This window comes from Novosphingobium resinovorum, from assembly GCF_027922145.1.
Taxonomy (GTDB): Bacteria; Pseudomonadota; Alphaproteobacteria; order Sphingomonadales; family Sphingomonadaceae; genus Novosphingobium; species Novosphingobium resinovorum.
On record NZ_BSFC01000021.1, the window covers coordinates 115,344 to 230,686 of the forward strand.

Below are 115,343 nucleotides of genomic sequence, written 5' to 3' on the forward strand. Positions count from 1 at the left end.
CGCCGGGCGCGCCATAGTCGAGATCGATGCCGTTGCCGAGCAGCACCGTATCGAATCCTGCACCACCGTTGATGGTCGAGAAGTTCGCGGCCAGAACCTCGACGGTGTCATTGCCCGGCCCGGCCAGCACGTGGTCGCCCGTGCCCACCTCGAAGATCAGATCATTGCCACCATTACCGTTGATGTGCTCCGCTCCGGTAGTGCCTGACATGACGTCATCGGCCAGCGAGCCGTTCACATCGATCTGCCCCAGGTTGAGCGACAGGCCATTGGGGCTTAGCGAGAGGCCGTATATCGCGCTCTCATGGCCCTGAGGATCGGTTGCAACCATCCCAAGCGATATCTGGGAGCCGAGATTGAGGATGTCGGTAATGTTCAGGCCCAACTGCGTCAGCACGGTCGGGCTGAGCAGATTGAGTGTGAAGTGACCGCTGTTATCAGCAGTAAGAGGCAGCAATTCGACGTTCAATGCAGGTGTTACGACCCGGATCACAACCGTCGAATTCGGTTCCGTTGTTCCACTGACACCGAATTGCGGGTTGAGCGGGTTGAGGCTCACCGCAAGGCCGAACCCTCCAATCGTCGGAGGCGCGTCGATGTTCGTCGCGACGTCTATCGTTGCAACGTTGCTGGCGTTGCCGGCAGTGTCTTCGCTGGAAACCGAGACCTGAGCGTCCAGCAATTGCGCCCAGTCGAGTCGAACGCCAAGGTCAGTCAGCAGGTTGAGCGAGGTCAGACCGCTATTGTCCGCTGCAACCACGGTTTCAGTCGTGACGCCGCCCACGTTCGCTGAGACCGTCAATTGTGTGTTGGGCTCGGCGGATATGGTGAGCGCGCTGGCTAGCAGGGACAGCAGCGGGGTCGCAGGAGGAGAGGTATCGATCACAAAATCGACGGGTGAAGATTCTTCTCCTCCGCCGATATTGGCCGACACGCTTGACGCACCGTCGGGCAACCCGCCTCCGGGCGCAATGGTGAGAACGACAACGCCGGCCAATATGTCGCCAACCGACAGAACGTGAGTTGTCTGTGCCTGATATCCGCCCTGACCGTTCAGCGTTGCCGTGACTTGTTGCCCCGCCTGCATCGTCGGCCTGAGTGCGACGTCGACCTGAACTCCGTCAGCAGCCTCATTGGCGTTGATGTAACCGTCGTCCGCTTCAATCACTGCTATCGTCAACGGTGCTATGTCCGGTGCAATCAGGACGGCCGGGCCGCTCTCATTGCCTGCAGCGTCGATAGCGATCGCGCTCACCGTCTCGTTGGCGATCAAGGGCGCGAACAAGGGCAGGCTGAACTCGCCATTGCCATCGATGGCGATCACGACCGGATTGGCGGTGTCGCCATCGATCACGATCCGCACCGTACTGTTCGGTTCCGCCGATATGAGCAGCAACTCGCCGCCCGAAACCAGCGTAAGAATAGGAGCCGCCGGAGGAATGGCATCGACCGTGATGCTGGTGCTCGGGCTTGAGTTGCCGGCCGCATCGATCGCCATGGCTTCCACCACGGTGGCATCGGGTAGAGAACCTGCCGGGGTGAGTATCCACAGCCCGTTTTCATCGACGATGGCTTCGCCAAGAGGGACGCCGAGGCCATCGGTGAGGATGATCGTTGCGCCAGCCTCTGCCGTGCCTGTTATGGTGCCGCCGCTGCTCGGATCGATTGTCGGTGCGCTCGGCGAGATGGCATCGACCGTGATGCTGGCGGGAAGGCTGACGTTGCCTGCGGCATCGACTGCGACGACGTCGACAAGGGCATCGTTCGGCAGGGCGAGGTCGGGTATGAAAACCCAGTTGCCCTCGTTGTCTGCCGTAGTCTCCCCGATCGGGTTGCCTAGCGGGTCGCGCAGGAAAAGCGTCACCCCCGGCTCGGCTGTGCCTTCCAGTAACAAACCCGTCGTGGGGTCGATGGTGGGGGGAGCCGGAGCTATGCCATCCACGGTCGTGCTGATAGGCCCACTCACGTTGCCTGAGGCATCGACGGACACAGCAATCACTACAGTGCCGTCTGGCAAGGGGAGCAGCGGTGTAAAGGCCCAGTTGCCCTGCGGATCCGTAGTGACCTCTCCAAGCGGCAAGCCGAAATCCGGAACGGTCGATGCGACCGTGACCAGCCCCCGCGCGCTTGCTTGTGGCGAGAAGGCGGCAAATGTGTTGCCGGTCCCGTCCATCAACACCACCGTCGAATTCGGCTCTGCCGTGCCGGTGACGATCGAGCCGTTGGTGGGGTCGATCGTAGGGTCAACTGGCGGTGAGGAGTCTACCGTCGTGCTCGTCTGTGGACTGACATTGCCCGCTGCATCCTGGGCCGTCGCGATGACAATGGTGCCGTCCGGCAGGGGAGTGCGGGGTGTGTAGCTCCAGTTTCCGTCGCCGTCCGCCGTGGTTTCACCGACGGCATTACCGTCACCATCGGTCAGAACAAGAAGAGAATCAGCCTCTGCAGAGCCAGTGAGTTCACTCCCGTTCGTAGCGTCGATGCTGGGCGCGGCGGGGGCCACGCCATCGACGGTCGTGGTGGAAGGTGCACTCGTATTACCGGCAACATCCTGCGCCGTGGCTTTGACAATCGTACCGTCGGGAAGGGTAGTGGTAGGCGTGAAGCTCCAGGCGCCATCAGTGTCGGCGGTGGCCAGCCCGATCGGATTGCCGTTATCATCGACAAGGGAAATAATACTTTCCGGTTCCGAGGTTCCAGTTATCACCCAGCCGTTGGTCTGTGCGATTTCAGGTGGTGCAGGGGGCTCGGCATCGACGACGATGGAATAGGGCGCGCTGACGTTTCCCGCCCCATCGCGCGCCACGGCATAGACGGTAGTTCCGTCAGGCAACGGAGACGTCGGCGTGAAAACCCATGTACCGTTGCCGGCCACGACCACCTGCCCGATCGCATTGCCGTCACCATCGGTGAGGATCACCGTGGCGCGCGGCTCGCCCGTGCCGGAGAGCACGTTGCCCCTGGACGGTGACATGTCGGGAGCCTCAGGTGCGACCGCATCGACGGATGCGCTGGCAGACGGACCGATGTTGCCCGCCGCATCACTGGCAACCGCGATGACGATGCTTCCGTCCACTAGTGGAGGCGATGCCGCGAAGGTCCAGGTGCCGTCCGCATCGACGAGGGCCTGACCGATCGGATTGCCGTCACCATCGGAAAGGGTCACGGTCGAATAGGGTTCCGCCGTGCCGGATACGGTTGTCGCGTTGGGCGCCGCAAAATTCGGGGCGGCAGGTGGCGCTGCATCTATTGTGATGTCGGACGGAAGGCTGGCGTTGCCTGCGGCATCGCTTGCAATGGCGGTGAGTGTCGTGCCATCGGCAATCGGGCTGGCGGGGGTGATCGACCAAGCTCCGCTGGCATCCGTCAACGCTTGGCCGATTGCGATACCATCGTCGGAAGTGACTAGGATCATGGCTCCGGGCTCGGCCGTACCGTTGATCTCCATGCCGTTGCTCGGCGCTATGATCGGCGCGTCGGGAGAGACGGCATCGACGGTGATACTCGCCGCCGGGCCGGCCTGTCCTTGCGAGTTGACCGCTGCGGCGTTGACCACAGTGCCGTCCGGCAAAGCGGTTTGAAGGGTGAAAAGCCAGGTTCCATCCGCCCCTATCGCTGCCTGGCCGATGGCATTCCCGGCACCGTCCGTCAAAGCAACGGCGATGCCACTTTGGGCTGCGCCGGTCAGAAAGCTGCCATTCGTGGGGGCAATAGTAGGGGCAGTGGCCGGCGGCGGGATCAGATCGGGTGCCTGCGTGATCGCCACCGCGCTTTGGTTGCCTGCCGCATCAGTAACAGTGACTGTTATAGATTGGCCATCATCCAAAGGACCGGCAAAAAGGATCGAGAATGTACCATCAGCCGCAATGACTGCCGTGTAATCCGTATTGCCGTCACCATCGACGTCAATGGAGACGGTCGCTCCGGGTTCGCCGGTGCCGGTGATGCCGGTGCCGTCCGCAGCGACACTCAGTTCGGTGGCGGCGTCTGGCGGCGTAAGGTCGGGAGCAAGCGTGCTGGCGGTCGGACTGAGGTTTCCAGCGGCGTCGCGGACGGTGACCGTGATGGCTTCAGCGTTTACGAGTGCTGGCGACAGGACAACGGTAAACGTGCCGTCAGCACCTACCGTCGTCGTATAGTTGGCCGTGCCGTTGCCATCGGTATCGACCAAGACCGTCGCGCCAGCCTCTGCGCGGCCGCTGAGACTGTTCCCAGCGGGGGAAACTACCAGATCTGTGGGAGCGCCCGGTGCAGTCGTATCGGGAGGCGTTTGCGGATTTCCGGCACCGCTGCCATTGCCGCCTCCACTGACTGTAGCTGCTACGAGCCCGCCCACGCCAATAGCCGCGAGGGGAATGATCACGCCTGCGCCCAGACCGCTTCCGGATGCTGCTCCGGCTGCAGCAGCCGCTTCCGCAGTTCCGGCCGAAGCCGGAGCGGGAAACCCGGCCATGGCATCCATCGGTACATAGGCCGGTGAGGCGAGGGCAGCGGTAGACCCTTGCGCCAAGTCGGCAACCACCAGATGGTCATCTTGGACCAGCATGAGTTGCGAGAGCTTGGAAGGATCGACGTAGAAATTCGTGATCCTCACGATTTCGCCCGTACGCAGGTGAACGAGCAGGTCCGCACCTTCCCGCGTATAGCCGGCAACGGCCTCCGGCCCGATGTTCAGCGCTACGTTGCTACCTGGGGCAACGGGAACCGAACCGTGAATGGTTTCCATGGGGGCGGAGTGAATGCCGGACAGGTCCGACGCAATCTTGACCTCTATGGGCATTGTGCACCTCCCGCGAAGAGCGGATCGGCTCTCCGTACATCGCATCGAATATAGATGCGCCGAGATTCGCCAATTGCGTTTCCCTCCGATTCCGACGGAATTGGCTGGGAACCGAATGCCTTTGAGACTTAGGGAAAAGTTGCGGGGCATCCTGTAGTCGATAACGGATGCAGTTTATGTAAGACGGCTAATTCCCCCTCTTACCTGAAGTATTCTATTTTACATAAGATACATTATCTGCTTAAAGCGCTGTAAGCCCCAGATAGAAATGACACCGGCCCGCTAGATAGAAATGACACTCCCTGGTGTGGTCTGCGGAATGTCGGTGGCATGGTTTTCCTGCTGGTCAGGAGAACGCAGCTATGACGGTGCTGGCGATGAGCCATGGTGAACTTTCGCGATTTGATACGTTGATGCGCGTGGAGCGCGGCGAGCTCCGAGTTGATGACGCGGCAACGGTACTCGGCCTGAAGCGCCGTCAGGTTTTCCGGTTGCTCGATCGGTTAAGATCCGAAGGCGCTGCCGGTCTCGTTTCCCGCAAGCGCGGCCGGCCAAGCAATCGGCGACACAGCGATGCGTTTCGTGAGCGTGTTCTTGGCATCGTTCGTGAGCATTATGCGGATTTCGGACCAACGCTGGCGCGCGAGTATCTGATCGAGCGCCATGGCATCAAAGTCTCTTGTGAGACGCTGCGACGGTTGATGATCGAGGCGGGTCTGTGGAAGGATCGCGAAGCGCGGCGCCCGCGTCCTTACCAGCCTCGCTATCGCCGGGACTGCCGGGGCGAGCTAATCCAGATCGACGGTTCGAAGCATTGGTGGTTCGAGGATCGCGGGCCGCAATGCACCCTGCTCGTTTATATCGATGATGCGACCAGCGAACTGATGCATCTCAAGATGGTCGAGAGCGAGAGTACTTTCTCCTACATGGATGCAACGCGGGAATACATCGAGACGCACGGCAAGCCAGTGGCCTTCTATTCAGACAAGCATTCTGTGTTTCGCAACAATACAGCCTCGGCCAAAGGCGATGGCATGACGCATTTCGGGCGTGCGCTGGAGGCACTCAACATCGAGATCATTTGCGCGCACTCGCCCCAGGCGAAGGGCCGCGTCGAGCGCGCCAATGCGACGCTGCAGGACCGACTGGTCAAGGCAATGAGGCTGGAAGGCATCTCGACCATCGTCGAAGCGAACGCGTTCCTGCCCGTTTACATGGCCGCGCATAATGCCAAGTTCGCCAAGGCAGCTTTCGACGAACGCGATGTTCATCGTCCGCTGGCATTGCACGAGAATCTACGCACCGAGATGGTCTGGCGCGAATGGCGTTCGGTGACGTCGTCGCTGACGCTGCATTACAACAAGGCGATGTTCATTCTTGAGCCGACCGAGATCAGCCGCCCGCTCGCCGGCAAGCGAGTGGAAGTTTGCGAGTTTCCTGACGGCGCGCTGGAGATCCGGCACGGGGATCACTCCCTGCCCTACCGCGTGTTCGACAAGATCCGTCAGGTCAATCAGGCCGCGATCGTCGATAACAAGCACCTGGACGCAGCGCTGGCTATGGCGAAGCTGCTGCAGGAGCAGTTGCCGGCGCGCAAACGCAACAACAACGAACCGTGCCGCAGTTCGCAAGGACCGCACCTTTTCCCGGCTCCCGCATCATCAGGAGCAGCAGAGCCGGAAAAGCGCCGCCGCGGGCGCCCTCCTCTCGCCCGGCGCAATCCCACCGTGGCTTACATGAAGGAACGGACGGGATAGGCGGGACAGCGCCGAAACCGGCCTTTCCGTTCACGCCCCCGTTGCAGTTGTTCAATTTCGGCGCAAAGTAGAGGCATGACGAGCAAGACAACCCGCCTCTCGCCTTGGCGACCGCAATATGGCTACCGACAAAGCGACGGTTGGCGGCAAAAGATTTTGTATGGAGATATCTGGGACTACCCTCGGAAAGGTGGTCCGATCCCGCCAGCGCTATGTTTGATCGTCAGCAATCGTCGCAGATGGCGCACAATGTTCTTCATCCGATCCATGGGCTTGCGCGTCGATAGCCGGACACGCGGCCATGTGACTTATATCGACGTGGAAGTTCCATCGACTCTGACAACCGACCGCGTGCGGCGGTTTGTGGACCACTGTTATCGAGCAGGCCTCGCTAACGCTCATCTTGGCATTCCCGGTGCCCGATTGGGGCGGTTCTCAATGGACCGGACACGTTCAAAGCGGATGGCTTAGTCCGCCTCCCACCCTTATCACCATACCCCCGAACAATCCTGAAGTGCGAAAGCGGCCATTGAGGGGGCCCACTGCAGAGCAGCGGGTCCGGGTGGCTCGACGCTGGACCTGCGCACCAGCAGGGTCAGCGCTGCGCAAGGTCGCAGGGCTACGCGCTGCCCCTGCTGCATCCAAGGGTGACATCTCTAACTGACGGGAATAGGTGTCTTTTTTAAATAGCAGGAACAAGCGCATATCACACCGGGAACCCCGCCTCCAGGAAGTCCATGACCACGCGCGCGCGCATCGGCATGCGCATGCCGCGAAAACCGGTGGCGAGCATGACCGGGATCGGGGGAATTTCCGCATCCGGCATGACCTGCATGACCAGACCACGTGCGAGGTCTTCCTCGACCTGGATGCGTGGCAACAGTCCGATGCCGAGGCCTCCCTTCATCGCGCGCAGCACGGCCTCGCTGGAATTGGCGCGCAGGAAACCCGAGACTTCAAGCTCGCGCCCGTCGATCGGCCATGGCGCCGCCCTTGCGGCATAGCCGTAAGTCAGGCACTGATGTTGTATCAGGTCATCGCCCGATGCCGGCATGCCGTGATGCGCAAGGTATTCGGGCGCGGCAACCAGCACGCGCGGCAACTGGCCAAGCAGCGTGCTTCCGGCGGCGCTTCTGCCATCCCCTACCCATAGCCACAGGTCCAGCCCGCCATGATCCGCCGCATCGCGCCAGTCGGCGATGAGCAGTTCGATCATCAGGTCAGGATGCTGCGCCGCAACGCTTCCGAGCCGTTGCGCGTAATGGAAGCCGAGCGCCGTGGTCACGCCGACGCGGACCAGTCCGCGCGCTGCTACGGCGCCTGCGAGGTCCGCTTCGGCCAGCCCCATCTGGTCGAGAATCGCCCCTGCATGCTCCAGCAGCCGCTCCCCATCCGCCGTCAGGGCCTGGCTGCGCGTGGTGCGCTGAAACAGGCGCACACCAAAGTGTTGTTCCAGATCGCCGATCGCTCGCGCAATCGTGGTATGGCTGAGGTTCTGGCGGCGACCCAGCGCCGAGAAACTGCCCTCTTCGTTCAGGCGCACGAATAGCCGCAAGGATCGGATCAGGTCACTCATCTGAACGTATATAGCACAAGTGGTGTGCATATTTGATATATTGTCTTCGCACACGCACGGATTGAATGGGGAGCGGCGGCCCCCAGAAGGTCACCGAGATTGAGAGGCATTCCATGACAGATCGTATCGCCCGCGCCGACCTGCGTTCCAAGGTCATGTCCGCAGCCGACGCCGCCGCGCTTATCCATCACGGCCAGACCGTGGGCATGAGCGGCTTCACCGGCTCCGGCTATCCCAAGGCGGTGCCGATGGCGCTGGCCGCGCGGATCGAGGGCGAGCACGCCGCCGGTCGCCCGATGCGGGTGAAGGTCTGGACCGGCGCCTCGACCGGCCCGGAACTCGACGGCGCGCTGGCCAAGGCCGATGGCATCGAACTGCGCCTGCCCTACAACTCCGACCCGATCGCGCGCGAACGGATCAACAAGGGCGAGATGGACTACCTCGACATGCACCTGTCGCAAGTGGCGCCGATGGCGTGGCAGGGGTTCCTTGGCCCCCTCGACGTCGCGGTGGTGGAAGTGACCGCGATCCGGTCCGACGGCTCGCTGGTTCCCTCGTCCTCGGTGGGCAACAACAAGACCTGGCTCGACCGTGCCGACAAGGTGATCCTCGAGGTCAATGCGTGGCAGAACCCTGCGCTGGAGGGGATGCACGACATCTATTACGGCACCGCGCTGCCCCCTGCCCGCGTGCCGATCCCTCTGGTGCGTCCGGACGACCGGATCGGCCAAGCGACGCTGCAGTGCGATCCGGCCAAGATCGTCGCCATCGTCGAGACCGACGCGCCCGACCGCAACCTGCCGTTCACCGCGCCCGATGCCAGCGCCCTGAAGATCGCCGACCACATCATCGAGTTCCTCAGCCATGAGGTGGCGAAGGGCCGCCTGCCCGCATCGCTGCTGCCGCTGCAGTCGGGTGTCGGCAACATCGCCAACGCCGTGCTGACCGGCCTCGTCAATGGCCCGTTCGACGACCTGACCGCCTATACCGAGGTGATCCAGGACGGCATGCTCGACCTGATCGATGCAGGGAAACTGCGCATGGCCTCGGCCACCGCGTTCTCGCTCTCCCCGGAGGCGGCGGAGCGGATCAATGCCGAGATGGCGCGCTATGCCAGCCGGATGATCCTGCGCCCGCAGGAAATCTCCAACCACCCCGAACTGATCCGGCGCCTCGGCTGCATCGCCATGAACGGGCTGATCGAGGCGGACATTTACGGCAACGTCAACTCGACCTGCGTGATGGGCAGCCGCATCCAGAACGGCATCGGCGGCTCGGGCGACTTCGCGCGCAATGCCTATGTCTCGATCTTTATGACACCCTCGACCGCAAAGGGCGGCGCGATCTCCGCCATCGTGCCGCAGGCGGCGCATGTCGATCACATCATGCAGGACGTGGCGGTGCTGGTGACCGAGCAGGGCCTTGCCGACATGCGCGGCCTGACCCCGCGCAAGCGCGCCGCGCTGGTGATCGAGAACTGCGCGCACCCGATGTACCGCGACGCGCTGCGCGACTACTACGACCGCGCATACCACGGCAGCTACGGCCGCCACGCGCCTTCATTGCCGAACGAAGCACTGTCGTGGCACCAGCGCTACATCGATACCGGGACGATGCTGCCAGGCTGATCGCGCAGGCATCACGATCGGAAGGAGCCATCGTCAGTGACGGTGGCCCCTTTCCATGCATGTCGCAGCCGAGCCCGGCATGCGCCATGTATTGCGTATAATTCTCATTATCGTTATCACGGCAAGCGAGAGGGAGGATGCCGTGCCACTCGCAGCGGCACGCGGAAGGCTGGAATTCCGAGCTTGCTGCGTACAGATGCGCGATCACCGACACCGCCTTTGCAACAGGGGCCGCATGGCGGCACGTAACGGAGATCGAAATGACCATCACGAAACTTGCCCCGCTGCTGTTGGCCTTCGCTGCCCCGGCCGTTCAGGCGCACGAAGTGTGGATCGAGCGCGACGGCACCGGCCCGGCCCGCATTTACCTCGGCGAACCAGCCGAAGTACTGCCCGAGAACGGGGATCCCGAATTCCATCACCTCAAGGCGCCCAAGCTGCTGCCGACGAGCACTGCCGCCCTGACCCGCAAGGCGGGCTACCTTGAAGTCGCCGTCCCCGCAGGCGACGTGCGCGCTCACGACGACACCGTGTTCGAGCCTTGGGGCGATGAGGGCAAGAAGGAAGGCGTCGCCTATTACGCCCGCGCCGGCCGCTCAGAGGCACGCGCGGTGATGCCGCTGGAAATCGCCCCGGTCTCGGCGGGCGGCGACCGCTTCCATCTCGTCCGCGACGGCAAGCCGGTGGCCGATGCAGAAGTCACCGTGATCTCGCCGGATAAGTGGACGAAGTCGGTCAAGACCGATGCGCAGGGTAGCTTCGCCCTGCCCACCCGCGACAAGGGCCGCTACCTGCTGACGGCCTCGCAGAAGGACGAAGCCGGCGGGGATACCACGCTCGGCAAGGTCGCCGTGCTGCACCGTATCGCTACCACCAGCTTTACCATCGACTGAACCGGACGGCGTGGGGCCGCAGGCAACTCAATGACACACTTGTCACACTGGACTCTGCTTGCGGCCGCACCTATATACCGCCCGGTATGAAATGTTCCGCTCCCTCTGCGGGCTCCGTGACAACGCGGGGCCGCCCTCGCGAATTCGACCCTGACGAGGCCCTTGCGGCCGCGCTCCGGGTGTTCTGGACTCGCGGTTACGAGGGTGCGTCGATGGCGGAACTGACCGAGGCGATGGGCATCACCAAGCCCAGCCTTTATGCCTGTTTCGGCAACAAGGAAGCGCTCTTCAAGAAGACGCTTGACCTCTACGAGCGCGACAAGCTGGCCTACATGGGCAAGGCGCTGGAAGCGCCCACCGCGCGCGGCGTGGCCGAACGGCTGCTGACCGGCGCGCTGGCGACTCACTGCGGCGAGAAAGATCCGCACGGCTGCCTCGGCGTGATCAGCACCGTGGCCTGCACGCCCGAGGCGGACTCGATCCGCGCCGACGTCATCAAGCGCCGCGCCTCTTCGGAAGCCGCCGTCATCAAGCGCTTCGAGCAAGCGCGCGACGAAGGCGACCTGCCTGACAGCGTCTGCCCTACCAAGCTCGCGGGTTGCCTCACCACCGTGCTGCAGGGCCTTTCGGTCAAGGCACAAGGCGGCGCGGGATCGGAAGAACTGCAGGGTACTGCGGATACGTTCCTGGCGATGTGGCCGGGGCGCTAACGGCGATCTCCGTCACTCCGGTTTTCCGCTGGAAATCCGTGTTCGACAGCTTGGGCGATTTGTCCAATGGGCAGATCGTCCATTATTTCGCACTTGCGGAAAAAATTTCGTTCAACGCGGGTTCAGCCTCTTGAAACGCTCTCCAGAGTCCTAATCTACCGGGCGGTACAGAAAGCCGCTTGACGTGACCCGGACCTGAATATATACCGCTTGGTATAGAAACGAACCGCCCGAATCGCCTCCCCCCGGCCTCGGGTATTCCCATCACCGACCGGTCCTGACCGGCCGCCTGACAGTTGCACTCCCACCCGGGAAGCGGCTCGATGACACACATCCGGCTCATGCCGACGACTGGACATTCGCGTGTCCGGCCTCGGGAGAGCCTTACCCGCATCCTTCCGGCTGCCCCAAGCCGGAAGCCGCCCCGGCGCGCACCCTTCCCCCCTGTCCCGGGGTGCGCGCCGGGGCACACCCGAACTCGCCCTACTTACGCAGGAGCACGGATATGGCCTTCATCGACTTTTCCGATGCAGCGCTGCAGGCGCTGCCCATTTCGCTGGCCCCATCGGCCAACACCGCCAGCGAGCCGCTGACCCTTACCGAGCGGCGCATCCTCGCTCTTGCGCGGACCGACGGGATGCAGTCGCTGAAACCGGCGCGCAAGCGCGGCTGGTTCCTGCGGTTCGTCCTCGGCCCTACGCCGCCCTCGCCCACGCTGGCGAACGAACGCCTCGAAGCGCTGCGCCGTCTGGCCGTGCGCGCCTGGCACCATGGTTACACCCTGCCGGTCTCGGCGCTGAAGGAAGCCCGCGCAGCAGGCTGGTCCGAGGCCAAGATCGGCGCCGTCATCGACACCATCGGGCGCACCCGCGCCCCCTTCCGGAGCATCGCCGCGTGACAGTCGCGACCAAACTCGAAATCCCCTCCGAATACGCTTCCGGCGAACAGACCACCGAGCAGCGCACCGGATCACGACGTGCCCAGATCGCCATCGGCGCGCTGGCGCTCGTCGCGGTCGCCGGGCTTGGCTGGAAGTTCATCGGCGGCACCGAACCCGCCGCTGCCCTACCCCCGCCCGCACTGGTGCAGGTGGCCCATCCGCTGGTGAAGGACGTCACCGAGTGGGACGACTATGTCGGCCGCTTCGCCCCCAGCAAGACGGTCGAAGTGCGTCCGCGCGTCTCGGGCGCCATTACCCAGGTGCTGTTCAGGGACGGTGACTACGTGCAGGCCGGACAGGCGCTGTTCGTGGTCGATCCGCGCCCTTACGCCGCCTCGCTCGCCGAAGCGCGGGCGGATGCGGCTTCGGCCAGCGCCACCCTCGCGCTCGCCCGTTCGGACTATGCTCGCGTCGCCGGTCTGACCGGGGACGAGGCGATGGCCGCCAGCGAAGTCGACAACCTGCGCTCGCGCGTCCGTGCCGCCGAGGCTGCTCTTGCGGCGGCTCAGGCGCGGGTGCGTTCGCGCAGCCTCGATGTGGAATTCGCCACCGTGCGCGCGCCGATCTCGGGCCGCGTGTCGGATCGCCGGGTGGACGCGGGCAACCTCGTCTCGGGCGATGCCGGGGCGAACGCCACGCTGCTGACCACGATCAACGCCGTCAGCCCGATCTACTTCACCTTCGACGCCTCTGAATCGCTGTTCCTCAAGGCGCAGCGCGACAAGGCCAAGGGCGCCACTTCCGACGTGGAGGTGCGTCTTCAGGACGAAGCCGCCTATCGCTGGAAGGGCAAGCTGGACTTCACCGACAACGGGTTGAACCCCAGCTCCGGCACCATCCGCATCCGCGCCAGCCTCGACAACAAGGACGGTTTCCTGACGCCTGGCATGTTCGGCAACATGCGCCTCGCCAATGGCGGAACCGTCAAGGCGACGCTGGTTCCCGACGCCGCCGTGCGTTCGGACCAGACCCGCAAGGTGGTGATGGTCGTCGGCAAGGACGGCACCGTCGCCGCCAAGCCGGTCGAGGTCGGGCCGCTGGTGGACGACCTGCGCGTGATCCGTTCCGGGCTGGATGCGGGCGATTCGGTGATCGTCTCGAACTACCAAGCGGCGATCCCGGGCACCAAGGTGACTACCAAGGTGGGCCGGATCGAGCGCGGCAAGGTCGAAAGCGCTCCGGCGCCGGCCGAGCCGGCGGCGGCGCAGGCGACGTTCAACTGATGACTGCACAGTAACAGACCCGTCATTCCCGCGAAGGCGGGAACCCATCTCCTGCCGGTGCCTGTCGAACGGGCATCAGATGGGTCCCCGCCTTCGCGGGGATGACGGGAGTTTTTGCGCGGAACCCATGCGTCCCCAGCAAAGGGCGCCGGGGCTCCGCTTACCCGACTTTCGCGCCAACCGGCGCGCCCGGCTTCCCAAGTTGCAGGCACACCGCCCGCAGCCCGGACTGACGCGCGCCCATCAGGGGCACTCCCAATGCGACTTTCCCGCTTCTTCATCGACCGTCCGATCTTCGCGGGCGTCGTCGCGGTGATCATCACCATCGTCGGCGCCATCGCGTTCATCGGCCTGCCGGTGAGCCAGTACCCGGACATCGTTCCGCCCACCGTCACGGTCAACGCGCAGTATCCCGGCGCCTCGGCCGAGACCGTCGCCGACACCGTCGCCGCTCCGATCGAGCAGGAGATCAACGGCGTCGACAACATGCTCTACATGGACTCGCAGTCGACCGGCGACGGCAAGGTGACGATCACCGTCACCTTCAAGATCGGCACCGACCTCGACGCCGCGCAGGTGCTGGTGCAGAACCGCGTCGCCATCGCCGAACCGCGCCTTCCCGACGCAGTGCGCTCGATGGGCGTGGTCACCAAGAAGGCCAGCCCGGACTTCCTGATGGTGGTCAACCTGCAGTCGCCCGACGGCACGTACGACCGCGACTACATCTCCAATTATGCGCTGACCCAAGTGAAGGACCGCCTCGCCCGTCTCGACGGCGTGGGCGACGTCCAGACTTTCGGCGCGCGCGACTACGGCATGCGCATCTGGATCGATCCGGGCCGCGCCGCGCAGCTCAACCTGACCGCCGGCGAGATCGTCGCCGCCCTGCGCGCGCAGAACGTGCAGATTTCGGCGGGTGCCATCGGTGCGCCCCCGTTCGACAAGGGCAACGCCTACCAGATCGGCGTCGAGGCGCAGGGCCGCCTGACCGAGCCGCAGCAGTTCGCCGACATCATCGTGCGCACCGATGCGGACGGCCATCAGGTCCGCGTGCGCGATGTCGCCCGCGTGGAACTGGGCGCGCAGGACTACACCACCAACACCTACCTTTCGGGCAACCCTACCGTCGTCATGGCGGTGATGCAGCGCCCCGGCTCCAACGCGCTCGAAACCGCCAAGCTGGTGCGTTCCGAGATGGACGCCATGCAGGCCAAGTTCCCCAAGGGGCTTGAATACTCGGTCATCTACAACCCCACCGAGTTCATCGGCCAGTCGATCGACGCGGTGTACCACACGCTGTTCGAGGCGGTGATCCTCGTCGTCCTCGTGATCCTGGTGTTCCTGCAGAACTGGCGCGCGGCGATCATCCCGATCCTCGCGATCCCGGTCTCGCTGGTCGGCACCGCGATCATGCTGATGGCGGTGGGCTATTCGCTCAACAACCTCTCGCTGTTCGGCCTCGTGCTCGCCATCGGCATCGTCGTCGACGACGCGATCGTCGTGGTCGAGAACGTGGAGCGCTACATCGAGGAGGGCCTGACCCCGCTCGAAGCCGCCCGCCGCTCGATGGACGAAGTGTCCGGCGCGCTGGTGGCGATCGTGCTGGTCCTCTGCGCGGTGTTCGTGCCGACGCTGTTCATCACCGGCATCTCGGGCCAGTTCTACAAGCAGTTCGCAGTGACGATCTCGACCGCCACGGTGATCTCGCTGGTGCTGTCGCTGACGCTCTCGCCCGCGATGGCCGCGCTGCTGCTCAAGCACAAGGAGCGGGTCGGACCCGAAGCTCCCCGCTGGCGCCGCGTGCTCCAGTCGGGCGCGGACAAGTTCAACCACGGCTTCGACCGCATGAGCGCCAGCTACGCGCGCCTCACCCTGCGTCTGGTCAAGGCCCCCACGCGCATGATGGCGACCTATGCCGCCCTCATCGCCGGAACCGTGGGCCTGTTCTGGGCGACGCCGACCGGCTTCATCCCGCAGCAGGACCAGGGCTACTTCCTTGCCGCCGCGTTCCTGCCCTCGGGCTCCTCGCTGGAGCGCACGGATGAAGTGACCAAGGACATCGCCAAGCGTCTCCTGCCAATCAAGGGCATTCGCGGCGCGGTGATGTTCGCCGGCTTCCACGGCCCCTCGCGCACCGCATCGCCGGATTCGGCCGCGATCTACTTCCCGTTCAAGAGCTTCGAGGAGCGCAAGGAACTGGGCGTGACCGGCGCAGAGATCATGGCGCAGGCACAGGAGGCCCTGAAGGGCTACGACAAGGCCATGGTCCTCGTCATTCCGCCGCCGACCATCAACGGCATCGTCCCCCCGGGCGGCTACCGCATGATCGTGGAGGACAACGAAGGTCGCGGCTACACCGAACTCGCCAAGGCGGCGGGCGGCGTGATCGGCAAGGCCAACCAGCAGAAGGATCTGGCGCAGGTCTACACCCTGTTCAACCAGGACACCCCGCGCGTGTTCACCGACATCGACCGCCGCAAGGCCGACATGCTCGGCATCCCGCCCGAGCGCGTGTTCGAGACGCTGCAGGTCTACCTCGGCTCGGCTTACGTGAACGACTTCAACCTGCTCGGCCGCACCTTCCGCGTCACCGCGCAGGCGGATCAGGGCAGCCGCGGCTCGATCGCCGACCTTGCCAACCTGAAGACCCGCTCGAACTCCGGCGCGATGGTGCCGATCGGTTCGGTCGCCACCTTCCAGGACAAGACCGGCCCCTACCGCGTGGTGCGCTACAACCTGCACCCCGCCGTGGAAGTCGACGGCAGCGTGGCGCCTGGCTTCTCGACCGGACAGGCCCTCTCCACCATGGAGAAGGTCGCGAACGAGACGCTCCCCTCGGGCTACAGCTTCGAATGGACCGGCATCGCCTACCAGCAGGTGACGGCGGGCAACACGGCGGCGATCGTCTTCGGCATGGCCGTGGTCTTCGTCTTCCTCGTGCTGGCCGCGCAGTATGAAAGCCTGACCTTGCCGCTGGCGATCGTGCTGATCGTGCCGATGTGCCTCTTCGCGGCCATGGCGGGCGTGAACCTGCGGGGCATGGACAACAACATCCTCACCCAGATCGGCCTCGTCGTGCTGATCGCGCTGGCGGCCAAGAACGCGATCCTCGTGGTCGAATTCGCCAAGCAGGCCGAGGAGGAACAGGGCATGGGCATCGTCGAGGCGGCCGTCTACGCCGCGCAGACCCGCCTGCGTCCGATCCTGATGACCAGCTTCGCGTTCATCCTGGGCGCAGTCCCGCTGGTGATCGCGCAAGGCGCCGGCGCGGAACTGCGGCAGGCGCTGGGCACGGCGGTGTTCTTCGGCATGACCGGCGTCACCGGCTTCGGGCTGCTGTTCACGCCCACGTTCTACGTGGTGTGCCGGGGTCTGGCGGAAAAGCTGCGCCGCCGTCCGCGCGGGGCTCACGCGGACCTCCACGCGGTTCCGGCTGAGTAACGCAAGGGCGGCGCCGAGGCCCTTCGACAAGCTCAGGGCGAGCGGGGTTGGGATTTATCCCGCCCCCTCGCCCAAGGCTTCGCGAAATCCCCCAACCTCCGCTCATGCTGAGCTTGTCGAAGCACGGCCGCCCACCTCACGATTTCATCGACACAGGACATATCCGATGATGAAGCAGACTTTAGCGGCCCTCCTCGCCGCCACCGCCCTTTCCGCCTGCGCCGTCGGGCCGGACCATGTGGCCCCGACCCCGCCCGCTTCGGCCGAGGCCCCGTTCGTCGGCGTGCAAAGCGCGGACGTCACCACGGCGGCCCCCGACGACACCTGGTGGAAGCTCTACAACGACCCGGCGCTGAACGCCCTCGTCACCGACGCGCTGGCCGCCAACACCGACATCCGTGTCGCCGTGGCGCGCATCGAGAAGGCCCGCGCCACCTTGCGCGGATCGCGCGCCGACCGCCTGCCCTCCACCGACCTCAGCGCCACCGGCACGTACGGCCGCGTGTCGGAAAGCCAGGTGCTGCCCGGCTTCGACCGCGAGGGCCGCCGGGTCGATGGCGGGCTCTCGGTGAACTACGAGGTGGACCTGTTCGGCCGCGTCAAGCGCGGTATCGAAGCCTCGCGCGCGGACCTCGCCGCCGCGCAGGAGGACGCCGACGCGGTGCGTGTCACGGTGGTCGCCGACACCGTGCGCGCCTATGTCGACGCCACCAGCGCCAACGAACAGATCGACGTCGCCCAGCGCACCGTCGACCTGCTCGCCCGCTCGGAGCGTATCACCAATGCCCGCTTCGAACGCGGCCTCAACCAGAAGCTGGACGTCATCCGCGTCACCCAACTGCGCGAGGCGCAGGCTGCCGCCATCCCGACGCTTCAGGCCCGCCGCGACGCCGCCCTGTTCCGCATCGCCGTCCTGACCGGCCGCACCCCGCAAGACTTGCCCGACAGCGTGATCGCCCGCGACACCACCCCCAACGTCGCCACCCCCATCCCGGTCGGCGACGGCGCCACGCTGCTCGCCCGCCGCCCCGACGTGAAGGCCGCCGAGCGCCGCCTCGCCGCCGACACCGCGCGCATCGGCGTGGCGACGGCGGACCTCTACCCGCGCATCACGCTGGGCGGCTCGATCGGCACCACGGCGGTCGGCGCGACCGACGTGTTCGGCGGCGGCCCGCTGCGCTGGCTGCTCGGCCCGCTGATCTCGTGGGCCTTCCCCAACCAGGAAGCGATCCGCGCCCGCATCAACGAAAGCAAGGCCGACGCCAAGGCCGACCTCGCCACCTTCGACGGCACCGTGCTGACCGCGCTGGGCGAAACCGAGACGGCCCTGTCCGCCTACCGCAACGCCCTGCTCCGGCAGGAACGCCTCGCCGCCTCACGCGACGCGGCGAACCGCGCGGCCAACGTCAGCCTCGCCCGCCAGAGCCGGGGCCAGATCGATGCGCTCAACGTCCTCGACGCCCAGCGCACGCTGGCGAGCGCCGAAGCGGATTCCGCAGCCGCGAAACGCGAGGTCGCCTTCGCGCAAGTCGATCTGTTCCGCGCGCTGGGAGGGCGGTGGTAGAACCCCACTTCCATCATTGCGAGCATAGCGAAGCAATCCAGGGCGACACAGAACTGCCTGGATTGCTTCGCTATGCTCGCAATGACGAGAGGAGGACTATTTAGTATACAAAGCACTTTCTCCAAGACCTCCGTTGGCATATCATCGTGAGGGTTGCCGTGCGCATCGAAGCCGTCGTTCGCGGAGGTTAAGGTAACGCTGTGGCCCCCTTGTGTGCCGTTGAGTGCCGTTGTGTGCCGGGAAGGTTTTGAGTGTCGAAAGCCAGCGATCAGGCCTACGAAGAGCTGCGCAGCCGCATCCTGTCAGGCGAACTCGCGCCCGGCACGCAGCTGAAGGAAGAGGAACTGGCGACCTTGTGCGGTGTCTCGCGCACCCCGGTTCGCGCCGCGATCCGCCAGCTTGAGGCCGAACTTTTCGTCCGCCGCACCGACAGCCAGCGCTCCTTCGTCGCCGAGTGGAACAACGACGATCTGGAAGAAGTCTTCGTGCTGCGCGGCATGCTCGAAGCCTACGCCGTCCGCCGCGCCGCCACCCGCGCCAACGCGAGCGTCATCTCCGGCTTGAACGCCGCGAACGAGGCGATGCGTACGGTGATCGAGGCGCTAGACTTCGACCTGCCCGCCTACCTTGCCGCCAATGCCCGCTTCCACGCGCTGATCCTGGAGACGGCGGCCTCCGACCGCCTCGCCTCGCTGCTCGGCAAGCTGGTGTTGCAGCCGGTGGTACAGCAGACGGTGCGCGCCTACAGCCGCGAGCAACTGCTGCGCAGCTACCGCGAGCACGTCGAGATCACGACCGCCCTGGCCCAGCGCGATCCCGACTGGGCCGAAGCGCTGATGACGGCGCACATTCGCCGCGCGCTTCACGCCAGGCTGGAGCCTGCGGAGGGGTGATTGCCCCCTTATCCTCCCTGTCCCGCAGCGATGGGGAGGTAGCACCCGCAGGGCTGCCGGAGGGGTTATCCCCCTCCACTACCCGCTTCGCGGGCGGTCCCCCTCCCCATTCCTGCGGAACGGGGAGGATAGTGATCAGATCGCCGCGCCGGCCTTCAGGGCCGCGATTTCGTCCTCGCTCATGCCCAGCAGGTCGCCGTAGATCTCGGCATTGTCCTGCCCGATCTCCAGCGGCGCGCGGCGGCGAACCGAAGACGGCGTCGCCGAGAGCTTGGGGAAGGCGTTTTGCATCTTGAACGAACCCCACTGCGGATGCTCGACGTCGATCAGCGCCTCGCGCGCGGCGAAGTGCGGGTCGGACAGCATCTCCGGCGCCCGGTAGATCTTGCCGGCGGGGATCGAGAATTCGATCATCTTCTCCTCCAGTTCGTCCACCGTCAGCGTGCGGGTCCAATCGGAGATGAGATCGTCCAACTCGGTCTGGCGCTCGCCGCGTGCCACGTGGGTCGCATAGCGCTCGTCGGTGCCGAGTTCGGGGCGGCCCATGGCCTGACACAGCCGCTTGAAGATCGCGTCCTGATTAGCGCCGATCAGGTACTCGCCGTCGCTGGTGGGATAGACGTTCGACGGCGCGATACCTTCAAGGATCGAGCCGGTACGCTTGCGGACATGGTCGGAAACCATGTACTCGGGCACCAGGCTCTCCATGACCTGCAGCACCGCCTCGTAGAGCGCGCTGTCCACCACCTGGCCCTTGCCGGTGCGCTCGCGGGCGTGGAGCGCGGCCAGCGCGCCCATGCAGCCGTAAGTCGCGGCAAGGCTGTCACCGATGGAGACGCCCATGCGGCTCGGCGCGCGGTCGGGATCGCCGACGATGTAGCGCCATCCGCCCATGGCCTCGCCGATGCCGCCGAAGCCCGCGCGCGAGGAATACGGCCCGGTCTGGCCGTAGCCCGAAACGCGCACGATGATCAGGCGCGGGTTGATCTCATGCAGCACGTCCGGGCCGAGGCCCCACTTTTCCATGGTGCCGGGCTTGAAGTTCTCGATCAGGATGTCGGCGTGGGCGACGAGCTTGCGCACGATCTCCTGACCTTCGGGCACGCGCAAGTTGGCGCTGACCGACTTCTTGTTGCGGGCGACCACTTCCCACCACAGCTTGGCGTCGCCGTGGCCCCAGTTGCGCATGGGGTCGCCGCCGCCTTTCCCGTCGATCTGCGGCGGTTCGACCTTGATGACTTCGGCGCCCATGTCGCCCAGCAACTGGCCGCAGAACGGCCCTGCGATGAGCTGGCCGAGTTCGACCACGCGGATGTCGGTCAAGGCTCCGGTGTTAGGGGTGTCCATGGCGGTCAGGCTTTCTGTTCGATGGTCTGCGGGAACGAGCCGGCGCGGCTCACCATTGCGGGAAGGGGCTTGTTCATGATCGTTTCCAGCCACTTGGCGTGGCCGATCGCGGCAGCAAGGTCGTAGCCGGTCGCGACATCCGAGCGATCCAGCATGTAGAGCAGGTCTTCGGTGGCGATGTTGCCGGTGGCGTTGGGCGCGAAGGGACAGCCGCCGATCCCGCCAAGCGCGGCGTCGAGCGTGGTCGCCCCCGCCTCGATCGCGGCCCAGGCATTGGCGATGCCGGTGTTGCGCGTGTTGTGGAGGTGGACGCGGACCGGAATGCCGCCGATCGCCTCGCGCACTTGGGTTACGAGGCGCGATACCTGGGCGGGCACGGCGACGCCGATGGTGTCGGCTAGCGCGATCTCGCGCGGGGCCACTTCGGCGAGCTTGCGGGCCATGGCGACGACGCGTTCGGCGGGCACTTCGCCTTCGAACGGGCAGCCGAACGCGGCGCCGATGGTCACCTGACCGCTCTTGCCCGCTGCCTTGGCGGCCTGCACGATTTCGGAGGCGACGGCGATGGATTCGTCGCTGGTCTGGCCCTGGTTGCGCATCGCGAAACCGTCGGTCGAGACGCAGACCGCGCCCGCTTCGTCGATACCGGCGGCGAGACCGCGCTCCAGCCCGCGCATGTTCATGACGAGGCCCACGTACGTCAGGTCGCCCCGGCGCGGCAGCATGGCGAGGAGTTCGTCAGTGCCCGCCATCTGCGGCACCTTCTTGGGGTTCACGAAGCTGCCGACCTCGATCCGGCGGGCGCCGCAGTCGATCAGGCGGCGGATCAGTTCGGCCTTGTCTTCCAGCGAGACGAGAACTTTCTCGTTCTGCAAGCCGTCGCGCGGGGCAACTTCGACGATCTCGATCGCGGTCATCGAATGGTCTCCAGTTCGGACAGATAGGTGATGATCGCCTCTTCCGAGACGACGTCTGCATATTTCGCGTTCATGTCGAAGAGGTTGGCCTTGTGCGGCTCGGGATGGCGATCGCCGCAGGCGTCGGCGACGACGGCGGTGCGGAAGCCGTGCGACATGGCATCCACGCAAGTCGCGCGCACGCAGCCGCTGGTGGACAGGCCGCCGAGGATCACCTGGTCGATGCCCCGCGCGGTCAGCGTCGCGGCCAGCGAAGTTCCGAAGAACGCGCTGGGGTACTGCTTGGACAGCACGATCTCGTCCGTCTGCGGCTCCAGCCCCTTGGGCCATGCCCCCATCGGGTTGCCTGCTACGAAAGCCTCGAGCGCGGGCACTTTCTCGAAGAAGCGGCCGCCGTCGACGCCGCCGGGATGATAAATCACGTTGGTCAGGATCACCGGCACGCCTGCCACCCGAGCGGCCTTGCGTATCCGCAGCGCCGATGCAAGCGCGGTCTCGACCCCGGCATAGAGGGGGCTGTCGGGAGCGAAGTAGGCTTCGACGAAATCGATCAGGATCAACGCCGGGCGCTGCCCGAAACCGGCCTTGCCGCCGAATGCTCCGGCGTAATTGTCTTCCAGCGCAGCATTCGCCGCCATCGCATAAGCTCCCGGTGAGCCGTCGAATCAACACGGCTACATTTTGCATTTTTAGTATACAAAAAATCACTTAGTCAACGTAAATCAGCCCGATGCGCAGGGTTTGAACCGAAATCAGTGCACAGAAACGGGTTACGGCGTTGGTCCTCAGGGTGTTTTCGCGCACGTTCGCGTGCGTCCAGCATCAAGACATCGCTTTGCTGTCATGCCTAGAGTGCCGCTACTCGTCACAGGAGACATGCCGCATGACCGTCGCCGAAGTCCGTTCTTCCGCTCTTGGCCCCGTGCTGACCGCCGCCGCGTGGCGCGGGGACCGTCTCATGGAGGGGCAGGAGTGGGTCTACGAACTCGATGCGGCCCAGCTCGCCGAACTGGAAACGCTGGGAAAGCGCTTCCTCGAGGACGACCCGGACCTTCGCTTCGTACAGGCACAGGACTACCCGCTGCTCGCCTGTGCAGAAGCGGTGGCTGCATGGCGGGACGACGTGGATTTCGGACGCGGCTTCGTGTTGGTGCGCGGGCTGCGCTCGGACCTTTATTCGGACGCACTATCCTGCGCGATCTACTACGTGCTCGGCCTGCACATGGGCGATCCGATCCGCCAGAACGAGATGGGCGACCTGCTCGACCACGTCTACGCCACCAGCGACAAGACGATGGACGATCCCACTGCGAAGTCCTCCAAGGTGCGCGACAAGCTGGTCTATCATTCCGACAGTTCGGACATCGTGGCGCTGATGTGCCTGCGCGGCGCCCGCGAGGGCGGACTGTCGTGTCTGGTCTCGGGCGCGGAGATCTACAACGAAATCCTGCGCCGCCGACCGGACCTTGCGCATCTACTGCTGGAGCCGTTCCACTGGGACTGGCGGCGACAGGACCAGGAGGCTCCGGCCGATACCTATACCTCCCCGGTGGTGAGCGTCGAGGACGGGGTGTTCTCGATGTACGCAGGCTCGCTCTACATCGTGACGGCGCAAGAGTACCCCGGCGTGCCGAAGCTGACCGAGGACCAGCTGGAAGTGCTACGCCTCTTCGACGAGATCACGTACGAGCCGGGCATGGCGATCGCCATGGACTTCCGGCCCGGAGACATCCAGTGGCTGTCGAACTACGCCGCGCTCCATTCGCGCACCGAGTTCTTCGACTGGCCCGAACCCCAGCGCAAGCGCCATCTCCTGCGCCTCTGGCTGTCGAGCAAGACCGACCGCCCGGTGGTCGAGGGCTTCGGCAAGAACGGTGTCGTGCAGCAGCGAGACGCTCACCGTGACGGCGTGGAGCATCCCGATGCGCGCTTCTCGATCCGTACGATGTCCGTTCCGCGTCTGATCTCCTGATCCGGCTCCTCGTCATGGCAGTCAGATTCGATCTGGAAGACTTCGCGAAACGTCGCGACCTGTACGCGCTTGCCGCCATATGAAATGGGAATACCGGTGCATGTTTCCGCAATTGCCCTGCTGGCAGGCATTGCGACCTTGGCCGCCGTTCCGGTCGAGGTCGACCTGATCCGCTCACGGTTCAGGGCTCCCAAGGATGTGGTCCCGGCGGCGAAGAAGTAAGCGGCGGCCGGCTGGCAATTGCCCTGGATTGCCTCGGCCCTTAGGGCTTCGCAATGAACAAGGGGATGCGGAGACGGAGGGCGTCACACCTACCCTCACCGCATCACAACCCTCCAAAGGGGCTGGACAGTGGCCCGGCTGCTCCGACAAGAGAGGCGGCATGAAGACCAAGATGTTTCTGGCCGCCCTCTGCGGAGCCGCCCTGATCTCCGTTCCGGCCCACGCAGCTGTAAAATGGGCTGGCGCATGGGGTTATGCCCCGGCCGACAGTGGTACGGGAGAACCGGAACAGCCCGCCGGAACTTACCGCTACCGCGTGCGGCTGACGCAGGCAGGCGATGCAATGCAGCTCACCTTCAGTAACGCGGAAGGAGACAAGGCAATCGCGATCGGCGCGGTGACGATCGCGAGTCCATCGGGGCCGGTGGGGACGGAGACCGGGGCGAACCCGGTCCATCCGATCCGCTTCTCGGGATTGCAGGCGGTGGCGCTGCCCAAGGGTGGAACGGTGATCAGCGATCCGATCCTCGCGCCGTTCCACAATGCGCAGGACGTGATCGTCAGCGTGACCTTCTCTACCCCGACGCGGCCCGGTCGCACCAACCTCGGCATGGAGATGGCCTTCGCGCCCGCGACGCCGGGGGCGAGCTTCACGCCGATCAAGGTCAGGCCCTATCTCTCGCTGGTGTCGGTGCGTTCGCCGCAGGCACCTTGCACCGTGGTGGCCTTCGGGGATTCGATCACTGACGGCTTCCTCGGCCTTTCGCCCCAGACGCGCGGTTGGCCCGGCCGTCTGGCCGAGCGGCTCGCCTCCCTTCCCGCCGCCCAGCGTTGCGGCGTCGTCAACATGGGGATCAGCGGCAATCGGGTGTTGAAAGCGGGCCGGGCGAACTCCGCGCTCGACCGCTTCTGGCGCGACGTGGCCAGCGTTCCGAACGTCACCCACGTGATCTTCCTCGAAGGCATCAACGACATCGGCGCAGGTACGGAAACCGGCCCCGACGCGGTGACGGCGGAACAACTGCTCTACGGCTACCGTCAGTTCGTGGAGCGCGCCCATGCTCTCGGGATCAAGGTGATCGGCGGGACCATGACCCCGGCCCTGCGCGCCGGGTACATGTCGCCGGTCAAGGAGCGGGTGCGCCAGTCGGTCAACGCCGCGATCCGCAGCGGCAGGGTCTTCGACGGGATCGTGGATTTCGAGGCGGCCGTGCGCAACCCCGCCGCGCCATCCGACCTGAGGCCCGAATTCGATCCGGGCGATCACCTCCACCCCAACGACGCGGGGCTGAAGGCGATGGGCGACGCGGTCGATCTGGCCACGCTGAAGCGCCTGCCCTGACAGGCGCCCCGACGCAGCCGGGTTGGGTTACGCCTTGGCGGCGATCATGATGATCTCGACCTTGTAGCCGGGTTCGAACAGCTTCGCCTCGCCGGTCGCGCGGGCAGGCGCGGGGTGGCCGGCGATCCATGCGTCCCAGGCCGCGTTCATTTCCGCAAAGTCCGCCATGTCGGCGAGCCAGATCGTGGCCGATAGCAAATGGTCGCGATCGCTGCCGGTGCGCGCCAGCAGCGCGTCGATCTCGGCGAGCGCCACGCGGGTCTGCTCGGCGACGCTCTCGCCCGGATTGCCGATCTGGCCAGCGAGGTAGATGGTGTCACCATGGATCACCGCTTCGCTCATGCGCGCGCCCTGATCGATGCGGGTTATCGTCATGTGTGGTCCTCTTGAGTGCCGTTGAGTGCCGCTCAATAACGGTTGATCGCAAGATCGGAAGCCTCGATCGCAGGGCGGCGACCAGCGATGAGGTCGGTGATGACGTGGGCCGAACCGCAAGCCATGGTCCATCCCAGCGTGCCGTGTCCGGTATTGAGGAACAGGTTCGGGATGCGCGTCGGACCGATCACCGGGGTACTGTCGGGCGTCATCGGCCGCAGCCCGCACCAGAAGCTTGCGGCTTCCAGATCGCCCCCGCCGGGGAACAGCGACCCCGCCGAATGTTCCAGCGTGGCGCGCCGTTCAGGTGGCAAGTCACGGGAAAAACCTGATATTTCTGCCATTCCACCTACACGGATGCGATCCCCCAGACGAGTGATTGCCACCTTGAAGCTCTCGTCCAGCAGAGTCGAGACGGGCGCCCGCGCCTCGTCGATGATCGGTACTGTCAACGAGTACCCCTTGACCGGGTAGACAGGCAGCCGAACACCGAGCGGCGCCACCAACTGCGGTGAGAAACTACCCATCGCGACAAGGAAGGCATCTGCGGAGACCGTGCCTTTGTCCGTCTCTACCCGGACGATCCGGCCACTCTCTTCGACCAGCCGTTGAACGTTGATTCCATTGCGGAATTCGACGCCCTTCGCTGCAGCCATTGCCGCCAGAGCATTGGTGAACTTGAAGCAGTCACCCGTCTCGTCATTAGGCAGCCGCAACCCTCCCGCGATCGGCGCGGTGCTGGCGGCAAGTCCCGGCTCGGCAGCGATGCAGCCAGCGCGGTCGAGCACCTCGAAGGGAACACCGTCCGCTTTCAGAACGGCGATGTCCTTGCCGATGCCGTCGAGTTGCTTTTGCTCGCGGAACAATTGCAAGGTGCCTTGGCTGCGCTCGTCGTAGCGGATACCGGTTTCCCGGCGCAGCGCGATCAGGCAATCACGGCTGAATTCCGCGAGGCGCACCATGCGGCTTTTGTTGATCGCATAATCTCTCGCATTGCAATTGCCGAGCATGGCGACAAGCCAGCGCAGCATGGCCATGTCGGCGTGCGGCCGCAGGATTAGCGGCGCGTGCTTCATCATCAGCCATTTCACCGCCTTCATCGGGATCCCGGGCGCGGCCCATGGCGAGGCATAGCCCGGTGAGATCTCTCCGGCATTGGCAAAACTGGTTTCCAGCGCAGGCCCCTCCTGCCGGTCGATCACGACCACGTCATGCCCCGCCTCGGCCAGATACCATGCCGAAGTGACGCCGATGACTCCGCTGCCGAGAATGACGATCTTCATGCGATGTTGCTCCGGTCGAGCGCGCGCGTTCGGACGGGGCGATAGTCCCGATCGTAGCGGTGGCTGAGCTGGGTGAGGATTTCGTAGGAGATCGTGCCGGCGTCGGATGCGACCTGATCGACAGTCTGGTTCGGGCCTATCAGTTCGACGGGGGCGCCGGGATACAGGTGCTCGGTCGGAACGTCGGTGACGTCGAGCGTGATGCTGTCCATCGACACCCGCCCGACGATCGGCGCCCTAACCCCCGCGATATAGGCCGCACCGCGATTGCCGAGGCAGCGTGGCCAGCCATCGGCATAGCCCACCGGTATCGTCGCGATGCGCGTCTCGCGCGAGGCATGGAATGTCAGACCATAACCCACGCCCGTACCCGGTTGGATGGTGCGCAGCTGCGCAATCGGTGCCTCCAGGCCTACGACCGGTTGCATCGGGTTCGGCCCGGTCCCGGGGTTCCCGCCGTAAAGGGCGATACCTGCGCGCACGAGGTCGAAATGCCCGCGAGCGTGGAACGTTCCCCCGCTGTTGTCGAGTGCTCGGGGAACATCGGGGAACTGCGCAGCAACCGCCTCGAAGCTTGCTTGCTGAGCCGCGTTTGCCGGGTCATTCGGATCATCGGCACAAGCGAGATGGCTGATGATGAAGCGCAGTTCGATCCCATCGAGCAGGCTCGGCGTGACGACCAGGCGCGCGATCTCATCGGGGGGCAGCCCCATGCGCGACATGCCGGTATCGACCTGAAGGACTGCAGGCAGCGTCTCGCTTCGCAGGAGCGCCTGAGCGGACCAGCGCTCGATCTGGTCCAGAGAATTGAGCACCGGGATGGCACCCAGTTCGGCGCACTGCGCATCCAGCCCCGGAAGCAGACCGTTGAGAACATAGATTTGCGCCTCGCCCGTCAGATTCGGCAGCAGGGCTTCCGCCTCGCTGAAGAGGGCCACGAAAAGATGGCGGCAACCCTGAGCCATGAGCGTTTGCGCTGCCGTAACTGCACCGAGGCCGTAGCCATCCGCTTTGACGACTCCGCCGGCCTGCGCAGGCGCCACCCGGTCGCGGACAAGGCGATAGTTGGCTGCGAGAGCCTCCAGGTCGATGGTAAGGCGTGCAGAGGTTATCACGAAGCCCCCTTGGCGATCCAATGCCTGCATCGTATCGCATGACCACGCAAATGGGCTGCCGAATACTCTAATATTATGCCACATTATGCGATGTTGCACACGATAATGCGGAGAAATCACAAGATCATGCCTATGGCCGCCGACGCCGTCGATCGCGCGATTCTTCGCCTTCTGCGTCTGGACGGGCGACGCCCGAATTCCGAGATCGCCGAAGAGGTCGGCCTGTCGCCATCGGCATGCCTGCGTCGCATCCGCTTGCTCGAGGATCGCGGCGTGATTCGCGGCTACACCGTGCTCACGGGGCCTGACGACGATGACGAACGCGGGGTGGACGTCGTCGTCCAGGTCACGCTGGACCGTCAGACCGACGACTACCTGTCGCGCTTCGAACATGCGGTGCGGCAATGCCCCGAAGTGCGAGAGTGTTTCCTGATGACAGGTGACGTGGACTACTGGTTGCGCCTGCGCACGGAAAGCGTCGCGGCCTACGAGGCGATCCACGGCGAGGTGCTCTCTCGCCTGCCCGGCGTCACCCGCATCAACTCCAGCTTCGCCATGCGGGACGCGATGCGCCCGCGCCGCGCGAGAAAATAGCGCTGCAGATCCCCTTGATTTCGGGTTTCGCCGCAATGCGGCCTTGACCTTCCCCATCGCATCGGCTTTCCGGGCGCCGCTACCATTCACGTGGTTGTGCGCAAAAAATGGGCAACCTCCGACATTAAATGTCCATTTTTTGAGCAATAATATTTCTTGTATATACATTATCGACTCGGCACTATGCGAGTCGTCAACAGGGATGAAGGTGACCGGCCGCCAGAAGCCGCCTTCGCCATATTGAGGGAAAAGACAGTCGATGACCGTTCACAGCAAGTTTCGTCGCGCCTTTCTGAATTGCGGGGTCGCTTCCGCCGTTTTCACTCTCGCCAACGTCGTGCCTGCGGCTGCCCATGCCCAGGCTGCTGACGAAGCCGCCCAGAATGGCAACGACATCGTCGTGACCGCACTGCGCCGCGACACCACGGTGCAGACCACGCCGATGGCGATCACCGCCCTCACCGGCGAGACGCTGACCAATGCCGGCGTCACCAACATCGCCGACTATGCCAAGTTCGTCCCCTCGCTGCGCATCCAAGACAACGGCCCCGGCCAGCGCCGCGTGAGCCTTCGCGGCGTGCAGGCATCGGGCGAGGCGACCGTGGGCGTCTATTACGACGACACCCCCGTCACCGGTTCGGTCGGCGTATCGAGCGACGCGGCGGGCCGTACCGCCGACTTCACCCTGTTCGACGTCAACCGCATCGAAGTGCTGCGCGGGCCGCAGGGCACGCTCTACGGCGCCAGCTCGATGGGCGGCGCGATCCGCGTGATCTTCAACAAGCCCACGCAGGAATACGAGGGCACCGTCGAAGGCCAGGCCATGACCACCAAGGGCGGCGGCTTCGGCTACTTCGTCAACGGCATGGTCAACGTGCCGCTGGTCAAGGACGTGCTGGCCGCGCGCGCGGTGCTCTACCGCCGCGACAGCGACGGCTACATCGACAATACCTACCTGAACCGCAAGAACGTCAACGACTACACCGCCACGGGCGGCCGCCTGATGCTGCGCTTCACGCCGACTTCCAACTTCACGATCGACGGCACCGCCGCGTTCGAGAACACCGATGCGGTCTCCGCCACCTGGAACCCCTCGGTCGGCAAGTACAAGTCGGCGGCGCAGGTCAACCTGCCCTATACCGACAAGTCGCAGCTCTACAGCCTGACCGCGAACTGGGACGTGGGCTTCGCCAACCTGACCTCGATCACCAGCTACCAGCACCGCAAGTCGGCTTATGCCGCCGATGACAGCTACTACATCGGCACTTACCGGACCGAGGCCAAGTGCGCGTCCTACACCGGCAGCGCCTGCTCGTCCGACACGCTGGCCAGCTACTACGATTATCTCGACAGCATCAGCCCGGCGGCGATCTACTATCCGGGATCGACCAAGGACTTCACGCAGGAAGTGCGCCTCAGCTCCACCGAGGGTGGCCCGATCGACTGGACCGTCGGCGCGTTCTTCCAGAACCGCAAGAACCACGTCACCTCCGAAGACGCCCTGGCCGACGACGCCACCGGCGAGATCATCTTCCCGGTCCAGCTGATCTATCGCCGCGAGATCTTCGACAAGCTCAAGCAGGTCGCCGTCTTCGGCGAGGGTACGTACCACGTCACCCCGTCGCTGAGCCTCACCGCCGGCATCCGCTATTACGACTACGACAAGACCGTCACCGGCTATACCGACATCGCCTGGACCCTGATCGGAGCGCCCGAACGCCCGGTCAGCACCGTCAAGTCCTCGGCCGACGGCACGCTGCTCAAGTTCAACGCCTCGTGGCAGGCCAACCCCGACATGCTGTTCTACGCGACGGCATCGCAGGGCTACCGTCCGGGCGGCGCCAACCAGGTCATCGGCCTCTCGGCGGACCTGACCCCGTACCAGGCCGACAAGCTGTGGAACTATGAAGTCGGCAGCAAGCTCAGCCTGCTGGGCCGCGCGCTGACCCTGAACCTTGCCGCGTTCCAGATCGACTGGGACAACATGCAGGTCAGCGGGCGCACCACCAACGGCGCCTACTCGTTCCTGTCCAACGCCGGCGCCGCGCGCATCCGTGGCCTCGAGGCCGAAGCCTTCGTGCGTCCGGTCAAGGGCGTGCAGCTGAACTTCTCGGGCAACTATCTCGACGCCAAGCTGACCGAGGACCAGGTGAACGACGCCGTCGTCGCCGCCGGCCGCGCCGGGGACCGCATCCCCTACATCCCGCACTTCGCCGGATCGGTGGGTGCCGAATACCGCACGCCGGTCAGCGATACGGTCGAGTTCTTCGCTCGCGGAGACCTCAACTACGTCGGCTCGTCCTATTCGGAGTTCCGTCCCACCAACGTCTACCGCGTGAAGATGGACGACTATGTCCTCGCCAACTTGCGCGTCGGCTTCGAGCTGCCGGAAAGCGATGCGGGCATCTACCTGTTCGTGAACAACGTCTTCGACGCGGTCGCGATCAACCGCGCATCGATGTCGTCCACGCCCAACAGCTACGCTGCCACCTCGGCCGCGCCGCGCACCATCGGCGTGAACGTGCGTCGCAGCTTCTGATGCTCACCCCGACTTCGTCATTGCGAGCGTAGCGAAGCAATCCAGGGCGGTGCCCGCCGCTCTGGATTGCCGCGGCCCTGCGGGCCTCGCAATGACGAAGCGGGGCGTGGAAAACCTTCTGATCCCAATCTGCTCACGGAGTCCCAGCACATGAAAACGCACAAGTCGGCGCGCCTCGCGCGCGTCCTGATGGCCGCCTCGGCGCTGGGGCTCTGTGCTCCGGCACTTGCCCAGAGCGTGCCGAGCACCAAGGACGTGCTCGGCCACGAAGTCGGCGAGGACTACTACCTCGCCAACTACGAGGATGCAGTCCGCTACTTCGAGGCGCTCGCCAAGGCCTCGGACCGCATCAAGCTGTTCCAGAGCGGCAAGTCCACGCACGGCAAGACTTTCGTTTACGCCGTCATCTCCAGCCCGGAGAACATCGCCAATTTCGACAAGTACAAGGCGATCTCCAAGCGCCTCGGCGACGCACGCGGCCTGAGCGATGCGGAGGCGAAGACGCTCGCCGCCGAAAGCCCGATCATCGTCCACATCGACGGCGGCATGCACGCCAGCGAAGTGTCCGACCACCAGCTGCCGCTGGCGCTGGCGCACAAGCTGCTGTCGGCGAAGAACGACGCCGAAGTCGACGGCATCCTCAAGAACGTCATCCTCGTCCTGTGGCCCACGCTGAACCCGGACGGGCAGGACATGGTCGTCGACTGGTACCGCAAGCAGCGCGGCACGAAGTGGGAGACGAGCCGCACACCCTGGCTCTACCAGGAGTACGTCGGCCACGACAACAACCGCGACGGCTACATGCTCAACATGAAGGAGAGCCAGGTCGTCAACGCGACGGAGCAGGACTACGCGCCGGTGATCTGGTACAGCCAGCATCAGGTCGCGCCGTTCCCCGCGCGCATCTGGGTGCCGCCCTTCGCCGATCCGGTCTCGTCCAACATCAGCCCGTACATGCGGATCTGGACCAACGCCATCGGCACCAACATCATGACCCGCATGGAAACCGAGGGCAAGCCCGGCGCCATCGCGCAGGCCCGGTTCGACAACTGGTACGCCGGGTTCCTCGACTACATCCACGTCTTCCGCAACACGATCTCGTTCTTCACCGAGACCGCGCACGACAGCGCGACGCCCAAGACCTGGAAGGTCAGCGACTTCCCCAAGGCGCAGCAGGACTTGAAGGCCCAGATCATGTATCCGCATCCCTGGCAGGGCGGCGAGTGGCATCTGAAGAACTCGGTCGACTACATGCTGACCGCCTCGATGTCGGTGCTGGAGACGGCGCAGAAATACCGCGAGACGCTGCTGTTCAACCGCTATCAGGCGGGCCGCGACATGATCGCCGCCGCCGCGAAGGACGGCCCGGGCGCCTACGTCATCCCGGCCGACCAGACCGACGTGCCGGAGGCCGCCTCGCTCGCACAGCTGATGATTTCGCACGGTCTCGACGTGATGCAGACCTCGGCGCCGACCGCGATCGGCGGGCAGACCTATGCGGCGGGCAGCTGGGTCGTGCCGATGGACCAGCCCTTCGCGGGCCTGGCGCGCGAGCTGTTCGATCCGCAGAAGTACCCCGACGCCATCCTCGGCGGGGACGGCAACCCGGCCGATCTGCCCTACGACGTCACCGGCTGGACCCTGCCTATGCAGATGGGCATCAAGGTGGAGCGCATCGCCAAGCCGCTCGACGCTTCTGCCCGCGCCTCGCTCACCAAGGTCGCGGCCGCGACGCCGCCCACAGGCGGGGTCACCGGGTCGGGTTCGACCTACCTGCTCGATCGCCGCGTCAACAACAGCTACCGGGTGATGAACGCGGCGCTGGCGGCGGGCGGCAAGGCTAGCTGGAGCGCGGACACCATCGCCCTCACCGGCCTTTCGTCCGACGCCGTGGGCAAGCTTGCCGGCCAGTACAGCGTCAACGTCACCGCCAGCACCGATGCTCCCACCGGCGAGGCGGTGCGCAAGGGCCGCGTCGCGCTCTACCGTCCGTGGGGCTCCAACATCGACGAGGGATGGACCCGCTGGCTGCTGGAGCAGTACGACTTCGGCGCCAAGAGCGTCTACAACGCCGACGTCAAGGCGGGCCTTGCAGGCAAGTACGACACCATCGTCCTGCCCGACATGTCCGCTCCGGGCAAATCCCGCCCCGGCGACACCGCGCCTGCCGCCGACTTCGAGTCCAAGTACAAGGGCCCCCTTGCCTCGCTGATGGACGGGTTCAGCCCCGCCCAGATGCCCGCCCCCTATGCCGGCGGCATCGGCGAGGACGGTGCGAAGAAGCTCAAGGACTTCGTGAAGAACGGCGGTACGCTGGTGGCGCTGAACAATGCCTCCGATGCGGTGATCGACCTGTTCGACCTGCCGGTGACCAACATCCTCAAGGACGCCAAGGCCGACTTCTTCTTCTGCTCCGGCGCGCTGTTGCAGGTGCAGCTGGCGCCCGGCACGAAGATCGCGGCGGGCATGCCGCTCGACCCCATCGTGATGTTCGAGCGCGGCCCCGCCTTCGCGCCCAAGCCCGGCTTCAAGGGCAAGGTGCTGGCCTCCTACGCCCCCACCGGCAACCCGCTGCGCAGCGGCGTCCTGCTCCACCCCGAGGCGATCCAGGGCAAGGCGGCCGCCGTCGTGGTCGAGTACGGCAAGGGCAAGGTCTACCTCTACGGCTTCCGCCCGCAGTGGCGCGGCCAGTCGCACGGGGCCTACAAGGCGTTCTTCAACACGCTCTACCCCGACAACACGGGCAAATGATCCACCCTTGGGGGCGTCGCGATGGCGGCGCCCCCTTTTCATAAGGTGACGCAGGTTTACACGGTTTACACGGTCCAGAGGGGAAAGGTGTAACCTTGGGCCGAAAAGTGTCACCTTAGGGGCGCAAGGTGACACATCCGGCGGAAAATGTGTCACCTTGCGCGCGCGAAGTGTCACCTTGCAGACCCGATGTGTAACCTTGTGACGGGACGAAGCGAGCGGCGAGTTCATGCCGCGCAACGTACCGGCTCACGCACCTTGTAGGAAAGCGCGGATCAGCCCTTCGCCGTGCACGCCGGATTGGCCGCATCCGGTATCGTAATGAAGTTGATGCTCGACGCAGGCGCCGTGACGACGCCGCGCTGCCGCTTTGCCGTCATGCGTGGAAATGCATCACCCGGCCCCAGTTCAAGCACCACGCCGTTCAGCGCCGCGCTGCCCGGCTGGCCATCCGGCTGCGTCAGGGTGAAGACCTCCGCACGTCCATCCACTCGCAGCGAACGTGCATTCGTCCGTTCCGGATTGATGGCAAGTACTGTCACCCCGCCCGGTCGTCCACGCTGGCAATGCGCGTAGATCCGCAGTCCGTCAGCTCCGTCCATGCGGCCGCCGTCGAGCACGGTCGTCCCCATCGTCCGGCGCCAGAGCCAGGCCGCCCAATAATTCGGCCGGGGCGCAAAATCGTGCTCGTCGAGCAGGGCATAGTCGCTCGCCGCCAGCGTGTTGTGCATGACCACCTGCACACCCTGCCTTGCGGAACGGGCAAGCTGGTCCACGAACCGAAAGGTATCCGCGAAAGTCTTCGCCTGCGGATTGCCGCCGCAGGCCGCGTCGGCGGTCTCGGTCAGCCACATGGGAGCGCCCGGACTGACCCGATCGCGCAGCGTGCGCGTGTCCGCAATCGCCGTATCGATCTTGGACAACCATGCGTCCGACTGCGGGTCGATGTCCTTCAGGCCGTTGCAGCGCTGCGACAGTGCCCCGTAGAAATGGAACGAAACCGCGTCTGGACGATGAACTGTCAGCGGCGCCACGTCCGCCGTCGGCAGCATCTTGATGAACGAAGGAAACGCGCTCCCCTTGCCGAGTTCGAAGGCTCCCGGCCCGAGGATCAGCGTGTCGGGCGAGCGCTTGCGCAGCCAGTCGTGAAACCGCCCGAAATCCCGGCGATAGCGCGTCGCGTCGTAATTGACCGGGGGCTTGGTGCCGCCGATGAGATTGGGCTCGTTCGCGAATTCAGACGCCGCGATCCTGCCGCCGATGCTCTGCGTATAGGCGAACAGCCGTTCGGCAGCCTCGTGCGTCCAGTTTCCGTCAGCGTCGCGCGATCCCGGACTGGTGGGCATCGACGTGACGATCTGCGCATCGCTGTCGCGCGCGAACTCCACGGCCTGTCGCCACTGGCGGCGGGTGAGGACCGCGTCGTATCCCTTGGGCACGGCCGACAGCGGCGTCTCGGTGTCGGAAAAGAACGTTCCGTTCGCCCATGTCCCGCTATACCGGACGTAAGCCGGTCCGAGCGCTTGCGCGAGAACGCGCAACCGGGGATTCTGCAAGTCGATCGGCGGACGATCCTCGTACAGATCCGTCTTCGAACCGTTCGTGCTGCCGTAAGGCTTCCAGAAGCGTCCGCCCGTCAGTTCCAGCATTTCGACGTTGTAGGACAGGAAGCGCTCGCTGACAGTTCCGACCACAGGCAATTGCGCGACCGAAAGATGGGAGACGGCACTATTGTCGGCATTGCCCAATGGCTCCTGCGTCATGACGCAACCCGCAAGTGCCGATGCTGCGCAGCCGGTGAACAAAATAAGATGACGTCGAATCAATCTCGCCTCGCACGCTGGATCAGATCGTGCGCAAGAATCAGGCTTTCGCGGAAGTTACTGAAGGCGCCATGTGCTTTTGATTGCCTGTCGGGAAAAGTATTTGTTTCAAAGCATTGCTGGGCATGACAGCGCGCGCCGTGCCGAGGGCGGTCCCAGCCTTCGCTGGAATGACGGGCGCGGTAAGCGAGCTTCGAAGTGTTACCGCCCCGAAGCCCCCGGCCCGAAGCGCGCCACCATGTCGTAGGCATCGCCGAGGAACAGCTGGCGCACGTAAGTAATCCGCTCCGAGCCGCGCCACGTCCGGCGCTCGACGCACAGACACGGCGTTCCGACCGCCACGCCCAGCCATTCCGCTTCCTCGGCCTGCGCGCCGACGGCCGAGATGCGCGTCTCCGCCTCGGTCCAGGGCACGTGCTGCAGGAGCCACGTCCCCGGAGGAACCGCGTCGAGGTCGGCGCCGACGATCCCCGGTACGGCCAGAGCGCTCACCAGGCGGAACTCCACGCCCAGCGGCGCGCCGTCCACCAGATGCAAGCCATCAATGTGGACCAGTTCCCCGCCGCCTGCCAGCAGCACTTCCTCCTCGTCCTCCCCGGCGGCACGGACCCGGCGGCGGATGGGCTGGAAGGCATAATCCTGCCCGCGCTCGCGCACTTGCGCGGCGATGTCGGGCACGTCGAGCACCATCGAGTGGACCTTCGGCCGCGCCACGAACGTCCCCGCCCGCTTGCGCCGGTCGATCAGCCCCGCCGCGACGAGCGCCGAGAGCGCCTTGTTCACGGTCATGCGCGAGCAGCCGTATTCCTGCATCAGTTCCTGCTCGATGGGCAGGCGGTCTCCGGGAGCCAGTTCGCCGCCGAGGATGCGGCCCTCGAAATCCGATCGAATGCGTTCGTGAAGGGGCATTCTCACGCGATCAGTGTCTCCAGTACCTTGGCATAGTCGCGGACCACCCGGTCGCGGGCATGATGACGCCCTTCGCTCACCAGCTTGTCGCCATGGCGCCACACGCAGTCAATGGCCGAGCGCCCGGCGGCGAAGACGAAGCTGTCGGTTATCGCATCGCCCGCCCTGTGCATCATGGCCGGATGGTCGAGGTTCAGGCTGATGATGTCGGCAGGCAGGCCGACCGCAATCCCGCCTTCGACGCCCAATGCAGCCGCCCCGCCCGTCAGCGCGCCCACGTAAAGGTCCGCGCCGGTGGAGCGCCCGCTCTCCCGGGCCATGACGTTGCGTGCGCGGCGCGTCAGGCGCTGGCCGTATTCGAGCAGGCGCAGTTCCTCGGCCGCGTCGATCAGCACGTTGGAATCGCTGCCGATGCCGTAGCGACCGTCTGCCTCCAGGAACCCCTCCACCGGAAACAGCCCGTCGCCGAGGTTTGCTTCGGTGATCGGGCAGAGCCCCGCCACCGCGCCGCTGCGCGCGGCGGCAACGGTTTCGCTTTCCGTCATGTGCGTGGCATGGACGAGGCACCAACGCGCGTCCACTTCGGCGTTGTCCAGCAGCCATTCGACCGGACGCCGGCCGCTCCATGCGAGGCAGTCGTCCACTTCCTTCACCTGCTCGGCGATGTGGATGTGGACCGGTCGGGCTTTCGCCAGCGGTTCGAGATCGCGCAGTTGATCGGGCGAAACGGCGCGCAGGGAATGCGGCGCCACGCCGACCACGGCATCAGGCAGCGCGCGGGCATGGGCCTCGGCGCCTTCGAGCAACCGCGCGTACTGGTCCAGATCGCTGATGAAGCGCGCCTGCGCATCGCTGGGCGGCTGCGCGCCGAACCCGGCGTAGCTGTAGAGGACCGGCAGCAGCGTCATGCCGATGCCGGTGTCCCCGGCCGCCGCCAGCACCGCCGCGCTCATCTGCGCGACGTCGGCGAAGGCGCGGCCCTCGCGGTCGTGGTGCACGTAATGGAACTCGCCGACGCGAGTGAAGCCGCCTTCCAGCATCTCGACATAGGCCATCGCCGCGATGGCGCGCACGTCGTCCGGGGTCATGCGCTGGACGAAGCGGTACATGATCTCGCGCCAGGTCCAGAAGCTGTCGTTCGCAGGGCCGCGCTGCTCGGCAAGGCCCGCCATGCCGCGCTGGAAGGCATGGCTGTGCAGGTTGGGCATTCCGGGCAGCGCGCAAGGGTGGCGCTCGTCCTCGGGCAAGCGTTCCGTATCCGCCTCGAGGGCAGCGATCCGCCCCTGCTCCAGCGTGACGCGGACATTCCGCGCCCAGCCTTCGGGCAGCAGACAATTCTCGAAAAACAATGGCCTGTGCGAGCCGTCCGACCTTGCCGACATGAATCTGCTCCTTGCTTCGATTTTTTGTCTATACATTAAATTTGAACGGTGCAATCACAATGGGCGAGGCAAACGAGGGCCACGGAATCATGCTGTACGACACCGTCTGGAAAGGCGCCCGGCTCGCTACGATGAGTGGTGAAGGCATCGGCGCGGTGGACCATGGCGTGATCGCGGCAAAGGACGGCATGATCGCTTACGCCGGACCTGCCGCCGATGTACCGACCCTCAATGCGAAGCGGATCGTCGACTGCGAAGGCCGCTGGATCACCCCGGGCCTGATCGACTGCCACACCCACCTGATCCACGGCGGCGACCGCGCGGCCGAGTTCGAGATGCGCCTGGGCGGCGCCTCCTACGAGGAGATCGCGCGGACCGGGGGCGGCATCGTCTCCACCATGCGCTCCACCCGCGCCGCGAGCGAGGACGAACTCGTCGCCGCCGCCCTGCCCCGCCTCGATGCGCTGATCGCGGAAGGCGCGACCACGGTGGAGGTCAAGTCCGGCTACGGCCTCGACCGCGACAGCGAGATCCGCATGCTGCGCGCCGCCCGCCGTCTGGGTGAAGAACGCGCGGTGTCCATCGCCACCACTTTCCTCGGCGCGCACGCCCTGCCGCCTGAGTTCGCGGGCGATGCGGACGTCTACATCGCCCTGCTCTGCGACGAAGTGCTGCCCGAGGTCGCCGCGCTCGGCCTTGCCGATGCGGTCGACGCCTTCTGCGAGGGCATCGGCTTCACCCCGGCGCAGACGGAGCGCATGTTCGCCGCCGCCGCGCGCCATGGCCTGCCGGTGAAGCTTCATGCCGAGCAGCTTTCCAACCTCCACGGCGCGGCCTTGGCGGCGCGGCACGGGGCGCTTTCCGCCGATCACCTCGAACATCTCGACGAGGCCGGGATCGCCGCCATGGCCGCATCGGGCACCGTCGCCACCTTGCTGCCGGGCGCGTACTATTTCGTGCGCGAGACGAAGCTGCCGCCGATCGAAGCCTTGCGCGCGGCCGGGGTGCCCATCGCACTGGCGACCGACTGCAATCCCGGCACGTCGCCGCTCACCTCGCTGCTGCTGACGATGAACATGGGCGCGACGCTGTTTCGCCTCACCGTCGCCGAATGCCTTGCCGGCGTCACCCGCAATGCCGCGCGCGCCCTCGGGCTTGCCGATCGCGGCACGCTGGAGGCGGGCAAGCGCTGCGATCTCGCCATCTGGGACGTCGAGCGTCCCGCGCAGCTGGTCTATCGCATGGGGTTCAATCCGCTCCATGCCCGCATCTGGAGTGGTCAATGAATCCTGTCCTGCTCACCCCCGGGGACATCCCGCTGGCGGACTGGCGCGCGGTCTATCGCGGCGCCGCCGTCACGCTCGACCCTGCCTGCGCGCCGCGCGTGGCGGAAAGCGCTGCCGCCGTCTCGCGCATTCTGGCGAAGGGCGCGCCGGTCTACGGCATCAACACCGGTTTCGGTAAGCTCGCCAGCGTGCGGATCGGCGACGAAGACCTCGCGACGCTCCAGCGCAACATCGTGCTGAGCCACGCGGCGGGCACGGGCGCGCCTTCGCCGGTGCCGGTGATCCGGCTGATGATGGCGCTGAAACTGGCCAGTCTGGCGCAGGGCGCCTCGGGCGTGCGGCCCGAGACGGTGGCGCTGCTGGAGGCCATGCTGGTCAAGGGGCTGACCCCGGTGGTGCCCAGCCAGGGCTCGGTCGGCGCGAGCGGCGACCTTGCCCCGCTCTCCCACATGGCCGCGACGATGATCGGCGTGGGCGAGATCTTCTATCAGGGTGAACGCCTGCCCGCCGCCGAGGCGCTGCACAGAGCGGCACTCACCAGCACTCAACTGGGGCCTAAAGAGGGCCTGGCGCTGCTCAACGGCACCCAGTTCTCCACCGCCAACGCGCTGGCCGGGCTGTTCGAGGCCGAACTGCTGTTCCGCTCGGCGCTCGTCACCGGCGCGCTCTCGACCGAGGCGGCCAAGGGTTCCGACACGCCGTTCGATCCGCGCATTCACACGCTAAGGCGTCATCGGGGTCAAATCGAGGTCGCCGATGCCCTGCGCGGCCTGATGACCGGCAGCGCCATCCGCGCCAGCCATCTGGAGAACGACGCGCGCGTGCAGGATCCCTACTGCCTGCGCTGTCAGCCGCAGGTCATGGGCGCCGCGCTCGACATTCTGCGCCAGGCCGCGACCACGCTGGAGATCGAGGCCAACGGCGTCTCCGACAACCCGCTGATCTTCCCGGAGACCGACGAGGCGCTGTCGGGCGGCAACTTCCATGCCGAGCCGGTCGCCTTCGCGGCCGACATGATTGCCATGGCCATCTGCGAGATCGGCTCGATCGCCGAGCGCCGCATCGCCATGCTGGTGGACCCGGCGCTGTCCGGCCTGCCCGCGTTCCTGACGCCGCGCCCCGGCCTCAATTCGGGGTTCATGATCCCGCAGGTGACCGCCGCCGCGCTGGTCAGCGAGAACAAGCAGCGCGCCTATCCGGCCAGCGTGGATTCGATCCCGACTTCGGCCAATCAGGAAGACCACGTCTCGATGGCCGCCCACGGCGCGCGCCGCCTGCTCGACATGGCGGAAAATGCGACCGCCGTGCTGGGCATCGAACTGCTCGCCGCCGCGCAGGGGTGCGACTTTCATGCCCCGCTCGCGTCCAGCGATGCGCTTGAGGCAGCCCGCGCAACCCTGCGTGACAAGGTGCCGACGCTGGAGGACGACCGCCATTTCCACCCCGACATGGAGGCGGCCAACCTGCTGGTCCGCTCGGGCGCGCTGCTTGCCTCGGCGGGCGACGCCCTCCCCGGTGTAGCGTGAGCGACTGGCTCAAGATCACTGAAGGCGACGCCCCCCTCATCGTCGCCTTCCCCCACGTCGGCACCCAGCTTGCCGACGTGGGGAACCAGTTCCGGTCCGAGTGGCTGGCCCGCCGCGATGCCGACTGGTGGGTGGATGACCTCTACGCCTTCGTCGCCGATCTTGGCGCCACGCTGGTCAGCACGCGCATCTCGCGCAGCGTGATCGACCTCAACCGCGATCCTTCGGGCGCCTCGCTCTATCCGGGGCAGGCGACGACCGAACTGTGCCCGACCACGACCTTCGACGGCGAGCCGCTCTACGCAGGCCAAGCGCCGGACGAGGCCGAGATCGCCCGCCGCCGCGCGCTCTGGTTCGATCCATACCATGCCGCGCTGCAGGCCCAGATCGACCGACTGCGCGCCGTCCATGGCCGCGTGGTGCTCTACGATGCCCACTCGATCCGCAGCCATGTACCGCGCCTGTTCGACGGCGAACTGCCGCAGTTCAACATCGGCACCAACGGCGGCAAGACCTGCGATCCCACCCTTGCCGCCGCCGTGGAGCAGATCTGCGCGGCTTCAGGCGAGAGCCATGTGCTCGACGGCCGCTTCCGGGGCGGCTGGACCACCCGGCATTACGGTCAGCCCGACAACGGCGTCCACGCCATCCAGATGGAACTCGCCATCCGCGGCTACATGGATGAACCCGACATCCCCACCGAGGCCAACTGGCCGCCCGCCTTCGATCCGGCACGCGCCGCCGCGCTCACCGAAACCCTTTCCCAGATCATGAAGGCTGCCCGCGCCTTCGCTCTTCAGCCCACGCCTTCGCTCTTCAGCCCACGCCTTCTCAGGACGCCTGACATGACCCGTATCGACAATACCCGCGTCATCAAGCCCGCCACCGGCACGCAGCTTTCCGCGAAAAGCTGGCTAACCGAAGCGCCTTTGCGCATGCTGATGAACAACCTCCACCCCGACGTCGCCGAGCGGCCCGAGGAGCTGGTGGTCTACGGCGGCATCGGCCGCGCCGCGCGGGACTGGGAGAGCTACGACCGGATCGTCGAGACCCTCCAGCGGCTGGAAGACAACGAGACGCTGCTGGTGCAGTCGGGCAAGCCGGTCGGCGTGTTCCGCACCCATGCCGATGCGCCGCGCGTGCTGATCGCCAATTCCAACCTCGTTCCGCACTGGGCGAACTGGGAGCACTTCAACGAACTCGATAAGTGCGGCCTTGCCATGTACGGGCAGATGACCGCCGGTTCGTGGATCTATATCGGCACGCAGGGCATCGTTCAGGGCACGTACGAGACGTTCGTGGAGATGGGCCGCCAGCACCATGGCGGCGACCTTTCGGGCAAGTGGCTGCTGACGGCGGGCCTTGGCGGCATGGGCGGCGCGCAGCCGCTGGCGGCGGTCATGGCGGGCGCGTCGTGCCTTGCCATCGAGTGCCAGCCCAGCCGGATCGAGATGCGCCTGCGCACCGGCTATCTCGACAAGTCCGCCGCCACCATCGAAGAGGCCATGGCCATCATCGAGCAGGCGAAGGCGGACGGCAAGCCCGTCTCGGTCGGCCTTCTGGGCAATGCCGCCGAGCTGCTGCCCGAAATCTACGCGCGCGGCATTCGCCCCGACCTGCTGACCGACCAGACCAGCGCCCACGATCCGATCAACGGCTACCTCCCCGCAGGCTGGACCGTCGCCGAATGGATCGAACGGCGCGAGCGCGAACCCGAGGCAGTCGCCAAGGCCGCCAAGGCATCGATGGCACAGCATGTGCGCGCGATGCTGGACTTTCAGGCGGCCGGGGTTCCCACCACCGACTACGGCAACAACATCCGCCAGGTCGCGCTGGACGAGGGCGTGGCGAACGCCTTCGACTTCCCCGGCTTCGTGCCCGCCTATATCCGCCCGCTGTTCTGCCGGGGCGTCGGACCGTTCCGCTGGGCCGCACTTTCGGGCGATCCGGAGGACATCTACAAGACCGACGCCAAGGTGAAGGAGCTGCTGCCCGACAACGCGCACCTGCACAACTGGCTCGACATGGCGCGCGAGAAGATCCACTTCCAGGGCCTTCCAGCGCGCATCTGCTGGGTAGGTCTGGGCGACCGCCACCGCCTCGGCCTCGCCTTCAATGAGATGGTCGCGAAGGGCGAACTCAAGGCCCCGGTCGTGATCGGCCGCGACCACCTCGACAGCGGCTCGGTCGCCTCGCCCAACCGTGAGACCGAGGCGATGCAGGACGGGTCGGACGCGGTGTCGGACTGGCCGCTGCTCAACGCCCTGCTCAACACCGCCAGCGGCGCGACATGGGTGTCGCTGCACCACGGCGGCGGCGTGGGCATGGGCTTCTCGCAGCATTCGGGCATGGTGATCGTGGCCGACGGCACGCCCGAGGCAGCCGCACGGCTTGAGCGCGTGCTGTGGAACGACCCGGCCACCGGCGTCATGCGCCATGCCGACGCGGGCTACGAGATCGCGCGGGACTGCGCGGTGGAAAAGGGGCTGGACCTGCCGGGCATCCTGTAATCCTTCCCCCATGCTCGTCATTGCGAGCGCAGCGAAGCAATCCAGGGCCGCGTAAACCGCCCTGGATTGCTTCGTCGGCTTCGCCTCCTCGCAATGACGAATGTATTTTCATGAGTATCCGCCCATGACCATCGCCCGCATCATCCGCGCCGCCGACTGCCCGGAGGTTCCGTGGAAGAACGGCGGCGGCACCACGCGCGAGATCGCCGTCTGCCCGCCCGGCGCGGGGATGGGCGATTTCCTGTGGCGGCTCAGCATGGCGCGCGTCGAGCAGGCCGGACCGTTCTCGTCATTCGATGGCATCGACCGAACGCTGGCAGTGCTCGAAGGCACCCTGCATTTATCCGGAGCCGTCGACGCAGTACTCGACCCCGTCAGCGCGCCCTTCCCTTTCGACGGCGCGGCGAACGTCGAGGGCGTCCCGCTGGGCGGGGCAGTTCTCGACCTCAACGCCATGGTCCGGCGCGGCACTTACAATTGCGAGATGCAGCGCCTGCCCCCCGGCACAATGGTCACCCCCGCAGGCACGACGTTCCTCCTTGCACTCGAAGCGCAAACACTCGACGACACCGATCTCGGCTATCTCGACTGTGCCCGGATCGACGCTCCGGTCACCACCGCAGGCCCAGTGTTGCTGGTCCGCTTCCTCTCCTGAAAAAATTTACGCCAGCACGGAAGGAATTTTCCGCGCCGTGTCTCTTTCATGGCAAACGGGAAATCCGAATGCCTGAGGGAGGGTGCCACGCCAGGGGAGGCAGACAAGGAACTTGCGCGGCGACGCGGGACGGCCCTCTGGGTCGCGCGCGAGATCGTGCCCCATGAGGCGCGGGTCCGCCGCTGGCTGGCCCGGTCGCGCCTCTCGCCGGAGGACGTGGACGAGGTGATGCAGGAAGCCTACTGCCGGATCGCGATGCTGCCCTCGGTCGACCACATCGACCGGCCGCTGGCCTATATGTTCTCGATCACCCGCAACCTGTTGCTGCGTCGTCTCAGGCGCCAGCAGGTCGTGGTGCTGGAGGCCGTGAGCGAGATCGAGACATGGCAGGACGAAACCCCCTCGCCCGAGGAACAGGCCGCGAGCCGCATCAGCTACGAGCGGGTCCTGGCCATCATCGGCCGCCTGCCGGAACGGTGCCGCCGCGTGGTGGAACTGCGCAAGATCGAGGGCTGGTCCCAGAAGGAAATCGCCGCCCATCTCGGCATGACCGAGAAGGCAGTGGAGAAGCAGGTCTGGACCGGCGTGCGCGCCATCCGCGATGCATGGCTGCAGGCCGAGGCACTGAGCGAGAACCGCATGCTCGGCGCCGATCGCCGGGAGGCGCGGTCATGGTGACGCTCGCAGGCGATCAGGCCCGCGACGAGGCGGCGCGGTTCGTGGCGCGCATGGACGCCGACGACTGGACCGAAGCCGACGAGAGCGAACTTCAGGCATGGCTGGCCGAAGACCCGCTGCGTCAGGGCCTGCTGCTGCAGGTACAGGCACAGTGGCTGGCGCTGACCCCCGAGGTCGAGGCACCGGCTGTCCCCGTCGAGGAGGAAGAGGAACCCGCACAATCCGGCTGGGGTCGTCGCGGCGTGCTGGCGGGGCTGGCGGCATCGGCTGCGCTCGCCTTCGTCGGGCTGCGCTGGAGCCAGAGCCCGGCAGCTTATACGACGAAGCTCGGCGAAATCCGGCGCCTGCCGCTGCCGGACGGCTCGGTGATGACGATGAATTCGGGCAGCGAACTGACCGTCAGCATGGCGACCAAGCTGCGCGAGGTGCAACTCGCGCAGGGCGAGGCATGGTTCGAGGTCGCCAAGGATGCGCAGCGCCCCTTCGTCGTCGCGGCCGGGAACGTCCGCGTGCGCGCCGTGGGAACGGCCTTCTCGGTGCGGCGGCGTGAAACCGGGGTCGAGATCCTCGTCACCGAGGGCATCGTGGAAACCTGGGCGGACGGCGACCAGAGCCTGCGCATGAAGCTGGAGGCCGGGGACCGCGCGATGCTTAGCGCCCATGCGGTGATCGACTACGAAACCGGCATCTCGTCATCCGTCGACCGGGCGCTGGCATGGCGCGGCGGCATGATCGACCTCAACGGGCGCACGCTCTACGACGCGGCGGACGAGTTCAACCGCTACAACCAGCGCCAGATCATCATCGCCGACCCGCGCGTCGCCCGCGAGGAGTTCGACGGCCTGTTCCGCGTCAACGACCCCGAAGGCTTCGCCGAAGCGGTGAAGGCCAGCCTCAGAGTGTCGCTCGACACCAGCAATCCGAACCTCATTCGGATCGAATGATAAATTTTTTTGAGATGACGAGAAGGAATATCCGCTCCGGAGACTCTTAAAGGGCACAGGTGAAAAGAAACCTGACGGATCGGGACATTGGGAGGGATAATGAATACTTCGGACATTCGGAGTGCCTTGTTCGCATCATCTGCGATCATGTGCATGGTAGCCTCGCCGGTTCAGGCGGCAGCGCAGACGCGGCAGTTCGCGATCGAGGCGCAGCCTGCCGAAACCGCGATCAGCCAGCTTGGCCGACAGGGCGACATCCAGATCATCGCAGCGCGCCGCCTGACGCATGCCGTACGCACCAATGCCGTGCGCGGCGAGATGAGCGTGGACGACGCGCTGAACCGCCTGCTGGCGGGGACCGGTCTCACCGCCCGCCGCACCGGGCCGGGTTCTTATGCCATCGTCGCCCGCGCCACGCCTCCGATGTCGCCGCGCACTCTGACGCAGACCAGCCTGACCGCGGCCCCGAGTGTACAGGCGCCCGTCGCCGCCGCACAGGCCGCGTCCCCGGCGGCAGAGGCCGCGGCGGCGGATGAGGAACCGGCTGCGAACTCCGAAATCCTCGTCACCGGCTTTCGCGGCAGCCTCGCCAAGGCGCAGGACCTGAAGCGCCGCGCGGTGAACCTCACCGAAAGCATCATGGCCGAGGACATGGCCAAGATGCCCGACCTCAACCTCTCGGAATCGATCCAGCGCCTGCCCGGCGTCGCGATCTCCCGCGAAGGGGGCGAAGGCCGCAACATCACCCTGCGCGGCTTTTCGCCCGACTTCACCCGCACGACGCTGAATGGCATGGAAGTGCCCGCCAGCAGCGACGGCCTCGATTCCGGCGGCTTCACCATCAATGCCGGCCGCGCTTTCGACTTCCACGTCTTCGCGTCCGAACTGTTCAACCGCATCGACGTGCAGAAGACCCAGCGCGCCTCGATCGAGGAAGGCGGCATCGCCGGCACCGTCGATCTCTATTCGGCCAAGCCCTTCGACTTCAAGGGCTTCCATGTCGTCGGATCGGCGCAGGGCGGGTACAACACGATGACGCGCAAGGTCGATCCGCGCGCCACCGTGATGATTTCCGACACCTTCGCCGACGACCGCATCGGCTTCCTGCTTTCCGCTGCCTATTCCAAACGCACCGTCTACCAGGAAGGCTTCTCCAGCGTGCGCTGGACTTCGCCTTACGTGAACGGCGACAGCTGGGCGGACACCAACCCGACCGTCACCGGCACGCCCGAGGATTGCGGCGCCGCCGACCGCCTCGACTGCCTGTGGGCGCCGCGCCTGCCGCGTGCGGACTTCTTCGGCAACGACCAGAAGCGCCTCGGCCTGACCGGCTCGATCCAGGCCAAGCCTATCGACGGGCTGACGCTCAGTCTGGACGCGCTCTATTCGCAGCTCGACAACGACCGCTACAGCTACAACTCGATGGAGTGGCTGCTGACCCACGGCACCCCGGGCAACTTCGTCGGCCAGACCCCGCTGTCGTTCACCGTCGCGCCTGACGGCAAGCAGCTGGTCGCCGCCGCTTTCGACGACGTGACATCGTGGTACGAAAGCCGCCACCAGACCTCGACCTCCAAGTTCCGCCAGTTCGTGTTCTCGGGCGACTACGAGGTGACGAGCAACCTCAAGATCGACGCCATGGTCGGCAAGGCGCGCGACACCGCCGATCGCACCGAGCTGCGCTTCTACGCCCGCTCGGTGCCGCACTACTATGCCTACGACTATTCGGACAGCAAGGACGTCGCCAAAGTCGATTACGGTGATTACGACCCGAACGATGCCACCAACTTCATCAACGCGACGACGCCCGCCAATCGCCTGAACAACGTCGTGAAGGACAACTTCACGGCCAAGACCAACGCCACCTTCACCAAGGGCCGCTTCACCGCGCAGGCGGGCTTCGCCTACAACCGCCGCCTCGTGCGCTATTCAGAGGCTCAGGGCGAGCTGCCCACCTTCGATCCGTCCAGCTACATGACCGCCTTCCCGTACAGTCACTTCGGCAGCGGCGTGGTTTCCGGGGGCCTGCCGACGTTCGCGGTGATGGACTTCGACGCGATCGGATCGTCGGGCCTTTTCTCAGGCAACTACACCACCAACGTCGCAGCGGGCTGGGAAGTGGTTGAAAAGACCACCGGCGGCTACGGCGAAGTGACGGGTGAGATCGACATCGGTTCGATGACCCTGCGCCTCGACGGCGGCGCGCGCTGGGTGCGTACGGACGTGGAATCCAGCGCGGTGATCTCCGGATCGCCGGTCGACGTGAAGCGGCATTACGACAACTTCCTGCCCTCGTTCAACGCGGCGCTGAACATCACGCCCGACCTCGTGGCGCGCTTCGCCTATGCCCGTTCGATGACGCGGCCGGGCCTCGCCTCGCTCAACATCGCCGCGCCCGTGTTCGAATACACCACGCGCACGGTGAGCAACCTCGGCAATCCCGCGCTCAAGCCCTACCTGTCGAATGACTTCGACCTCGGCTTCGAGTGGTACTTCAGCAAGGGCGGCCTGTTCTCGGTGGGCGTGTTCAAGAAGAACATCATCAGCTCGCTGACCACCTCGGTGGTGCAACAGTCGGTCCCGCAGGAATACTGGGCCGCGATCTATGCCGATCCCCGCTACGACGCTTCGTACCAGGCGGACCCGGCGACCGCACAGTACACCTTCTACAGCACCGTGAACTCATCGGACGGCAACAGCGTGAAGGGGCTGGAGGCGACGCTCAACGTGCCGTTCACGTTCCTGCCGGGCGCGCTTTCGTACTTCGGCATCGCATCGAACTACACCCATGTCTCGGCGCGCGATTCCACGGGGTTGTCGCCCAACTCCTACAATTTCACGGCCTATTATGACACCGGTGACCTTGGCCTTCGCCTCTCGATCAACAAGCGCGACGACTATCTGTTGAGCCAACCGGGCGGCAACGGCCACGTGCAGGAACGCAAGTACGGGCCGACGCAAGTGGACTTCTCGGCCTACTACAACCTGACCAAGCAGATCAGCGTCAACCTGCAGGGGATCAACATCACCAACGAACGGGAGCGCATCTACGGCACCGGCGACGGAACTCAGTATCTGGTGCGCGAATTCTCCAAGACCGGCGCGCAGTGGTTCGTGGGCGCCCGCTACCAGTTCTGATACCTTGAAGGACCGCTGCCCAATACCCCTCGGGTGGCGGTCCTCTTTTTCGTTTGTCGGGAGTGATATAGAGTGCCGGGTTCAAGCAAGTTCGCATGTGCGCTGGCCCTCGCCGCCATGCTCCTGCCGGGCCATGCCCCGGCACGCGAGGTGGATGACAGCTACACGATCGGCCAGCGCTTCGCAAAGTACCGGGACAAGTTTCCCGGGATTGCATGGCCTGCCGTGACGTGGAAAGCGGGCCAGTCGGTGCTGTTCGACCGGCCCTACAAGAATACCGGCACCCGCGACCTGCACATCGACGTGTTCCGCCCCTCGGCGGGAGCCAACCGGCAGGGCATTCTGCTCGTCCACGGCGGAGGCTGGCGCGCGGGGGCGAAGACGCATTTCTATGCGCTGGCGAACCTCCTTGCCCAGCGCGGATACACCGTGTTCCTGCCGGAGTTCCGTCTATCGGTCGAGGCGGCCTATCCGGCGGGGATGATCGACATCGGCGACGCACTGGCATGGACACGCGCGCATGCAGCCGAATTCGACGTCGATCCCTCCCGCATCGCCGTGGGCGGCGCGTCGTCCGGCGGGCAGATGGCCTCGCTGCTCGCCTATGCCGGACCTTCGGGCCTGTTCGGCTCGGGCACGGAGCGCACCGCCGCCGCGCTGATCGACCTCGACGGCGTGCTGGACTTCACCACCCCGCAGGCGCTGCAGTTCGAGAATGCCGCCGGGGAGGCATCGCCCGCCGCGCGCTGGCTCGGCGGTTCCTACGAGCACGCCGCCGCACGCTGGAAGGAAGCGAGCGGCGCCAGCCATGTCGGCGCACAGTCACCGCCGACGCTGATCGTCAGCAGCGGCATCCCGCGCTTCACCGAAGGCAAGGCCACGGTGCTCGCCTCCCTCGAACATCACGGCATCGCCCATCGTTTCTTCGCCTTCGAGAATGCGCCGCACGATTTCTGGCTGTTCGAACCGTGGCTGCCCCGCGTCGCGGAGCAGATCGACGGCTTCCTCAAAACCCTTCAACCGACGCGAGGGAGCGCACCTGAATGATCCGCAGACTTGCGTTCACATTGGCAGCGATGCTGTCCACCGGAACCGCGATGGCGGCGCCGACCGAGTACGTCGTGCGGCCCTCGTGCGGGGACGGCGCGGCGCCGTGCTACACGTCGATCCAACGTGCGCTCGACGCGGCAGCGCGCGACGGTTCCGAAAACTGGATCACGATCCGCGTGGCACCGGGCGACTATGCGGAGAAGCCGGTGATCTCCCGCAATCGCCTGCGCCTGATCGGCAGCGGCGCGCAGCGCACGCGGGTTCACTTCGGCGCCGTAGCCCAAACCGCGAAAGGCTGGCACCGCGACGGCTGGGGCACGCCCGGCTCGGCGACGCTGATGGTGGACGCAAAGGACGTCGTGATCCGCGACCTGACCATCGAGAACACCTTCGATTACCTTGCCAATGACCGCCACCCGCAAGGCAGCGCGGAGCGGATCGCCAACCCGCAGGCCGTCGCCCTGCTCCTCGACGTGCACAGCGACCGCGTGCTCGTCGATCGCACGGCAATCCTCGGCTATCAGGATACGCTGTTCACCAACGGCGACCGGGCGCTGGTGCGCCGCAGCCTGGTGGCGGGCAACATCGACTTCATCTTCGGCAACGGGCAACTGCTGATCGAGGACAGCGAGATCCGCTCCCGTCCGCGCAGTGAGCCTTATGTTCCGGGCGAGTTCCAGTCCTTCATCGCCGCGCCATCGACCCAGTTGTCGCAGGCGCACGGCATCGTCATCTACCGCTCGCGCCTGACCCGCGAGGCCGGGGTGCCCGACGGCGCCGTAGCGCTCGCGCGGCCATGGCATCCGACGACGCGCTTCGCCGACGGACGCTATGCCGACCCTGCGGCCGTCGGACAGGCGATCTTCATCGACTGCTTCATGGACCGGCATATCCACCCGGACCACTGGACGACGATGAACGGCACCGCCCGCGACGGCACCATGACCGGGGTGTTCCGACCGCAGGACTCCCGCTTCTGGGAGACCGGCTCCCAAGGCCCCGGCGCGAAAGCGCGCGATATCGGCATGACCTGGCGCGAGACCGCAGGCATCGACGCGATCCGGCGCGATATCCTTGCAGGATGGGATGTACAGGACGAACCGCATCGAACCAGCGCCGCAGCGAAGGCGAAACCACCGCGCGTCATTCAGTAGAGGATGAAAAATTAACCTTCGTGCAGCAGACTGCCTCCCGGCTGACCAGGTTGGGAGGCGATGACCGCTTTACAGAATACGATCCTCGAGATGATCGCCAGGGGAGAGACGCTGGCCGACACGGCCTTGCGGCTGTGCCTTGAAGTCGAGCGCCTCGTTCCCGGCGTGATCTGTTCGGTGGTGACGGTCGATACGCTAGGGCGCATCCATACACTTGCCGCGCCCGGCCTCCCGCACGCCTTCTGCGCTGCAATCGAAGGGATCAGCATCGGTCCGGAAGTCGGCACATGCGGGACCGCCGCCTATCATGGGCAGGAGATCACGACCGCCGACATCGCCAACGATCCGCGCTGGACGGACTTCAGACACTTCATCCTTCCACTGGGCCTGAGAGCGTGCTGGTCCCATCCGATATTTGATGCGCAGCGCCACGCCATTGCGACATTCGCCTTCTACTATCGCGAAATGCGCGGCCCGTCGCAGCTTGAACGCGATATCGTCGCGCAGTGCGTCGACTTGTGCTCGATCGCGCTGGATCGTCAGCGGCGGGTGATCGAGTATGAGCGGCGAGCCAATACCGATGCCCTTACCGGGCTTGCCAACCGGGGCGCCTTCAACGCCGCGCTGCACCGGCTCGACGGGGCCGATCCGGGCAGCTGGGCTCTGTTTCTGCTCGACGTGGACAACCTAAAGTTCGTCAACGACACCTTCGGGCACCGTGCGGGCGATCTTCTGCTTCAGCAGATTTCGGATCGCTTGACCATCGCCGCCTATCCCGACCGCGCATATCGCATCGGCGGTGATGAATTCGCGATAGTGATCGAAAGCGAGGCCGCGCTGCGCGACCTCGAACGCACGGCACAGTTCTATATCGACGAAATCTCCGTGACGGCCAATTGCGCTGGTCACGTCGTCTCGCCGGGTGCCACCATCGGTCTTGCCGAATACTCGCTTGCCGACACCACGGCCGAACAGGTGCGCCAGAACGCCGACTTCGCGCTTTATCACGCCAAGGAGACCGCGCGGGGGGGATTCGTGCGCTACTGGCCGGGTATCGGCAGCCGGATGACGCAGCGGCTCACCGCGATACGCGACGTTAACGCTGCACTCCGCGAGAACCGGATCGAGGCGCATTATCAACCCGTGGTCGATATTCACAGCGGCCAGGTAATCGGTCTTGAGGCCCTTTGCCGCATGCGGATCGGTGATCGCGTCGTACCTGCCGCCTCGTTCCACGAAGCCACGATCGACTCGCAGATCGCCAGCGCCCTGACCCAGCGCATGATGGCGTCCGTAGCGCGCGACATCGCAGAATGGATTGCCGGCGGCATCGCCGTGCCGCAGGTGAGCATCAACGTCTCGTCCGCCGACTTCCACGGCGCTTCGATCTACGGTGTGCTGAGCGAGACCTTCGAGCGCGAAGGGGTGCCCCTCGGCCATGTCAGCCTGGAGGTGACCGAATCGGTTTTCATGGACGACGCCGGTGTCGTGCGCCGATCGGTCGAGGCTCTGCGCGCCAAGGGGCTCAAGGTCGCTCTCGACGATTTCGGCACCGGCTATGCCTCGCTCACGCACCTGATGAGCGTGCCTGTGGACTACATCAAGATCGACAAGTCCTTCATAGATTGTATCGTTTCGCATGCACCCAGCCAGATCATCGTCGAAGGCATCATCGACATCGCTACCAAGCTGGGCATCCAGGTGGTGGCCGAAGGTATCGAAACGGCAGGCCAGGCAAGAAAGCTCATGGCGCTTGGTTGCACGCTGGGGCAAGGATTCCTCTACTCACGCGCGGTGCCGGGCGATGCTGCGGGAGTGCTGATGACCGCCAAGTCCGGTAAAAAGCACATCAGCTTGACGGCTGGACGGTTACAATAGTGAAATATGCGGAATCCGGCGAGATTTCGGCGAGGTTTTAACCAAAAAATAGCCATAGTTTCGTAAGCGGTGGCCAATGTTTTATTGGACAACATCTCGTCGTCTTGAGTCGCGCGCTGGCCACCCTGCTTTTACCGGCAGGCAGAGCACGTCTTCCGAGGTCGGCCTTCGAGATTTCCTGCCCGCTGCAGCGCTGCTCGCCGCCGGGCTTGTCGGCCTGACCGCAAGCTGGCTGCTTTCGGGCACGCAGTCGGGCCAGTATCTCGTAGTGATGGCCCCGACCTCATCGCTGGTCGACAGCGTCAACCTCGTCACGCGCAACGGGGGGCGGCTTGCGGCCACCAGCTCGCTGCCTAACGTCGTGATCGCCGGGTCCTCGCAGGCTCACTTCGCCGCGTCGCTGCGCCAGGCAGGCGCGTGGCTTGCTGTTTCCGTTCCGGCCGTCGCGGGTTGCGGCGGACCTTTCTCTTCGCAGGAGCAGACCTCTTGAACGTTGAACTCGACCAGTTGCGCCGCAAGTCCGGCCGCCTGCTCCTGGCATTGTTCTGGGCCCATGTCCCCCTTTTCGCCGTAGTCGCGCTGCTTACCGGACATAGCCCGGTCGCGGCGGCGCTTGCCGGTACTCTGGTGGCGGGCAGCTATCACCTCATGTGGCTGCGACACGGCATCGCTCCGGCGACGCGCTATCTCTCCGCCGTGGCGCTGATGGCCGAACCTGCGATCCTGCTGGTCCTGCTACGCGGCCATGCGTGGCAGATGGACATGCACATGTACTTCTTCGCCATGCTGACGCTGACGATCGGCTGGTGCGATCGACGTGCCGTGCTGGTTGCGGCGACGACTGTGGCGCTGCATCACCTTCTGCTGCTTTACCTCCTTCCCTCGGTCGTGTTCGCGGGCGGAGGCAACCTCGGCCGTGTGCTGCTCCACGCCGTCATCGTCATCTTCCAGGCCAGCGTCCTCGTACTGCTGAGCGACCAGCTCGTGGAATCCTTCGCCCTGCGCGAGCGTACCCGCGAAGCCGAGGAAGCGAGCCGGGCGAAGAGCATGTTCCTGGCGAACATGAGCCACGAAATCCGCACGCCGATGAATGCCATCCTCGGCTTCTGCCACCTGATCGGCCGCACCGACCTCGACCCCAAGCAAAAGGACTACGTTGCCAAGATCGGGCAGGCGGGCATGTCGCTGCTGCGCCTGATCAACGACATTCTGGACTTCTCGAAGAACGAGGCGGGCAAGCTGACGCTGGAGGCCAACCCCTTCGACGTGCGCAATGCCATCGCCAACCAGTTGCAGTTGGTCGCGGGCGACGCCGAGGCCAAGCGCGTTCGCGTCACTTCCGAAGTATCCGGCGCCCTGCCCCATCGCCTGATGGGTGACGAACTGCGCTTCAACCAAGTGCTGCTCAACCTCGTCAGCAACGCGGTCAAGTTCTCGGAGAACGGCAGCGTCACCGTCAGCCTCGACATCATCGAGGAGACCGGGGACCAGTTCATCATCGAATTGAAGGTGCGCGACACCGGCATCGGCATGACTGCCGAGCAGCAGGCAGCGCTGTTCCAGTCCTTCACACAGGCGGACAGCTCGACGACGCGGCGCTTTGGAGGCACCGGTCTTGGTCTCGCGATCTGTCGCCAGATCGTCGAGCAGATGGGTGGCTCGATCCGGGTCGAGAGCGCGCCCGGCCTCGGCAGCACTTTCATCGCCCGCATGCAGATGGCGCGCGAGGACGAGACGGCAGCGCTCGAACCGGCCGTGCCCGCGCACATCCGCGCCCTGCGCGTGTTGGCCGCCGACGACAACGCGGCCTCGCGGCAGGTGCTGCAGGACATCTTCGCGGGTTGGGAGATTCCGCTCGATCTCGTAGCCTCGGGTGACGAGGCACTGAGCGCCATTCGCGGCGCGGACGAAGCGGGCCATGCCTACGACCTCGTCCTGCTCGACTGGAAAATGCCCGGCATGAACGGCCTCCAGACGGTCGAGGCGATGCAGGCTATGGACCATGCCGCGCCATTGCCGCGCACCCTGATCGTCACCGCTTATGGCGCCGACAGCCTCTTGCCCGGCGGCACCCCTGCCCACGTTGCGGCGGTCCTGACCAAGCCGATCGCGCCCCGCGCTCTGCTGGAAACGATCATCGAAGTCGCCTCGCAAGATTCGGGTCCGGCGGGAGACGCTGCCCCGGCGGCCGCTCCGACCGTCGCTGCCCAGTTCCAGGGCGCCCGCGTCCTGCTGGTCGAGGACAACGAGATCAACCGCGAGATAGCCATCGAGTTGCTGTCACAGGCCGGGCTCGTCGTCGATCAGGCTGAGAACGGGCGCATCGGTTGCGATCGGGTGCAGGCAGCCGACGGCAACTACGCGGCCGTTCTCATGGATGTGCAGATGCCGGAGATGGACGGCATCGCGGCCACCCGCCTGATCCGCGAGACCTGGTCGGCCGATCGCCTGCCGATCATCGCCATGACCGCCCACGCCCATGAAGAAGAGCGCCAGCGCTGCCTCAATGCAGGGATGAACGATCACATCTCCAAGCCGGTCGATCCCGCGACGCTGATGCGCACGCTCGAACGTTGGCTGAAGGTGCCTGCGGCCAGCACATCGGTACGCGCGCCGGTAACTGCGCCGGTTCAGGTTGCCGCCGCCGCTCCGGTGCAGGATGCGATCCTGCCGGAACACCTGCCCCCGTTCGACTTGCGTGCAGCGCTGCTGCGCGTGAACGGCAAGGCCTCGCTACTGCGCAAGCTGATCATCACTTTCGGTGAGACTTATGCGAATGTCGGGCAGGACTTGCGCACGCATATCGCCGGTGGCCTGCTCGCCGACGCCAGGCGCCTCGCGCACAGCCTCAAGGGGGTTGCCGGGTCGCTCGAACTGCCGGAAATACAGCGCTCGGCGGCGGAGATGGAACGGCTGCTCGCGGACGGCGAGGCCCTGCAGGCGCAAGCGGCGATCGTCGATCTGGAGCTACTGCTGGCTCCCGCCATCGCGGCCGCCCGCAGCCTTACCGCGAGCCGCAAGGCTGCGGCCCCGATCGCCGAGTCAGACCGCGACATGAGCACGGCAGCGGTGGCGCGGGACGAGTTGCGCGCACTCCTGCGCCGTCGCAGCCTTGGTGCGCGCGCCAGCTTCGGTCGCTACGCCGCAGCAATCGGTCTCAACGACGACGAGCAGACCATGCATCCGGTCTATCGCGCGCTGGAAAAGCTCGACTACGACACGGCAATCGAATTGCTCGACGCGGACGCCGCCGCCGTCGAGCCGGTCGACAAGACAGGAGCAGCGGCATGAGCAGGGGCACGATCCTCATCGTCGACGACGAGGTTTCCAACATTGAGATCATGAACGCGGTGTTGGAGGACGACTACGAAGTCCTGTTCTCCACGTCCGGCCAGCAGGCGCTGGATACGGCACGGAGGAGCCCGCCAGACCTGATCCTGCTCGACGTCCTCATGCCCGGCATCGACGGCTTCGAGGTCTGCCGCCAGATCAAGGCCGATCCAGAGCTTGCCGACATTCCGGTGATCTTCACTACCGGCCTCGGTGATACCGACCACGAGATGCGCGGCTTGTCGCTGGGGGCGATCGACTATGTGACCAAGCCGATCCAGCCTGCGATCCTGCGAGCCCGGGTCGGCAACCATGTCGAACTCAAGCGCCTGCGCGACCAGCTGGCGAACCTGGCCGTCACCGACGCGCTCACCGGCCTCAGCAACCGCCGGCAGATGGAGCAGGCGTTGCAGGCCGAGGTCGGCCGTCTCGGGCGGACCGGCGACTGGCTGACCGTCATCATGATCGACATCGATTTCTTCAAGCAGTTCAACGATACTTACGGCCATCCGGCAGGAGACCGCTGTATCGTCATGGTCAGCGCCGCCCTCACGCGCGCCGTCAAGCGTGCCTCCGATCTCCCCGCCCGCTACGGCGGCGAAGAGTTCGCCTGCATCCTTCCCGGCGCGGATCCGGAAGGCGCGGCGTTGGTCGCGCAGGAGATCAGCCTTCACGTGCAGTCGCTGAACATCCCTCACGAGCGTTCGCAGGTCAGTCCTTTCATCACCGTCAGCATTGGCGTGGCCAGCGCCCGCTGCCTGCCGGACATGACACCGGAAATGTGGCTCAAGGAAGCCGACCAGCAACTGTACCGCAGTAAGCAGCAAGGGCGCGACCGCGTGACCGCCATCGAATTCGGAGCTATTCCGGCCAATCTGCAAGGATAATCAGACCTTGCGACCACCGCATCGTGCCTTGCAGAAAATATTTATTTATAACATGCTGTTATTGAAAAAACATCTGATTGGTTTGAATTTTAGAAAAAATGTCATAAGCAAGCTGACGTAACGGTTATATCTATCTGAAAAATATAAACCTATGGCGATATTTGAAGAAAGGGCTGGCTGCGATCGTTCAAGGGTTCGCAGCCGTCTTTGGTGATCAACCAAAGGTCTTCGAGATGGACGTTCCCGGAAGCATCCAGGTGCAGCACCGGGCAGTCCACGCTGATCACCATGTCCGCCTCGATACGATGGTCACCCTTGTCGAAATTCAGCGCATCGCCTTTGAATGCCTCATCCGTGTGGAACAGGCCAACGCTATGCGTGGCGCAGGCCACCGACAGATCGTAGCCAGCGCGCGAGACGGCGCCATGGCCGATACGGCGGATGTCGGAGTAGAGCAGCCCCGGACGCAGTTCGCGCGCGATCGCGTCGTTGGCGCAGACGGCTGCCTCAACCATGCGCATGACGATGGGATCGGGTGTGCCTACGAAGACGGTGCGGCCGAAATCCCCGTGGTAACCGGCATAGTGGCTGACAGCGTCAATCTGGAAGCTGCGCCCGTCGCGGATGACGCCGTCGCGGCGACGCATGGCCATGCTGTCGGTTGACACGAACAATGGCACACCTCCTCGCTTGCCGGTTTCCCCAAAGAATGCATGGCGCAAGTCCTCGTATGTAAATCCTGCCTGCATCGACGTGATGGCGGCGCGCGCCGCCTCCGCATTACTGGCAGCGGCATGGCGCATCAGCGCAATCTCGGCGGGTGACTTGACCATCCGTATGCGGCGCAGCAACGGCTCGGCCGGAAGATACGCGCTCGTCAGTTCGACTCCGGCAGCGGCGTTCAGGGTATCGACGGCAAGGTTCATACTGTATGGGGCGATCGCCGCCCGTAGGGCAGCGGCAGCGTTATGGAATGCCGGTCTCCGCGAAAGTACACGCAATGTCGCCGTCCGGCTCAACATGTCGAGCGGATCGGGGCGTCCTCCCGGTGGCTCATCGAGGAAGACCGGCGCGGCCGCGGCTCCCTCCAACCCTTCGGGCGCGGTGTAGAGGAAGATGTCCAGCGGACCGCCCTCAGCGGGATCCTCGACGTCGTGGAGATAATGGATGAACTGACTGGTGATCAGTATCACCGGTTCATCGGCCGATGTCGGCACGACGGCGAAAGCTGCACCCGACTGGCCCATCAGCACCATCTGCGGCCAGAAGCCGGTGGCGTGATAGATGTTCGTCGGGTCGGAGAGGACCAGCGCCGATACACCCTGATCGCTCATCACGCTTTCGGCGACGGCACGGTTCATTAAAGGCGCGAGCGCGGGCATTGGGCAAACGTTTCCTTTTGACGCGATTAAGGGCGCGGCGACGTCGCTTGACGTGCCGCGCAAGGACGGGGCCTTGAGGCTCACCAGATCTCGGGGCGGGACCGCAGACCGGGATCGAGGTCGAAGGCATTGGCGGGAACGGTGAGCCCCAGGTTCTCGCGCAGGGTCGTGCCTTCGTATTCCTTGCGGAAATGGCCGCGATCCTGAAGGATCGGGACGACGTGCTCGACGAAGTCCTCCAGCCCGCCCGGCAGGAACGGCGCGGAGATGACGAAGCCGTCGGCGGCGCCCTGCGTCTCCCATTCAATGAGCGTCCCGGCTACGTCCTCGGCCGTACCGACGATGGTGTGGCCGGTGCGCCCGGCCGCGACCCGGCGCGCCAGTTCGCGCACCGGCAGGCCCTCTCGCTCCGCCAGTTCGAGCACGCGGTCGCGTGTCGAGTTCTGGCCAGCCAGCGCCGTTTCCGGCAGCGGCGGCAGCGGACCGTTGGGGTCTGCCTGCGACAGGTCGATGTTGCCGAGCAGCCCTTCGAGCTTGGAGATGGCGATCTCGGCCGGGATCAGGTCGTCCAGTTCGCGCTTGAGATCTTCGGCTTCGGCAAGGGTACGTCCTATGACCGGGGTGACCGCAGGCATGATCTTGAGACCGTCCGGCGTGCGGCCGAACCCGGCCAGTTGCGCGTGCATTGCGGAGCGGAAGGCCTTCGCCGTCTCGATCGTCGGGTGCGACGTGAAGATGACTTCGGCGGTCGCCGCGGCGAAGCGCTGCCCGGTAGCCGAGGCCCCCGCCTGAACCAGCACCGGGTGACCCTGCGGCGGACGCGGTACGGTCAGTGGCCCGGCGACCCTGAAGTTCGCGCCCTCGTGATCGACGGCGCTGATACGCGAAGGGTCGGTGTAGCGCCCGCTTGCCTTGTCGGCGACGACGGCGCCTTCCTGCCAGCTGTCCCACAATTTGCGCGCAACGGCCACGAACTCCTCTGCCCGGGCGTAGCGATCGCCATGTGCGAGGTGGCTGTCGAAACCGTAATTGTGCGCCTCGTTCTCCATGGTGGAGGTCACGATGTTCCAGCCCGCGCGGCCACGGCTCATGTGATCCAGCGAGGCGAACCGGCGCGCCAGATCGTAAGGATGATTGTACGTGGTAGACGCGGTGCCAATCAGGCCAAGGTGCTGCGTTTCCGCCGCGATCGTCGCCAGCACCACGAGCGGGTCCAGCTTGGGCGTCTCCAGCCCGGCGAAGACCGAGGCGCCCCGGACCGGATGATAGCCGAGGTAGTCAGCCAGGAAGACGCCGTCGAACAGCCCCTTCTCCGCAGTGCGGCCAAGTGCGCGAAAATAGCCGGCGTCGCACAAGGCATTGTCGGCGGCGCGGGAGTGGCGCCAACCGGCGATATGGCCACCGGTCTGCATCAGGAACGCAAGCAGTTTCATGACGTCTTTGGCGCCTCGCGTCGAAGAATTGAGCCTGTCGAGGATCACCCTCGTCGGGAACGGCGGCCGAAGCCAGCCTTGCCCCCTGACATGTCCGGATAACGAGCACGACTTGGCCGCCCGCGCCAATCAGGATTCCTTGGAGGTGATAAGGGCTTCTGATTTCCGAAGCGGAAAAAACCGATGTTACCTTGCACTCATCAAGCGGCGATTTGATGACAGCAAGCCGTCCAGTGCTCGATGCAATGCTTAATAAAGAAACACGATAAAAGTTTCACGCAGGAAGAACGATCTCAAAACTCAGACCAATAATGGTCAGGGATCGAAATGGGGAAAGCAATCATGACCAGCACGTCGGCGCTGAATCGCGCCGTTCTTTTGTCCTGCACGTCGATGATCATCGCGTTGGGCCTTTCGACCAACGCCAATGCACAGGCATCCGGCGCCGATACGACGGCGAGTGCGCCCGGCGACATCGTCGTGACTGCCCGCAAGCGCGGCGAGGACATTCTCAAGACCCCGATCTCGGTCACCGCCCTGACGGGCGAGGACATGCAGAAGCGCGGCGTGCAGTCGGTCACCGACCTTGCCTCCTTCACGCCCAGCATGAAGATCGTGTCGAGTTCGTCGGGTCGCAACGACCGCTCGTTCCAGCAGGTCATCATTCGCGGCTTCACGCCCTCCAGCGCGTCGGTCCAGACTGCCTCGATGTTCATCGACGGCGTGCCGGTCTCGACCGCCACCGCGATCCAGACGATCTCCGATCCCCAGCGCATCGAGGTACTGAAAGGCCCCCAGAGCGCCTACTTCGGCCGCCAGACCTTCGCCGGTGCCGTCAACGTCGTGACCAAGTCCACGCCCGACCGCCTCGAAGGCAGCTTCTCGGGCATGGTCGGCACGCGCGACAACCATGACATCCAGGCCTCCATCGGCGCGCCGTTGATCGAGGGCCTCGTCGGCTTCCGCGCGACCGTGCAGGAAATGGCCAAGGGCGGTTCGTGGAAGAACCAGGGCGTGCCCGGCCAGACGCTCGGCGACCAGCGCACCCGCGCCGCGACGCTGGCGATGGAGTTCACGCCCGCCTCGAACCTGAAGGCCAAGGCCTTCGCGATGATCTCGAAGAACAACGACGGCCCCAACGCGACCGGCCTGCTGGCGGCGCACGCCGTCACCAACCCTTCGAACGGCGCGGTGATCGTGCCGGATTCCTCGAACTGCGCCTTTGGCGCCAACCGCTACTTCTGTGGCACCCTGCCCGGCCTGCCCACCGGCGCGCCTTCGATGAACACGGTGAACACGCCCTTCATCAAGGACTTCCTCGCCAACCCGAAGGGCCGCCTGATCAACCCCGAGGACGGCGTGCAGGGCTATGGCCTGCGCAGCCGCTTCTATCACCTGCACTTCAACGTCGACTGGGAGGTCGGCAGCGGCATCACTCTGTCCTCGCTCACCGGCTACAACAACGAGCGCCGCAGCCAGTTGTCGGACCTCGACCTCTATTACAACACCACTGCGCCGAATTCGACCAACGCGGTCGGCACGGCGCCCGGAGCACCGAGCTACTTCGACTATCCCTACCTCGTCGAAGCCAAATCCGAGGACTTCTCGCAGGAACTTCGTGCAAGTTATGATGATGGGGGGGCGTTCACCGCGACGCTCGGCGGCAGCTATCTGAACGCGACGTTCCAGGGCGGCGGCGGCGGCAACAACGGCGCGCTCGGCACCAGCCAGTTCAGCGTCGTCTCGGGCAAGACCCGCAACCGCACCTTCGGCGGCTTCTTCGGCCTGGGCTACAAGATCACGCCGGAACTGAGCATCAACTTCGACGGCCGCTACCAGATCGACACGATGTATGCCTATGCCCGCCCGGGCGGCCAGACCATCGCCTCGGCCGCCTTCGCGACGCCGGGCTTCTACGAGGAAGGCTCGGTTCTCGCCAAGCAGACCTACAAGAATTTCACCCCGCGCGTGATCGTCAACTACGACGTGACGCCGGATATGATGGTCTATGCATCGTACTCGAAGGGCGTGAACCCGGCGGCATTCAACACCGTGTTCCTCTCCAACCTGAGCCCGGCGGCCCAGGTTCTGGCGGCGGACGCGGGCCTGCGCATCGCGGTGAAACCGGAAAAGCTCGACAATTTCGAGATCGGCGCCAAGGGCAAGGCGTTCGACAACCGCGTGCGCTACGCCGTTGCCGCCTACTACGGCATCTGGAAGGACCAGCTGAACGCCAATGTCATCACCCTGGTCGATCCGGCGACGAGCGTGGTTTACAACATCCAGGCCCAGCTCAACACCGGCAAGGTCAAGATGTACGGCCTCGAAGGCGACTTCTCCTTCGCGGCGACCGACCGCCTGACCCTCTCGGCCAACGGTTCGTACAACGAAAGCGACATCCGCAAACTGAGCGCGCCCACGGTGACCGCCCTTACCGGCATCACCGACTTCAGCGGCAACCACAATCCGCTGGCGTCGCGCTGGTCGGGCTCGGTCTCGGCCAACTACACGATGCCGCTGCGCGGTGACGTGGAGGCCTTCGCCCGCGCCGACTTCACCTACAAGTCGGGGGTCTACACCAATGCCTCCAACCTGACGAAGACGCCGGACATGACGCAAGTTAACTTGCGCGCAGGCTTCGGGAACGATCGCTTCACGTTCGAAGGTTTCGTGACCAACCTGTTCAACAACAAGGCTTATCCGGCCGCCATCGACTTCACCCTGCTGGAGCGCACCAACTCCTACCTTTCGCCGTTCTCGGGCGTCGCGGTGGCGCTGCGCGACCTGCGCACGTTCGGTGTGCGATCAACCGTGAAGTTCTGACGAGTACCGATGTGCGGCGGGGTGCAGCCTGCACCCCGCCGCACACGGTATTTCAACTCGAGCAGATGGATACGACGATGAGCGAATACGATCTGGTCATTCGCGGCGGCACTGTCGCCGACGGCACCGGAGCCGATCTTTTCGAAGGCGACGTCGCGGTGCGCGGCGGCAAGATCGTCGCGACGGGGGCCGTCTCCGGCTCCGGGCGCGAGGAGATCGACGCGCGCGGCAAGCTGGTCACGCCCGGATTCGTCGACATCCACACCCATTACGACGCCCAGGTCACCTGGGACACGCAGTTCTCGCCATCGACCAATCACGGCGTGACGAGCGTACTCATGGGTAACTGCGGCGTCGGCTTCGCGCCCTGCCGCCCCGACATGCGCGAGCAGATGATCGACGTCATGGAAGGCGTCGAGGACATTCCCGGCATCGTCATGGCCGAGGGCCTGCCGTGGAACTGGGAGAGCTTCCCGGAATACATGGACGCCATCGAGCAGCGCCCCATGGATGCCGACTTCGCCGTCGCCGTCCCGCACATTCCGGTGCGCGTCCACGTCATGGGCCAGCGCGCCATCGAGCGTGAACCCGCCACCGGCGCCGACATGCAGGCCATGGCCGCTATCGTCCGCGAAGGGCTGGAGGCGGGCGCCTTCGGGTTCTCCACCACCCGCGTCATCGGCCACCGCACCGCCAGCGGCGACCAGCTTCCGGTCACCACCGCGAGCGAGGACGAACTCCTTACCATCGCCATGGCCATGAAGCCGCTGGGCCGCCACCTGTTCATGTCGGCTTCCGAATTCGACACCGGCAACGGCTTCTCGTCCGAATTCCGCATGCTCGCGCGCGTGGCGGAGGCTTCGGGCCAGACGGTGACCTTCCCGCTCCTGCAGTACAACGAAGCGCCCGATCGCTGGCGCGAGATCGCGGATGCCTGCGCCGCGAGTCGTGCGCAGGGGATCGACATCTATGGGCAGGTAGTCGGCCGCCCGGTCGGCGTTCTGTTCGGCCACCAGTTGTCGCTGAGCCCCTTCCGCGGCTGCCCGACTTACGAAGCCATCGAGCACCTGCCCATCGCCGCCCGCGCGCGGGAAATGCGCAAGCCCGAGGTGAAGGCCGCGATCCTCTCGGAAATGGGCCTGCCGCTCGACCCGAAGACGTATCCGGCGTTCATGCGCGAAGTCGCCCAGTGTTATGCCATGGGCGAGAACCCCGACTATGCCCCGCCCGAAAGCGCCCGCTTCGACATCATCGCCGCCCAGCGCGGCTGCAGCGTCCACGAAGTCGCCTACGACGCGCTGCTGGAGGAGGATGGCCAGGCCATCCTCTACTTCCCGGCGCGCAACTACACGCATTACAACCTCGACGTCGTCCACCACATGCTGCGGCGCGAGGACACCGTGCTCGGCCTCGGCGACGGCGGTGCGCATGTCGGTGCGATCTGCGACGGCAGCATGCAGACGTTCCTCCTCACCTACTGGACCCGCGACCGCGTGGGCGAGCGCTTGTCGATCCCCGAAGCGGTGCGCCTGATGACCGGCCACACCGCCCATGTCGGCGGTTTCGGCGATCGCGGGATCATCGCGCCGGGCTACAAGGCGGACCTCAACGTCATCGACTACGACCGCCTGCGCCTCGCCCCGCCGCGCGCCAGCTTCGACCTTCCCGCCGGTGGCCGCCGCCTGACGCAAGCGGCAAGCGGCTACGCCGCGACGATCCTCTCCGGCGTCGTCACCGCCCGCGACGATACCCCCACGGGTGCCCTGCCCGGCCGCCTCGTGCGTGGCCGCCGCTCCGCGCCTGTCGCCTGATACCTCCAGACGGAACTGACCTGATGCTCATCAATCGAGACCGCGCCGACACCCTGATGGACCGCGAGGACATCGCGGTCGTCGTCGCCTCGACCCCGATCAATACCTACTACCTCTCCAGTTGGGCCACCGACGCCAGCTGGGGCTTCGGTGATCTCGCGCTGGCGATCCTGCCGCGCGACCATGCGCTCGATGCCGCCGTGCTGACCGTCGAGGTCGATATGGGCCAGCCCCAGCAGGGCCAGGGCACGTGGATGGCGGTGCGCGGCTACGCCCGCAAGCCCGGCATCGGCGCGGGCGGCGTGCAGGCCGCGCTGACCGCCGAGGGCCTGCCGCAGAACCATCAGGAAGCGGTAGCGCAATACTTGCGCGAACTCGGCCTCGACCGCTCGCGCGTGGCGTTCGAGGATCGCGGCCTCGGCCTCGACGTCAACGAACTGCTCGGCGGCACCATCGACGTCGTCCCGGCGCGCGATCTCCTGCGCGACATGCGCATGGTCAAGACGCCCGCCGAGATGGCCAACATGCGCGCCGCCGCCCGCAAGACTGAACTCTCGCTCCAGCTCTCGGCCGAGGCGCTTGCCGCCGGAGCCACCTGCGCCGAGGCCGAGCGCGTGTTCTGGTCCGCCGCCGCGCTGGCGGGCGGGCGCCCGGTGTTCCTGCTCATCACCCCCTACCGCCCCGGCTTCGGGCGCCTGCCCAAGAACGCGGAGTTGCAGCAGGGCGACATGGTGACTTTCGACGCCACCGCCGAATTCTCGCACTACACCAGCGACATCGGCCGCACCGCCGTGATCGGCGAGCCCTCTCCTGAACAGCTCAAGCGCTATAACGCCACGCGCCTTGGCTGGCAGGCGGCGCTGCCGGAGTTCCGCGCCGGTCGCCTCTCCACCGACGTGGAAAAGGCCGTCGTCGCCTCGATCCAGGCCCACGGCAACCCCGAGTTCCTCGCCTGCGGCCTGCACTCGGTCGGGCTCGAGCACACCGACCACCCGCATCCGGGCGGCGGCATGCACAGCTTCGAGTTGGTCGACCAGATGGTCCTGAGCTGCGACCTGCCCTGGATCGGCCCGGAGATCGGCAAGTTCCACTTCGAGGACATCATCTACCTCGACGGTGACACGGTCGAGATCCTGAACGACGCCGACGGCCGCCTGATGGCCTGCATCGACGGGCGCACCGTTCGTGTCGACTGAGGCCGCCGCGCCCTTCCCTCCGGTTCGCCAGACGCTCTGGCCGATGCTGCTGCTCTTCCTCGCGGCCAATTTCTACAGCATCGACAAGGCCATCGTCGGCGTGCTGGCCGAGCCGATCAAGGCCGACCTCGGCATCGACGACATCCGCATGGGCCTGCTCATGGGCCTCGCCTATTCGCTGCTGAGCGGGGTCTGCGGGCTGTGGCTGGGCTCGCTGGTGGACCGACATGTACGCAAGCGCGTGCTGGGCGGCGCGATCATCGTCTGGAGCCTGTCCACAGCGCTCGGCGGCCTCGCGCCGAATTTCGAGACGTTCTTCGTGTTTCGCGCCCTCGTCGGCCTTGGCGAAGCGGCGGTCGCGCCTGCCGCCATGTCGCTGATCGCCGACATGTTCCCGCCCGACCGGCGCGGCCGGGCCCTCAGCGCCTACCTCATCGGCGCGACGATCGGCACCGCGCTGTCCTCGGTGATCCCGGGCGCGATCCTTGCCGCGCAGGTGCATATCGCGCTGCCGGGCTATGGCCTCGTCGTCCCGTGGCGCAGCGCGTTCCTGCTCTGCGGCATCGTCGGCCCGGCCGTGGGCCTCGCCTTCCTGACCATCCGCGAACCCGCCCGGCGCGGCCTGCCCGCAGAGGCGAAGGCGCCCGCGCGGGTGGGTGAGAAGCTGGCCTATCTCGGCCGCCAGCGAAAGCTGGTCGTGCCGCTGTTCGCCGGCTTTTGCCTCTATTACCTCGCCTTTGTCGGCGTCACCTCGTGGACCGCGCCGCTGCTGATGCGCACGTATGGGCTGACCCTGCCGCAGATCGCCAACCTGCTCGGCCTCGGCATGCTCGTCGCTGGTGTTTCGGGTTATCTGCTCGGCGGCTTCGCGGCGGACACGCGCAAGGCCGGGCGCATCGGGCTGATGGCGGTGCTGCCGCTGGTCGCCCTGCCCACCGCCTTCGCAGGCTATGCGCCGGGCCTTGGCCTTGCCATTGCCGCGCTCGCTACGATCAGCCTGACCACGCCGATGCTCAACGTCGCGATGAACGCGACCGTGCAGGAGATCGTGCCCAACGACATGCGCGGCTTCTCCTACGCCTTCCTCAGCGTCGTCGCGGCCTTGCCCGCAGGCGCCGGAGGGCCGTTCGCCATCGCCTTCGTCTCGGAGAAGGTGCTCGGCGATCCGTCGCGCATCGCCGCCTCGTTCGTCCTCGTCGTCCTGCCCTGCCTTGTGCTGGCGGCAGCCTGTTTCGCGGCCGCCGCGCGCGCCTATCGCTCCGCCCCGGCGGATGGCGAACTGGCGCGCGTCATCGGCGCCAGCCACTTGTGATCTCTCCGGAGCCCGTACCATGCCCGACCCCAACCAGATGATTTTGGCCACCTTCATCCACAACAGCGGCGCGCACCCCGGCGGATGGCGCTGGCCCGGCGCGCCTGCCGTGGACCAGCACGACTTCGCCCACTTCGCCCACCTCGCCCAGACGGCCGAGCGCGGGAAGATGCACTGCTACTTCTCAGGCGATTCCCAGGGCTTCCCGAGCATTTCCGGTAAGGACGCCTTCGCCGCCACCGATTACGCGGGCAAGCTGGAGCCGACCACGCTGCTCGCCGCGCTGGCCGTCGTCACGAAGCACATCGGCCTGATCGCCACGGCCTCGACCACGTACAACGAGCCTTACGCGATTGCCCGCCGCTTTGCCTCGCTCGACCATATCTCGAAGGGCCGCGCGGGCTGGAATGTCGTCACCTCCGCCAGCGACGGCGAGGCGCGCAACTTCGGGCGCGACCTGAACATGGACCACGACGCCCGCTACGCCCGCGCCGAAGAGTTCGTGGACGTAGCCAGGAACCTCTGGGACAGCTGGGAGGACGGCGCGATCCTACGTGATCGCGACGCGGCACGCTACTTCGACCCCGCCAAAGTCCACGAACTGGGTCACAAGGGCGAGCACTTCACCGTCGCCGGTCCGCTCAATGTCGCCCGCCCGCCGCAGGGGCATCCGATCATCGTGCAGGCGGGCGGCTCCGGCCCCGGCCGCGCGCTGGCCGCGCGCACGGCGGACATGATCTTCACCGCCGCCAACTCGCTGGAAGTGGCGAAGGAATTCCGCGACGACATGCGCGCCCGCGCCGCCGCCTTCGGCCGCAACCCGGATCACGTGAAGATCATCCCCTCGGTCCAGTTGATGGTCCGCGCCAGCGAGGCCGAGGCCCGCCGTGCCGACGAGGAACTGCTTGACCTCGTGCCCGAGGCTCTGGCCCTTCGCACCCTCAGCCTGCAACTCGGCGTCAATCTCTCGCACCTCTCGGTCAATGATCGCCTGCCCGACCTGCCCGAGACCAACGGCGGCAAGTGGGTACAGCAGTCGATCATCCGCATGGCCCGCGAAGAGGACCTGCCGATCGGGCTGCTCGCCCGGCGCGTCGTCGTCTCGCGCGCCAGCTTCTCCTATACCGGCACGCCCGAGCAGCTGGCGGACTTGTGCGAGAACTGGTTCCGTGCGGGCGCTGCGGACGGCTTCTCGCTCTCGCCCAACTACCAGCCCGGCGTACTGGAGGACTTCGTCGACCAGGTCATCCCCATCCTTCAGAAGCGCGGTCTGTTCCGCGACGAGTACGAAGGCGATACCCTGCGCGAGAACCTCGGCCTGCCGCGCCCGGAAAATGCCTTCGTCGCCAATCCCGCGCTGGGGTGCGAACCCCGCATGTGGGCCTGACCGATACAGCCACTCTCGAAGAGGAATAGGACCATGTTGAGCCGTCGTGATGTTGCCCGGGGTATAGGTCTGGCCGGAGCAGTCAGCGCGTTTCCCGCCCTCGCCGCGCAGAAAGCTGCCAGCCTGCCGACGCCCCCGAAAGGCCAGTGGACCCGCTTCGGCGAACTGCGCCGTGCGGGCGGCGTGCTGCACTATGCCGTGATCGGAGAGCCGGTTGTAGGCAAGCCGCCGGTGGTGCTGCTGCACAAGCTGGGTGGCTGGCTGTCCGACTGGCGCCATGTCGCGCCCATGCTGGCCGAGGGGCGGCAGGTCTATGCCTTCGACCTTCCCGGTCACGGCGGCTCGCGCTGGGACGGCCCGGCACCCTACATCCAGAGTCTTGGCGAGACGGCCGCGCTGCTGGTCGGTGCTTTCGACGAACTCGGCTTCGACAAGGTGGACCTGATCGGCACCTCGCTCGGCGGCTGCCTTGCCGTGCCGCTCGCCGCGTTCTGGCCGGAGCGGGTGGGCAAGCTCGCGCTCGTTTCCTGCGCGCTCGGCCATCGCCGCTCGCTGGCCGAAATCAAGGTTGCGGTGGACGACAAGCAGGGCACCCTGTTCGACAAGAACGGCGACCCGATCCCGACGCCGCCGGAACTGCTGTCAAAGACCTTCGGCATCATCAATACCGGCCCGATCAACGCGGACGGCATCCTCAGCCGCAGGGCTGCAGGCAAGTGGATCCAGCCCTCCGAACGCGGTGTCGCGATCACCGAGATCGCCGGAACCATGAGCCGCATCGAGGCGCCGACGCTGCTCGTCTATGGCCAGTTCGACAAGGCCTACCTCAAGTTCCGCAGCGCCGCCGAGGCCGAACTGAAGCGAGGCAAGACCATGGTGGTCGAGAACTCGGGCGCCTTCGTGATGCAGGACAATCCGCCTGCTACGGCCCGCGTGCTGAAGGCCTTCCTCGACGAAGCGTGACCGGCGCTCAGTTCGGCTTGCGAGCGCACCATTGCCGGATGGTCGCCTTGAGCAGCCGGACGGTGCGGGTCTCGTAGCGATCCTTGAGAGTAATGAAGCCGAAGGCGGGCGCCGGAATTTCCGAGCCCGCCAGACGCTTCAACGAGCCGTTCGCCAGTTCGTCGGCGACTGCTTCGCACGCGACCATGCCGATCATGCCCGAGTGCAGGATCATGGCCTTCACGAACGTCGTGGACGAGGCCTTCACCGACTTGCTCTCGCGCCCATAGCCGAACCGGCGCAGCATGTTCACGACGTCGTCGTTGTCGATGGGATCGGCGGTCTCGTAGGCGCTGACGTGTGCCCAGACGAAGTCGGTGCCCCTGGCGAAATCGTCCTCCGCCAGAGCGAAAACCGGGTGGTCCGGCGCGGCGACGACGGCATATTCGCGCTTGAACAGCGGCTCGAATTCCAGCGCATCATCGGCGTAGCCCTCGGGCAATCCGCAGAATGCGAAGTCGAGGTCGCCTGATGACAGCAGGTCCAGCAGCTGCGTCGTGTAGCCTTCGCGCACCCACATATCCACGTGGCCCGCCTGCTCGACGAACTGGCGCATGGCGCGGCTCATCGTATCGTTCATGATGATCGGATGCACCCCCACCGCCACCTTGGGCACGCGGTTGGCGGTGGCGAGGTCGTGGAGAATGCGCTGCTCCTCCATCAGCATGAGGCGCGCGCGCTGGACCAGCTTCTCGCACATCTCGGTCGGGCGCACGCCGTTGGGGCCGCGCTCGAAGAGGCTGGTGTTGAACTCCTCCTCCAGCTGGCGGATGCTGAGCGTCAGCGCGGGCTGCGTGATGCCGACCATCTTCGACGCCTTGCGCAGGCTCCCGCTCTCGTAGATCGCGATCATTCGCTTGAGCTGCACGAGGTTCACGGGTTTTCCTTTTCCTTGGCGACCTAATCGGCGGACAATGTGGCATGTCCGCCACCCGGCTCAAGTGGTCAGCTCAGGTGGGCGTCGATCTCGCCGACGACGCGCGCGTTCTCCAGCTTGAGCACGCCATGCTTCACCCCGAGGAGATCGACGCGGCGGGCGTTGGGATAGTGGTGCGAGTTGGCAAGCGTGGGCTCCCACAAGTCATCCTCGGGGTTCATCACCAGCACCGGCTGCGCCACTTCGGCCATCGCGCCGAGGAAGTCGAAGCGATAGACCGAGATATAGCCCCATGGCATCCGCCCGCCGAGGCGCAGGCACTCGGCCATGCTGATGTGACGCTCTTCGTAGGAGATGCGCGGGTCGCTCAGCTCGCCGATGATCGCCCAGAGCTTTTCGACATGCGCCAAGTCGGGACCCGGGGGCGGGAACGCCGTGAGCAGGTTGGCGAGCTTGGCTTCGCGCTGCTCGGCCGGAAAGGCGGCAAGGCCGAAGACCACCGCGCGGCGAACCCGCTCCGGCAGACTGCGGGCAAGCTGCGTGGCGATGATCGAGCCGGTGTGAAAGCCCATGACGTCGAACTGACCGGCCGGGATCACGCCCCCGCCCGCGAGGTCGGTCATGAACTGCGCCATGATTTCGGCGAAATCCTCGATGGTGACCGGCTCGGGCGGGGAATCGCTCATGCCGTAGCCCGGCGTATCGACGGCGATCACGGTGCGCTTGGCCGACAGGGGCTCCATCACCGGTAGCCAGTCGCCGCTGTTGCTAGGCGTCTGGTGCAGGCACAGCAGCGGCGGCAGGGCGTCAGGGGTGTCGCACTTTGCGATGCGATAGTGGAGTTGGCCGAAGCGGCTCGGCGCATAGCCGCGCAGGATTTTGGACATGGTCAGTTCCGTTGGTCGGAGGTGATGCGCGAAGCCGCGCGGAAAGCGAGCAGCGACGCCGCGATGAAGGCACAAAGCCCGACGATCGCCATGGATCGACCCACCGCCGCCGGGGAGGCGAACACGGCCTCGGTCAGCCACGCCACGGCCAGCGGGCCGAGCGAGGCACCTATGATGGTCATCACGAAGGCATAGAGCGCCACCGCGAAGCCGCGCACCTTGGTGGGCGTGATCTCCGAGATCACCGACAGCATCGTGGTTCCGTAAATGGCGCTGACCAGCATGATCTCGCCCAGCATGACCATGGCCAGCGGAGCGCTGCCGGACAGCAGCGGCAGGCACGAAGGAATGCCGAGCAGCGACAGGGCTCCGGCAAGCCGCGTCCGCCCACGCGCTCCCGAGCGCGCGCCGACACGGTCGACGACGACGCTGGCGACGAGCGCTCCGGCGACCGACCATGCGATCTGGCTGGTGCCGAGGCCCTTTCCGGCCGCGCCGACGTGATACCCGAAAGCGCGCGTGAGGAACACGGCGCCCCATCCCGTCGCAACCGAACCGCCCATCGCATAAAGCGCCAGCGATCCGTAAAGCGGCAGGAACACCCCGCGCTGCGCCGCCAGCAGGCCGAGCCCCTCGGCGAAGGAGAGCTTCGGCTCCGACCCGGTGACGGCATCGCTGCGGCGCGCAGGCTCGCGCAGCAGGAACAGCAGGATCACGATCAGCAGGCCGGCCGCTCCCACAAGCGCGAAGGCGATGCGCCACGGGGCGAGTTCACCGATGATCGGCAGGCCCGCGAATACGCCCTTGGGCGCCAGGTCCAGGATCACCCCGCTGACCAGCGAGCCGAGGCCGTAGGCGATCATGCTGCCGAAGACGTAGAGCGCCATGGGCCGTCCGCGCCGGTGAGGCGGAAACAGGTCACTGATCATCGTCACCGCGCAAGGCCCCAGCACCGCCTCGCCGACGCCGATGAACAGACGCGAGGCGAACATCGACCCGAACCCCTGCGCAAAACCGCCCGCGATCGTCGCCGCGCTCCATATCACGATCCCGCCGATAAGCAGGCGGCGCCGGTTCACCACGTCCGCCACGGCGCCCAGCGGCAGGCCGACGGTTACGTAGAAGATGGAGAAGGCGAACCCCTGCAGCAGCGCGATCTGCATCTCGCTGATCGAAAGATCGCGGCGAACCGGATCGATCACCAGAGCCAGCATCCCGCGATCGATGGTGGACACGATCTGCGCCAGGAACAGAGTGGCGACAGTGACCCACGCTATCATGGGTCCGATTGCCCGGCCCGTATCGGGACGCATATCGGGCTCCTCTAGTCGCATCATGGTCCTTCCTCGGATGGGGCGTAACGACCCTTACCCCATCGAAGTGCGAGATCACGAAAGCGACCGTGATTATCCACTGGACGACAAACCGGGCGACCTTGCCGGATTATCTATCAGTGGAACAATTCCTTATGCCGCGAGATGCAGGCGGTCCTTGCGGCCCAGTTCCTGGGCAACGGCATGAGCATCCCGGGCGATCCCCCGGGTCAGCGAAGCCGGAATATCGACGTCGAAACCACGGACGAGCAACCCTTCGACAGCCCAGCGCACGCAGTAGTCGGCCGCCACGCCCACGACGGTCACACGATCGACACCCCGGGCGGCAAGGTCGCGGAAGAACGCCTCGCGCTCGATCTGCACACCGTCAGTGGAGCGGATGCCGACGGCCTCCTCCTGCCACATGTCGAAAACACCTTTTTCAAGTGTATAGAGTGGGATGTCGGGGTTTATTGCAGAAGAATCGAGCATGCTTTCCCAGCCCAGCGTGCCCTTTTCGCAGTGGAGGGGGAACAGCTCTGCTTCCGGCGATCCGACGTAATCCGCAGACATGTGGGTATCGAAGGACATCAGCACGCCCGCTACGTCCTGCGGATCGAGTGACTCCAGCCAATTTTGCATCGGCGCCACGATCGCCTCCGCATCGGGGACCGGAAGCGCGCCGGAAGTTCGCACGAAGTCATGCTGCATATCCACGACGATGACGAAGCCAGCCACCGAAGCCTCCTGCTGTTACTGATGCGCTTGACATATATCCATGACGGACATAAGTAAAGTGCGACTTGCACATAAGGGTCCGAGAGACGTGCTTCAGGACGAGGCGGTATTCCTGGCGGGCTATGATGCCCGGGCCTATGACGGCCCTTCGGTCACGGTGGATCTTGTGCTCATGTCGGTCGTCGATGGCGCTCCCGCGGCCTTGCTGACCCGAAGGGACGAACAGCCCCATGCCGGCAAGTGGGCGCTTCCCGGCGGCTTCGTCGCGGTGGATGAGGATCTCGACGCCGCGGCACGCAGGATCCTCGCCTACAAGGCCCACATGGACGGTGCCTATGTGGAGCAACTCTATACGTTCGGCGGTGTCGGTCGCGATCCGCGCATGCGGGTCATCAGCGTCGCCTATTTCGCCCTGCTTCCGGCCGATCGTTTCTCCGCCGCTCTGGAGGCAGACCCGGCACTGACCCTGGCGCGTATCTCGGCAACGAACTGCAATCCGGCAGAGGTCACAGGCATGAAAGGCGCCCTGCCGCTGGCTTTCGACCACGCGGACATCCTCGGCGTCGCGATGCAGAGGCTGCGCGGCAAGATCGACTACTCCCCCCTCGCCTTCGCACTGCTGCCGGAGCGGTTCACGCTGCGTGCCCTGCAGGACGTTCACGAGGCGATCCTCGGCCAATCCCTGAACAAGTCGGCGTTCCGTCGCCGCATGCTCGACCGGGGCTGGCTCGAGGCAACCGGCGAGCGCGAGACCGGCGCATCGTTCCGGCCCGCAGAACTCTTCCGTTTCCGCCCGATCAACGCCAAAGTCTGAGCAGGTCCATCATGGTCTTCACCGATATCGCCACGCGCACCTACAACCATAACTGGCGGCTCGATCCGATCGTGCGCAGCCTCCTCGACACCGACTTCTACAAGCTGCTGATGCTGCAGATGATCCGGCAGCTTCACCCCGAGGTGCAGGCGACCTTCGAACTGATCAACCGTACCCGCAGCGTCCGCCTTGCCAAAGTCATCGACGAGGCGGAATTGCGCGCGCAGCTCGATCATGCCCGCTCGCTGCGGTTCGGGAAGAAGGAGCTGATCTGGCTGGCCGGCAACAGCTTCTACGGCCGCAGGCAGATGTTCAGCCCGGAATTCATCGCGTGGCTCGCCGACTTCCGCCTGCCGGATTACGAGTTGCGCCAGCACGATGGCCAGTACGAACTGCGCTTCCACGGCCCTTGGACCCACACCATGATGTGGGAGATTCCGGCGCTCGCGATCATCAACGAACTGCGGTCGCGCGCGGCGATGAAGGGGCGCGGACGGTTCGAACTCGATGTGCTCTATGCGCGCGCAAAGGCCAAGCTATGGGAGAAGGTGGAGCGGCTCTCGGCGCTGCCCGACCTCGTCATCTCGGATTTCGGCACACGGCGGCGGCACGGCTTCCTGTGGCAGCGCTGGTGCGTCGAGGCGCTGAAGGAAGGACTGGGCGAGCGGTTCATCGGCTCCTCCAACGTGCTGCTGTCGATGGACGCGGACCTTGAGGCGATCGGCACCAACGCGCATGAGCTGCCGATGGTCTACGCTGCCTTGGCGAACGACGAGGAGGAACTGGCGAGCGCTCCCTACCGCGTGCTTGAAGACTGGAGCGCGCACTACGGCGGCAACCTGCTCGTCGCGCTGCCCGACGCCTTTGGTACAGCTTCGTTCCTGCGCAACGCGCCCGATTGGCTGGCCGACTGGACCGGCTTTCGCCCGGACAGCGCCCCGCCGATCGAAGGAGGAGAACAGATCATCCGCTGGTGGGAGGAAAAGGGCCGCGATCCCCGCACCAAGCTGCTGATCTTTTCCGACGGCATGGACATCGACAGCATCGAGGCGACCTATCGCCACTTCCACGGCCGCGTGCGCATGAGCTTCGGTTGGGGCACCAACCTGACGAACGACTTCCGCGGCTGCGCACCTTTCGCGACGAACGGGCTCGATCCGATTTCGCTCGTTTGCAAGGTGGTGGAGACGAACGGCCGGCCGGCCGTCAAGCTTTCCGACAATCCCGCCAAGGCGACTGGAGCCCCGGCGGAAATCGAGCGCTACTTGCGCATCTTCGGCGCTGCCGGACGCCAGACCGCTGAAGTGCTGGTCTGACGTCCGGAACCCGGCATGGTCCTTATGTAGTCACTATGTAATCACTGCGCGGTGAGGCCGCCGTCGACTACGAACTCGCCGCCAGTCACGTATCTGGCGCGGTCGGACAGGAGGAAGACGATCATGTTACCGATGTCGCCAGGCTCGCCCATGCGCTTCATCGGGATCATGGCGTTGATGGCGTCGTACTGGTCCGGGTTGTCCTCGATCGCGACCTTCTGCATGTCGGTCCAGATCACGCCGGGGTGAACCGAGTTCACACGGATGCCCTTGGCGGCGACTTCCAGCGCCAGCGACTTGGAGTAGAGCCGCACGCCCCCCTTGCTTGCGGCATAGGCCGAAGCCCCGGGAATGCCGACGAGCCCGGCGACGGAAGACAAGTTGACGATGGAACCTGCGCCTTGCGCCTCCATCACCGGCAGGACCGCCCGGCAGCCGAGGTAGACGCTCTTGAGATTGACGTTGATCTGCCGGTCCCATGCGGCAGGATCGAGGTCGGCGGTCCACTTGAGTACCGCGATCCCTGCGTTGTTAACGAGACCGTCGATGCGGCCGGTCTGCGCCTTCACCGTATCGATCAGCGTGGCCCAGCCCGCCTCGTCGGTGACGTCCTGCGCAAATCCGGTGGCGGCAAGGCCCTCAGCGCGCAATTCCTCGGCACGGGCCGCGGCGGCATCGCCATCGAGGTCGGTCAGGGTCACGGCGTGGCCCTCCCGGGCCAGCAGACGTGCGGTGGCGAAGCCAAGGCCGCCCGCAGACGCGGCGCCGGTGACGATGATGCTCTTCTGGGTCATTGGGTTATCTCTTTCCGGTCATGCGTTGCTGAGCCATTCGCGATCGTAGGATCGGTCGGTCATGTCGTGGCGGCCAAGCAGGCAGGCGGCGAGGTCGCCGGACAGGATGCCGTCTGCGGCAGGCTCCGTGCGCGCCCAGTCGACGAATTCGCTGCGGTGGGCGAAGCGCCACTCCGAGCCCCGCCGTTCGTAGCGATCGACATAGCGGCCGCTGATAATCATGTCGGTGGGCATGCCTTCGGCCAGGATGCGATGAAAGGCGTAGTAGTAGACTTCGCCATAGGCGCGGTTGGCATCGGTTTCGTCGAACTCGATCAGATGCTGGCCGATGATGTGCTGGTTGGCGAGATGCTCGGTCAGCAGGTCCTGCGCGAAGGCCACGAAGTCCGGTCCGCAGCCCTTGAAGATGCCGTAGTCGGTCGTCGAATCCGGCCAGAAGGTATCCAGTTGCAGCGCACGGTCGAGGCGGTCCTGTCCACGCATATAGCGCATGGCGAGGTCGCGGATTGCATCCTTGGCGATAAGTCTTTGAAGGTCGTTCATGACCTTTCCTTTCGATGGGAAGGGCCGACGCATCGTGCGTCGGCCCGCTGGGTCAGAACCTGACGCTGGCCTGCAACTGCACCGTGCGGGGCAGGTTAACGAAGCCGATCTGATCGGCAACGCCGGTCGTACCTGTGTTCGGCGCGTCGATCGCACCGCCGACGATGAACTGGTTGGTGAGGTTCTTGCCGATCAGCGCCAGTTCGAAGCGTTCATCGTTGAACTTCACGCGGATCGTGCCGTCCACGGTCAGGTACTTCGCCTGACGCGAGAACGGATGCGCGAAGCTGGAGGCAAGGTAGGTGCTGGAATAGCGCGTGTCGATCGTGGCACCCAGCTTGGTGCCCTCGCCGATATCGGTTTCATAGCCGACGCCCAGCGACCCCGTCCACTTGGGCGCGACTGCGGTGGGAGCCCCGCTCAGGTCCTGACCCGGTGCGCCCTGGAAGGTAGTGTCGCAGCCTTGCGCCACCGACTGACCACCATAACAGGGTGCGATGTAGTTGAGGTAGCGCGCCTTGTTGTAGTTGATCGATCCGTGCAGGTTGAGGCCCGGCGCGGCGTAGGGTGCGAATTCGAACTCCAGTTCCGCACCCTTGGTCCGGGCGGCACCGGCGTTGGTGGTGATGAAGGCGAACGTCTGCGAGTTGAAGAAGTCGACCTGCAGGTTGACGTACTTGTAGCTGTAGACGTCGAAATTCAGGCGCAACTGGTTGTCGAGCAGCTTGGACTTGATGCCGACTTCGAAGCCGCGCGCCTTCTCCGGGGCGAACGCGACGTCGCTGGGAACCGTGCTGGCGCTGACGAAGCCGGAGTTGGAGAACCCACCGGACTTGTACGCGGTCTTGGAGGCACCGTAGACGGTGACGTCGTCCGTCGGCTTCCACGTCAGCGTCGCTTCGGGCGACCAGTTGTTGAAGGTCTGGTCCGCGTTGATGGGCGTATCCTGCAGGAAGATCCCTTGCAACGCGGCATTCACGTAAGGCTGGATGAGATAGCTGTCCTTGGTTTCGTGAATGTAGCGAACGCCGACGGCAGCCTCGAGCGTCGGCAGGATCTTCCAGGTCGTCTGCCCATAGGCGGACAGCGTCTCACCATGGGTTTCGGAATGCTTGAAATAGCCGAGGTAGCGATATTCGGCCGGGGCGGTCGAATCCTCGATGTTGCCGAACGACCCGCTCTGTCGGTGGTTGCGATGGGTCTTCTGGTAATACGCGCCGACGAGGAGGTTGATCGGCCCGTCGAACCTGGTCTGGGCGCGCAACTCGCTCGAGAATGCGTGGTAGATGGACCGCTCGGACGAAGGCGCGGCGGCCAGATCGCTCGATACGAAGGTACAGTCGCACGCCCACTGGTTGACGTTGCGGTTGAAGTTGTTGACCCAGGTGAGATCAACGTTGTCCATCGCGTATTCGGCGGTGCCGGTGACCGCCCAGCTCTTGTAGGTGTTGTACAGCGCGCCGTCGTCACGCGACCACGGGTTTGTACCGGCAAGGTCTTCCGGGAAATAGTTCTGGTAGACGGTGAACGACTTGCCGCACTTGATCGCCGGGTTCAGCGAATACGTCCCCGTTGCGCATCCGAAGGGGACGTAATTCCACGAATTGTTGTTGTTCTTCGAGGTCGAGCCGTTCGCCTTCAGCGTGAACTTGAAGTCGTTCCCCGGATCCCATACCAGCGTCACACGGCCGAGCAGTTCCTTGTTGCCGGGGTTGTCGCCGTCATAGGCCGGTGCGAAGTGCGGCGTCGTCACGCCGGTGGCGACGTCAAAGGTATTGTAGGTCTTGTCGATGCCGCCGTTCTTGAAATAGCCGCCCCACATGTTCGATGCCCGCACGGCGACGCGCACGCCCAGCGTATCGGTGATCGGGCCGGATCCGACGAACTCGCCGACCAGCTCTTTGGCGCGAAACTCATAGCCCAGCTTGGCCTTGAATTCGGGGCTGGATGTGGGGTCTGCGGTACGCAGCGAAATCACGCCGGCGGTGGCGTTCTTGCCAAAGAACAGCGACTGCGGCCCCTTGAGCACTTCCACGCCCTCAAGGTCGAGGAAGCCCTCATTGATGACGCGGCCCTGGCCGTAGTAGACGCCGTCGACGACGACCGCGACCGACTGCTCGATACCGATGGAGGTCGAGGACGACCCGATGCCGCGCAAGGTCAGCTGCGCGCCCGAGCCGTTCGAGGCGCGGCCGATCGTGAACTGCGGCGTCTGCGTGGAGATCTTCTCCAAGCTGGTCATGTCGTAGCGTTCAAGCACTTCGGCGGTCAGCGCGGTGACGGCGACCGGCACGTCCTGCAGGCTCTCCGCCCGGCGGCGCGCGGTGACAACAATGTCGCCGAGACCGCCTTCGGTATGCTCCTGCGCAGCGGATGCTGGCAGCGGCGCTACGACCGCTTCCTGAGCATTTGCGGATGTGAATGCGAAAGCCGACATGGCAATGCTCGCCATGAGCGCGGTACGCACGGTTCGTGCTGCCTCTCCAGACATCGAAAGCTCCTTTCCCCTTGAACCGGAAAGGGCCTGTTCTGACTTGGTCGCCCCCCGGGTGCCTCGTATTCGAGACCAGGCGGAACGTATCCTCATTAAAAAATGCAGTGGACTGCAATAAATGCTAGGCGGGTGTAACTACCCTGGTCAGCGCGCGGGTCAGTGCCCGCGCCCGGTCCCTCAACTGCGCCGCCAGTGGAGCTTCCGCGTAAGGCAGCAGCACCTGGCAGATCGCGAGCCGCAAGTGCGTTTCGAGCGCATCGTCCGGTATTTCGCGCTTGGCCCAGAGCACGATGGTGCCAACCATCCTCATGCACACGAAGCGCGACACGGTGGCGATGTCGTCGATGGCTACGAGCCCCTCTGCCCGCATGACTTTCAGCGCTCCCCCGGCGAAGCGCTCGTAGACGTCCGGCAGGCCGACCATGTCCGCGTGCTCGACGAGGATGGACCCGAACGCCCGCGCGAGTTCGGGCGCCTCGAAGGTCTTTTCGGCCAATCGGCTCGGTAGCACCTCGAAGAAGCCGAAGCCCTCACCGCCCTCTTCATGGGCTTGGGCGATGGTTTCCTCGCTGCGCTCCCGCGCGTTGAAGGCGAAGAGGCGATCCTTAGACCCGTAGATGTTGAACAGCGTACGCTCGGCGACGCCTGCGGTTTCCGCGATCATGCGCATCGACAGCGCTTCACCGCCGTGAAGCGCAAGCAGGGCGAACGTCGCCGCCTGTATCCGCTCGCGCCGCTCGCGCTGGCGGGGGGTCAACTGGCGGATGCCTTGTGCGATATCGTTTGCGTCCATTGCGGACGTCTTATGACAAACCGCCCCTCGGGATCAAATCCCAGGGTCCTGAACCTAGCGATCAGCACCGGAATGCCCTGAAGCACTTTCCCGCCCTGCTCCCGCGGCAGCGAGCATCATGGCAAGGCCCGAAGTCTGCGCTGCCGCATCCGTCTGCGATGCCGCCTCGGACCAGTCACCGGCGATGGCTTTCGCCCCGGAATCGCTGAGGGTCCAGACCGCCTTTGCATTGCGGCCGGCCCATGCAGCCAGTTCTCCGCGCTCCGGCCCGTCGAGCAGGTCGTCCAGCAAGTGCCCGAGATGAAAAGCGAACACGCCCTTGAACATGCGCCCGTCCGCACCGATCGAGGGCACCGGCTCACGCAGGATGCCCCCGGGGTTGGACAGCTTGCGGGTAGCCGCGAGCGCCGTCCTGACCGCAAGCATGCGATACCGTGGATCGCCGGTGATGCGGGTGAGGTCGCTCAGGCCGCCCAGTAGCACGCCCTGATTGTACGTGAAGCGCGGCTGGCCATTGTTGTGGCAGGCGGCATCGAGGCCGTCGTTCACCAGCCCTTCGCCGTCGATCATCGTCGATCCTTCGAACCACGCCCATGTCCGCAGGGCCCAGTCGCGATAGCTCGCCTCGCCGGTCGCGAGGTAAAGCTGCGTCGAGGCGTAGAGCAGGAGTTCGTTGGTGATCGCGTTCTTGTACGTCCGCTTGCGGTCCCACCAGATACCTCCGCCGCAGCGATCGTCCCAATAGCTGGTGACGATGCGCCGATAGGTCGTGCTGGCATAGTCGAGCAATTCGGGATCGCGATCGACCTGCCAGGCGTGAACGTTGGCGATCACCGCCCACAAGTCGTCGTCGTTGAGATAGAGCCCGGAGCGATTACGCACCGCTGCAGAAACGCGCGCGTTCCAGCGATCGTCCCCGGTGCGGCGCGCATGGTCGAGCAGGGCATCGACGATCACGAAGCGTTGCCACGCCTCGCTCTGCGCCCAGCCGTCCGGCTTGCCCCACTGCCCGTCGAGATAGGACGCAGCCGCGCGGGCGCGCGGTGCCCATGCACCGTCCTGCGCACGCGCGCTTCCGGCACAGGCCAGCGCAAGCAGCCCCATCGACAGGCCCACCGCCAACGTCTTCTTCAAACTGTGGTCTCCCCGCCGACCCGTAAGCGCATGACGCTCCACATAAGAAATGCCAGGGGCAGCGCCAATGGCTTTTCCTCGCACGGACCTGTCATTAGGACATGGGACATGAACAGAGCCCGTCTGCTGAGCGCCTGCATCCTCGCCGCGCTGCCTTCTGCCGCCCTTCCCGCCTTTGCCGCCCCCGCCGAACGGAGCGCTTCCGCCATGCCCGAAACCGTACAAGACCTGACCTTCGACCGCGTCTTCGCCAGCCCCTCGCTGGATGGACCGCAGCCGCGCGCGGTCAAGGTCTCTCCGGACGGACGCTACATCACGCTGCTGCGCGGCCGCGCCGAGGACAAGGACCGCTACGACCTGTGGGCCTACGACCGCCGTAATGGCGAATGGCGCATGCTGGTCGATTCCCTCAAGCTCGGCTCCGGCCGCGCGCTGAGCGAGGCGGAGAAGATGCAGCGCGAACGCCAGCGCGTCGGCAGTCTCAAGGGCATCATCTCCTACGAGTGGACCGAGGGCGGCGATGCCGTGCTGGTCCCGCTCGACGGCGACCTCTACCTCGCCGGGATCGACGGGTCTGTGCGCCGCCTGACAGACTCTCCCGAAGACGAGCTGAACGCCGCGCTGAGTCCGAGGGGCGCCTACGTTTCGTTCGTGCGCGACGGGCGGCTCTACGTCGGCCCGCTCGGCGGGACCGAGCACAAGCCGATCACCCCGAAGGAAAACGCTGGCACCGTCCACTGGGGCGAGGCCGAGTTCGTCGCGCAGGAGGAAATGGCGCGCATGGACGGCTACTGGTGGTCGCCCGACGACAGGCTCATCGCCGTCGAGCGCTATGACGAGGCGCCGGTCGGCGTGGTCACCCGCACCGCGATCGGCGCCGAGGGCACGCACACTTACCAGCAGCGCTACCCGGCGGCGGGCACGCCCAACGCCCTCGTCTCGCTCCATGTCATGAAGCCGGACGGCAGCGGCCGCGTCGAGGTGGACCTCGGCCCCGACCGCGACATCTACCTTACCCGCGTCAACTGGGCGCGGGACGGGCGCATGCTCTACGTCCAGCGCCAGAACCGCGAGCAGACCCGCCTCGATATGCTGGCGGTCGATCCGCAGACCGGCAAGAGCCGCGTCCTGTTCACCGAAGAGGCGGCCAAGGGCAGCTGGGTCAACCTCACCGACAACTACCGCTTCCTGAAGGACGGCAGCCTCGTCTGGTGGTCCGAGCGCGACGGCTACGGGCACCTCTACCATTTCCGGAACGGCAAGTGGCAGCAGCTGACCTCGGGCAAGTGGATGGTGACCAAGTTGGTTTCCGTGGACGAAACGAAAGGCCGCGTGCTGTTCCTCGGCAACCGCGACGATGTGCTGGCGCCGCAGCTTTACGCCATCGATTTGGCGAAGCCGGGTACGCCGAAGCAGCTGACCGAGGCAGACTGGGCCAATGCCGCATCGGGCAGCCGGGACGGATCGACGGTGCTCGTCACCCGCTCTTCGACCACCCAGCCCTCGCAGACCTACATCGCGGACGAGAACGGCAAACGGCTCGCCTGGGTGGAGGAGAACAAGCTGGATGCCACGCATCCCTATGGCCCTTATCTGGCCAGTCACCGCCCAACCACGTTCGGCACGATCAAGGCAGCGGATGGTTCCGACCTCCACTGGATGATGATCACTCCGCCGCTGAGGCCCGGCAAGCGCTACCCGGTGTTCTTCGAGCACTACGGCGGCCCGCATGTGCAGACGGTGACGCGCGGATGGAAGGGCGCGCTGGCACAGGCCATCGTCGACAAGGGCTACATCTACTTCGAGATCGACAACCGCGGCAGCGCCAATCGCGGCGTGGCTTTCGAATCGCAGATCCATCAGGCCATGGGCACCGTCGAGGTGCAGGACCAGCGCGCCGGGGCCGAATACCTCAAGACGCTGGACTTCGTGGACCCGGCCAAGATCGCGACTTACGGCTGGTCCTACGGCGGCTACATGACGCTCAAGATGCTGGAGGCCGACCCCGGCCTCTACGCTGCGGGCATCTCCGGCGCGCCGGTGACGAAGTGGGAACTCTACGACACCCATTACACCGAGCGCTACATGGGCGATCCGCGCAAGGTCGCCGATGCCTATCGCAAGGCCGACACGCTGGATGATGCAGGCAAGATCGCCGATCCGCTGCTGCTGATCCACGGCATGTCGGACGACAACGTGGTGTTCGAGAACAGCACCACCCTCATCGCCAAGATGCAGGGCGAGGCGACGCCGTTCGAGATGATGCTCTATCCCGGGCAGACCCACGCCGTGCGCGGCCCGCACATCAGCGTGCACCTGTGGAACAGCATCTTCGGCTTCCTCGAACGCCACGAGGTGAAGCCGGAGGAGTGAGGTGTCGGGCGCCTGCTCGCAACACATCGTCGTCATCCTCGCGAACGCGGGGACCCAACTGATGCTCTTTCAACAGGCACCGTCAGGAGATGGGTTCCCGCCTTCGCGGGAATGACCATTCTCCGCCATTGCGAGCGTAGCGAAGCAATCCAGAGCTGCCTAAACCTCCCTGGATTGCTTCGCTACGCTGCCAATGACGAGGTTGGTGAAAAGTTCAGGCGGCCTTCCTGCGCCGCACCATCTCGCGCTCGTCCGAGCGCAGCGTCAGCACCGATACGCCGGTAGCGGTGACGGCGACGGTGTGCTCGAACTGGGCGGACAGCGAGCCGTCCTTCGTCCGCACCGTCCAGCCGTCGCCTTCGGTCCAAACGCTGCGGCGGCCGCGATTGAGCATCGGCTCGATAGTGAAGACCATGCCCTCGCGCAGCAGCATGCCGGTGTTCGGCCTGCCGAAGTGGAGGATCTGCGGGTCTTCGTGCATCTCGCGGCCGATGCCGTGGCCGCAGTATTCGCGCACGATCGAATAGCCGTGGCGCTTGGCGTGCTTCTCGATCGCAGCGCCAATGTCCCCCAGCCTCGCGCCGGGGCGGACGGTGCGAATGCCCATCCACAGAGCCTCGTAAGTGACCTGCACAAGCCGCCGCGCCGCAGGATCGACATTGCCGACCATGTAGGTCTTGCTGGAATCGGCGATGAAACCGTCCTTCTCCAGCGTGATGTCGAAGTTGACGATATCCCCGTCTCGCAGCACGTCCGACGAGGACGGCACACCGTGACAGACCACGTCGTTGACCGAGGAGTTGAGCACGAAACCATAACCGTACTGCCCCTTGCTGGCAGGGCGGGACTGCAGGTCGTCGACGATGAACCGCTCGACCAGAGTATCGATATCGAGCGTCGATCGGCCGATCAGCGATACGGTGTCCAGCATCTCGAACACCGAGGCCAGCAGACGCCCGGCCTGCGCCATCAGCGCCAGTTCTTCAGGCGTCTTGGTCACGCGGCCCTTACCCCCAGCGTTGGCGGCGACACCCCGGCCGAACTAAGTTCGCGTTCCATGATCTCGGCGAAGCTGAGGCCGGGGTTGGTCTCGCACAGCATGCCGACCTTGATCCAGTACGCGGCCTGCGCGTTGATCGAGCGGCAGGAGACCTTGCTCGCTCGGCGGACCTGTTCGTGCAGGTCGTCATCGATGTTCACGATGCCCATTGGAAAGTTCCATATATGATTCGTATATGAACCATATATAGCGGGCTTCGCGCATCGCAAGAGTGCCCCGCCGCGATGGACTCGTGGCGGGGCGGGTAGGGGTCAGCGCGCCGGGCCGCCGAAGCGGAAGCTGGCTTCCACGCCCAGCGTGCGCGGACGCAGGCGGTTGGAGGTGATGTCGAAGCTCGTGGGCCCGATCTGCTGCACTTGGCGGAAACTGGTAGCGCCGTTCTCGTCGGTGAGGTTGTCGGCGAACAGGGCGATGGTCAGCTGCGCGAACTCGACCCCGATCCGCGCATCCACGCGGTCGATGGTGTCGCCCGGCAGGAACGCGGCGTAGGACGAATTGCGGCGCGGCGAGCTGTGCTGCCAGCCCACCCGGCCGAACGCCTGCACAGTGTCGGTGATCGCGGCTGCGTAGTCAATCGAGGCGTTGGCGGTGAACTTCGCGACGTCGTCCACGGCCGAGCCCTTGACGATGGCGGTGCCGGAGACGGCATCGGTGTACTCGGCATCGACGTAAGCACCGCCCGCCGAGAGCGTCAGGCCCTGCACCGGCTGCGCGACGAGGCTCAGTTCGGCACCCTTGGTGTGGGTGCCGTTGGAATTGACCAGTCCGTTGAAGGACGTTCCCGGGATCGGGATGCGGACCGCCACGTCCTTCCAGTCGCTGTAGAATACCGCAGCCTCAATCGAGAGCTTGCGCTCCCACAGCTCGGCCTTTGCGCCCACTTCATAGGTCCAGATCGAATCCTGGCTCAGTGCCGCGGGCAGTTCGACGCCGTAGATCGGACCGAGGATCAGCGGCACCGTCGGCTGCAACTGGCCCGAGCGGAAGCCCTTGGCGGCGCTGGCATAGATCGTGGTGTTCTCCACCGGGTGCCATGCCACGGAGAAGCGCGGGTTCCACGACTTGTAGGTGTCACCCGGCTGGTCGGTAACGACGCCGGAATTCGCCTCGAAGCCGCGCAGTCGGTCCTCGAAGTAGCGCAGGCCAGCGGTCAGGTCGACGGGCATGCCGGGCAGCGTATAAGTCGCCTCGCCGAAGAGGGCGCGGGCGCGCGAGTTGATCTGGGCATCGTTGTCGATGCCGCGCGCGGGGAACTTGACGGTATCGTTGCGCTGGGAATCGCGCGCATAGGCGCCCACGGTCCACTTGAGCGGGCCGTCGCCGGTCGAAGCCAGGCGCAGTTCGTGAGCGTCGAGTGCGATGTCGATGTTCGTCTCGATGCTGCCGATCGAGGACATGCCGCTCTGCGGCACCCCGAAATCGCTGTGGGTGTAGCTGTAGAACAGCTCCGCCCCGCCGAGATCATAGCGGGCGGTGGCGCCGTAAAGCTCCATCCGGCTCTTGCTGTAGGGCACCGTGCCGCGCGTCTGCTGATCGTCGTCGCGCGCGCTAGATCCGCCCGCCGGGAAGTCCGACTTCGACCACCAGTAGCTGCCGGTGATCGACAAGCGGTCGACGGGATCGAAGCGCAGCCTCGCACGGAAGGTGTCGTAAGTCTGGTCGTTGACGTTGGTTGCGCCGGTGCTGCTGTTGTCCACCCAGCCCTGGTAGCGTTCATGGGTGCCTGCGACGCGAACGGCGAGCACTCCGGGCACGATAGGTGCATTGAAGGCACCCTTAGCCCCCCCGTTGGTGCCGCCTCCGCGCGTGTCCGAGACCATACCCAGACCCTTGGCTTCCCACTGGTCGAGGTCAGCGCCGCGCGTCAGGATGCGCACGGTGCCGCCCATCGAACCCTCGCCAAACAGCGTCCCCTGCGGCCCGCGCAGGATTTCGACGCGGTCGAGATCCCAGGCGCGCACGTCCGGGCTGAGCGGCACGGTGACGCCGGTGAACGGCAGGTCGTCGAGGTAGTATCCGTTCTCGTTGGCACCCAGCGAGGTCGAGATGCCGCGGATGGTGATCTTCGTGCCGAGCGCCGAGCCGCCGTCATAGATGCCCACGCCGGGCGCTTCCTGCAAGAAATCCGCCAGGTTCGCCGCACCGCGCTTTTCCAGCGCCGCGCCGCTGACCGCGGTGACCGCGATCGGCACATCGACCGCGCGTTCCTCGCGCTTGCGGGCGGTGACGATGATGTCGCCATCGGCATCCGCCGCACCGGGAGCCTGCTCCTGCGCCATGACCGGCGTGCTCATGACAGCCGCACAGACCAGCGCAACGTGACTGACCATACGAACCATAGAAATCTTCCCCCTGAGTCCCGAGACACGCACAAGCGGCCTCCCATCCAGAGGCGCGACTAGGCGATATTCCATAATCTATGGTTAAGATCGGGCTTACATTCCGCCGGGCCTTGGTTGCCGGCCATGCAATTATATAACCAATCACGATTGTTTTATTTTATCGAAGCCCTATCCTCGACCACATGGATCGGCGTCCAAAGCATGCTGCCGACCGCTATAGGAGAGGCCCTATGGTCACCGATGCCGAGATCGAGAATCTTGTCGCGCGACGCGACATTTATGCCGTTCTCACCCGCTATTCCCGCGCACTGGACCGCTGCGACGTGGACCTCATGCGCAGCGTCTATTGGCCCGACGGCACCGACAGCCACGGCGTCTTCGACGGCAATGCGGCCGACTTCGCGGACTTCATCGTGCGCGAAATCCAGGAGTGGTTCGAGGTCACCATGCACGGCCTCATGAACGTGCACATGGAGATCGCGGGTGACCGCGCCGCGACCGAAACCTATCTCTTCGCCTATCACAAGGTACGGGAAAGCAAGGCGCAGGAAATCTTCGGTTCGCGCTACATGCGAATGTTCGCGGGGCAAGGTCTCGATCCGGCGCACCACACCTTCTACTTCGGTGGGCGCTATCTCGACCAGTTCGAGCGGCGCGCGGGAGAATGGCGCATCCTGCACCGCAAGGTCGTGATGGACTGGAACGACAACCACCCCTCGAACGAGATTCTCGATCAGGGCATGTTCGCCACCCTGCGCCCGCTTGGCGAACGTGGCCTCGGCGATCCGGTGTGGGCCAACCGGCCGTGATCCCCGCCCTCTCCGCGCGCGAACGGCTTGCCGAACTGGTCGCGGTGCGCGACGTGGAAGCCGTGCTGACGCGCTATTGCCGCGCCCTCGACCGCGCCGACCTCGCCGTAATGGAGACCGTGTACTGGCCCGATGGCGAGGACATCCACGGCATCTATGTCGGCCGCGCCAGCGAATTCGTGCCCTTCATCATCGGCGAGATCACGCAATACTTCGCCATGGGCACGCATTGCCTGCTCAACATCCACATAGAGGTTTCGGGCGATTTCGCTGTCGCGGAAAGCTACCTCTATTCCGCCTGCCGGGTTCGGGCCGGGATAGTCGAGGCCCTGCTCGGGAGCCGCTACTTTGGGCAGCTGGCCGGAAGCGGGCTGGATCAGGGCAACGAGATGTTCGTGATGGCCGGGCGCTATCTCGATCGCCTCGAACGCCGCGAGGGAGAGTGGCGCATCCTGCGTCGGCAGGTCGTCACGGACTGGAACGATTCCCGGCCCTCGAACGAAATCCGCAACGAAGGAATGCATGCCGACCTGCGCCCCATCGGCGAATGGGGGAGCGGCGACCCGGTATATGCCAATAGCCGCTTCGTGACGGACTGATTATCCCGTTCCATCGATGGCCCCGCCCTTGCCGAGCCCGGCTGCAACTGGAATAGCCGGTCGCATGAGCTGGCACGCCCGACGCGAAAACTGGAACCCGCAGGCCGAGGACGCCCGCGAGGATGGCGACATCGATTATGCGCGGGTCATCCACTCCGCATCCTTCCGGCGCCTTCAGGGCAAGACGCAGATTCTGAACCTCGGGGACAGCGATTTCTATCGCACCCGCCTGACTCACTCGCTGGAAGTCGCGCAGATCGCCGGAGGGCTTGCCCGGCAACTGGCCAAGTCGTTCCCCGATCACACCGCCACCGCGCTGCTGCCGGATCACAGCCTGATCCACGCGATCGGCTGCACGCATGACTTCGGACACCCCCCGTTCGGCCATGGCGGCGAAGTGGCCCTCAACTATTGCATGCGCGATGCCGGTGGGTTCGAGGGCAACGGACAGACGCTGCGCATCCTTGCTCGCCTCGAATCTTTTTCGGCCGGCGCCGGAGCCAATCTCTGCCGTCGCACGATGCTGGGCGTGCTCAAGTATCCGGTGGCCTGGTCGGTTGCCCGCAACCCGGCGCTCGTGCCGTCGCTCCATGCCGGTACCTCGACGATCCGGGTGCTCGACGCGCGTTCGTGCAAGCCGCCCAAATGCCATTTCGACAGCGAGCAGGACGTCGTCGACTGGATCCTCGCATCCGTCTCCGCCTCCGATCGCGACCGGTTCCAGGCGCTGGAACGCCCCGAGGGCAAGCACGCGCGCACGCTCCACAAGTCGCTGGACTGCACCATCATGGACGTGGCGGACGACATCGCCTACGGCGTCCATGACCTTGAGGACGCGATCTCGATCGGACTGATGTCCAAGGATGCATTTGCCGCCGCGATCAACGGCAAGTGCGCCTCCTTTCTCGATGCGCTGAAGGAAAAGTACCCCGGCGAGAGCGAGAACGACGTCTTCTCGCGGATGGTCGACGACCTGTTTGGCGACGCCAACACGCGCAAGCGTTACATCAGCCGCCTCGTCCACCATTTCCTGACCGGCGCGCGATATGTCGAGGTCAAGGGGTTTCGCGAGCCGCTCCTGCGCTGGCGCGTCGCGCTCAAGGGGCCGCGCCGCGAATTCCTCGACGCCCTGCAGGACTTCGTGGTGCGCGAGGTCATCACCAGCCCCGAGGTCCAGCAACTCGAGTTCAAAGGCCAAGCCATGGTCGTCGCCGTGTTCGAGGCGCTTGCCGCCGACCCGCGCCGCCTGCTGCAGCGTGATGCACTCGACCGCCTGAATGCGTCGGACGGCGATCTTCGCGTGATCTGCGATCAAGTCGCGGCGATGACCGATACGCACCTGCTCAAGACTTACGAGCGGCTGTTCAGCCCCCGCATGGGTTCGGTCTTCGACCGTCTCTAACCATCGAAGAAGACGCGGCGCGACCGATGGATGTGCGTCGTCATGATTGCCTGAGCCCAGGCTGCGTCGCTGATCTCGAGCGCCTGAACGAGTTCACGGTGCTCCTCCTGCGCCTTTTCGAGTTACAGCCTGTCATAGCGCCGCAACGACAGGGGAACGATCGGAACTTCGACCAGGCGCGGCAGGCCCGATCATCGGCGATGCCCTGACCTTCCGGGCTACCGTCGAAAAGTTCAGCAAGAATGGGTCGTGGAAGAACGACGCCGCCGGTGAGACCCTGGGGATCAGCCTCCACCACCGGAACCTTGCTGGTGGTCGCCAAGCCCTCCGACAAGCTCACCGTCAAGCTCTTCGGCATGATCGCGCGGGGCGAGGACGCCCCACCTCCGCGCAGACGCGCATCAGCGCCCAGAACATTGTCGATCCCAGCGGCAATGTAGTCTACGCCAGCCAAGCCAACTGTACCGTCAACGGCAACCCGTTCATCTGCGGCATGCTGCCCCGCTGCAGTAACGGCGTCTCCGCCAATACCGAAATGACCGAGAATATCCGAAATCTACTGGCAATGGACACCAATCGGGTCGTGTCGCCGGAAAATACGGTCGACCACTATGGCTTACTGCGGCACACCGGACACGCACACGGCACGCTCGACTGCGAGTTGAACGACCGATTTTCGATTTCGGTGCTCGGCGGCTTCAACCGGGAAAAGTTTTCCACGCTGATCGATCTCGACCGCTTCGACACTTCCATGCTAACTTCCGCCTACTCGCCATCGGGCTACTTCGATTTTCCCTATGTGATCGAACGTGACAACAGGGATTGGTCCGCCAAAGGGCGCCTCAACTTCGATTCGGCAAGCTGCGCGGTGTCATAGGTACCAGTTATCTTTATGCGCGTACCTACTCGGGGCTCGGCAGCGGCCTCTCCACGGCTTTGGCATCGATCTATTCCAAGGGCGGCAAGGAACAGAGCAAGACCACGGGCGCCTACTTTTGCGACTTCACCGACGGCCTCGCGCTGAGCGCGGAAGGCCGTTACCAGGTCGACGAACTCGCTTCCTATGTGTCCTCTTCGGGCCTTACCGTTCCCGCCGACGTGTTCGTTCCGGCCGGCACTTATGCTCCGGGTATGCTGTTGGCGAACGAGACGTTCAGGAACTTCACCCCGCGTATGATCCTGAACTATCAGGTCTCGCCGGAGCTGATGCTTTATGCATCGTGGGCGAAGGGCATTAATCCGGCCCAGTTCTCCCGGAATCCTTAGCCAGTCGGCCGCCATCCAGCAAGCCGCGGCCGATGCGGGCATGACGCTGACCGTCGATCCCGAGAAGATGGCAAACTACGAAGTCGGAGCCAAGGGCCGGCTGTTCGACGGCAGCATGACCTACTCGATCGCCGCGTACTATGCGCAGTGGCGCAAGCAGATCAACTCGATCCTCCTGACCCTGCCTAATGGCACTTGCACGAACGGCATCGGGTACGTTTCCTTCGTGAGCGGCTATTCCAACTTGGGCTCCGTCAACCTCTACGGTGTGGGAGGGCAATTCGCTTGGCGTCCGGTAAAACTCATAAGCATCGACAGCATCGACGGTGGCGCTGCCATCAACGTCACCAACATTCGCGATTTCGTCAGCTCAACAATCACTGCACTTTCCGGATTCGCCGAATACAGCGGGAACGAAATGCCCAATACCTCGAAATACTCAGCGAATCTTGGTGTTCAATTTGGCGGCAACGTGAAGGGTCAGGATGACATGACTTGGTTCGCGCGAGCGGACTGGAATTACAAGTCGGATTTCTATTCTAATCAAGCCAATCTCGCAACGACCAGCGATGCAACAAGGTCAACGTACGCGGTAGGTTCGATTGGGCATTGCCTCGATCCAGGCATTTTTGACGAATCTGTTCAATAACAAAGCCTACACCAGCGCCGCCGACAACTGGACGATCGAGCAGAGCTACGCCTATCTTTCGACCCACTCGGCGGTTCTTGCCGGGCTTCCGTTTGGATGGCCGGCCCTTTGTATGTGGACGCTATGAGAGGAATATCGGCATCATCGTTGGCCCGACAATGCACGGAATCTCTCCTCGATCTTTAGTCCTTTATTTTTTAAGTCATATGATCCAACATTAGAAAAACCATGACTGGAGAGATTCTGATGGCCGATCTTGGCGCGGCGGAGCGGCTTGAGGGATTCAGCCTGCTTGATCCGATGACGCAGAGCGATCCGTTTGCGATGTACGAGGCGATGCAGGACGCGCCCGGGATTTATCGGATGCCGGAGACGGGGTTCTACATCGTCTCGCGCTATGCCGATCTGCGGGCCGTGTTGACCGATCCGGTGACGTTTTCCAACAAGGTGGACCGCGCTTCGTTGCAAGGACCGGAGAATGCCGAAAAGCTGCGCGCCTATATGGAGAGCAAGGGCTGGCCGCATATTTCCACCCTGCAACGCACCGATGCGCCGGATCATGGTCGCTACCGCAAGCTGGTGGACCGCGTGTTCACCGTCGGGCGCGTGCGGGAGATGACGCCGCATATCGAGGACGTCGCCCACCGCCTTATCGATACTTTTACTGCGCGGGGGGAGTGCGAATTCATCAGCGAATACGCGATGCTGCTGCCCGGCACGATCCTTGCCGAGGAGATGGGCCTTCCGTCGGACCAGGTTGCGACCTTCAAGACATGGGCCGACGCCATGCTCGCCCCGGCATCCTACGTGATGAGCGAGGAGCAATTGCTGCGCAACGCCGACATCGAACTGGAGGCGCAGCACCACCTTGCCGCGCTGTTCGAGGAGCGCCGGGCGCGGCCAACCGGGGACTGGATTTCCGCGCTCGCCACCGCCCATGCGGATACCGAGGAGCCGTTGTCGATGGCGGAGCTGCAGAGCGTGATGAGCCAGCTCATCGGCGGCGGTTTCGAATCGACGATGACTGCCATCGGGCACGCCATGATGCAATTGCTCAACCACCCCGACCAGATGGCGCGGCTGCGCGAAGATCCCAAGCGGATCAAGAACTTCGTCGAGGAAGTCATCCGCTTCGAGAGCCCCACGCAGGGCCTGCGCCGCCGCACCACGCGTGACGTGGAACTGAGCGGCACGGTGATCCCGAAGGACTCGGTGGTGATCGTCCGCTACGGCGCCGCCAACCGCGATGCCGCCAAGTTCGCCTGCCCGCACATGTTCGATATGGAGCGCAGCAACGCCGGAACCCACCTGGCGTTCGGCGCGGGCACGCACTTCTGCGTCGGCGCCGTGCTGGCGCGGCAGGAGATCGCCATCGGCGTCACCGCCATCCTCGAACGGCTCGACGACATCGAACTGGCCCGCCCGCTAACCGAGCCGATCCACCGGGCGAACTTCCTGACCCTGCCCCTGCGGGAACTGCCGATCCGCTTCCGCGTCCGCCCATGACCGACAAGCAGGACCGCATCGAACTGTTCGTCGTCGTGAAGGGCCACGCCTTCTCGCGCGATGGTCTGGAGGCCATGCTCCGCGCCATCGGCTGCGAGCCGACTTTCGTCGATCAGCCTGCCGCCGCTGTCCTGCTCAACCCCGCGCAGATGCGGCACTACGACGCGCTGCTGTTCTACGACATGCCGGGACTGGACTTTCGCGCCCCTGCGGCGGAGCGGCCGGGATTCATCGAACCTCCTGCGTATTTTACAGAGGGTTTCGAGGGACTTATGGCCGAAGGTAAAGGGATGGTCATGCTCCATCACGCCATCGCCGGATGGCCCGCATGGCCGCGCTATGCCGAGGCGATCGGCGGGCAGTTCCTTTATCGCGACGCCGTGATCGACGGGGCACCGCGACCCGACTCCGGCTACATTGGAGACATGGCCTACACCGCGAAAATCGCCGATCCGGGGCACCCGGTCACGGCCGGGCTCCCCGAGCGGATCGACCTTGTCGACGAACTGTATCTTCAGCAGGTCTTCGACGATCCGGCCATCCATCCCCTGCTCTGTCTTGATGACGAAGTGGCGCCCGAACGGTTCCATTCGGCCCGCCGCGCGGTGCAGCGGCTTGGCGCTGGCGAAGGTGAGCCCTGGCACCCCGACCGGCTCAACCCACTGCTGGCGTGGGCGAAACCGGCAGGTAACAGCCCGCTCGTCTACATCCAGCCGGGCGACAGCACGCAGACTTACGAGTGCCCATATTACCGGCAGTTGGTGGGCAATGCGGTGCGGTGGGTAGCGAGCGATCAGGCCCGTGAATGGGCGCGCCGGTCGTAGTCCCGAATCACCTTCGAATCGAAAAGACCACCTCGTCATTGCGCGCGTAGCGAAGCAATCCAGAGCGGCGCAGAAAGGCTCTGGATTGCTTCGCTATGCTCGCAATGACGACGGTTTGGGAGGAGGCACTCAACGGCACTCAACGGCACCCAGCAGCACTCAAGCGCGTCACACCACCGCCAGGGCGCGCCTTCAGGCGACCTGACATGGCCGCAAACACCCTCTGCATCCGCAAAATCGGCCCGATTTAAAAAGGCAGTTGCCTTAATTTTAAACCGCAATAAGTTAAGTCCGCCGCACCAAATTTAACGACACAATCGCGGCTCGAACCAAGCGCAAACGCAAAAACAAGCTGGTCGAGGGGAACCTGAAATGATCGAAGCAACGAACCATAGGTCGTGCCGTGCCCTGCTGCTCGCGGGCACCGCATTTCTGTCCGTCACGTCCGGTGCGACCACCGCGCTCGCGCAGGACGCAGCGCCGCCGCAGCAAAGCGACGCTCCGGCTTTCAGCGCCAACGATATCGTCGTCACCGCCCGCCGCCGTGCGGAATCGGCGCAGGACGTACCGGTCGCCGTCACCGTCATCTCGGCGCAGGACATCGCCCGCCGCGACCTCACCAGCCTGGAACGCATCGCCGCCGCGACGCCGCAGCTGGTGATCGGCCGTAACGTCTCCGGATCGGGCGCGCAGCTGACCTTGCGCGGCATCGGCTCCAACTCGCTGTCGATCGGCGTCGAGCAGTCGGTCGCGGTCATCGTCGACGGCGTCTATTACGGCCAGGGCCGCACCATCAACGAGGGGTTCTTCGACCTTGCCTCGATGGAAATCCTCAAAGGCCCCCAATCGCTGTTCTTCGGCAAGAACGCGACGGCGGGCGTGATCTCGATCACCACCGCCAACCCGACAGACCACTTCACCGCGCAGATGCGCACCGGCTACGAATTCAACGCGCAGAAGGTCTACGCCGAAGGCTTCGTCTCCGGCCCGATCGGCGATACGGCGGGCTTCCGCCTTGCCGTACGCGGATCGAAGGACTTCGGGTCTCTGTTCGACAACCGCGCCGGGCCGATCACCTACAACACCCGCGACACGCCGACCGCGACCACGGTGGCCCCCAACACCGCGCATACCGCCCTGCCCAGCAAGAGCGGCCCGCGCGAACGCGACGTGCTCGTGCGCGGCACCTTGCGCTGGGAACCGACCGACGACCTGACCGCGACGGTCAAGGCCAACTACGGCTGGAACAGGACTTACGGCGGCGCCTGGAACTACAACGTGTTCGCATGCGACGGCGGCACCAGCACGACGACGCCCGGCGTCGCCTGCACGCCCGGCTTCTACAACCGCATGAACGACCTGCCCAAGGACATCGCGGACCAGACCGCGCTGGTGAAGGACCACAACTTCAACGATTATCGTTCGTGGGGCGTCACCGGCAACATCGACTACCAGCTAGGCGACCTCGCGGTAACCTCGGTCACCAACTACAATTTCAACCGCAACCACTGGACCGCGGACATCGATTACCAGTCGTCGCCCACGGTCAACATCTGGGGCGGCGAAGTCAGCCGGTGGAAGGCGTTCAGCCAGGAATTGCGCGTGCTTTCGCAGTTCGACGGCCCGCTCAACTTCCTCGTCGGTGGCTATTACCAGAACACGAAGCGCACCTTCGACCAGGTCGTCATCAACGCCAATGCCGAGAACAGCGCCGCGCCCGAAGGCTATCGCTACGTCCAGTATGCCAAGGAATCGACGACCGACGGCGAAACCCTGTCGGGCTACGGCCAGCTGATCTGGAAGGTCATCCCCGAGATCGAGGTGACCGGCGGCGTGCGCTACATCCACGAGACCAAGGACAGCACGTTCTTCCAGCCTTACGCCAATCCGCGCTTCGCGGGCGTCAACTACGACGTGACCCGGCGCCTCGCGGCCAACCAGACGTTCACCAACTGGTCGCCCGAAGCGACGGTGGCGTGGAAGGTGACGCCGGACATCAACGTCTACGGCGCCTACAAGACGGCCTACAAGTCGGGCGGTTTCTCCAACAGTTCGATCCTGACGCCGCTGACGCAGGCGGATTTCTTCACTTTCGATCCGGAAAAGGGCAAGGGCTTCGAGGCGGGCATCAAGACGATGCTGTTCGACCGCCAGCTGCGCTTCAACGTCAGCCTCTATACCTTCAAGTACACCGATCTTCAGGTGACGTACCTGGACTCGGCGGCGCTCAGCTACAACTCGGTCAACGCCGGTTCGGCACGCACGCGCGGCGTCGAGGTGGAGTTCGACTATGCGCCGCGCGGTCTTCGCGGGTTCGGGCTGAACGGATCGATCAACTACAACAAGGCGAATTACGGGGACGGCATCGCGCCGTGCTACGGCGGCCAGTCGCTGGCGAACGGCTGCACGCCCGGCCTGCTGGTGCCGCCGGTGCCCGCGACCGGCACGACTCCGGCGCGGCCGGGCACGCCGGGCCAGAACCTCGACGGCGTGTCCACTTTCGCCGCGCCGCGCTGGACCGCGACGCTGGGGATGAAGTACGACACCGACATCAGCGACGGGCTGACCGCCGGGTTCGGGGTCGATAGCCGCTACAGTTCCAGCTACCTGACCTCGGCCTTCGGCTCGCCGCTGTCGCGCCAGGGATCGTACATCAACCTCGACGCGCAGATCCACATCCGCACCGCCGACGAGCGTTGGGAACTGGCGCTGCTGGGCAAGAACCTGACCAACCGCTTCGTCGTCACCGGCGTCACCGACGCCTCCGGCTCGGGGCTCGGCACCGGGACCAACGCCAACCGCATCGCCGACCAGGCCGGGTTCGGCGCCATGCCGCGCACGATCGCGCTGCAGCTGACCTGGCGCATGCCCTGAGCGGCGGCCGATCATATTCACGGAGACAGCCTTGCCTCAACCCGACCTTCTCGATCTTCACGGTTCTTCGGCGCTGCAGGCGCTGACGGTCGGCGGCACGCTTGCCCGTGCCGCCGACCGGTTCGCCGACCGTCCCGCGCTCATCTACGACGGGCGGGAGGCGACTTATGCCGAACTCTTCGCGCAAGTCGTCGAGCGGGCGCGGTCGCTGGTCGGGCTGGGGGTGAAGCCGGGGGACCACGTCGGCGTGCTGGCGCCCAACTGCTGGGACTACGTGGTCCTGTACTATGCGATCGAGATGGTGGGCGGCTGCGCGGTTCTGCTCAATGCGCGGTATCGGGCGGACGACCTCGCCTACGTCATCCCCAAGTCGCAGATCAGCCTGCTGTTCGTGGGCGGCCATGCCTGGCGGCACTGCGACTACCGGCCGATGCTGGGGGAGGTCTTTCCCGAGCTTGCCGGATGGAGCGGGGGCGAACTGTCGGTCGCAGCCGCACCGGCGCTGCGCGGCGTTATCGAACTGGGTGACGACCGCCCCGGCAACTGGCCCGGCCTCGCCATGCTGGAAGCCGCCGCCGAGGGCGTCGGCGCCGACGCCGTGATGGAGCGGGCGGCGGCGGTCGGGCCTGACGACGTGGGCCTCATCATCTTCAGTTCGGGCACCACTTCGCGCCCCAAGGCCTGCATGCTCACGCACGGGTCGCTCAGCCGGATGGGCGCCGCGATGGCGGGGCGTTTCCGGCTGACGGAGCAGGACCGGGTCTGGGACCCGCTGCCGCTGTTCCACATGTCGACGATCCTGCCGATGGCCGGATGCCGCGCGACGGGCGCCTGCTTCATCGGCATGGGGCACTTCTCCGCCGACGAGGCGATGGACCTGCTGATCGAGCGCCGCCCGACCGTGCAGTACGCGGGCTTCCCGACGATCATCTCGGCGCTGGTGACGCATCCGCAGTTCGGCCGCTACGACCAGTCCGACCTGCGGATCAACCACGTGGTCGGCCCGGTCGATCTGATGCGCCGCTACGGAACGCTGTTTCCGGGGGCGAAGTACGTCAACAGCTACGGCCTGACCGAAGGCACCGGCGTCCCCTGCTACAGCGAGATCGACGACCCCGACGACGTCCTGTTCGAAACCTCCGGCCCGATCTGCGAAGGCATGGAACTGGCGATCTTCGGCGCGGACGACCGGATCGTCCCCGACGGCGAGCCCGGAGAGATCCGCATGCGCGGCTTCGGCGTCTTCGCGGGCTACTTCGACGATGCCGAGGCGACCGCCGCCGCCGTCGACGCCGGGGGCTGGCTCCATACAGGCGACCTTGGCCGCATCGGCGCGATGGGGCGCGTGGTCTATGAAGGGCGCCTCAAGGACATGCTCAAGATCGGCGGCGAGAACGTGGCGGCAGTGGAACTCGAGAGCTTCCTCGCCACCCACCCCGCCATCCGCATGGCGCAAGTCGTCGGCGTGCCGGACGAGCGTTTGATGGAAGTCGCCGCCGCCTTCATCGAACTCAACCCCGGCGAAGCCTTGAGCGAAGAGGACGTCGCGCGCCACTGCGCAGGCCGGATCGCCAGCTACAAGATCCCGCGCTACGTCCGGTTCGTCGAAAGCTGGCCGATGAGCGCCACCAAGGTCCAGAAATTCGAACTGCTGCGCGGCTTCACGCCGGAACGCAAGATCGACCCGGCCGGCCTCGCGAAGTGACGGTCGTGACGCCCATCCGCGAAGCCGGCGCCGATTACCCGGAGGCCGCCCCCGAACCGCAGGGGGGATCGCGGGCGGGCTGGTATCTGATCTTCGTCCTCACCCTGGCCTACACCGCCAGTTTCATCGACCGGCAGGTGCTCAACCTGCTGGTCGGCCCGATCAAGGCCGAGTTCGGGCTCGACGATACCCGCCTCAGCCTGCTGCAGGGCCTTGCGTTCACATTGGCCTACGTCGTCATGAGCCCGGTGTTCGGACGCATCGCCGACGTAGGCAGTCGCAAGGGCGTGCTGATGTTCGGCATCGCCTTGTGGAGTATCGGCACCAGCGCCTGCGGGCTTGCGCGCAGCTACTGGCAGCTGTTCCTCGCCCGCTTCGGCGTCGGCGGGGCGGAAGCCTGCCTGACCCCGGCCGCATGGTCGATCATCGCCGACGCCTTCCCGCCGCGCCTGATCCCGCGCGCCTTCAGCGTCTACATGATGGGGCCCTACCTCGGCGGGGGACTCGCGCTGATCTTCGGCGGCTTGCTGCTGCAGGGCGCGGAAGGCTGGGACTTGTCTGCGGTGCCGCTGCTTGGCGCGATGAAGCCGTGGCAGCTGGTGTTCTTCTGCGCGGGCCTGCCCGGCGTGCTGATCGCGCTGCTGCTGGTCTTCGTGAAGGAACCCGCCCGCCGCGCCTCTACCGCAAGTGCCGAGGTACAGACGATGTCGTCGGCAGAAATCTGGGCAACGTTCCGGCGCTGGCGCGGGTTCTACGGCAATTTCTACCTGGGCATGCCGCTGTTCATCATCCCGCTCTACGCCTTCCCCGCGTGGATGCCGACGGTGCTGATCCGCAAGTTCGGCGTCTCCGCCGCGCAAGTGGGTGTGCAGTACGGCATTGCCGTGCTCATCACCGGATCGCTCAGCGTGCTGGTCAGCCCCTGGGTGGCCCGCGCGGTGGAGCGCATGGGACGGCGCGACAACCTGCTTCTGGTCGCGCTGGGCGCCTCGGTCGCGATGGTGCCGCTCAGCCTCGCGCTCATGGCCGCCACCGATTACTGGACCGCCTTTGCCATCGCGACGGCGGCGAGCGTGCTTTACAGCCTGCCGCAGGCGCTTTCGTCCTCCGCGCTGCAGTTGGTGACGCCCAACCGGATGCGCGGCATCGCCTCGTCGATCTACGTCTTCGTCGTCAGCGTGGCCGGGCTGGCGCTGGCACCTACGTTCGTCGCGCTCATCACCGACCATGTCTTCGGCGACGAGGGCCGCGTGGGCGACTCCCTCGCCATCACCTGCGCCGTCGCGGCGGCGGCATCGACGGTGTTCATCGCCCGCGCCCTGCCCACGTATCGCCGGATGCTGGACGAGGCGGCGTAAGACCGGATGAGCCCCGACACTCTCGCATCCCCCCCTTCGTCGTCTCCCCCCACTTCGTCATTGCGAGCGTAGCGAAGCAATCCAGGGCGGCTCAAGACTGCCCTGGATTGCTTCGCTACGCTCGCAATGACGAAATCGGGAAGGCAGGCTCGACCGGTCAGTCGGCCTTGATCATGTCGGCGAATAGCGGCGCATGACGATGGTTGTAAGGCGCGGTCAGCGCGACGGTCATCTGCACCATGGTATCGTCCACCAGCGCATCGAGCGTGATGCCCTGATCGAAGTGCGGAAAGCCGCTGTCCCGCCGCATCAGCATGTTGAGGAACATCAGCTTGCACAGCCCCACGCGCAAACGCAGCTCCACCGGCGGCACGTAGTTCACGCGCTCGACGATCAGCCGGCGCACCCGGCGCAGCGCGGGCACGGGAACCTCGGGATCGTCGTAAGGGTGCGGAATGCCTTCCGCACGGGTGCGGGTGAGGTACTGGGCGAGGAAGGCGGAGTACGGATGCCGCCCGTTCTCGTCGCTGATCGTCAGGTGCGGCAGGCACATGATCTCCAGCAGCGTGCGCGCATCGCCGAGCAGCCCCGCTTCCTCGGCGCGGTCGAGCATGGCGGCGCGCAGCGGCTCGAACATCTCGGTGCGGTAGTCGAAGATCGCGTAGACCAGCGCTTCCTTGGTGCCGAAGTGGTACTGGACGGCGGTATTGTTGCCCTGCCCTGCCGCCGCCGCGATCTCGCGCAGGGCGACGCCGTCGATCCCGCGATCGGCGAAGAGCTTCTCGGCGGCCTCGATGATCTTGATCCGCGTCGCGGCGGAAGTGACGTGGCGGCGACGCCCGCGCTCCGGCGCAGTTCCGGTCTCGCTGGCTGCGGTGTCATTGGGATCGGATCGGATGGTGTCGTGCATGGCGTTACCCTCCTGTCCCGGCCGCGCTGCTTCGGCAAGGCCCCATGGCCCGCCGCGCCGATCATGACCATCTTGCTGCCCCCGGCGCAAGCCCTTGCAGTGCAGCATCGCCACTATCACGCGGGTCAGGCCCGCGATTTTCCCGGGAGAGCATGACATGAATGAAGCCAGGGTCGCCGTTGTCACCGGCGCCGCGCAAGGCATAGGCCGCGCCGTCGCCGAGAGGCTGGCGCAAACGGGGCACCGGCTGGCGCTGCTCGACGTCAAGGGCCTCGATGCCGTCGCCGATGCCCTGCCCGGCAGCCTCGCCCTGCGCTGCGACGTGGCCGACCCGGCCAGCGTCGAGGACTGCGTGGGGCGCATCGCCGCCGAGTGGGGCCATGTCGACGTGTTGGTCAACAATGCCGGGATCAGTCCCAGTCACGGCGGCCGCTCGCTGCCTGTCGAGGAGACCGATATCGACGAATGGCACCGCGTGATCGCGGTCAATCTCACCGGCACTTTCCTGATGTGCCGGGCCGTGCTGCCGGTGATGAAGCCGCGCGGATGGGGCCGTATCGTCAACTTCTCCTCGCAAGGCGGCCGCATGCGCTCGCGCCTGTCGGGCGCGCACTACGGCGCGACCAAGGCAGGCGTGATCGGCTTTACCCGCGTACTCGCCGGGCAGGTCGGCGCCCACGGCATCACCGCAAACTGCATCGCGCCGGGCCGCATCGTCACCCCGCAAAGCGAAGGCTTCGGCGACAAGGGCACATACACCGACGACATCCCCGTCGGCCGCCTCGGCGAGACCGACGACATCGTCGCGGGCGTGGAGTACCTGATCTCCGAACGTGCCGCGTTCGTCTCGGGGACGGTGCTGGACGTCAACGGCGGGTTCTTCATGCCGTAATTCTCCAAAAAACAATCCCGTGACAAATATTTAACCTGACCAAAGACGCACTTGTGTAATACCGCCTCTACAATGCTTTAGAGGCGTGATGACCGACATCGTTCGTCATTGCGAGCGAAGCGAAGCAATCCAGGGCAACATTGCGCCGCCCTGGATTGCTTCGCTTCGCTCGCAATGACGATGCTGGTTTGGTGTCGGCTCATTCCGCTTCGGGACGCGGCCGCGACTGCCGCATCATTGAAACGGGGGACTACTGGTGCGATCGAACAAGACGTGGACGGCATGCGCGTGCGTGCTGGCTCTGCTGGTGACTTCATGTGGCGGCGGCGGAAGCGGCGGGAGCGGAGGCGGTTCCACGCCGACGCCAACGCCAACCCCTGCCCCCACTTCGACACCCACGCCGGTGGCCGGGTGCTCGCTGCGCGAACGGCAGGACTGGGCAGAAGCGCAGCTGCGCGAATGGTATCTCTTCCCCGAGACCCTGCCCGCGAACGCCAATCCCGCAGCCTACACCACGCTTGACGACTACATCGATGCGCTGACCGCCAATGCCCGCGCCCAGAACTGGGACCGCTTCTTCACCTATCGCACCTCGATCGCGGAAGAGAACGCCTATTACGAGCAGGGCTCCTCGGCCGGGCTCGGCGTCCGCCTGGGCGTCAATTCCGCCGCTCGCCGCCTGTTCGTGATCGAGGCGTTCGAAACCGGGCCGGGCGCGACGGCAGGCATGCGGCGCGGCACGGAAATCCTCGCCATCGGCACCAGTTCGGGCAACCTGCAGACCGTGCAGTCGCTTTGGGTGGCAGGCGGCGTCAACGCGGTCGCCGATGCGCTCGGCCCGGACGAGGCGGGCGTTACCCGCGTGCTCCAGATCAGCGACGCCAGCGGAACGCGCAACATCACGGTCGCCAAGCGCGACTTCGCGCTGCAGCCGGTGTCCAGCACTTACGGCTACAAGGTGATCGACCAGGGCGGGCGCAAGGTCGGCTATCTCAACTTGCGCACCTTCATCTCCACCGCCGAGCCGCAGATGCGCACCGCCTTCGCCGCCTTCCGTGCGGCGGGCGTGACGCAGCTGGTGGTGGACCTGCGCTACAACGGCGGCGGGCTGATCTCGGTGGCCGAGCTGATGGGCAACCTGATGCGCGCGAACCGCACCGCGTCGGACGTCTTCGCCCACACCGTCTTCCGGCCGGAAAAATCCGCCGAGAATACCACGGCCTACTTCGCGGCGCAGGCCGAATCAGTCGCGCCGACGAAGATCGCCTTCATCACCTCGGGCGGCACCGCCTCGGCGAGCGAGCTGGTGATCAACGCCTTCCTGCCCTACCTCAATGCCGACGTGGCGCTGATCGGCGCGAATACCTACGGCAAGCCGGTGGGCCAGATCGCGATCGACCGGCCCTCATGCGACGACCGCCTGCGCATCGTGGCACTCAAGACGCAGAACAGCGCGGGCGAAGGCGACTACTTCAACGGTCTGGCCGACCGCATGAAAAGCACCTGCACCAGCAACGACGACATCAGCTACGACATGGGCGATCCGCGCGAGGATTCGACCCGCGTGGCTCTGCAATTCCTGTCCGGGCAGAGCTGCACGCCGATCGTCGGCCAGAGCATGGCGCGCATGGCGGTGACGGCCGACACCTCGGAAAAGCGCGACATCCTCGCCCCGGCGCGGCCCAGCACCCCGCAGCGCGAGGTGCCGGGTCTGTTCTAGTTCTGGCCCGACCTCCCCTTTTGCCCGGTTGCGGCCGGGCGGGGACTCCTTGACCCTGCGGTTGCCGGTCAACGGCACCACGGGAAAGAGGAGAGGTCATGAAGCGCGCATTGTTCCAGCAGGCCTGGTTCGTGAACAGCATCGACGAGGCCGCGCAGAAGTGGTCCGACGCCTTCGGCGCCGGGCCGTTCTGCATGGTCCGCCACCACCACTGCGACGAGTTCACCTATCGCGGCACCACCGAGGAAGCGGACGTTTCCTATGCCTTCGGCTACCTCGGCGACATGATGATCCAGTTCATCGAGCAGCACGACGACAAGCCCTCGATCTACCGCGACATGTTCGCGAAAGGCGAGGAAGGCTTCCACCACATCGCCTACCTAGTCTCGGACTTCGCGGGCGAGCGGCAGCGCTGGATCGACATGGGCTATCCGCTGGCCACCGAACTATGGGCGGACGAGGTCAACGCGGCCTACTTCGATACCCGTGCGCTGAACGGCGGCTTTACCGAGATCCACGGCGACCCGCCGCACATCATGGGCCTCTTCGCGCACTGGAAACGGCTCCACGACGCGCGCACGGCGGACACCCCGGCGGCCTACGAAATGCAGGACCTCGCGTTCTACCGGCGCGCGCCGCTGTTGGAGACGGCCTGACCCCGGATTACGCGCGGCCCTCCATCTCCGCCCACGCCCGTGCGAAGGCCAGGGCGTTTGCGGCGATCTCGGCGGTGCTCATGCCCACCTTGTAGAGCGCCGAGCCAAGGCCGAAGCCGTCGGCGCCCGCCTGGCGCCAGGGCTCCATATTGGTCGGCGAGATGCCGCCCACCGCCAGCAGCGGCACGTCCTTGGGGAGCACGGCACGCTGGGCCTTGACCACCGCGGGGCTGGCGGCCTCGGCCGGAAACAGCTTGAGGCCGCTTGCTCCTGCCGCGAGTGCCGCGAACGCCTCGCTCGGCGTGAAGTAGCCCGGCAGCGAGACGAGGCCGCGACGGGCGCTCTCGGCGATCACGGCGACGTCGGTATTGGGCGAGACGATCATCGCGCCGCCCGCGTCCTGCACCTCGGCGACCTGCCCGACCGTCAGCACCGTGCCCGCGCCGACGATCGCCCGGTCGCCGACGCGCCGCGCCAGCTTCTCGATGGTGACGAGCGGATCGGGCGAATTGAGCGGCACTTCGATCAGGCGGAAGCCCGCCTCCACCAGTACGTCGGCGGCCGCCTCGATTTCGTCGGAGCGAATGCCGCGCAGGATCGCGACGAGGGGAAGCTGCGCAAGCGCGGTGGCAAGGTCGATCATGGAGTCATATCCCGGATGCGGGTGATGCCGGCGATGAAGGCAGCGTGACTGTCGACGACGACTGCCTCTCCCCCGGCGATTGAAATGGCGGCGGAATAGAGCCGCGCGAGCAGCCCGTCGGCAAGGAGATGCACGGTCTGGCCCGGCACTATGCGGGAACGGCAGTCGGTGCCGAGCAGCAGGCCGCTGACATAGGCCGCCGCCGTGCCGGGAGCCCGCGCACCCAGTACCGAGGCCGCGCGCACGCCGAACAGCGCAGCGAGCAGGTCACCGTCGGCGCTGGCCTCGACGCCCTTGCGGAATTCCGCGTCGGCATCGACTTCGCCGGTCATCTCGCTGCCGATCAGCGAATGGGCCTTGAGCATGGCGAACATCTCGCCGGTCATGGCGGTGGTGAAGTCGGCCAGCGCGCCGCCCCGCATGACCGCCCACTTGGCGTGGGTTCCGGGCTGGCACAGCAACGCATCGGCAGGCGCGAGCCCCGCCGCGACGGCGCCGAGAAGCTGCACTTCCTCGCCGCGCATCACGTCCTGTCGGCCACCGCTGTCGCGGCAGACGCCGGGGACGATGTCGACGCCCTCGACCGGCGAGACGAGGTTTCCCGCAAGCTCGGCAATCCCGGCAGGCGCGGCGACGTATCCCGCGTCATGCCAACCCCGGTTGGAGCCGACCATGCCCGCGAGCAGCATCGGTAACCCGCCGTGCCGCGCGCGCAGGTCCGCGACGGAGGCCGGAAAGCCGCCAGCTGGAACCGAGAGGACTCCGCCGTCATCCTGCTCCGAGGCGACGACCTCGCTCTTGTCGATGACGTAGGCACGACGATTGGTCGTACCCCAATCGACAGCGATGAAAGGCCCGCTCACCGGAAGTCCGCGTAAGGGACGCAAGGCATCAAAACCACAGAAACCGCTCCTGCACCGAACCCGGTGGCCATCGCCTGAACCACGTCCCCGGCCGAGATCGCATCTTCGCCCGGCCGCTTGGCAGTGGCAATCGAGACGACTGCTCATGACGCAGCGACATGGCCCGAATCATGGCCATCGGAGTTTATCGATGCATCACCGTATAGAAATTCATATTTATAAGATCAATTGACGCGAGCTTCGGCGCATCGCTTCCGTGCAGGCCTCGTTTCATCCGCCGGGGCTGAAGAACTCGACGATCGCGCCTTCGGGCGAGCGGACCGCGAACAGCGTGACGGTCCCGTAAGGCGCGATCACGAACGCCGCCGGTTCGATATGGAGTGACCCGCCCCGGCCGGCGATCGCGGCGGCATAGGCATGGGCATCGTCCACCTCAAAGCGCAGGCACAGGATGCCGACATTGGGCGCCGCGCAGTCGGCGTCGCAGCGGCGGCCGTACATCGCGGCGTTGTGGATCAACTCGACTCCGCCTACCGACGGCCCCGGCGGGTTGAAGATCACCACCCGGCGCTGCGCCCCGATCGCGGCGGGCAGCGGCAGGCCGAGCACATCGGCACCCGGCTCGGCCACGCCCTCGACCATGAAGTCTAGGTCCTTGTGCCAGCCCAGCACGTCCACGTAGAACGCGATGGCACCTTCGATATCCGCCACCATCTGCGTCGAATTGAACACCGGCGAAAGCCTGCCCGAAGGATCGAGCCCCGGCACTTCGGGCGAGTAGCGCTGGATCACCGCAAGGTTCAATCCGTCCGGGCCGATCGCCACGACCTGCCGGACCGAGAAGTGCGCCTCGCTGTAGTCCACCGGCTCACCGAACGCCGTCCAGCCGTGGCGCTGCAGTCCGCGATAGACCTTATCGACGTCGGCCGAGAACATATCGACGTCGAAGATGCCGCCGGTGTCCCAGGTCCGCTGGCTGGAACGCATGACCTTCTGCTCCACCCCGTGGAAGCGCACCAGCCTGAGCGCGCCGCGCCCGGATACGGTGTCCTGCGGCACGAACAGCGCCTGTTCGATCCGCGTGCACTGCTGCGGAACATGCCATGCCGCGAACTGCGAAGGCGGAGCATCGGGCAAGTCGACGCGGTCATAGCCGCATACTTGCGTCAAGGGCGCCGCAAGGCGGTCGATGTCGAACGTACTGACGACGGCTTCCTGGATGGGCTGAATGATCATGATGCCACAGGATGCTCGTGAGCCGCCGCCGCTGTCCCGCGAGCAGCGCGCCGGTGTCCGACTGACGAAGAAACCTCAGCGCTTCGGAGCGACCTCGGGAATGTCGCTGGCGACCATCTCCCTGCGGTCGCGGGCGATCGACCAGATGCGCCGCCTGGCCTTGGGGTCCCAGTCGATCGCCTGCCCCGGCGTGGCGATGGCGAAGGTCTCGACCAGTTCGAGGCGCGAGCCCGCTTCCGGCAGGCGCAGGGCGTAGAGTTCGGGGCGATCGTGGCCGGTTACGTAGATCAGCCCGTCCGCGCCCCAGCTCAGCCCCGAGCAGCTCTTGGGGGCCATACGGGCGAGAACCTCCTCGGGGAAGGCCCAGGTCTGCTCGATGCGGAACTGCTCGTCCATCCGCGCCAGCACGGTGTAGCGATAGTCGCGGCCCGGCTCGCCGCCCTTGCCTTCGTAGTTCGCGAAGACCGCCCACCACTTGCCGTCATGCCGGTCGATCACGGTCAGCGATCCCGGTCCGAAGCCGAGGCTGACGCTGCCGGAATGGCGCAGCGGGCGGGTGTCGAAGATCTCGATGGCGCTGGTCTGCGGCACCGCCGGGTAGTTGGAGGCGGCGCAGTAGAGCTTCGTCTGGACCACCGTGCAGCTGTTCATGTGGGGAAACAGGCGGCGCTCGCCCTCCCACTGGTCGACCTTCTCGGCATTGGAGAGACGGTATTTTCCGATGCGGTCGTTGTCGATCGCATAGACGTATTCGCCGTCCGATGCGGCGCCCTGATGCGCCTCCGGTGCTGCCATCCGAAGCGCCACGGGCGCGGCCGCCCGGGGCGCTTCCGGCACGGTATCCGCCAGCGACGCCGTGGAAGCGAGCAGGAGAAGGACAGGCAGTAGTCGGACCATGTATGCGTTCTCCGGGATGGATCGGCGAAGCGCTTACGACCGCCATGCTACGCTACCATGTCGGAACGGGCCGCCAGGAAATTGCATGCGATGGTGCATCTTTCCTGTTGCCCCATCCATCCCGGACAAGGCAGGAGGAGTGCAACCTTTTCGCAATTGCACACGGAACCCCCAGTTTGGCCGTCAGTCCTGCCCGCAAGCGCCCCGAACGCGCTTCCACCCGCGCCCCCAACGGCAAGACGAGCGAAAGCACTCCGACCCGCCAGTCGCTCAAGAGCGCGCAGACGCGGGGAAGGCTGATCGAGGCGACGATCCAGTGCCTCGTCAAGGTCGGCTATTCCGGCACTACGACCCCGCTGGTCGCGGTCGAAGCCGGACTGTCACGCGGGGCGATGCTCCACCATTTCGAGAACAGCGCGACGCTGATCCGCGCCACCATCGTCGAACTGCACGAACGGCGCCTGCGCGCCTTCCGCCGCTCCTCGGAAATCACCGAGCACGAACCGACGACGATGGTGACCGCCTATTGGAAACAGGTACAGAAGCCCGCCTTCGTCGCCTTTCAGGAACTGGCGATGGCGGCGCGCACCGATGCCGATCTCGCCCAGATCATGCGGCCTCTCCAGGTCGAATATCGTGAACGCTTCAATTCCGAAGCGATCGCCCTCTTCCCCGAATGGCAGTCCGCGCCCGAGCAGTTCGCACAGGCCATGGCCCTATCCCAGACGCTGATCGAGGGCATGGCGACCGGCCTCATGACCGGCGCGCTGGACGAAGTGATGGTGCCGGCGCTTCTCAAGATGCTGGAAGACAAGATCCGCACCCTGCGGCCCAAGGGCTGATCAGGCGAGGCCGCGATCGCCCTCGGCGGAGAAGTAGGTCGGCGTGCGGGCATAATAGTCCGCGCCCAGCCGGCAATCGACCAGCCCGGCATCGACCGCAAGCACCTGCCCGGTCACGTTGAGGCCGTCGTCGCTGGCGAGATAGGCGAAGGCTCCGGCGATTTCGTCCGCCTCGACCACGCGGCGCAGGGGATTGCGGGCCTCCGCCGCCTTTCGCATCGTCTCCGCATCGCCATAGGCAAGCTCTGTCATGCGGGTCGGTACGTTGCCGGGCACCACTGCGTTGACCCGGATGCTGTCTGCCGCCAGTTCCGCCGCGACGGACCGGGTCAACCCGACCACCGCATGCTTGGCCGCCGTATAGGCATGCGGCCCCAGCGGCGCGAGGCCGGCCGCGCTCGAGGTCGAGAGGATCGCGCCCGAGCACTGCGGCCGCATGACGCGCGCGGCATGCTTCATGCCGTAGAACACGCTGTCGAGCAGCACAGCCAGGGTATCGCGCCATGCGGCCGCCCCGATCTCCTCGACCCTGCCTACGGCGCCGAGTTGCCCGGCATTGTTGATCATGCAGTCGAGCCGGCCATGCAATGCGATCGCCCTGTCCACGAGGGCGGCGACGTCCTCCTCGCGGGTGACGTCGCAGGGGACGAAAGCGGCGGAAAGCTTCTCGGCCAGCGACTTACCTGCATCATGCCTGAAGTCGCCGAGCACGAGCACGGCGCCCTCGCGCGCGAACCTGCGCGCGGTCGCTTCGCCAAGTCCGCTCGCCGCGCCGGTTATCACAGTGACCTTGCCTTCAAGCCGCATCGTTGCCCTCTATTATCGATATGGAGTGGCCGGTGCGCGATTGGAGGATCGCACACCGGCCAAGGTGTGAGGGGAAAATTCCCCCCGATCAGTAGTGGTAGGTGACCTGCACCTGCACCGTGCGCGGGATGTTGGCATAGCCGCGCTGGTCGCCCAGCACGCCCCCGTCGGTCCCGGTGCCCCGGCCGGTGCCCGGCGCATCCAGCGCGCCGGAGATGACGAACTGGTTGGTCAGGTTCTTGCCGATGACCGCCAGATCCCAGCCCGCCTTCGAACTGAGCGTCAGCGACGCGTCGAGGTTCACGTACTTGGGCTGCGTCGCGATCGGGTTGTTGAACGGCGATGCATTGTAGCTGCTGGAATAGCGGGCATCGGCCGAGAGCGTCAGCGACATGTCGGGGCTGAGGTCTGCCTCGTAGCTGGTGCCCAGCGCCGCCGTCCAGCGCGGTGCGTTGGCGGTCGGCTTGCCGCTCAGATCCTGCACGAAGAGGCCGCCGTAAGGGCTGCTCGTGGTGGGATTGCAGCCCTGCGCCGGGGTCTGGCCAGTGACGCACGGTGCGATGAAGTCCACGTAGCGCGCCTTGTTGTAGTTCAGCGCGCCGCGCATCGTCAGGCCCGGAAGCGCATGCGGCGCCCACTCGGTCGAGATCTCGACGCCCTTGGTGCGCGCCGAACCCGCGTTCGTGGTGATGTAGCGGAACGTCTGCGCTTCGAAGAAATCGACCTGCAGGTTGGTATATTCATACGTGTAGAGCGCCACATCGAAGCGCAACTGGTTGTTAAACAGCGTGGTCTTCACGCCGCCCTCGAAGCCCTTGGCCTTCTCCGGCTCGAAGTCGAGATCGGCGGGGATCGACGCGTTGGTATAGGAACTCTGGTTTGAGAAGCCGCCCGACTTGTAGCCGGTCTTGAAGCCGCCATAGATGTTGACGCCCGGCGCGGGCTTGTACGACGCGGTGATTTCCGGGCTCCAGTTGGTGAAGGTCTGGTTCTTGTAGATCGGGTCGTTCAGCCGGTTGATCTGGCCGGGGCGATTGACCGGGTGGACGAAGAAGCTGTCCTTGGTCTCATGCGTGTAACGGATACCCGACGAGAGTTCGACCTCGGGCACGACCTTCCAGGTGACTTGCGCGAAGGGAGAGATCGTCTCACCCTTGGTGTAGGAATCCTTGCCGAAGGCGACGTATTCCCATTCCGGCCGCTGGGTGCTGACGCGCGTGTTGCCCGAATAGACGTACTGGTCGGACTGCAGTTTGGTCTTCTGGTACAGTACGCCCAGCATCATGTTGACCGGGCCGTCGTAGTTGGTCTGCGCGCGCAGTTCCTCTGAGAACGCCCACCACTTCTCACGCGAGCCGACGTAGATCTGCACGGCGCGCTGCTGGTAGTCGCTGTCGGTCAGCCAGCGGTTGTTCTGGTTCTGGTAGTTCGTGGCCGACGTCAGCGTCACATCGCCCAGGTTCCATTCCAGATTGTTGGTCGCCTGCCAGGAGCGGTACTTCGTGTAGAGTTCGCCGTCGGCGCGCGCGAAGGGGAAGTTCGCGGCGATCTCGGTCGGCATCTGGTTGTGGTAGTATTTCCAGTCCCGCTTGCAGGGCACGCCGGGTTGCAGCGTGCTGAACCCGGTGGCGCAGGAGAACACGATGTTGTTCCAGGCGCCGTCGTTGGTGGTCGTCTCGTTGGCGGACACCTTGAAGGTGTTGGTGATGGTGTCGGTCGGCTCCCACTTGAGCGTGAGGCGCCCGACCAGTTCCTTCTCCTTCGGACCGCGGCGGTCGCCCGGAGGCGCAACCAGGTTCTGTACCGGGCCGCCGGCCTGGTCGGTGACGGTGAAGGGCTGCGCCGTGGCGTAATTGCGCGAATAGCCCCCGTACATCTTCGATGCCCGCAGCGCCACGCGCAGCCCGAGCGTTTCGGTGAGCGGCGTGGAGATCATCTGCTCGATATAGGGCCGCTTCGCCCGGAACTCGTAGCCCACGCGGGTCGAGCCCTCGAAGCTGGAGCCGGGATCTGCGGTGGTGATCGAAATCACGCCCGCCGTCGCGTTCTTGCCGAAGAACAGCGCCTGCGGGCCTTTCAGCACCTCGATCCGCGACAGGTCGAAGAAGCCTTCGTTGAGGATGCGGCCGCTGGCGTAATAGATGCCGTCGACGATGATCGCGGTGGAGGATTCGATGCCCAGCGCGCTCGCCGGGGTGCCGATGCCGCGCAGCGAGATCTGCGCGCCCGAACCCGTCGTCGCGCGGCCTACGGTGAGGTTCGGCGTCGTCGCCGCGATGCGCTCGATGTTGGAGATGTCCTGCCGGGCGATCTGCGCGGGCGAATAGGCGGTCACCGCGACGGGAATGTCCTGCAGCGATTCCGAACGCTTGCGCGCGGTGACGACGATTTCCTCGAGGCCGCCCGCAGCCGCCTGAGGGGCGGCGTCCTGAGCCATCGCGGGGCTGGCGAGGCCGATCGCGGAAGCCGACGCCATGAGCCCGGCGAGCAGGCAGGCGCGATGAAAGTTCGGTAGGTCCTTCATTCTCTTCTCCCCGTTCATCTCTTCGCTGCGAAGGATGACTTATTTAGAAAATCGAAGGCATGACCACAGCCCCCGGACATGCCGGAGTGCGCGGTGGAGCCAGTCTTCATCCCGTTCCCTGGAGCACCCGGCGATTCGTCGCCGTGGTGATCCAACCTCTTTTCTGCCCGGCTTTATGCGCAGGATGATCCGCCGTGACAATAAAAAAGTCGATCATGATTGCTTTTTTATGGCGCACGCAAGCCCGCAACCCCGCCAAACCTGCGGGTTTCAGCGGTAGGCCGCATTCAAAGTGCGGCTAGATAGCAACAATTGAGCTAGACTTATTACTCGTCGCTCGCCATGCTTCGGGTCATCGGCCGCGAGCGTGACCGCCTTCGTGCGGAGGCGCTGCGGCCCAACGACAATCATGGATGGAGAGGCGCCCGATGCCGGTCATGGCTGAGAGGATTTCCGTTGTGTCGCCCGTCGCGGGAGTGAAGCGGCGATGAGTGAGGCTCTCGATTACGACGTCATCGTCATCGGCACCGGGGCGGCGGGGCTCAGCGCCGCAGCGCTTGCAGCACAGGGCGGCGCCAGCGTCCTGATGGTCGAGGCAGCCGACCGCACCGGCGGGTCGAGCGCCTTGTCCGGCGGCGTGTTCTACGCGGCGGGCACATCGCTCCAGCGCGAGGCCGGGCTGGAGGACGACACGGCCGAGGCGATGTTCCACTATTACATGACGCTCAACCAGTACAAGCTGGAGCCCGCCCTCGTGCGCACGCTTTGCGAACGCTCGGCCGAGGCGTTCGAGTGGCTGCGCGAAATCGGCGTCGGGTTCACCGTCGAAAACCTCTACGCCTCGGGCGTCGACAAGGTCCGGCGCGGCCACCGTGCGACGGACGGCGGCGCGGGCATCGTCGAAGGCCTCGAAGGCTTCCTGTCCGGCAGGAACATCGATACCGTCCTCGATACCCGCGTCGAGACCCTGCTGGTCGAGAACGGCCGGGTCTGCGGCATCGTCGCCGACGGCGCGCCGGTGCGCAGCGCCGCAACGGTGATCGCCACCGGCGGCTTCGGCGCCAATCCCGAGATGCTGGCGCAACTCTATCCCGATGCCTCGCGTTACGGCGACCTCCACTGGTATATCGGCGCCCCTACCTGCCGGGGCGATGGCCTCGGCCTTGCCGCGCAAGTGGAGGGGCAGTTGAGCAAGGCCAATCGCGGCCTGCTCCTGATCACTCCGGGCTTCGTCAAGGACCTCGAAAGCTACCTCCCCGGCTGGCTGATGATGGTGAACCGCGACGGGCGCCGGTTCATCGACGAAACGATAGAATATTCGGTCCTCGCCGCCGTCCTCGACGAACAGCCGGGACGGGACTGCTTCGCGGTGTTCGACGAGGCATCGCGCCTCGCCTCGAAGACCACCAAATACCGGCCTGCCCCCAACTGGACGGCGGACCGGCTGCTGGACCATGTGGAGGCCGGAACGCTGATCAGCGCACCGACGCTGGAGGACCTTGCCGGGAAACTCGGCGTGCCCGCCGCCCGTCTTGCGACGACGGCAGAGCGCTACAATTCGCTGGTACAGATAGGGAACGACGAGGACTACTTCAAGCCCTCGGCGATGCTGCGGCCGGTCGCGCAAGGGCCGTTCTACGCCGCGCATATCCGCCCGGCCGTGATCTGCTGGACGGGCACCGGCATCCGTATCGACACCGAAGCCCGCGTGCTCGGCGCCGACGATCGCCCGGTGCCGGGCCTCTACGCCGCCGGGGAGACGACCGGCGGCATGTTCGGCCAATGCTACGCGGCGGGCGGCGCCTCGATCGGCAACGCGGTCGTCTTCGGCCGCATCGCCGGCGCCAACGCCGCGAAAGAGAAGGTGAACGCATGACCATGGGAGACAGGACCGTCGACGTCCTCATCGCCGGGACCGGCGCGGCGGGTCTCACCGCCGCCGTCACCGCGCGGCGCGCCGGGCTGGACGTGCTGGTGGTGGAGAAGGAAGCCGTCTTCGGCGGCACCACCGCGACCTCCGGCGGCGTGCTGTGGGTACCCGGCAACCACCACTCCCCGGCCATGCAGCGCGCCACCGGCCAGAGCGACGACATCGAGAGCGCCCGCGCCTATCTGGTCGAGGAAACCGGCAACTACATCGAGCCCGACCGGGTCGAAGCCTACCTCGACACCGCGCCGCGCATGGTGCGCTTTCTGGAAGAAAACAGCCACGTCCGGTTCTACGGGATGGACTATCCCGACTATCACTCGGAGAGCGCGCATAGCTCCATCGTCCGCTCGATCGGCACCGTCGATTACGAGGCGCGCGAACTCGGGCCGCACCTGAAGAACCTCAAGCAGCAGTTGCCGCAGACGCTGTTCCTCGGTTTTGCCGTGGGTTCGGGCGTGGAGATGATCCAGTTCATGAAGGCTGGCCGATCGGTCAAGGCGCTGGGCTTCGTCTCGAAGAAACTGGCCAGGCACTTCGCCGATGTGCTGCGCTATGGCGAGGGGCAGCAGGTGGTGCGCGGGCGGGCGCTGGTGGCGCGGCTGGCGCGCACGCTGTTCGACCTCGACGTGCCGATCTGGCTGTCCTCCCCCGTCGCCGGGCTGACCCGCGCGGATGGGCGCGTCACCGGGGCCGAGATCGACACCCCGCAAGGCCGGGTGCGGATCACCGCGCGCCGGGGTGTCGTCCTCGCCTGCGGGGGCTATCCCAACGACCCGGAGCGCCGCGCCGCGACCTTCCCGGCGCCCGCCAACAACCGCGAGCAGCGCAACCCGACCAACCCCGGCAACACCGGCGACGGCATCCGCCTGGCCGAGAGCGTCGGCGGCGTCTTCAACGGCAACGTCGCCCATGCAGCACCGTGGATGCCGGTCTCCGTCCTGCCGGGATCGACGGACTTCACCGGCGTCTGGCCGCACCTGATCGACCGGCAGAAGCCGGGCTTCATCGCCGTGCGCCCCGACGGCCGCCGCTTCGGGGACGAGTCCAGCGCCTACCACGACCTCGTCCCCCAGATGACCCGCGCCAGCGAGGGTGACGCCAGCGCATGGTGCTGGCTGATCGGCGACGCGGCGGCGGTGAAGAAATGGGGCATCGGCATGGTCCGCCCCTTCCCCATTCCCCATGGGCAGCACTTGCGCAGCGGCTACCTCAAGCGCGCCGCGACGCTGCAGGAACTCGCCGCCCAATGCGGCATCGACCCCGCCGCGCTGGAACGCACGGTCGCGACCTTCAACGCCAATGCCGAGGCCGGAGTGGACCCCGAGTTCGGACGCGGCGGGCGGGTCTACGACGTCTATCAGGGCGACCCGGAGCACCGGCCCAACACCTGCCTCGGCCCGCTGACCAAGGGTCCGTACTGCGCCATCCGCATGGAGGCGGGGATCATCGGCACGTTCGCGGGGCTCAGGACCGACCGCCACGCCCGCGTCCTCGACGGCGAAGGAGCGCCGGTGCAGGGCCTCTACGCAGTGGGCAACGACCAGGCCAACGTCTTCGCCGGGGCCTATCCGGGCGCGGGGGCGACGATCGGCCCT

The 115,343-nt window shown here is 65.5% G+C and carries 86 protein-coding genes and 1 pseudogene (2 of these 87 cut by a window edge); 55 read left to right on the top strand and 32 right to left on the bottom strand.

The features are described 5' to 3' along the window. Nucleotides 1–4,780 carry the 5' portion of an Ig-like domain-containing protein gene (locus PKE80_RS13035; RefSeq protein ID WP_271182829.1) on the bottom strand. Its footprint begins 266 nt before the window's first position, so the window shows 4,780 of its 5,046 coding nt (coding positions 1–4,780); it begins with the start codon at nucleotides 4,778–4,780; the stop codon falls past the left edge of the window. Between the two features lie 362 nt (nucleotides 4,781–5,142). On the opposite strand from PKE80_RS13035, the gene PKE80_RS13040 reads away from it, so the two are divergent. Beyond that, a complete protein-coding gene (locus tag PKE80_RS13040) occupies nucleotides 5,143–6,537 on the top strand; it encodes an ISNCY family transposase (RefSeq protein ID WP_271182830.1) in 1,395 nt (464 codons plus the stop codon). 706 nt (nucleotides 6,538–7,243) lie between these two features. Here PKE80_RS13040 and PKE80_RS13045 read toward each other — a convergent pair. Next, nucleotides 7,244–8,113 (bottom strand): LysR family transcriptional regulator, encoded by an 870-nt coding sequence (locus tag PKE80_RS13045; RefSeq protein WP_271182831.1) that lies wholly within the window; start codon nucleotides 8,111–8,113, stop codon nucleotides 7,244–7,246. Nucleotides 8,114–8,226: 113 nt separating this feature from the next. On the opposite strand from PKE80_RS13045, the gene scpC reads away from it, so the two are divergent. The 8 genes from scpC (at nucleotide 8,227) to PKE80_RS13085 (ending at nucleotide 19,405) form a co-directional block, all read left to right on the top strand. Continuing rightward, nucleotides 8,227–9,741 (top strand): succinyl-CoA:acetate CoA-transferase ScpC, encoded by a 1,515-nt coding sequence (gene scpC / locus PKE80_RS13050; protein WP_271182832.1) that lies wholly within the window; start codon nucleotides 8,227–8,229, stop codon nucleotides 9,739–9,741. 260 nt (nucleotides 9,742–10,001) lie between these two features. Then, nucleotides 10,002–10,634 (top strand): DUF4198 domain-containing protein, encoded by a 633-nt coding sequence (locus tag PKE80_RS13055; RefSeq protein WP_271182833.1) that lies wholly within the window; start codon nucleotides 10,002–10,004, stop codon nucleotides 10,632–10,634. An 86-nt stretch (nucleotides 10,635–10,720) separates the two neighbouring features. Continuing rightward, a complete protein-coding gene (locus tag PKE80_RS13060) occupies nucleotides 10,721–11,344 on the top strand; it encodes a TetR/AcrR family transcriptional regulator (protein ID WP_271182834.1) in 624 nt (207 codons plus the stop codon). Nucleotides 11,345–11,849: 505 nt separating this feature from the next. Further along, nucleotides 11,850–12,242, top strand: a complete 393-nt coding sequence (locus PKE80_RS13065) for a hypothetical protein (RefSeq protein ID WP_271182835.1) — start codon at nucleotides 11,850–11,852, stop codon at nucleotides 12,240–12,242. Beyond that, a complete protein-coding gene (locus tag PKE80_RS13070; RefSeq protein WP_008832407.1) occupies nucleotides 12,239–13,507 on the top strand; it encodes an efflux RND transporter periplasmic adaptor subunit in 1,269 nt (422 codons plus the stop codon). Before PKE80_RS13065 ends, PKE80_RS13070 begins: the two co-directional genes overlap by 4 nt. A 258-nt stretch (nucleotides 13,508–13,765) precedes the next feature. Continuing rightward, on the top strand, nucleotides 13,766–16,948 hold the full coding sequence (locus tag PKE80_RS13075; RefSeq protein ID WP_271182836.1) for an efflux RND transporter permease subunit: 3,183 nt from the start codon (nucleotides 13,766–13,768) through the stop codon (nucleotides 16,946–16,948). Nucleotides 16,949–17,114: 166 nt separating this feature from the next. Beyond that, a complete protein-coding gene (locus tag PKE80_RS13080) occupies nucleotides 17,115–18,512 on the top strand; it encodes an efflux transporter outer membrane subunit (RefSeq protein WP_271182837.1) in 1,398 nt (465 codons plus the stop codon). A 251-nt stretch (nucleotides 18,513–18,763) separates the two neighbouring features. Next, nucleotides 18,764–19,405, top strand: coding sequence for a GntR family transcriptional regulator (locus PKE80_RS13085; protein WP_271182838.1), 642 nt, complete (start codon nucleotides 18,764–18,766; stop codon nucleotides 19,403–19,405). Between the two features lie 135 nt (nucleotides 19,406–19,540). On the opposite strand, the gene PKE80_RS13090 is transcribed toward PKE80_RS13085, so the two are convergent. Genes PKE80_RS13090 through PKE80_RS13100 form a run of 3 tightly spaced genes read right to left on the bottom strand, consistent with a single transcriptional unit; the run spans nucleotide 19,541 to nucleotide 22,307 of the window. Continuing rightward, nucleotides 19,541–20,752 (bottom strand): CaiB/BaiF CoA transferase family protein, encoded by a 1,212-nt coding sequence (locus tag PKE80_RS13090; protein WP_271182839.1) that lies wholly within the window; start codon nucleotides 20,750–20,752, stop codon nucleotides 19,541–19,543. Between the two features lie 5 nt (nucleotides 20,753–20,757). Continuing rightward, nucleotides 20,758–21,669: a hydroxymethylglutaryl-CoA lyase gene (locus tag PKE80_RS13095; RefSeq protein ID WP_271182840.1), complete on the bottom strand. Its 912-nt coding sequence runs from the start codon at nucleotides 21,667–21,669 to the stop codon at nucleotides 20,758–20,760. After that, nucleotides 21,666–22,307, bottom strand: a complete 642-nt coding sequence (locus PKE80_RS13100; RefSeq protein ID WP_271182841.1) for an isochorismatase family protein — start codon at nucleotides 22,305–22,307, stop codon at nucleotides 21,666–21,668. Before PKE80_RS13100 ends, PKE80_RS13095 begins: the two co-directional genes overlap by 4 nt. A 245-nt stretch (nucleotides 22,308–22,552) precedes the next feature. On the opposite strand from PKE80_RS13100, the gene PKE80_RS13105 reads away from it, so the two are divergent. The 3 genes from PKE80_RS13105 (at nucleotide 22,553) to PKE80_RS13115 (ending at nucleotide 25,205) form a co-directional block, all read left to right on the top strand. After that, entirely contained in the window at nucleotides 22,553–23,641 is a 1,089-nt protein-coding gene (locus PKE80_RS13105; protein ID WP_271182842.1) for a TauD/TfdA family dioxygenase, read from the top strand. A gap of 84 nt (nucleotides 23,642–23,725) precedes the next feature. Further along, the gene (locus PKE80_RS13110) at nucleotides 23,726–23,863 is read left to right on the top strand and encodes a hypothetical protein (protein ID WP_271182843.1); all 138 of its coding nucleotides are present in this window, start codon (nucleotides 23,726–23,728) and stop codon (nucleotides 23,861–23,863) included. A gap of 160 nt (nucleotides 23,864–24,023) precedes the next feature. Next, nucleotides 24,024–25,205: an SGNH/GDSL hydrolase family protein gene (locus PKE80_RS13115; RefSeq protein WP_271182844.1), complete on the top strand. Its 1,182-nt coding sequence runs from the start codon at nucleotides 24,024–24,026 to the stop codon at nucleotides 25,203–25,205. Between the two features lie 27 nt (nucleotides 25,206–25,232). On the opposite strand, the gene PKE80_RS13120 is transcribed toward PKE80_RS13115, so the two are convergent. The 3 genes from PKE80_RS13120 to alr are packed head-to-tail and all read right to left on the bottom strand — an operon-like array spanning nucleotide 25,233 to nucleotide 28,008. Further along, nucleotides 25,233–25,580, bottom strand: a complete 348-nt coding sequence (locus PKE80_RS13120) for a RidA family protein (protein ID WP_271182845.1) — start codon at nucleotides 25,578–25,580, stop codon at nucleotides 25,233–25,235. Nucleotides 25,581–25,612: 32 nt separating this feature from the next. Then, nucleotides 25,613–26,863: a D-amino acid dehydrogenase gene (locus PKE80_RS13125; protein ID WP_271182846.1), complete on the bottom strand. Its 1,251-nt coding sequence runs from the start codon at nucleotides 26,861–26,863 to the stop codon at nucleotides 25,613–25,615. Continuing rightward, entirely contained in the window at nucleotides 26,860–28,008 is a 1,149-nt protein-coding gene (gene alr / locus PKE80_RS13130) for an alanine racemase (protein ID WP_271182847.1), read from the bottom strand. Before alr ends, PKE80_RS13125 begins: the two co-directional genes overlap by 4 nt. A gap of 96 nt (nucleotides 28,009–28,104) precedes the next feature. On the opposite strand from alr, the gene PKE80_RS13135 reads away from it, so the two are divergent. From PKE80_RS13135 to PKE80_RS13145, 3 genes are all read left to right on the top strand, one after another. Next, the gene (locus PKE80_RS13135) at nucleotides 28,105–28,572 is read left to right on the top strand and encodes an Lrp/AsnC family transcriptional regulator (protein ID WP_271182848.1); all 468 of its coding nucleotides are present in this window, start codon (nucleotides 28,105–28,107) and stop codon (nucleotides 28,570–28,572) included. A gap of 259 nt (nucleotides 28,573–28,831) precedes the next feature. Beyond that, on the top strand, nucleotides 28,832–31,111 hold the full coding sequence (locus tag PKE80_RS13140; RefSeq protein WP_271182849.1) for a TonB-dependent receptor: 2,280 nt from the start codon (nucleotides 28,832–28,834) through the stop codon (nucleotides 31,109–31,111). 150 nt (nucleotides 31,112–31,261) lie between these two features. Next, complete coding sequence (locus PKE80_RS13145; protein WP_271182850.1) at nucleotides 31,262–33,862, top strand: M14 family metallopeptidase; 2,601 nt, start codon at nucleotides 31,262–31,264, stop codon at nucleotides 33,860–33,862. 275 nt (nucleotides 33,863–34,137) lie between these two features. Here PKE80_RS13145 and PKE80_RS13150 read toward each other — a convergent pair whose 3' ends face one another. The 3 genes from PKE80_RS13150 to PKE80_RS13160 all read right to left on the bottom strand — a co-directional run bounded on the left by PKE80_RS13150 (nucleotide 34,138) and on the right by PKE80_RS13160 (nucleotide 37,976). Then, nucleotides 34,138–35,556, bottom strand: coding sequence for a glycosyl hydrolase family 79 N-terminal domain-containing protein (locus PKE80_RS13150; protein ID WP_271182851.1), 1,419 nt, complete (start codon nucleotides 35,554–35,556; stop codon nucleotides 34,138–34,140). Nucleotides 35,557–35,886: 330 nt separating this feature from the next. Further along, nucleotides 35,887–36,594: a histidine utilization transcriptional repressor HutC gene (gene hutC / locus PKE80_RS13155; protein WP_271183149.1), complete on the bottom strand. Its 708-nt coding sequence runs from the start codon at nucleotides 36,592–36,594 to the stop codon at nucleotides 35,887–35,889. Nucleotides 36,595–36,596: 2 nt separating this feature from the next. Further along, the gene (locus PKE80_RS13160; protein WP_271182852.1) at nucleotides 36,597–37,976 is read right to left on the bottom strand and encodes a formimidoylglutamate deiminase; all 1,380 of its coding nucleotides are present in this window, start codon (nucleotides 37,974–37,976) and stop codon (nucleotides 36,597–36,599) included. A gap of 89 nt (nucleotides 37,977–38,065) precedes the next feature. Between PKE80_RS13160 and hutI the strand changes: the two genes are divergently transcribed. From hutI to PKE80_RS13230, 14 genes and pseudogenes are all read left to right on the top strand, one after another. Beyond that, nucleotides 38,066–39,262: an imidazolonepropionase gene (hutI, locus tag PKE80_RS13165; RefSeq protein WP_271182853.1), complete on the top strand. Its 1,197-nt coding sequence runs from the start codon at nucleotides 38,066–38,068 to the stop codon at nucleotides 39,260–39,262. After that, on the top strand, nucleotides 39,259–40,788 hold the full coding sequence (gene hutH / locus PKE80_RS13170) for a histidine ammonia-lyase (RefSeq protein ID WP_271182854.1): 1,530 nt from the start codon (nucleotides 39,259–39,261) through the stop codon (nucleotides 40,786–40,788). The genes hutI and hutH overlap by 4 nt, the downstream gene beginning before the upstream one ends. Then, nucleotides 40,785–41,588, top strand: a pseudogene (gene hutG / locus PKE80_RS13175) (N-formylglutamate deformylase); the annotation flags it as partial. The gene hutH and the pseudogene hutG, both read left to right, overlap by 4 nt. A gap of 45 nt (nucleotides 41,589–41,633) precedes the next feature. Then, a complete protein-coding gene (gene hutU, locus PKE80_RS13180) occupies nucleotides 41,634–43,298 on the top strand; it encodes a urocanate hydratase (RefSeq protein ID WP_271183150.1) in 1,665 nt (554 codons plus the stop codon). Nucleotides 43,299–43,422: 124 nt separating this feature from the next. Beyond that, nucleotides 43,423–43,953, top strand: a complete 531-nt coding sequence (locus tag PKE80_RS13185) for a HutD/Ves family protein (RefSeq protein WP_271182855.1) — start codon at nucleotides 43,423–43,425, stop codon at nucleotides 43,951–43,953. A gap of 48 nt (nucleotides 43,954–44,001) precedes the next feature. After that, nucleotides 44,002–44,631: an RNA polymerase sigma factor gene (locus PKE80_RS13190; RefSeq protein WP_271182856.1), complete on the top strand. Its 630-nt coding sequence runs from the start codon at nucleotides 44,002–44,004 to the stop codon at nucleotides 44,629–44,631. Next, the gene (locus PKE80_RS13195) at nucleotides 44,625–45,575 is read left to right on the top strand and encodes a FecR family protein (protein WP_271182857.1); all 951 of its coding nucleotides are present in this window, start codon (nucleotides 44,625–44,627) and stop codon (nucleotides 45,573–45,575) included. Before PKE80_RS13190 ends, PKE80_RS13195 begins: the two co-directional genes overlap by 7 nt. A 126-nt stretch (nucleotides 45,576–45,701) precedes the next feature. Continuing rightward, nucleotides 45,702–48,713: a TonB-dependent receptor gene (locus PKE80_RS13200; protein ID WP_271182858.1), complete on the top strand. Its 3,012-nt coding sequence runs from the start codon at nucleotides 45,702–45,704 to the stop codon at nucleotides 48,711–48,713. A 72-nt stretch (nucleotides 48,714–48,785) separates the two neighbouring features. Further along, complete coding sequence (locus tag PKE80_RS13205; RefSeq protein WP_271182859.1) at nucleotides 48,786–49,760, top strand: alpha/beta hydrolase; 975 nt, start codon at nucleotides 48,786–48,788, stop codon at nucleotides 49,758–49,760. Then, the gene (locus PKE80_RS13210) at nucleotides 49,757–50,917 is read left to right on the top strand and encodes a pectinesterase family protein (RefSeq protein WP_271182860.1); all 1,161 of its coding nucleotides are present in this window, start codon (nucleotides 49,757–49,759) and stop codon (nucleotides 50,915–50,917) included. Before PKE80_RS13205 ends, PKE80_RS13210 begins: the two co-directional genes overlap by 4 nt. Nucleotides 50,918–50,977: 60 nt before the next feature. Continuing rightward, nucleotides 50,978–52,795: a putative bifunctional diguanylate cyclase/phosphodiesterase gene (locus PKE80_RS13215; RefSeq protein ID WP_271182861.1), complete on the top strand. Its 1,818-nt coding sequence runs from the start codon at nucleotides 50,978–50,980 to the stop codon at nucleotides 52,793–52,795. Between the two features lie 76 nt (nucleotides 52,796–52,871). Next, nucleotides 52,872–53,285: a hypothetical protein gene (locus tag PKE80_RS13220; protein ID WP_271182862.1), complete on the top strand. Its 414-nt coding sequence runs from the start codon at nucleotides 52,872–52,874 to the stop codon at nucleotides 53,283–53,285. After that, the gene (locus PKE80_RS13225) at nucleotides 53,282–56,086 is read left to right on the top strand and encodes a response regulator (RefSeq protein WP_271182863.1); all 2,805 of its coding nucleotides are present in this window, start codon (nucleotides 53,282–53,284) and stop codon (nucleotides 56,084–56,086) included. Before PKE80_RS13220 ends, PKE80_RS13225 begins: the two co-directional genes overlap by 4 nt. Then, nucleotides 56,083–57,012, top strand: a complete 930-nt coding sequence (locus PKE80_RS13230; protein ID WP_271182864.1) for a diguanylate cyclase — start codon at nucleotides 56,083–56,085, stop codon at nucleotides 57,010–57,012. The genes PKE80_RS13225 and PKE80_RS13230 overlap by 4 nt, the downstream gene beginning before the upstream one ends. Before the next feature lie 149 nt (nucleotides 57,013–57,161). On the opposite strand, the gene PKE80_RS13235 is transcribed toward PKE80_RS13230, so the two are convergent. Both PKE80_RS13235 and PKE80_RS13240 read right to left on the bottom strand, forming a co-directional pair. Continuing rightward, complete coding sequence (locus tag PKE80_RS13235; protein WP_271182865.1) at nucleotides 57,162–58,394, bottom strand: M24 family metallopeptidase; 1,233 nt, start codon at nucleotides 58,392–58,394, stop codon at nucleotides 57,162–57,164. Between the two features lie 80 nt (nucleotides 58,395–58,474). Next, nucleotides 58,475–59,827, bottom strand: coding sequence for an LLM class flavin-dependent oxidoreductase (locus PKE80_RS13240; protein ID WP_271182866.1), 1,353 nt, complete (start codon nucleotides 59,825–59,827; stop codon nucleotides 58,475–58,477). Between the two features lie 342 nt (nucleotides 59,828–60,169). Between PKE80_RS13240 and PKE80_RS13245 the strand changes: the two genes are divergently transcribed. From PKE80_RS13245 to PKE80_RS13270, 6 genes are all read left to right on the top strand, one after another. After that, complete coding sequence (locus tag PKE80_RS13245) at nucleotides 60,170–62,650, top strand: TonB-dependent receptor (RefSeq protein ID WP_271182867.1); 2,481 nt, start codon at nucleotides 60,170–60,172, stop codon at nucleotides 62,648–62,650. 77 nt (nucleotides 62,651–62,727) lie between these two features. Continuing rightward, a complete protein-coding gene (locus PKE80_RS13250) occupies nucleotides 62,728–64,461 on the top strand; it encodes an N-acyl-D-amino-acid deacylase family protein (protein WP_271182868.1) in 1,734 nt (577 codons plus the stop codon). 23 nt (nucleotides 64,462–64,484) lie between these two features. Continuing rightward, a complete protein-coding gene (locus PKE80_RS13255; protein WP_271182869.1) occupies nucleotides 64,485–65,657 on the top strand; it encodes a M24 family metallopeptidase in 1,173 nt (390 codons plus the stop codon). Then, entirely contained in the window at nucleotides 65,647–66,969 is a 1,323-nt protein-coding gene (locus PKE80_RS13260) for an MFS transporter (protein ID WP_271182870.1), read from the top strand. The genes PKE80_RS13255 and PKE80_RS13260 overlap by 11 nt, the downstream gene beginning before the upstream one ends. A gap of 19 nt (nucleotides 66,970–66,988) precedes the next feature. Next, complete coding sequence (locus PKE80_RS13265; RefSeq protein ID WP_271182871.1) at nucleotides 66,989–68,356, top strand: LLM class flavin-dependent oxidoreductase; 1,368 nt, start codon at nucleotides 66,989–66,991, stop codon at nucleotides 68,354–68,356. 33 nt (nucleotides 68,357–68,389) lie between these two features. After that, the gene (locus tag PKE80_RS13270) at nucleotides 68,390–69,319 is read left to right on the top strand and encodes an alpha/beta fold hydrolase (protein ID WP_271182872.1); all 930 of its coding nucleotides are present in this window, start codon (nucleotides 68,390–68,392) and stop codon (nucleotides 69,317–69,319) included. Between the two features lie 7 nt (nucleotides 69,320–69,326). On the opposite strand, the gene PKE80_RS13275 is transcribed toward PKE80_RS13270, so the two are convergent. The 4 genes from PKE80_RS13275 to PKE80_RS13290 all read right to left on the bottom strand — a co-directional run bounded on the left by PKE80_RS13275 (nucleotide 69,327) and on the right by PKE80_RS13290 (nucleotide 73,173). Continuing rightward, a complete protein-coding gene (locus PKE80_RS13275) occupies nucleotides 69,327–70,235 on the bottom strand; it encodes a LysR family transcriptional regulator (protein WP_271182873.1) in 909 nt (302 codons plus the stop codon). Between the two features lie 68 nt (nucleotides 70,236–70,303). Further along, nucleotides 70,304–71,122, bottom strand: a complete 819-nt coding sequence (locus PKE80_RS13280; RefSeq protein WP_271182874.1) for an alpha/beta fold hydrolase — start codon at nucleotides 71,120–71,122, stop codon at nucleotides 70,304–70,306. 2 nt (nucleotides 71,123–71,124) lie between these two features. Further along, complete coding sequence (locus PKE80_RS13285) at nucleotides 71,125–72,402, bottom strand: MFS transporter (RefSeq protein WP_271182875.1); 1,278 nt, start codon at nucleotides 72,400–72,402, stop codon at nucleotides 71,125–71,127. A gap of 186 nt (nucleotides 72,403–72,588) precedes the next feature. Next, nucleotides 72,589–73,173: a cysteine hydrolase family protein gene (locus PKE80_RS13290; RefSeq protein ID WP_271182876.1), complete on the bottom strand. Its 585-nt coding sequence runs from the start codon at nucleotides 73,171–73,173 to the stop codon at nucleotides 72,589–72,591. A gap of 88 nt (nucleotides 73,174–73,261) precedes the next feature. On the opposite strand from PKE80_RS13290, the gene PKE80_RS13295 reads away from it, so the two are divergent. Next, a complete protein-coding gene (locus tag PKE80_RS13295) occupies nucleotides 73,262–73,987 on the top strand; it encodes an NUDIX hydrolase (RefSeq protein ID WP_271182877.1) in 726 nt (241 codons plus the stop codon). A gap of 11 nt (nucleotides 73,988–73,998) precedes the next feature. After that, on the top strand, nucleotides 73,999–75,303 hold the full coding sequence (pncB, locus tag PKE80_RS13300; protein ID WP_271182878.1) for a nicotinate phosphoribosyltransferase: 1,305 nt from the start codon (nucleotides 73,999–74,001) through the stop codon (nucleotides 75,301–75,303). 41 nt (nucleotides 75,304–75,344) lie between these two features. On the opposite strand, the gene PKE80_RS13305 is transcribed toward pncB, so the two are convergent. From PKE80_RS13305 to PKE80_RS13325, 5 genes are all read right to left on the bottom strand, one after another. Further along, complete coding sequence (locus tag PKE80_RS13305) at nucleotides 75,345–76,097, bottom strand: SDR family NAD(P)-dependent oxidoreductase (protein ID WP_271182879.1); 753 nt, start codon at nucleotides 76,095–76,097, stop codon at nucleotides 75,345–75,347. 18 nt (nucleotides 76,098–76,115) lie between these two features. Continuing rightward, the gene (locus PKE80_RS13310; protein WP_271182880.1) at nucleotides 76,116–76,640 is read right to left on the bottom strand and encodes a nuclear transport factor 2 family protein; all 525 of its coding nucleotides are present in this window, start codon (nucleotides 76,638–76,640) and stop codon (nucleotides 76,116–76,118) included. A gap of 52 nt (nucleotides 76,641–76,692) precedes the next feature. Beyond that, nucleotides 76,693–79,131, bottom strand: coding sequence for a TonB-dependent receptor (locus PKE80_RS13315; protein WP_271182881.1), 2,439 nt, complete (start codon nucleotides 79,129–79,131; stop codon nucleotides 76,693–76,695). A gap of 124 nt (nucleotides 79,132–79,255) precedes the next feature. Further along, complete coding sequence (locus PKE80_RS13320; protein ID WP_271182882.1) at nucleotides 79,256–79,927, bottom strand: TetR/AcrR family transcriptional regulator; 672 nt, start codon at nucleotides 79,925–79,927, stop codon at nucleotides 79,256–79,258. Nucleotides 79,928–79,981: 54 nt separating this feature from the next. Next, a complete protein-coding gene (locus tag PKE80_RS13325; protein WP_271182883.1) occupies nucleotides 79,982–81,061 on the bottom strand; it encodes a glycoside hydrolase family 76 protein in 1,080 nt (359 codons plus the stop codon). Between the two features lie 108 nt (nucleotides 81,062–81,169). Between PKE80_RS13325 and PKE80_RS13330 the strand changes: the two genes are divergently transcribed. Then, nucleotides 81,170–83,434, top strand: coding sequence for a S9 family peptidase (locus tag PKE80_RS13330; protein ID WP_271182884.1), 2,265 nt, complete (start codon nucleotides 81,170–81,172; stop codon nucleotides 83,432–83,434). Between the two features lie 214 nt (nucleotides 83,435–83,648). Here the strand turns inward: PKE80_RS13330 and map are convergent, their stop codons facing one another. The 3 genes from map to PKE80_RS13345 all read right to left on the bottom strand — a co-directional run bounded on the left by map (nucleotide 83,649) and on the right by PKE80_RS13345 (nucleotide 86,788). Next, nucleotides 83,649–84,434 (bottom strand): type I methionyl aminopeptidase, encoded by a 786-nt coding sequence (map, locus tag PKE80_RS13335; RefSeq protein ID WP_271182885.1) that lies wholly within the window; start codon nucleotides 84,432–84,434, stop codon nucleotides 83,649–83,651. After that, complete coding sequence (locus PKE80_RS13340; protein ID WP_271182886.1) at nucleotides 84,431–84,643, bottom strand: ParD-like family protein; 213 nt, start codon at nucleotides 84,641–84,643, stop codon at nucleotides 84,431–84,433. Before PKE80_RS13340 ends, map begins: the two co-directional genes overlap by 4 nt. A gap of 102 nt (nucleotides 84,644–84,745) precedes the next feature. Then, nucleotides 84,746–86,788 (bottom strand): TonB-dependent receptor, encoded by a 2,043-nt coding sequence (locus PKE80_RS13345; RefSeq protein WP_271182887.1) that lies wholly within the window; start codon nucleotides 86,786–86,788, stop codon nucleotides 84,746–84,748. Between the two features lie 278 nt (nucleotides 86,789–87,066). Here PKE80_RS13345 and PKE80_RS13350 point away from each other — a divergent pair, with 278 nt between their 5' ends. From PKE80_RS13350 to PKE80_RS13400, 11 genes are all read left to right on the top strand, one after another. Next, nucleotides 87,067–87,645 (top strand): nuclear transport factor 2 family protein, encoded by a 579-nt coding sequence (locus PKE80_RS13350; protein ID WP_271182888.1) that lies wholly within the window; start codon nucleotides 87,067–87,069, stop codon nucleotides 87,643–87,645. After that, nucleotides 87,627–88,244 (top strand): nuclear transport factor 2 family protein, encoded by a 618-nt coding sequence (locus tag PKE80_RS13355; RefSeq protein ID WP_271182889.1) that lies wholly within the window; start codon nucleotides 87,627–87,629, stop codon nucleotides 88,242–88,244. The genes PKE80_RS13350 and PKE80_RS13355 overlap by 19 nt, the downstream gene beginning before the upstream one ends. A gap of 64 nt (nucleotides 88,245–88,308) precedes the next feature. After that, on the top strand, nucleotides 88,309–89,646 hold the full coding sequence (locus PKE80_RS13360) for an anti-phage deoxyguanosine triphosphatase (protein WP_271182890.1): 1,338 nt from the start codon (nucleotides 88,309–88,311) through the stop codon (nucleotides 89,644–89,646). A gap of 535 nt (nucleotides 89,647–90,181) precedes the next feature. After that, nucleotides 90,182–90,523: a hypothetical protein gene (locus tag PKE80_RS13365; protein WP_271182891.1), complete on the top strand. Its 342-nt coding sequence runs from the start codon at nucleotides 90,182–90,184 to the stop codon at nucleotides 90,521–90,523. Next, complete coding sequence (locus PKE80_RS13370) at nucleotides 90,469–90,912, top strand: TonB-dependent receptor domain-containing protein (RefSeq protein WP_370424768.1); 444 nt, start codon at nucleotides 90,469–90,471, stop codon at nucleotides 90,910–90,912. Before PKE80_RS13365 ends, PKE80_RS13370 begins: the two co-directional genes overlap by 55 nt. 40 nt (nucleotides 90,913–90,952) lie before the next feature. Next, complete coding sequence (locus PKE80_RS13375; RefSeq protein WP_271182893.1) at nucleotides 90,953–91,561, top strand: TonB-dependent receptor; 609 nt, start codon at nucleotides 90,953–90,955, stop codon at nucleotides 91,559–91,561. 228 nt (nucleotides 91,562–91,789) lie between these two features. Continuing rightward, nucleotides 91,790–93,067, top strand: a complete 1,278-nt coding sequence (locus PKE80_RS13380) for a cytochrome P450 (protein WP_271182894.1) — start codon at nucleotides 91,790–91,792, stop codon at nucleotides 93,065–93,067. Continuing rightward, entirely contained in the window at nucleotides 93,064–93,891 is an 828-nt protein-coding gene (locus PKE80_RS13385; protein ID WP_271182895.1) for a ThuA domain-containing protein, read from the top strand. The genes PKE80_RS13380 and PKE80_RS13385 overlap by 4 nt, the downstream gene beginning before the upstream one ends. A gap of 372 nt (nucleotides 93,892–94,263) precedes the next feature. Further along, on the top strand, nucleotides 94,264–96,765 hold the full coding sequence (locus tag PKE80_RS13390; RefSeq protein WP_271182896.1) for a TonB-dependent receptor: 2,502 nt from the start codon (nucleotides 94,264–94,266) through the stop codon (nucleotides 96,763–96,765). Nucleotides 96,766–96,796: 31 nt separating this feature from the next. Then, nucleotides 96,797–98,470 (top strand): AMP-binding protein, encoded by a 1,674-nt coding sequence (locus PKE80_RS13395; RefSeq protein WP_271182897.1) that lies wholly within the window; start codon nucleotides 96,797–96,799, stop codon nucleotides 98,468–98,470. A 5-nt stretch (nucleotides 98,471–98,475) separates the two neighbouring features. Beyond that, nucleotides 98,476–99,828 carry a spinster family MFS transporter gene (locus PKE80_RS13400; protein ID WP_271182898.1) on the top strand — a complete coding sequence of 451 codons (1,353 nt, stop codon included), beginning with the start codon at nucleotides 98,476–98,478 and terminating at the stop codon, nucleotides 99,826–99,828. Between the two features lie 157 nt (nucleotides 99,829–99,985). Here PKE80_RS13400 and PKE80_RS13405 read toward each other — a convergent pair whose 3' ends face one another. Beyond that, a complete protein-coding gene (locus PKE80_RS13405; protein WP_008830241.1) occupies nucleotides 99,986–100,738 on the bottom strand; it encodes a TetR/AcrR family transcriptional regulator in 753 nt (250 codons plus the stop codon). 157 nt (nucleotides 100,739–100,895) lie between these two features. Between PKE80_RS13405 and PKE80_RS13410 the strand changes: the two genes are divergently transcribed. The 3 genes from PKE80_RS13410 (at nucleotide 100,896) to PKE80_RS13420 (ending at nucleotide 104,006) form a co-directional block, all read left to right on the top strand. Further along, nucleotides 100,896–101,630, top strand: coding sequence for an SDR family NAD(P)-dependent oxidoreductase (locus tag PKE80_RS13410; RefSeq protein WP_271182899.1), 735 nt, complete (start codon nucleotides 100,896–100,898; stop codon nucleotides 101,628–101,630). 292 nt (nucleotides 101,631–101,922) lie between these two features. Beyond that, nucleotides 101,923–103,350: a S41 family peptidase gene (locus tag PKE80_RS13415; protein ID WP_271183151.1), complete on the top strand. Its 1,428-nt coding sequence runs from the start codon at nucleotides 101,923–101,925 to the stop codon at nucleotides 103,348–103,350. 98 nt (nucleotides 103,351–103,448) lie between these two features. Continuing rightward, complete coding sequence (locus tag PKE80_RS13420) at nucleotides 103,449–104,006, top strand: VOC family protein (RefSeq protein ID WP_036528541.1); 558 nt, start codon at nucleotides 103,449–103,451, stop codon at nucleotides 104,004–104,006. A 7-nt stretch (nucleotides 104,007–104,013) separates the two neighbouring features. On the opposite strand, the gene PKE80_RS13425 is transcribed toward PKE80_RS13420, so the two are convergent. The 4 genes from PKE80_RS13425 to PKE80_RS13440 all read right to left on the bottom strand — a co-directional run bounded on the left by PKE80_RS13425 (nucleotide 104,014) and on the right by PKE80_RS13440 (nucleotide 107,645). Next, nucleotides 104,014–104,649 (bottom strand): 2-dehydro-3-deoxy-6-phosphogalactonate aldolase, encoded by a 636-nt coding sequence (locus tag PKE80_RS13425; RefSeq protein WP_271182900.1) that lies wholly within the window; start codon nucleotides 104,647–104,649, stop codon nucleotides 104,014–104,016. Next, a complete protein-coding gene (locus PKE80_RS13430; RefSeq protein ID WP_271182901.1) occupies nucleotides 104,646–105,512 on the bottom strand; it encodes a 2-dehydro-3-deoxygalactonokinase in 867 nt (288 codons plus the stop codon). The genes PKE80_RS13425 and PKE80_RS13430 overlap by 4 nt, the downstream gene beginning before the upstream one ends. 270 nt (nucleotides 105,513–105,782) lie before the next feature. Then, the gene (locus PKE80_RS13435) at nucleotides 105,783–106,748 is read right to left on the bottom strand and encodes a VOC family protein (RefSeq protein ID WP_271182902.1); all 966 of its coding nucleotides are present in this window, start codon (nucleotides 106,746–106,748) and stop codon (nucleotides 105,783–105,785) included. Nucleotides 106,749–106,823: 75 nt separating this feature from the next. Further along, complete coding sequence (locus tag PKE80_RS13440) at nucleotides 106,824–107,645, bottom strand: hypothetical protein (protein WP_271182903.1); 822 nt, start codon at nucleotides 107,643–107,645, stop codon at nucleotides 106,824–106,826. 176 nt (nucleotides 107,646–107,821) lie between these two features. Between PKE80_RS13440 and PKE80_RS13445 the strand changes: the two genes are divergently transcribed. Continuing rightward, nucleotides 107,822–108,487: a TetR/AcrR family transcriptional regulator gene (locus PKE80_RS13445; RefSeq protein WP_271182904.1), complete on the top strand. Its 666-nt coding sequence runs from the start codon at nucleotides 107,822–107,824 to the stop codon at nucleotides 108,485–108,487. Here the strand turns inward: PKE80_RS13445 and PKE80_RS13450 are convergent, their stop codons facing one another. Further along, nucleotides 108,488–109,294 (bottom strand): SDR family oxidoreductase, encoded by an 807-nt coding sequence (locus tag PKE80_RS13450; RefSeq protein WP_271182905.1) that lies wholly within the window; start codon nucleotides 109,292–109,294, stop codon nucleotides 108,488–108,490. A gap of 88 nt (nucleotides 109,295–109,382) precedes the next feature. Next, a complete protein-coding gene (locus PKE80_RS13455; RefSeq protein WP_271182906.1) occupies nucleotides 109,383–111,818 on the bottom strand; it encodes a TonB-dependent receptor in 2,436 nt (811 codons plus the stop codon). 487 nt (nucleotides 111,819–112,305) lie between these two features. Here PKE80_RS13455 and PKE80_RS13460 point away from each other — a divergent pair, with 487 nt between their 5' ends. Both PKE80_RS13460 and PKE80_RS13465 read left to right on the top strand, forming a co-directional pair. Next, the gene (locus tag PKE80_RS13460; RefSeq protein WP_271182907.1) at nucleotides 112,306–113,694 is read left to right on the top strand and encodes an FAD-dependent oxidoreductase; all 1,389 of its coding nucleotides are present in this window, start codon (nucleotides 112,306–112,308) and stop codon (nucleotides 113,692–113,694) included. After that, on the top strand, nucleotides 113,691–115,343 hold the 5' portion of the coding sequence (locus tag PKE80_RS13465) for an FAD-dependent oxidoreductase (RefSeq protein WP_271182908.1). It continues 54 nt past the right edge of the window; the window shows 1,653 of its 1,707 coding nt (coding positions 1–1,653); the start codon lies at nucleotides 113,691–113,693; its stop codon lies beyond the right edge, outside the window. Before PKE80_RS13460 ends, PKE80_RS13465 begins: the two co-directional genes overlap by 4 nt.

Coding starts and splice junctions, on each gene's coding strand:
- PKE80_RS13040 (WP_271182830.1), top strand. CDS start 5,143: ATGACGGTGCTGGCGATGAGCCATGGTGAACTTTCGCGATTTGATACG.
- PKE80_RS13045 (WP_271182831.1), bottom strand. CDS start 8,113: ATGAGTGACCTGATCCGATCCTTGCGGCTATTCGTGCGCCTGAACGAA.
- scpC (WP_271182832.1), top strand. CDS start 8,227: ATGACAGATCGTATCGCCCGCGCCGACCTGCGTTCCAAGGTCATGTCC.
- PKE80_RS13055 (WP_271182833.1), top strand. CDS start 10,002: ATGACCATCACGAAACTTGCCCCGCTGCTGTTGGCCTTCGCTGCCCCG.
- PKE80_RS13060 (WP_271182834.1), top strand. CDS start 10,721: ATGAAATGTTCCGCTCCCTCTGCGGGCTCCGTGACAACGCGGGGCCGC.
- PKE80_RS13065 (WP_271182835.1), top strand. CDS start 11,850: ATGGCCTTCATCGACTTTTCCGATGCAGCGCTGCAGGCGCTGCCCATT.
- PKE80_RS13075 (WP_271182836.1), top strand. CDS start 13,766: ATGCGACTTTCCCGCTTCTTCATCGACCGTCCGATCTTCGCGGGCGTC.
- PKE80_RS13080 (WP_271182837.1), top strand. CDS start 17,115: ATGATGAAGCAGACTTTAGCGGCCCTCCTCGCCGCCACCGCCCTTTCC.
- PKE80_RS13090 (WP_271182839.1), bottom strand. CDS start 20,752: ATGGACACCCCTAACACCGGAGCCTTGACCGACATCCGCGTGGTCGAA.
- PKE80_RS13095 (WP_271182840.1), bottom strand. CDS start 21,669: ATGACCGCGATCGAGATCGTCGAAGTTGCCCCGCGCGACGGCTTGCAG.
- PKE80_RS13100 (WP_271182841.1), bottom strand. CDS start 22,307: ATGGCGGCGAATGCTGCGCTGGAAGACAATTACGCCGGAGCATTCGGC.
- PKE80_RS13105 (WP_271182842.1), top strand. CDS start 22,553: ATGACCGTCGCCGAAGTCCGTTCTTCCGCTCTTGGCCCCGTGCTGACC.
- PKE80_RS13110 (WP_271182843.1), top strand. CDS start 23,726: ATGGGAATACCGGTGCATGTTTCCGCAATTGCCCTGCTGGCAGGCATT.
- PKE80_RS13115 (WP_271182844.1), top strand. CDS start 24,024: ATGAAGACCAAGATGTTTCTGGCCGCCCTCTGCGGAGCCGCCCTGATC.
- PKE80_RS13120 (WP_271182845.1), bottom strand. CDS start 25,580: ATGACGATAACCCGCATCGATCAGGGCGCGCGCATGAGCGAAGCGGTG.
- PKE80_RS13125 (WP_271182846.1), bottom strand. CDS start 26,863: ATGAAGATCGTCATTCTCGGCAGCGGAGTCATCGGCGTCACTTCGGCA.
- alr (WP_271182847.1), bottom strand. CDS start 28,008: ATGCAGGCATTGGATCGCCAAGGGGGCTTCGTGATAACCTCTGCACGC.
- PKE80_RS13135 (WP_271182848.1), top strand. CDS start 28,105: ATGCCTATGGCCGCCGACGCCGTCGATCGCGCGATTCTTCGCCTTCTG.
- PKE80_RS13140 (WP_271182849.1), top strand. CDS start 28,832: ATGACCGTTCACAGCAAGTTTCGTCGCGCCTTTCTGAATTGCGGGGTC.
- PKE80_RS13145 (WP_271182850.1), top strand. CDS start 31,262: ATGAAAACGCACAAGTCGGCGCGCCTCGCGCGCGTCCTGATGGCCGCC.
- hutC (WP_271183149.1), bottom strand. CDS start 36,594: ATGCCCCTTCACGAACGCATTCGATCGGATTTCGAGGGCCGCATCCTC.
- PKE80_RS13160 (WP_271182852.1), bottom strand. CDS start 37,976: ATGTCGGCAAGGTCGGACGGCTCGCACAGGCCATTGTTTTTCGAGAAT.
- hutI (WP_271182853.1), top strand. CDS start 38,066: ATGCTGTACGACACCGTCTGGAAAGGCGCCCGGCTCGCTACGATGAGT.
- hutH (WP_271182854.1), top strand. CDS start 39,259: ATGAATCCTGTCCTGCTCACCCCCGGGGACATCCCGCTGGCGGACTGG.
- hutU (WP_271183150.1), top strand. CDS start 41,634: ATGACCCGTATCGACAATACCCGCGTCATCAAGCCCGCCACCGGCACG.
- PKE80_RS13185 (WP_271182855.1), top strand. CDS start 43,423: ATGACCATCGCCCGCATCATCCGCGCCGCCGACTGCCCGGAGGTTCCG.
- PKE80_RS13190 (WP_271182856.1), top strand. CDS start 44,002: ATGGCAAACGGGAAATCCGAATGCCTGAGGGAGGGTGCCACGCCAGGG.
- PKE80_RS13195 (WP_271182857.1), top strand. CDS start 44,625: ATGGTGACGCTCGCAGGCGATCAGGCCCGCGACGAGGCGGCGCGGTTC.
- PKE80_RS13210 (WP_271182860.1), top strand. CDS start 49,757: ATGATCCGCAGACTTGCGTTCACATTGGCAGCGATGCTGTCCACCGGA.
- PKE80_RS13215 (WP_271182861.1), top strand. CDS start 50,978: ATGACCGCTTTACAGAATACGATCCTCGAGATGATCGCCAGGGGAGAG.
- PKE80_RS13220 (WP_271182862.1), top strand. CDS start 52,872: ATGTTTTATTGGACAACATCTCGTCGTCTTGAGTCGCGCGCTGGCCAC.
- PKE80_RS13230 (WP_271182864.1), top strand. CDS start 56,083: ATGAGCAGGGGCACGATCCTCATCGTCGACGACGAGGTTTCCAACATT.
- PKE80_RS13235 (WP_271182865.1), bottom strand. CDS start 58,394: ATGCCCGCGCTCGCGCCTTTAATGAACCGTGCCGTCGCCGAAAGCGTG.
- PKE80_RS13240 (WP_271182866.1), bottom strand. CDS start 59,827: ATGAAACTGCTTGCGTTCCTGATGCAGACCGGTGGCCATATCGCCGGT.
- PKE80_RS13245 (WP_271182867.1), top strand. CDS start 60,170: ATGACCAGCACGTCGGCGCTGAATCGCGCCGTTCTTTTGTCCTGCACG.
- PKE80_RS13250 (WP_271182868.1), top strand. CDS start 62,728: ATGAGCGAATACGATCTGGTCATTCGCGGCGGCACTGTCGCCGACGGC.
- PKE80_RS13255 (WP_271182869.1), top strand. CDS start 64,485: ATGCTCATCAATCGAGACCGCGCCGACACCCTGATGGACCGCGAGGAC.
- PKE80_RS13265 (WP_271182871.1), top strand. CDS start 66,989: ATGCCCGACCCCAACCAGATGATTTTGGCCACCTTCATCCACAACAGC.
- PKE80_RS13270 (WP_271182872.1), top strand. CDS start 68,390: ATGTTGAGCCGTCGTGATGTTGCCCGGGGTATAGGTCTGGCCGGAGCA.
- PKE80_RS13280 (WP_271182874.1), bottom strand. CDS start 71,122: ATGTCCAAAATCCTGCGCGGCTATGCGCCGAGCCGCTTCGGCCAACTC.
- PKE80_RS13285 (WP_271182875.1), bottom strand. CDS start 72,402: ATGATAGCGTGGGTCACTGTCGCCACTCTGTTCCTGGCGCAGATCGTG.
- pncB (WP_271182878.1), top strand. CDS start 73,999: ATGGTCTTCACCGATATCGCCACGCGCACCTACAACCATAACTGGCGG.
- PKE80_RS13305 (WP_271182879.1), bottom strand. CDS start 76,097: ATGACCCAGAAGAGCATCATCGTCACCGGCGCCGCGTCTGCGGGCGGC.
- PKE80_RS13310 (WP_271182880.1), bottom strand. CDS start 76,640: ATGAACGACCTTCAAAGACTTATCGCCAAGGATGCAATCCGCGACCTC.
- PKE80_RS13315 (WP_271182881.1), bottom strand. CDS start 79,131: ATGTCTGGAGAGGCAGCACGAACCGTGCGTACCGCGCTCATGGCGAGC.
- PKE80_RS13320 (WP_271182882.1), bottom strand. CDS start 79,927: ATGGACGCAAACGATATCGCACAAGGCATCCGCCAGTTGACCCCCCGC.
- PKE80_RS13330 (WP_271182884.1), top strand. CDS start 81,170: ATGAACAGAGCCCGTCTGCTGAGCGCCTGCATCCTCGCCGCGCTGCCT.
- PKE80_RS13340 (WP_271182886.1), bottom strand. CDS start 84,643: ATGGGCATCGTGAACATCGATGACGACCTGCACGAACAGGTCCGCCGA.
- PKE80_RS13345 (WP_271182887.1), bottom strand. CDS start 86,788: ATGAGCACGCCGGTCATGGCGCAGGAGCAGGCTCCCGGTGCGGCGGAT.
- PKE80_RS13350 (WP_271182888.1), top strand. CDS start 87,067: ATGGTCACCGATGCCGAGATCGAGAATCTTGTCGCGCGACGCGACATT.
- PKE80_RS13360 (WP_271182890.1), top strand. CDS start 88,309: ATGAGCTGGCACGCCCGACGCGAAAACTGGAACCCGCAGGCCGAGGAC.
- PKE80_RS13365 (WP_271182891.1), top strand. CDS start 90,182: ATGACCGAGAATATCCGAAATCTACTGGCAATGGACACCAATCGGGTC.
- PKE80_RS13375 (WP_271182893.1), top strand. CDS start 90,953: ATGACGCTGACCGTCGATCCCGAGAAGATGGCAAACTACGAAGTCGGA.
- PKE80_RS13380 (WP_271182894.1), top strand. CDS start 91,790: ATGACTGGAGAGATTCTGATGGCCGATCTTGGCGCGGCGGAGCGGCTT.
- PKE80_RS13385 (WP_271182895.1), top strand. CDS start 93,064: ATGACCGACAAGCAGGACCGCATCGAACTGTTCGTCGTCGTGAAGGGC.
- PKE80_RS13390 (WP_271182896.1), top strand. CDS start 94,264: ATGATCGAAGCAACGAACCATAGGTCGTGCCGTGCCCTGCTGCTCGCG.
- PKE80_RS13405 (WP_008830241.1), bottom strand. CDS start 100,738: ATGCACGACACCATCCGATCCGATCCCAATGACACCGCAGCCAGCGAG.
- PKE80_RS13410 (WP_271182899.1), top strand. CDS start 100,896: ATGAATGAAGCCAGGGTCGCCGTTGTCACCGGCGCCGCGCAAGGCATA.
- PKE80_RS13420 (WP_036528541.1), top strand. CDS start 103,449: ATGAAGCGCGCATTGTTCCAGCAGGCCTGGTTCGTGAACAGCATCGAC.
- PKE80_RS13425 (WP_271182900.1), bottom strand. CDS start 104,649: ATGATCGACCTTGCCACCGCGCTTGCGCAGCTTCCCCTCGTCGCGATC.
- PKE80_RS13435 (WP_271182902.1), bottom strand. CDS start 106,748: ATGATCATTCAGCCCATCCAGGAAGCCGTCGTCAGTACGTTCGACATC.
- PKE80_RS13440 (WP_271182903.1), bottom strand. CDS start 107,645: ATGGTCCGACTACTGCCTGTCCTTCTCCTGCTCGCTTCCACGGCGTCG.
- PKE80_RS13450 (WP_271182905.1), bottom strand. CDS start 109,294: ATGCGGCTTGAAGGCAAGGTCACTGTGATAACCGGCGCGGCGAGCGGA.
- PKE80_RS13455 (WP_271182906.1), bottom strand. CDS start 111,818: ATGAAGGACCTACCGAACTTTCATCGCGCCTGCCTGCTCGCCGGGCTC.
- PKE80_RS13460 (WP_271182907.1), top strand. CDS start 112,306: ATGAGTGAGGCTCTCGATTACGACGTCATCGTCATCGGCACCGGGGCG.